106 protein-coding genes and 3 tRNA genes (1 of these 109 cut by a window edge) are annotated in these 112,496 nt (G+C 56.6%); 63 read left to right on the forward strand and 46 right to left on the reverse strand.

The genetic code is table 11. The annotated features are described in order from the left end of the window. Window positions 1-184: 184 nt before the first annotated feature. The 3 genes from MTP37_RS00815 to sstT all read left to right on the forward strand — a co-directional run bounded on the left by MTP37_RS00815 (window position 185) and on the right by sstT (window position 2,844). Window positions 185-574, forward strand: a complete 390-nt coding sequence (locus tag MTP37_RS00815; RefSeq protein ID WP_249237775.1) for a helix-turn-helix transcriptional regulator — start codon at window positions 185-187, stop codon at window positions 572-574. 171 nt (window positions 575-745) lie between these two features. Next, complete coding sequence (locus MTP37_RS00820) at window positions 746-1,249, forward strand: GNAT family N-acetyltransferase (RefSeq protein ID WP_249237776.1); 504 nt, start codon at window positions 746-748, stop codon at window positions 1,247-1,249. A 347-nt stretch (window positions 1,250-1,596) separates the two neighbouring features. Then, the gene (sstT, locus tag MTP37_RS00825; protein WP_371288856.1) at window positions 1,597-2,844 is read left to right on the forward strand and encodes a serine/threonine transporter SstT; all 1,248 of its coding nucleotides are present in this window, start codon (window positions 1,597-1,599) and stop codon (window positions 2,842-2,844) included. 307 nt (window positions 2,845-3,151) lie between these two features. Here the strand turns inward: sstT and MTP37_RS00830 are convergent, their stop codons facing one another. Continuing rightward, window positions 3,152-3,688 carry an ECF transporter S component gene (locus MTP37_RS00830; RefSeq protein ID WP_249237778.1) on the reverse strand — a complete coding sequence of 179 codons (537 nt, stop codon included), beginning with the start codon at window positions 3,686-3,688 and terminating at the stop codon, window positions 3,152-3,154. A gap of 468 nt (window positions 3,689-4,156) precedes the next feature. Here MTP37_RS00830 and MTP37_RS00835 point away from each other — a divergent pair, with 468 nt between their 5' ends. Next, the gene (locus MTP37_RS00835; protein ID WP_249237779.1) at window positions 4,157-5,008 is read left to right on the forward strand and encodes a transketolase; all 852 of its coding nucleotides are present in this window, start codon (window positions 4,157-4,159) and stop codon (window positions 5,006-5,008) included. Between the two features lies 1 nt (window position 5,009). Then, entirely contained in the window at window positions 5,010-5,957 is a 948-nt protein-coding gene (locus MTP37_RS00840; RefSeq protein ID WP_249237780.1) for a transketolase family protein, read from the forward strand. A 78-nt stretch (window positions 5,958-6,035) separates the two neighbouring features. On the opposite strand, the gene MTP37_RS00845 is transcribed toward MTP37_RS00840, so the two are convergent. Continuing rightward, window positions 6,036-6,926, reverse strand: a complete 891-nt coding sequence (locus MTP37_RS00845) for a LysR family transcriptional regulator (RefSeq protein WP_249237781.1) — start codon at window positions 6,924-6,926, stop codon at window positions 6,036-6,038. A 202-nt stretch (window positions 6,927-7,128) separates the two neighbouring features. Between MTP37_RS00845 and MTP37_RS00850 the strand changes: the two genes are divergently transcribed. The 12 genes from MTP37_RS00850 (at window position 7,129) to MTP37_RS00905 (ending at window position 20,207) form a co-directional block, all read left to right on the forward strand. After that, entirely contained in the window at window positions 7,129-9,192 is a 2,064-nt protein-coding gene (locus MTP37_RS00850; RefSeq protein ID WP_249237782.1) for an FAD-binding protein, read from the forward strand. 169 nt (window positions 9,193-9,361) lie between these two features. Further along, window positions 9,362-9,670, forward strand: coding sequence for a thioredoxin (gene trxA / locus MTP37_RS00855; RefSeq protein ID WP_249237783.1), 309 nt, complete (start codon window positions 9,362-9,364; stop codon window positions 9,668-9,670). 289 nt (window positions 9,671-9,959) lie between these two features. Continuing rightward, window positions 9,960-11,558 carry an ATP phosphoribosyltransferase gene (hisG, locus tag MTP37_RS00860; protein ID WP_249237784.1) on the forward strand — a complete coding sequence of 533 codons (1,599 nt, stop codon included), beginning with the start codon at window positions 9,960-9,962 and terminating at the stop codon, window positions 11,556-11,558. Beyond that, on the forward strand, window positions 11,555-12,832 hold the full coding sequence (gene hisD, locus MTP37_RS00865) for a histidinol dehydrogenase (protein WP_249237785.1): 1,278 nt from the start codon (window positions 11,555-11,557) through the stop codon (window positions 12,830-12,832). The genes hisG and hisD overlap by 4 nt, the downstream gene beginning before the upstream one ends. A gap of 181 nt (window positions 12,833-13,013) precedes the next feature. Beyond that, window positions 13,014-14,075 (forward strand): histidinol-phosphate transaminase, encoded by a 1,062-nt coding sequence (gene hisC, locus MTP37_RS00870; protein WP_249237786.1) that lies wholly within the window; start codon window positions 13,014-13,016, stop codon window positions 14,073-14,075. A 3-nt stretch (window positions 14,076-14,078) separates the two neighbouring features. After that, window positions 14,079-14,675 (forward strand): imidazoleglycerol-phosphate dehydratase HisB, encoded by a 597-nt coding sequence (gene hisB / locus MTP37_RS00875; RefSeq protein ID WP_249237787.1) that lies wholly within the window; start codon window positions 14,079-14,081, stop codon window positions 14,673-14,675. Then, window positions 14,672-15,280: an imidazole glycerol phosphate synthase subunit HisH gene (gene hisH / locus MTP37_RS00880; RefSeq protein WP_249237788.1), complete on the forward strand. Its 609-nt coding sequence runs from the start codon at window positions 14,672-14,674 to the stop codon at window positions 15,278-15,280. Before hisB ends, hisH begins: the two co-directional genes overlap by 4 nt. A gap of 194 nt (window positions 15,281-15,474) precedes the next feature. Continuing rightward, a complete protein-coding gene (hisA, locus tag MTP37_RS00885; protein WP_249237789.1) occupies window positions 15,475-16,194 on the forward strand; it encodes a 1-(5-phosphoribosyl)-5-[(5-phosphoribosylamino)methylideneamino]imidazole-4-carboxamide isomerase in 720 nt (239 codons plus the stop codon). Window positions 16,195-16,210: 16 nt separating this feature from the next. Next, the gene (hisF, locus tag MTP37_RS00890; RefSeq protein ID WP_154260055.1) at window positions 16,211-16,966 is read left to right on the forward strand and encodes an imidazole glycerol phosphate synthase subunit HisF; all 756 of its coding nucleotides are present in this window, start codon (window positions 16,211-16,213) and stop codon (window positions 16,964-16,966) included. Between the two features lie 139 nt (window positions 16,967-17,105). Then, window positions 17,106-17,741, forward strand: a complete 636-nt coding sequence (hisIE, locus tag MTP37_RS00895) for a bifunctional phosphoribosyl-AMP cyclohydrolase/phosphoribosyl-ATP diphosphatase HisIE (RefSeq protein ID WP_249237790.1) — start codon at window positions 17,106-17,108, stop codon at window positions 17,739-17,741. Between the two features lie 7 nt (window positions 17,742-17,748). Beyond that, complete coding sequence (locus MTP37_RS00900; protein ID WP_249237791.1) at window positions 17,749-18,573, forward strand: histidinol-phosphatase HisJ family protein; 825 nt, start codon at window positions 17,749-17,751, stop codon at window positions 18,571-18,573. 263 nt (window positions 18,574-18,836) lie between these two features. Further along, complete coding sequence (locus tag MTP37_RS00905) at window positions 18,837-20,207, forward strand: MATE family efflux transporter (RefSeq protein WP_249237792.1); 1,371 nt, start codon at window positions 18,837-18,839, stop codon at window positions 20,205-20,207. A 131-nt stretch (window positions 20,208-20,338) separates the two neighbouring features. Here the strand turns inward: MTP37_RS00905 and MTP37_RS00910 are convergent, their stop codons facing one another. From MTP37_RS00910 to MTP37_RS00925, 4 genes are all read right to left on the reverse strand, one after another. Then, a complete protein-coding gene (locus MTP37_RS00910; protein WP_249237793.1) occupies window positions 20,339-20,974 on the reverse strand; it encodes a phosphoribosyltransferase in 636 nt (211 codons plus the stop codon). Window positions 20,975-21,208: 234 nt separating this feature from the next. Next, complete coding sequence (locus MTP37_RS00915) at window positions 21,209-21,808, reverse strand: twin-arginine translocation signal domain-containing protein (protein ID WP_249237794.1); 600 nt, start codon at window positions 21,806-21,808, stop codon at window positions 21,209-21,211. 164 nt (window positions 21,809-21,972) lie between these two features. After that, the gene (locus MTP37_RS00920) at window positions 21,973-22,587 is read right to left on the reverse strand and encodes a twin-arginine translocation signal domain-containing protein (RefSeq protein WP_249237795.1); all 615 of its coding nucleotides are present in this window, start codon (window positions 22,585-22,587) and stop codon (window positions 21,973-21,975) included. Window positions 22,588-22,709: 122 nt separating this feature from the next. After that, window positions 22,710-23,405 carry a helix-turn-helix domain-containing protein gene (locus tag MTP37_RS00925; RefSeq protein ID WP_249237796.1) on the reverse strand — a complete coding sequence of 232 codons (696 nt, stop codon included), beginning with the start codon at window positions 23,403-23,405 and terminating at the stop codon, window positions 22,710-22,712. Between the two features lie 340 nt (window positions 23,406-23,745). Between MTP37_RS00925 and MTP37_RS00930 the strand changes: the two genes are divergently transcribed. Together MTP37_RS00930 and MTP37_RS00935 are read left to right on the forward strand one after the other, a co-directional pair. Further along, window positions 23,746-24,420, forward strand: a complete 675-nt coding sequence (locus MTP37_RS00930; RefSeq protein WP_249237797.1) for a histidine phosphatase family protein — start codon at window positions 23,746-23,748, stop codon at window positions 24,418-24,420. A 121-nt stretch (window positions 24,421-24,541) separates the two neighbouring features. After that, on the forward strand, window positions 24,542-25,147 hold the full coding sequence (locus MTP37_RS00935; protein WP_249237798.1) for a Tat pathway signal sequence: 606 nt from the start codon (window positions 24,542-24,544) through the stop codon (window positions 25,145-25,147). An 82-nt stretch (window positions 25,148-25,229) separates the two neighbouring features. Here MTP37_RS00935 and MTP37_RS00940 read toward each other — a convergent pair whose 3' ends face one another. Next, window positions 25,230-26,321 carry a DUF3048 domain-containing protein gene (locus tag MTP37_RS00940; protein WP_249237799.1) on the reverse strand — a complete coding sequence of 364 codons (1,092 nt, stop codon included), beginning with the start codon at window positions 26,319-26,321 and terminating at the stop codon, window positions 25,230-25,232. A 12-nt stretch (window positions 26,322-26,333) separates the two neighbouring features. Further along, on the reverse strand, window positions 26,334-27,557 hold the full coding sequence (locus MTP37_RS00945) for a DUF3048 domain-containing protein (RefSeq protein WP_249237800.1): 1,224 nt from the start codon (window positions 27,555-27,557) through the stop codon (window positions 26,334-26,336). Between the two features lie 338 nt (window positions 27,558-27,895). On the opposite strand from MTP37_RS00945, the gene MTP37_RS00950 reads away from it, so the two are divergent. The 3 genes from MTP37_RS00950 to MTP37_RS00960 all read left to right on the forward strand — a co-directional run bounded on the left by MTP37_RS00950 (window position 27,896) and on the right by MTP37_RS00960 (window position 29,535). Further along, window positions 27,896-27,971: transfer RNA gene (locus MTP37_RS00950), tRNA-Lys, on the forward strand. 113 nt (window positions 27,972-28,084) lie between these two features. Then, on the forward strand, window positions 28,085-29,023 hold the full coding sequence (locus MTP37_RS00955; protein ID WP_249237801.1) for a tyrosine-type recombinase/integrase: 939 nt from the start codon (window positions 28,085-28,087) through the stop codon (window positions 29,021-29,023). A 5-nt stretch (window positions 29,024-29,028) separates the two neighbouring features. Continuing rightward, window positions 29,029-29,535: a hypothetical protein gene (locus tag MTP37_RS00960; RefSeq protein ID WP_249237802.1), complete on the forward strand. Its 507-nt coding sequence runs from the start codon at window positions 29,029-29,031 to the stop codon at window positions 29,533-29,535. 100 nt (window positions 29,536-29,635) lie between these two features. Here the strand turns inward: MTP37_RS00960 and MTP37_RS00965 are convergent, their stop codons facing one another. Continuing rightward, complete coding sequence (locus MTP37_RS00965; protein ID WP_242960041.1) at window positions 29,636-30,004, reverse strand: helix-turn-helix transcriptional regulator; 369 nt, start codon at window positions 30,002-30,004, stop codon at window positions 29,636-29,638. Between the two features lie 175 nt (window positions 30,005-30,179). On the opposite strand from MTP37_RS00965, the gene MTP37_RS00970 reads away from it, so the two are divergent. From MTP37_RS00970 to MTP37_RS00985, 4 genes are all read left to right on the forward strand, one after another. Beyond that, on the forward strand, window positions 30,180-31,022 hold the full coding sequence (locus MTP37_RS00970; protein WP_249237803.1) for an Ig-like domain-containing protein: 843 nt from the start codon (window positions 30,180-30,182) through the stop codon (window positions 31,020-31,022). A 33-nt stretch (window positions 31,023-31,055) separates the two neighbouring features. After that, a complete protein-coding gene (locus MTP37_RS00975; RefSeq protein WP_249237804.1) occupies window positions 31,056-31,976 on the forward strand; it encodes an Ltp family lipoprotein in 921 nt (306 codons plus the stop codon). Window positions 31,977-32,220: 244 nt separating this feature from the next. After that, window positions 32,221-32,787, forward strand: coding sequence for a recombinase family protein (locus tag MTP37_RS00980; protein ID WP_249237805.1), 567 nt, complete (start codon window positions 32,221-32,223; stop codon window positions 32,785-32,787). 547 nt (window positions 32,788-33,334) lie between these two features. Next, entirely contained in the window at window positions 33,335-34,384 is a 1,050-nt protein-coding gene (locus tag MTP37_RS00985) for a DEAD/DEAH box helicase family protein (RefSeq protein ID WP_330221220.1), read from the forward strand. A 980-nt stretch (window positions 34,385-35,364) separates the two neighbouring features. Here the strand turns inward: MTP37_RS00985 and MTP37_RS13250 are convergent. From MTP37_RS13250 to MTP37_RS01015, 6 genes are all read right to left on the reverse strand, one after another. Next, complete coding sequence (locus MTP37_RS13250; protein WP_249237807.1) at window positions 35,365-35,823, reverse strand: hypothetical protein; 459 nt, start codon at window positions 35,821-35,823, stop codon at window positions 35,365-35,367. Window positions 35,824-36,241: 418 nt separating this feature from the next. After that, window positions 36,242-37,627 carry a site-specific integrase gene (locus MTP37_RS00995; protein WP_249237808.1) on the reverse strand — a complete coding sequence of 462 codons (1,386 nt, stop codon included), beginning with the start codon at window positions 37,625-37,627 and terminating at the stop codon, window positions 36,242-36,244. 15 nt (window positions 37,628-37,642) lie between these two features. Then, window positions 37,643-37,933 (reverse strand): helix-turn-helix domain-containing protein, encoded by a 291-nt coding sequence (locus MTP37_RS01000; protein WP_215673784.1) that lies wholly within the window; start codon window positions 37,931-37,933, stop codon window positions 37,643-37,645. 40 nt (window positions 37,934-37,973) lie between these two features. After that, window positions 37,974-38,810, reverse strand: a complete 837-nt coding sequence (locus tag MTP37_RS01005) for an ATP-binding protein (RefSeq protein WP_249237809.1) — start codon at window positions 38,808-38,810, stop codon at window positions 37,974-37,976. Further along, window positions 38,807-39,313 (reverse strand): replication initiator protein A, encoded by a 507-nt coding sequence (locus tag MTP37_RS01010; protein ID WP_249237810.1) that lies wholly within the window; start codon window positions 39,311-39,313, stop codon window positions 38,807-38,809. Before MTP37_RS01010 ends, MTP37_RS01005 begins: the two co-directional genes overlap by 4 nt. 5 nt (window positions 39,314-39,318) lie before the next feature. Next, the gene (locus tag MTP37_RS01015; protein WP_249237811.1) at window positions 39,319-40,341 is read right to left on the reverse strand and encodes a ParB N-terminal domain-containing protein; all 1,023 of its coding nucleotides are present in this window, start codon (window positions 40,339-40,341) and stop codon (window positions 39,319-39,321) included. A 352-nt stretch (window positions 40,342-40,693) separates the two neighbouring features. On the opposite strand from MTP37_RS01015, the gene MTP37_RS01020 reads away from it, so the two are divergent. The 7 genes from MTP37_RS01020 (at window position 40,694) to MTP37_RS01050 (ending at window position 50,028) form a co-directional block, all read left to right on the forward strand. Continuing rightward, window positions 40,694-41,281 carry a restriction endonuclease subunit S gene (locus MTP37_RS01020; RefSeq protein WP_249237812.1) on the forward strand — a complete coding sequence of 196 codons (588 nt, stop codon included), beginning with the start codon at window positions 40,694-40,696 and terminating at the stop codon, window positions 41,279-41,281. Between the two features lie 5 nt (window positions 41,282-41,286). Next, entirely contained in the window at window positions 41,287-42,834 is a 1,548-nt protein-coding gene (locus tag MTP37_RS01025; protein WP_249237813.1) for a type I restriction-modification system subunit M, read from the forward strand. A 109-nt stretch (window positions 42,835-42,943) separates the two neighbouring features. Beyond that, window positions 42,944-43,858 carry a DUF2806 domain-containing protein gene (locus tag MTP37_RS01030; RefSeq protein ID WP_249237814.1) on the forward strand — a complete coding sequence of 305 codons (915 nt, stop codon included), beginning with the start codon at window positions 42,944-42,946 and terminating at the stop codon, window positions 43,856-43,858. 19 nt (window positions 43,859-43,877) lie between these two features. Further along, window positions 43,878-45,032, forward strand: coding sequence for a restriction endonuclease subunit S (locus MTP37_RS01035; RefSeq protein ID WP_249238733.1), 1,155 nt, complete (start codon window positions 43,878-43,880; stop codon window positions 45,030-45,032). 1 nt (window position 45,033) lies between these two features. Beyond that, window positions 45,034-46,152, forward strand: a complete 1,119-nt coding sequence (locus MTP37_RS01040) for a hypothetical protein (RefSeq protein ID WP_249237815.1) — start codon at window positions 45,034-45,036, stop codon at window positions 46,150-46,152. A 10-nt stretch (window positions 46,153-46,162) separates the two neighbouring features. Beyond that, a complete protein-coding gene (locus MTP37_RS01045) occupies window positions 46,163-49,270 on the forward strand; it encodes a type I restriction endonuclease subunit R (protein WP_249237816.1) in 3,108 nt (1,035 codons plus the stop codon). Beyond that, window positions 49,267-50,028 (forward strand): M48 family metallopeptidase, encoded by a 762-nt coding sequence (locus MTP37_RS01050; protein ID WP_249237817.1) that lies wholly within the window; start codon window positions 49,267-49,269, stop codon window positions 50,026-50,028. The genes MTP37_RS01045 and MTP37_RS01050 overlap by 4 nt, the downstream gene beginning before the upstream one ends. A gap of 367 nt (window positions 50,029-50,395) precedes the next feature. On the opposite strand, the gene MTP37_RS01055 is transcribed toward MTP37_RS01050, so the two are convergent. After that, entirely contained in the window at window positions 50,396-51,202 is an 807-nt protein-coding gene (locus MTP37_RS01055; protein ID WP_249237818.1) for a hypothetical protein, read from the reverse strand. 156 nt (window positions 51,203-51,358) lie between these two features. Here MTP37_RS01055 and MTP37_RS01060 point away from each other — a divergent pair, with 156 nt between their 5' ends. Together MTP37_RS01060 and MTP37_RS01065 are read left to right on the forward strand one after the other, a co-directional pair. After that, a complete protein-coding gene (locus MTP37_RS01060) occupies window positions 51,359-51,694 on the forward strand; it encodes a hypothetical protein (protein ID WP_112091683.1) in 336 nt (111 codons plus the stop codon). 150 nt (window positions 51,695-51,844) lie between these two features. Next, on the forward strand, window positions 51,845-53,263 hold the full coding sequence (locus MTP37_RS01065) for an ATP-binding protein (protein WP_249237819.1): 1,419 nt from the start codon (window positions 51,845-51,847) through the stop codon (window positions 53,261-53,263). A 1,313-nt stretch (window positions 53,264-54,576) separates the two neighbouring features. Here the strand turns inward: MTP37_RS01065 and MTP37_RS01070 are convergent. Genes MTP37_RS01070 through MTP37_RS01080 form a run of 3 tightly spaced genes read right to left on the reverse strand, consistent with a single transcriptional unit; the run spans window position 54,577 to window position 56,550 of the window. Beyond that, the gene (locus tag MTP37_RS01070) at window positions 54,577-54,987 is read right to left on the reverse strand and encodes a NifB/NifX family molybdenum-iron cluster-binding protein (RefSeq protein WP_249237820.1); all 411 of its coding nucleotides are present in this window, start codon (window positions 54,985-54,987) and stop codon (window positions 54,577-54,579) included. 21 nt (window positions 54,988-55,008) lie between these two features. Then, window positions 55,009-55,254 (reverse strand): GNAT family N-acetyltransferase, encoded by a 246-nt coding sequence (locus MTP37_RS01075; RefSeq protein WP_249237821.1) that lies wholly within the window; start codon window positions 55,252-55,254, stop codon window positions 55,009-55,011. Between the two features lie 39 nt (window positions 55,255-55,293). Beyond that, a complete protein-coding gene (locus MTP37_RS01080; RefSeq protein WP_249237822.1) occupies window positions 55,294-56,550 on the reverse strand; it encodes a BaiN/RdsA family NAD(P)/FAD-dependent oxidoreductase in 1,257 nt (418 codons plus the stop codon). Window positions 56,551-56,775: 225 nt separating this feature from the next. On the opposite strand from MTP37_RS01080, the gene MTP37_RS01085 reads away from it, so the two are divergent. The 7 genes from MTP37_RS01085 (at window position 56,776) to MTP37_RS01115 (ending at window position 63,519) form a co-directional block, all read left to right on the forward strand. Continuing rightward, entirely contained in the window at window positions 56,776-57,318 is a 543-nt protein-coding gene (locus tag MTP37_RS01085; protein ID WP_249237823.1) for a stage V sporulation T C-terminal domain-containing protein, read from the forward strand. Between the two features lie 388 nt (window positions 57,319-57,706). After that, entirely contained in the window at window positions 57,707-58,780 is a 1,074-nt protein-coding gene (hrcA, locus tag MTP37_RS01090) for a heat-inducible transcriptional repressor HrcA (protein ID WP_249237824.1), read from the forward strand. Then, on the forward strand, window positions 58,777-59,406 hold the full coding sequence (locus MTP37_RS01095; RefSeq protein WP_249237825.1) for a nucleotide exchange factor GrpE: 630 nt from the start codon (window positions 58,777-58,779) through the stop codon (window positions 59,404-59,406). Before hrcA ends, MTP37_RS01095 begins: the two co-directional genes overlap by 4 nt. A 101-nt stretch (window positions 59,407-59,507) precedes the next feature. Next, window positions 59,508-61,337: a molecular chaperone DnaK gene (gene dnaK, locus MTP37_RS01100; RefSeq protein WP_249237826.1), complete on the forward strand. Its 1,830-nt coding sequence runs from the start codon at window positions 59,508-59,510 to the stop codon at window positions 61,335-61,337. 268 nt (window positions 61,338-61,605) lie between these two features. Continuing rightward, on the forward strand, window positions 61,606-62,784 hold the full coding sequence (gene dnaJ, locus MTP37_RS01105) for a molecular chaperone DnaJ (RefSeq protein ID WP_249237827.1): 1,179 nt from the start codon (window positions 61,606-61,608) through the stop codon (window positions 62,782-62,784). A 149-nt stretch (window positions 62,785-62,933) separates the two neighbouring features. Next, window positions 62,934-63,188, forward strand: coding sequence for a type II toxin-antitoxin system prevent-host-death family antitoxin (locus tag MTP37_RS01110; RefSeq protein WP_249237828.1), 255 nt, complete (start codon window positions 62,934-62,936; stop codon window positions 63,186-63,188). Then, on the forward strand, window positions 63,169-63,519 hold the full coding sequence (locus tag MTP37_RS01115; RefSeq protein WP_249237829.1) for a type II toxin-antitoxin system RelE/ParE family toxin: 351 nt from the start codon (window positions 63,169-63,171) through the stop codon (window positions 63,517-63,519). Before MTP37_RS01110 ends, MTP37_RS01115 begins: the two co-directional genes overlap by 20 nt. A gap of 73 nt (window positions 63,520-63,592) precedes the next feature. Here MTP37_RS01115 and MTP37_RS01120 read toward each other — a convergent pair whose 3' ends face one another. The 6 genes from MTP37_RS01120 to MTP37_RS01145 all read right to left on the reverse strand — a co-directional run bounded on the left by MTP37_RS01120 (window position 63,593) and on the right by MTP37_RS01145 (window position 68,937). Beyond that, window positions 63,593-63,919 carry a hypothetical protein gene (locus MTP37_RS01120; RefSeq protein WP_249237830.1) on the reverse strand — a complete coding sequence of 109 codons (327 nt, stop codon included), beginning with the start codon at window positions 63,917-63,919 and terminating at the stop codon, window positions 63,593-63,595. Window positions 63,920-64,030: 111 nt separating this feature from the next. Next, complete coding sequence (locus MTP37_RS01125; RefSeq protein ID WP_249237831.1) at window positions 64,031-64,348, reverse strand: hypothetical protein; 318 nt, start codon at window positions 64,346-64,348, stop codon at window positions 64,031-64,033. A 292-nt stretch (window positions 64,349-64,640) separates the two neighbouring features. Further along, window positions 64,641-65,813 carry a DHHW family protein gene (locus tag MTP37_RS01130; RefSeq protein WP_249237832.1) on the reverse strand — a complete coding sequence of 391 codons (1,173 nt, stop codon included), beginning with the start codon at window positions 65,811-65,813 and terminating at the stop codon, window positions 64,641-64,643. A 12-nt stretch (window positions 65,814-65,825) separates the two neighbouring features. Further along, a complete protein-coding gene (locus MTP37_RS01135; protein WP_249237833.1) occupies window positions 65,826-67,244 on the reverse strand; it encodes an MBOAT family O-acyltransferase in 1,419 nt (472 codons plus the stop codon). A gap of 132 nt (window positions 67,245-67,376) precedes the next feature. Next, a complete protein-coding gene (locus MTP37_RS01140; RefSeq protein WP_249237834.1) occupies window positions 67,377-67,952 on the reverse strand; it encodes a DUF4358 domain-containing protein in 576 nt (191 codons plus the stop codon). A 130-nt stretch (window positions 67,953-68,082) separates the two neighbouring features. Next, window positions 68,083-68,937: a M15 family metallopeptidase gene (locus MTP37_RS01145; RefSeq protein WP_249237835.1), complete on the reverse strand. Its 855-nt coding sequence runs from the start codon at window positions 68,935-68,937 to the stop codon at window positions 68,083-68,085. A gap of 84 nt (window positions 68,938-69,021) precedes the next feature. On the opposite strand from MTP37_RS01145, the gene MTP37_RS01150 reads away from it, so the two are divergent. From MTP37_RS01150 to MTP37_RS01165, 4 genes are all read left to right on the forward strand, one after another. Further along, window positions 69,022-69,483: a SpoVA/SpoVAEb family sporulation membrane protein gene (locus MTP37_RS01150; protein WP_249237836.1), complete on the forward strand. Its 462-nt coding sequence runs from the start codon at window positions 69,022-69,024 to the stop codon at window positions 69,481-69,483. A 191-nt stretch (window positions 69,484-69,674) separates the two neighbouring features. Further along, window positions 69,675-70,697: a stage V sporulation protein AD gene (locus tag MTP37_RS01155; RefSeq protein WP_249237837.1), complete on the forward strand. Its 1,023-nt coding sequence runs from the start codon at window positions 69,675-69,677 to the stop codon at window positions 70,695-70,697. Further along, the gene (locus MTP37_RS01160; protein WP_249237838.1) at window positions 70,694-71,050 is read left to right on the forward strand and encodes a SpoVA/SpoVAEb family sporulation membrane protein; all 357 of its coding nucleotides are present in this window, start codon (window positions 70,694-70,696) and stop codon (window positions 71,048-71,050) included. The genes MTP37_RS01155 and MTP37_RS01160 overlap by 4 nt, the downstream gene beginning before the upstream one ends. A 98-nt stretch (window positions 71,051-71,148) precedes the next feature. Continuing rightward, window positions 71,149-71,424 (forward strand): peptidoglycan synthetase, encoded by a 276-nt coding sequence (locus tag MTP37_RS01165; RefSeq protein ID WP_249237839.1) that lies wholly within the window; start codon window positions 71,149-71,151, stop codon window positions 71,422-71,424. 69 nt (window positions 71,425-71,493) lie between these two features. On the opposite strand, the gene rpsT is transcribed toward MTP37_RS01165, so the two are convergent. Continuing rightward, complete coding sequence (gene rpsT, locus MTP37_RS01170) at window positions 71,494-71,754, reverse strand: 30S ribosomal protein S20 (RefSeq protein ID WP_149793985.1); 261 nt, start codon at window positions 71,752-71,754, stop codon at window positions 71,494-71,496. 166 nt (window positions 71,755-71,920) lie between these two features. Here rpsT and gpr point away from each other — a divergent pair, with 166 nt between their 5' ends. From gpr to MTP37_RS01200, 6 genes are all read left to right on the forward strand, one after another. Further along, a complete protein-coding gene (gene gpr, locus MTP37_RS01175) occupies window positions 71,921-72,706 on the forward strand; it encodes a GPR endopeptidase (protein WP_249237840.1) in 786 nt (261 codons plus the stop codon). Window positions 72,707-72,827: 121 nt separating this feature from the next. Continuing rightward, window positions 72,828-73,964: a stage II sporulation protein P gene (gene spoIIP / locus MTP37_RS01180; protein WP_249237841.1), complete on the forward strand. Its 1,137-nt coding sequence runs from the start codon at window positions 72,828-72,830 to the stop codon at window positions 73,962-73,964. A gap of 340 nt (window positions 73,965-74,304) precedes the next feature. Then, window positions 74,305-75,693 (forward strand): asparagine--tRNA ligase, encoded by a 1,389-nt coding sequence (gene asnS / locus MTP37_RS01185; protein ID WP_249237842.1) that lies wholly within the window; start codon window positions 74,305-74,307, stop codon window positions 75,691-75,693. Between the two features lie 570 nt (window positions 75,694-76,263). Next, complete coding sequence (locus MTP37_RS01190; protein WP_249237843.1) at window positions 76,264-77,307, forward strand: A/G-specific adenine glycosylase; 1,044 nt, start codon at window positions 76,264-76,266, stop codon at window positions 77,305-77,307. A gap of 120 nt (window positions 77,308-77,427) precedes the next feature. Continuing rightward, window positions 77,428-77,631: a phosphatase gene (locus MTP37_RS01195; protein ID WP_249237844.1), complete on the forward strand. Its 204-nt coding sequence runs from the start codon at window positions 77,428-77,430 to the stop codon at window positions 77,629-77,631. Between the two features lie 133 nt (window positions 77,632-77,764). Continuing rightward, a complete protein-coding gene (locus tag MTP37_RS01200; protein WP_249237845.1) occupies window positions 77,765-79,069 on the forward strand; it encodes a murein hydrolase activator EnvC family protein in 1,305 nt (434 codons plus the stop codon). A gap of 268 nt (window positions 79,070-79,337) precedes the next feature. Here MTP37_RS01200 and MTP37_RS01205 read toward each other — a convergent pair whose 3' ends face one another. The 3 genes from MTP37_RS01205 to mnmM form a co-directional block, all read right to left on the reverse strand. Further along, the gene (locus MTP37_RS01205; RefSeq protein WP_249237846.1) at window positions 79,338-80,321 is read right to left on the reverse strand and encodes an aldo/keto reductase; all 984 of its coding nucleotides are present in this window, start codon (window positions 80,319-80,321) and stop codon (window positions 79,338-79,340) included. A gap of 141 nt (window positions 80,322-80,462) precedes the next feature. Beyond that, a complete protein-coding gene (locus MTP37_RS01210) occupies window positions 80,463-82,067 on the reverse strand; it encodes a peptide chain release factor 3 (protein WP_207698798.1) in 1,605 nt (534 codons plus the stop codon). Between the two features lie 226 nt (window positions 82,068-82,293). After that, window positions 82,294-83,160 (reverse strand): tRNA 5-(aminomethyl)-2-thiouridylate-methyltransferase MnmM, encoded by an 867-nt coding sequence (mnmM, locus tag MTP37_RS01215; RefSeq protein WP_249237847.1) that lies wholly within the window; start codon window positions 83,158-83,160, stop codon window positions 82,294-82,296. Between the two features lie 193 nt (window positions 83,161-83,353). On the opposite strand from mnmM, the gene MTP37_RS01220 reads away from it, so the two are divergent. Continuing rightward, window positions 83,354-84,739, forward strand: coding sequence for a S1C family serine protease (locus tag MTP37_RS01220; protein ID WP_249237848.1), 1,386 nt, complete (start codon window positions 83,354-83,356; stop codon window positions 84,737-84,739). Between the two features lie 51 nt (window positions 84,740-84,790). Here MTP37_RS01220 and pulA read toward each other — a convergent pair whose 3' ends face one another. Beyond that, the gene (gene pulA / locus MTP37_RS01225; protein WP_249237849.1) at window positions 84,791-86,746 is read right to left on the reverse strand and encodes a type I pullulanase; all 1,956 of its coding nucleotides are present in this window, start codon (window positions 86,744-86,746) and stop codon (window positions 84,791-84,793) included. Between the two features lie 136 nt (window positions 86,747-86,882). Between pulA and MTP37_RS01230 the strand changes: the two genes are divergently transcribed. Continuing rightward, window positions 86,883-88,928 (forward strand): AAA family ATPase, encoded by a 2,046-nt coding sequence (locus MTP37_RS01230; protein ID WP_249237850.1) that lies wholly within the window; start codon window positions 86,883-86,885, stop codon window positions 88,926-88,928. Between the two features lie 53 nt (window positions 88,929-88,981). Here MTP37_RS01230 and MTP37_RS01235 read toward each other — a convergent pair whose 3' ends face one another. From MTP37_RS01235 to MTP37_RS01290, 12 genes are all read right to left on the reverse strand, one after another. Continuing rightward, the gene (locus MTP37_RS01235) at window positions 88,982-89,941 is read right to left on the reverse strand and encodes a helix-turn-helix transcriptional regulator (protein WP_249237851.1); all 960 of its coding nucleotides are present in this window, start codon (window positions 89,939-89,941) and stop codon (window positions 88,982-88,984) included. A gap of 29 nt (window positions 89,942-89,970) precedes the next feature. Beyond that, window positions 89,971-90,834 carry a prephenate dehydrogenase gene (locus MTP37_RS01240; protein ID WP_249237852.1) on the reverse strand — a complete coding sequence of 288 codons (864 nt, stop codon included), beginning with the start codon at window positions 90,832-90,834 and terminating at the stop codon, window positions 89,971-89,973. After that, complete coding sequence (gene aroA / locus MTP37_RS01245) at window positions 90,824-92,101, reverse strand: 3-phosphoshikimate 1-carboxyvinyltransferase (protein ID WP_249237853.1); 1,278 nt, start codon at window positions 92,099-92,101, stop codon at window positions 90,824-90,826. The genes MTP37_RS01240 and aroA overlap by 11 nt, the downstream gene beginning before the upstream one ends. A 170-nt stretch (window positions 92,102-92,271) precedes the next feature. After that, window positions 92,272-93,288, reverse strand: a complete 1,017-nt coding sequence (gene aroF / locus MTP37_RS01250; RefSeq protein ID WP_097776943.1) for a 3-deoxy-7-phosphoheptulonate synthase — start codon at window positions 93,286-93,288, stop codon at window positions 92,272-92,274. 21 nt (window positions 93,289-93,309) lie between these two features. Next, window positions 93,310-93,774, reverse strand: coding sequence for a type II 3-dehydroquinate dehydratase (locus MTP37_RS01255; RefSeq protein WP_249237854.1), 465 nt, complete (start codon window positions 93,772-93,774; stop codon window positions 93,310-93,312). Beyond that, on the reverse strand, window positions 93,755-95,017 hold the full coding sequence (locus tag MTP37_RS01260) for a shikimate kinase (protein WP_249237855.1): 1,263 nt from the start codon (window positions 95,015-95,017) through the stop codon (window positions 93,755-93,757). Before MTP37_RS01260 ends, MTP37_RS01255 begins: the two co-directional genes overlap by 20 nt. Window position 95,018: 1 nt before the next feature. Then, the gene (aroC, locus tag MTP37_RS01265) at window positions 95,019-96,164 is read right to left on the reverse strand and encodes a chorismate synthase (RefSeq protein ID WP_249237856.1); all 1,146 of its coding nucleotides are present in this window, start codon (window positions 96,162-96,164) and stop codon (window positions 95,019-95,021) included. 3 nt (window positions 96,165-96,167) lie between these two features. After that, on the reverse strand, window positions 96,168-97,211 hold the full coding sequence (gene aroB, locus MTP37_RS01270) for a 3-dehydroquinate synthase (protein WP_249237857.1): 1,044 nt from the start codon (window positions 97,209-97,211) through the stop codon (window positions 96,168-96,170). After that, the gene (locus MTP37_RS01275; protein WP_249237858.1) at window positions 97,208-98,278 is read right to left on the reverse strand and encodes a bifunctional chorismate mutase/prephenate dehydratase; all 1,071 of its coding nucleotides are present in this window, start codon (window positions 98,276-98,278) and stop codon (window positions 97,208-97,210) included. The genes aroB and MTP37_RS01275 overlap by 4 nt, the downstream gene beginning before the upstream one ends. A 303-nt stretch (window positions 98,279-98,581) precedes the next feature. Then, the gene (locus MTP37_RS01280; protein ID WP_249237859.1) at window positions 98,582-98,761 is read right to left on the reverse strand and encodes a hypothetical protein; all 180 of its coding nucleotides are present in this window, start codon (window positions 98,759-98,761) and stop codon (window positions 98,582-98,584) included. Between the two features lie 3 nt (window positions 98,762-98,764). Then, entirely contained in the window at window positions 98,765-99,517 is a 753-nt protein-coding gene (locus tag MTP37_RS01285) for a hypothetical protein (protein ID WP_249237860.1), read from the reverse strand. A 40-nt stretch (window positions 99,518-99,557) separates the two neighbouring features. After that, a complete protein-coding gene (locus MTP37_RS01290) occupies window positions 99,558-100,283 on the reverse strand; it encodes a lysophospholipid acyltransferase family protein (RefSeq protein ID WP_249237861.1) in 726 nt (241 codons plus the stop codon). A gap of 219 nt (window positions 100,284-100,502) precedes the next feature. Here MTP37_RS01290 and MTP37_RS01295 point away from each other — a divergent pair, with 219 nt between their 5' ends. From MTP37_RS01295 to MTP37_RS01320, 6 genes are all read left to right on the forward strand, one after another. Then, window positions 100,503-101,345 carry a DUF624 domain-containing protein gene (locus MTP37_RS01295; RefSeq protein WP_249237862.1) on the forward strand — a complete coding sequence of 281 codons (843 nt, stop codon included), beginning with the start codon at window positions 100,503-100,505 and terminating at the stop codon, window positions 101,343-101,345. A gap of 78 nt (window positions 101,346-101,423) precedes the next feature. Continuing rightward, complete coding sequence (locus MTP37_RS01300) at window positions 101,424-102,794, forward strand: hypothetical protein (RefSeq protein WP_249237863.1); 1,371 nt, start codon at window positions 101,424-101,426, stop codon at window positions 102,792-102,794. Between the two features lie 44 nt (window positions 102,795-102,838). Further along, window positions 102,839-103,444 carry a cytidylate kinase-like family protein gene (locus MTP37_RS01305; RefSeq protein ID WP_249237864.1) on the forward strand — a complete coding sequence of 202 codons (606 nt, stop codon included), beginning with the start codon at window positions 102,839-102,841 and terminating at the stop codon, window positions 103,442-103,444. A 338-nt stretch (window positions 103,445-103,782) separates the two neighbouring features. Continuing rightward, a complete protein-coding gene (locus MTP37_RS01310; RefSeq protein ID WP_249237865.1) occupies window positions 103,783-105,165 on the forward strand; it encodes an MATE family efflux transporter in 1,383 nt (460 codons plus the stop codon). Window positions 105,166-105,212: 47 nt separating this feature from the next. Beyond that, on the forward strand, window positions 105,213-105,917 hold the full coding sequence (locus MTP37_RS01315; protein WP_249237866.1) for an HdeD family acid-resistance protein: 705 nt from the start codon (window positions 105,213-105,215) through the stop codon (window positions 105,915-105,917). Window positions 105,918-106,187: 270 nt separating this feature from the next. Further along, window positions 106,188-107,594: an NAD(P)/FAD-dependent oxidoreductase gene (locus MTP37_RS01320; protein WP_249237867.1), complete on the forward strand. Its 1,407-nt coding sequence runs from the start codon at window positions 106,188-106,190 to the stop codon at window positions 107,592-107,594. 67 nt (window positions 107,595-107,661) lie between these two features. Here the strand turns inward: MTP37_RS01320 and MTP37_RS01325 are convergent, their stop codons facing one another. The 4 genes from MTP37_RS01325 to MTP37_RS01340 form a co-directional block, all read right to left on the reverse strand. Further along, a complete protein-coding gene (locus MTP37_RS01325) occupies window positions 107,662-108,138 on the reverse strand; it encodes a peptidylprolyl isomerase (RefSeq protein ID WP_249237868.1) in 477 nt (158 codons plus the stop codon). 128 nt (window positions 108,139-108,266) lie between these two features. Next, window positions 108,267-109,064, reverse strand: a complete 798-nt coding sequence (locus MTP37_RS01330) for a TIGR03915 family putative DNA repair protein (protein WP_249237869.1) — start codon at window positions 109,062-109,064, stop codon at window positions 108,267-108,269. After that, the gene (locus MTP37_RS01335; protein ID WP_249237870.1) at window positions 109,043-110,401 is read right to left on the reverse strand and encodes a putative DNA modification/repair radical SAM protein; all 1,359 of its coding nucleotides are present in this window, start codon (window positions 110,399-110,401) and stop codon (window positions 109,043-109,045) included. Before MTP37_RS01335 ends, MTP37_RS01330 begins: the two co-directional genes overlap by 22 nt. A 209-nt stretch (window positions 110,402-110,610) precedes the next feature. Next, window positions 110,611-111,243 carry a LexA family protein gene (locus tag MTP37_RS01340; protein WP_249237871.1) on the reverse strand — a complete coding sequence of 211 codons (633 nt, stop codon included), beginning with the start codon at window positions 111,241-111,243 and terminating at the stop codon, window positions 110,611-110,613. Window positions 111,244-111,463: 220 nt separating this feature from the next. Between MTP37_RS01340 and MTP37_RS01345 the strand changes: the two genes are divergently transcribed. The 3 genes from MTP37_RS01345 to MTP37_RS01355 all read left to right on the forward strand — a co-directional run. Then, a tRNA-Ser gene (locus MTP37_RS01345) sits at window positions 111,464-111,551 on the forward strand. Window positions 111,552-111,585: 34 nt separating this feature from the next. Next, window positions 111,586-111,679, forward strand: a tRNA-Ser gene (locus tag MTP37_RS01350). 88 nt (window positions 111,680-111,767) lie between these two features. After that, a protein-coding gene (locus tag MTP37_RS01355) for an AEC family transporter (RefSeq protein ID WP_249237872.1) crosses the window boundary here: on the forward strand, window positions 111,768-112,496 show its 5' portion. Its footprint extends 201 nt past the window's final position; only the first 729 of its 930 coding nucleotides appear in the window; the start codon lies at window positions 111,768-111,770; its stop codon lies beyond the right edge, outside the window.

The following is a 112,496-nucleotide window of genomic DNA, read 5'->3' on the forward strand; positions in this document are numbered from 1 at the left end:
CTGTGCAGAGGCGGTCTTTTTCTGCAGGACGAAAATTGACTAAAAATTTTTTAGCTTTCTGCAATATTCCGGTGCGTCGGTTCGTATCTGAGGTGTAGGGCGGCAGGAGCCGCCATTCCCTGTGCGGCGGGCGTCCGACATCCCCCAATCCCCGCCCGCCGCACCCTTTACGGAGGAAACGCAGATGACACAGACGAATCCTATCCTGCCGGAAGTCAGGGCCGGAACGGTCAGCCGCGAAGCGCTGGTGCAGGCGGCACTGAAAGAGATCACCCAGAACTACCGGGAAGCCAGCCTTTCCAACGTGGCGCGGGAGTATGGCGTTTCGCTGGCATACGTCAGCGAGTGCGTGCGTGCCGAGACCGGCCGCACCTATAAGGAATTGCTGCAAAAGCACCGTATGGAGACCGCTGCCCGCCTGCTGCGCCGCAGCGACATGAACATCCAGCAGATCATTTCTCTGGTGGGCTACGAGAACACCAGCTATTTCTACCGCCTGTTCCACGAGCGCTACGGCCTCAGCCCCCGGGAATACCGGCTGGTGCGCACGGGCCATACCCGCACCAGTGCATGAACCACAGCCTGACCAGACAAAACAGGGCACAGCAGACGCCGTGCCCTGTTTTGTTGTTTCGGAACGTTTTATGGCAGATCGATGCAAAAAACTGGATTTTTATGGAAAAATGGAGTACAATAGAACCATTCTAGCCGCATCGGTGCGGCGCTGTCGAAAGAGGTGGAATGAATGTTTCGTGGAGCAGTGAGAGGGGATCTGCCCCAGATCCTGAAGATCTACGCCCATGCACGTGCAGTCATGAAGGCATCGGGCAACCCGACCCAGTGGGGGGATGATTTCCCGCCGCAGGAATTGCTGGAGGAGGATATCGACTCGAACCGGTTGTTCCTCTATGTGGTCAACGGCCAGATCGAGGCCGTGTTTGCCTTTATTCTGGGGGCGGATCCCACCTACGCCGTCATTGAGGACGGTCAGTGGCTGGACGATACCCTGCCCTATGGCACGGTGCATCGTTTGGCATCGGCCGGCAAACAGAAGGGCGTGGGCAAGGCCGTGCTGGACTGGAGTCTGGAGCACTGCCAGAGCCTGCGTGCGGACACCCATGCCGATAACAAGATCATGCAGCATTTGCTGGAAAAGAACGGCTTTACCCGCTGCGGCGTCATCCATGTGCGGGACGGCTCGCCCCGCTTTGCCTACCAGAAGCTTGCGCCCACCCAGCCGCTGCGCTGAAAACAGAATACACCCCCAAAGAGCCCCGGTCTGCGGATGCAGAGCCTGCCATGCAGGACTGCGCACGCAGGCTTTTTTGTTTGCCCCCGCTCGCTCCGCCCTGCGCTGCTCGACGGTGACGGAGAGAACGAAGCCGCGAACGGCCAAATCTGTCCTTGCTACAAATACAGATCAACAGAAAAACCCCCTGGGGACCGACCTGAACGCAAATTTGTGAACGAAAAATGTCTGAAAACGCTTTCATTTCTCTGCCGTGTGTGCTATAATAACACCCGTCCTCGTGTAAGAGACAGGAAACTGTGCGCTGCTGGCGCACAATAGGAAAGAGGAGTGTCTATATGAAAACGTTGAACAAGGCAGTTGCCCGCTACAACGGCATCAGCCTGATCGTTCGCATCCTGATCGGTCTGATCATTGGTGCGGTGCTGGCTCTGGTGGCCCCCGGTGCAGGCTGGGTGGGTGAACTGGGCAGCCTGTTCGTTGGCGCACTGAAGGGCATTGCCCCGGTGCTGGTGTTTGTGATCGTGGCAAGTGCTCTGGCACAGGGCTCTTCCAAGCTGGACCGCCGCTTCGGCACGGTCATCTGGCTGTACATGCTCACCACCTTTCTGGCTGCGGCCATCGCAGTGGCGACCAGCTTTATGTTCCCGGTCACGGTCGTGCTGGCAGACGCTGCCCAGTCGGACGTGGTGCCGCAGGGTCTGGGCGAAGTGATGGGCACTCTGCTCACCAACTTTGTGGCAAACCCCGTCAGCGCCATCATGAGCGGCAACTACATCGGCATCCTGTTCTGGGCCTGCATGTTCGGCGTGGCCATGAAGAAGATCGGCTCTGACACCACCAAGACCTTTATGGCAAACACCGCCGATGCGGTCTCCCAGATCGTGCGCTGGATCATCAATCTGGCTCCCTTCGGCATCATGGGTCTGGTCTACACCAACGTTTCCGGCAACGGCCTTGCCATCTTTACCCAGTACGGCAAGCTGCTGGCCCTGCTGGTGGGCACTATGCTGTTCATGGCCCTCATCGTCTCCCCCTTCATCATGTTTATCTATTTGGGCTGCAACCCCTATCCGCTGGTGTTCCGCTGCCTGCGTGAGTCCGGCCTGACCGCCTTCTTCACCCGCAGCTCCGCCGCCAACATCCCCGTGAACATGGCCCTGTGCGAAAAGCTGGGTCTGGACAAGGATATGTACTCCGTCTCCATCCCGCTGGGTGCTACCATCAACATGGACGGTGCCGCCATCACCATCACCATCATGACGCTGGCCGCTGCCAACACCTTGGGCATTCAGGTGTCTCTGCCTGCAGCCATCGTGCTGAGCGCCATGAGCGCTCTGGGTGCCTGCGGTGCTTCCGGCGTGGCCGGCGGTTCTCTGCTGCTGATCCCCATGGCCTGCTCCCTGTTCGGCATTTCCAACGATGTCGCCATGCAGATGGTAGGCGTCGGCTTCATCATCGGCGTGGTGCAGGACTCTGTGGAGACTGCCCTGAATTCTGCCGGTGACGTGGAGTTCGCTGCTACGGCAGAATACCATCAGTGGCGCAAGCAGGGCAAGCCCCTGCCGGAGTTCCTGACCGGTAAGAAGAACTGAAAAATTTAAAAATATAGAAAAGGGCTGTTGCCAAACTCCTTCCGACATCGCTTACGCGATGCCACCTCCCTCAATGAGGGAGGCTTCACAGCTTACCGTCATGTCAGGCTCCCTCCGTGAGGGAGCTGGCGCGGCGAAGCCGTGACTGAGGGAGTTCTTGGCAACAGCCCTTTTTGACCCTCTCAGTCAACGCCGTTGGCGTTGCCAGCTCCCCCGAAAGGGGGAGCTTTTTCGTGTTTTCCGTAAGAAGCAAAAAACCTCTCCCTTTCGGGAGAGGTGGCACAGCGTCAGCTGTGACGGAGAGGGTTCAGTCTATAAACTTTGCTTTTTGCAGTGCCACAAGGATCAGCGGGATGAGCACCAGCTGTGCCACAATGCCCGGCACGGCGGTGAGCAGCGCGCCGGACAAAAACGCGCTGAACAGGAAGGACGAGCCGGTCAGGCCCGCCAGCACAAAGCGGACGGCACCCCACACCAGACGTCCCGCCACCATGGCGGTGACGAGAGAAGCGTACATCATGGGAACGGTGTGCTTCACCTTGCGCCAGAGCACGCCGGACACAAGGCCGTAAGCGGCCAGCTCAAAGGCCATGGAGATGGCGATGGGGAACATGGGCGGCATGCCGAACAGCACCGACCGCACCAGCGGAGCAATAAAGCCCACGGCAAGGCCCCATGGACCGCCCAGCACAAAGCCGCACAGCAGAATGGGAAAGTGCATCGGGCACAGCATGTTGCCCACCTGCGGCACATGGCCGGTGATCATGGGCAGCACAAAGGCCAGTGCAAGGAACAGTGCAGCCAGCACAAGGCTGCGGGTGGTGGAACGGGGGTTGGTTTTCATAAAAAAGCTTCCTCCTTTTGCCAGATAAAAAAGGGGCCTGCCCGGCTTGCAAGCCAAAGGCAGACCCCTTCGTGGCGTCTGTAAAAAAATAAGATGGCAAGGCCTGGACCGGCCCGCCGCGCCGCGCACATGCACAACGCGCAGATGGAGCAGATGCTCCGCACAAATGGAAAAAACAGGCTTCTGCCTGCGCATCCGGCTTCCTGCCGGAATCTGTGAAAAATATAGCAGATGCCTCTGGCTTTGTCAAGATACGGCAAAAAGCCTGCAATTTAACCAAAAAGCGGCAAATTTCCATGAATATTTCCCCGCGTATGTACATTTTGCATGAAGAAGCTTGACCTTTTTGCATAGAATAGCTAATATAAAATTGAAAAAGAGCGCGCTGCGGGCAGCAGGACTGCACCGGCGCTGACGAAAGGCTTTTTTGAACATGTGCAAATCTGAGGTTCATACGGGAGGACCATCATGACAAATGCAGAAAAACTTACTCTGGCCAAGCACGCCTGCCACATCCGCATGGGCGTGATCGAGGGCACGCACAGCGCAAAGTGCGGCCATCCGGGCGGCAGTCTGGATATCGCCGAGCTGCTGAGCTACCTCTATTTCGTGGAAATGAACGTTGACCCGAAGGACCCCAAGATGGCCGACCGCGACCGTCTGGTGCTGTCCAAGGGCCATGCTGCACCGGCACTGTATGCAGCGCTGGCAGAGCGCGGCTATTTCCCGGTGGAAGACCTCAAGACCCTGCGTAAGATCGGCAGCTATCTGCAGGGCCACCCCAACATGAACGAGACCCCGGGCGTGGATATGTCCACCGGCAGTCTGGGTCAGGGCATCTCTGCCGCCTGCGGCATGGCACTGGGCGCCAAGCACGCCGGCAAGCCCATCAACGTCTACACCATCGTGGGCGACGGCGAGGTGGAAGAGGGCGAGTGCTGGGAAGCCTTTATGTTTGCCGCACACTACGGCCTTTCCAACCTGTGCGTTGTGCTGGACCGCAACCATCTGCAGATCGACGGCACCACCGAGACCGTGATGAACAGCGCCCCGCTGGAAGAGAAGCTGAAGGCCTTCAACTTCAATGTCGTCACTATCGACGGCCACGACTACGACCAGATCGAAGCCGCCATGCAGGCGTTCCATGCAGAGACTGCAAAGCCCACCTGCATCATCATGGACACCATAAAGGGCAAGGGCGTTTCCTATATGACCAACTCTGTGGACTGGCACGGCAAGGGCCCCAACGATGACGAGTACAAGATCGCAATTGAGGAACTGAACGCCGCATACGCCGCGCTGGAGCAGGAGGAAAACTAAGATGGCAGATGTGAAGAAGATCGCTACCCGTGAAAGCTACGGCAACACCCTGAAGGAGCTGGCCGCAGAGGGCCACGAGGATCTGGTGGTGCTGGACGCAGACCTTGCCGCTGCCACCAAGACCGGCATGTTCCGCAAGGCTTACCCGGACCGTCACTTTAACTGCGGCATTGCCGAGGGCAACATGATGGGCGTGGCTGCAGGCCTGTCCACCATGGGCTATGTGCCCTTTGTTTCCAGCTTTGCTATGTTCGCCGCCGGCCGCGCCTTCGAGCAGGTGCGCAACTCCATCGGCTACCCCCACCTGAACGTGAAGATCGGTGCCACCCACGGCGGTATCTCGGTGGGCGAGGACGGCGCTTCCCATCAGTGCTGCGAGGACTTTGCCCTCATGCGCAGCATCCCCGGCATGACCGTGATCTGCCCGGCGGATGATGTGGAGGCCCGCGCCGCTGTGCGTGCCGCCTACGAAATGGAAGGCCCCGTCTATCTGCGCTTTGGTCGTCTGGCCGTTCCGGTGTTCCACGACGCCGAAAACTATCACTTTGAGATCGGCAAGGGCGAGCAGATCACCGAGGGCAGCGACATTGCCATCATCGCCACCGGCCTGATGGTCAACGAAGCCCGCATGGCTGCGGAGCAGCTGGCTGCTGAGGGCATCCACGCCCGGGTCATCAACATCCACACCATCAAGCCTCTGGATGAGGAGATCGTCCTCAAGGCGGCAAAGGAGTGCGGCAAGATCATCACCGCCGAGGAGCACAACGTCATCGGCGGTCTGGGCGAGGCCGTCTGCGCCGTGCTGAGCGAAAAGCTGCCCACTCCGGTGCGCCGCGTGGGCGTGCAGGACGTGTTCGGCTGCTCCGGCCCGGCATGGGATCTGCTGAAGTTCTACGGTCTGGATGCTGCCACCATCTGCAAGACTGCCCACGAAATGCTGGGCAAATAAAACTGTCCGGAATATTATAAGAGCTGAAGGGCTGCTGCACGTTCGTTCAAAACGAGGTGCAGCAGCCCCTTTTTGCGTTCATTCTTCGCCCAGCAGCTTTGCACGGCTGGCGTATACAGCGGTAAATACCTCCCGCAGCCGTTGGATCTCGGGGCGCGGGTCGTCCCGCAGGGTCAGCAGACAGGTGTCCGGCAACGGCAGCTGCAGCGGCAGGTACCATGCCGCCGGAAAGGCTGGGTATTTCATCGGGCACAAAAACATGCCGCGCCCGGCAAGCAGATCGTTGTAAACACACTCGTAGTTTTCCACCATGTGCCAGCTTGGTGCGGAAAACGGCAGGCCGGGCTGAACAACGGCAAGATCCACCATTTCCTGATACAGCGGCTCATAAAACAGCTGCTGCCCGGCAAGATCGGCCAGCGTCAGAGCGCTGCGCCCTGTGAGCGGGTGCTCCGGCGATACGATCAGGTAAAAGGTGTTGTGCAGGATGGGGATGCGCTCGATCTCCGGCTGCAGCGGCCCAAAGGGCAGATAGAGGGCTGCGTCTGCCTCGCTGCAAAGCATTTCGTGGGGGTTGCGTGACACGGGCCGAGTGTCCACCGCAAACTCATACCCCGGCAGCGCGGCGTGCAGCCGTGCCATCAGGATGGGATAAATGGGGTCCCGCTGCAGCAGCACCGGCGGCAGGCGCAGGGTCAGCGTGCGCCGCCGGGCAAAGCCCTTCAGTGCGGTGCGGGCGTTCAGGATGCTGCGATAGATCCCCTCCGCCTGCGGCACAAAGGCCCGGCCTGCTTCGGTCAGCGCCACGCGGGTGGTGCTGCGCTCAAACAGGGCCAGATCAAGCTCCTTTTCCAGACTGCGGATCTGGTAGCTGAGAGCGGGCTGGGTGCAGTACAGCTCCCGGGCGGCTATGGTAAAATTCAGGGTCCGGCTCACGGTGAGAAAACACAGCAGCTGGTGGTCGTTCATCCGAAAAAAGCTCCTTTCTGTGCAGGGAAAGATCCGTCTGCTCTCAGTATAGCATGGAGGGAGCCAGTTATAAACACTTTTTATTGGCATGGCAAAATTTTTTTGTTTCCCTTTTACTTCGTTATATTTTATACTAAGTGCAGCGCGGGAAAAACTCCCGCAGAGACGAAGAGAAATTGATGAGAAGAAAGAGGAAATCCAGATGGAAAAGATCTCCCGCAAAGGCTTTTTGAAGGTCGCCGCCGCTGCCGCCATGAGCGGCGTCACCGCTGGTGCGCTGGCTGCCTGCAACTCCGCAGCTTCTTCCAGCACCGCCGCTTCCGGTGATGCCATCTACACAGCCGGTACCTACACCGGCACGGCCACCGGCATCGGTGAGGTGAAGGTGACCATGACCTTCAGCGAGACCGCCATCACCGAGGTGGTCATCGATGCTTCCAACGAGACCGAGAGCATCGGCGGCGTAGCTGCGCCCACCCTGCAGGAGGCCATCATGGCCGCACAGGGCACCGAGATCGACAACATCTCCGGTGCTACCGTCACCACCAATGCCGTCAAGAAGGCGGCTGCCAGCTGCATCGAGCAGGCCATGGGCGTCAAGGCAGACGGCGCAGACAGCTCCGCTGCCGCTTCGGAGAACGACTGGCTGGGCACCGAGCCGGAGATCGACGAGAGCAAGGTCACCAAGACGGTGGACGTGGATGTGGCCGTGGTGGGCTGCGGCGTTGCCGGTGTGGCAGCCGTGCGCAGCATCGCCGAGGACGGCGGCAAGGTGGCAGCCTTTGAAAAGGCTGACGGTCCCCAGTGCCGCAGCGGCGAGTATGCCGTCATCAACGGCAATGTGCAGGCCAAGTGGGGCCGCAACACCTGGACCCGTGAGCAGATCGACGAGATCGTGGACTCTCACATGGTGGAAAGCACCTACCGCTGCAAGCGCTCCATTATGAGCAAGTGGGCCCACAACATCGGTGATGCCTTTGACTGGTGGGTGGAAGCAAACCCGGATCTGTACTACGCCGAGACCACCCGCAGCGCCATCCCCGACGAGAACGCAAACAACTTCCTGATCCCCATTTTCTACCCGCTGCCCGAGAACTACGACTGGAAGCAGGAGCGCTTCCCCTGCTACCCCACCTCTGTGGAGTTCCTGCCCAACCAGTCCGTCACCGTCAATGCCAACATGCAGAAGGCCGTTGACACCGGCAACGTGGAAACCTTCTACGGCTGCTTTGTGGAAAAGCTCATTATGGAGGACGGCCGCTGCGTGGGCCTGTATGCCCGCGATGCTGCCACCGGCGAGTACATCAAGTGCAACGCCGCCAAGGGCGTCATCCTGTCCACCGGCGATTACTCCCAGAACACCAAGATGCTGCAGCATTTCTGCCCCGAGGTCATTGAGAACAACATCCAGTGCCTGTTCACCAATGTGGACGTGGAGGGCAGCTTCACCAATCAGGGTGACGGCATCCAGCTGGGCATGTGGGCAGGCGCTCAGGTGCAGCAGAGCCACGCACCCATGATCCACCATATGGGCGGCGGTGCCGACCTGTCCGGTGTGGGCGTCATGGGCAACGCAGGCTTTTTGAATCTGGATCTGAACGGCAAGCGCTTCATGAACGAGGACCTGCCCGGCCAGCAGCTGGAAAACCAGATCGAGCTGCAGAAGAACCGCGAGAGCTGGCAGATCTTCGACTCCAACTGGCCCCAGCAGCTGCCCTACATGCCCGCAGCCCACGGCGGTGCCTGCTACTACGAGGACTACGCCAGCGAGGCAGAGGGCCCCAAGAACAACACCACTTACCGCAACTACAAGAGCCCCTATCAGCTGGAGGCTGCCGTGGCCGATGGCCGCGCTGTCAAGGCCGACACGCTGGAAGAGCTGGTGGCAAAGATCTACCCGGATGACACCGCTGCCCAGCAGACCGCTCTGGAGTCCATCCAGCGCTACAACCAGCTGGCCAAGGACGGCTACGACGAGGACTTCCACAAGCCCGCATCCCGCATGTGGGCGCTGGAGAACGGCCCCTTCTACGCCGACAAGTTCACCACCGCCCTGCTGCTGGTCTGTATCGGCGGTCTGGAGAGCGACGAGAACTGCCACACCTTCGATGCCGACCGCAACGTGATCCCCGGCCTGTATGTGGCAGGCAACGTGCAGGGCAACCGCTTTGCCACCGAGTACCCCATCGGCCTGAAGGGCGTTAGCCACTCCATGGCCATGTACTACGGCTATGTTGCCGGCAAGAACGCCATGCAGGAAGTCTGAGCCTGACAGCACAATAACATAACCATTCCCCGCCCGGAGCAGTATTCTTTCTTCCTGCTCCGGGCTTTTTTGCGCCCCAATGTGACCCGGTTACGGAAAAGCCCCGGCATTTGGGGTATACTGATGCCATAAGAACAACCACGAACGAACCCTTTCAGGAGGTAGAAATATGGCAGTTGTTACGATCACGAAGGAAAATTTTGAGCAGGAGGTGCTGCAGAGCACAAAGCCCGTCCTGCTGGACTTCTGGGCCAGCTGGTGCGGCCCCTGCCGGATGCTCAGCCCCATCGTGGACGAGGTGGCCGAGGAGCGCACCGATGTGAAGGTGGGCAAGGTGAACGTGGACGAACAGCCGGAGCTGGCCGGGGAGTTCGGCGTCATGAGCATCCCCACCCTGCTGGTGTTTGAGCAGGGCAAGCTGGTGCGTCAGGCCGTGGGTGCCCGCCCGAAGGCCGGTGTGCTGGACCTGCTGGGATGAAATTTGCCTGAAAAGGAGCTGCTGCATTCGGTGCGGCGGCTCCTTTTTTCCTGCGCTCTGTACAAACGCACAGAAAAATCATGTCATAAAACAGAAAACACTGGCACTTTCCTACTTTACAACTTTATCTGGATAAAGTAAAATAACAATAGAACCAATTCCGTATGGAAAAGGCGCGGAGGTGCCGCGCAAAGGATCGCCGGGCAGTGGGGCCCGGCGGATGAGATAGAGGAGTCGAAAAGTGCCGGAGAACGCCGGCGATGGATGTAAGAAACAGGGGGAACCGACGATGGAATTCAGCCTTGCAAACCTGCAGCCCAAGGAGCGCGCCTCCTTTGCGCTGCGCGCCTTGTACGAAGCGGCGGGCTGCCGCAAGTACCACATGGGCCGCTTTGAGGAGTACGGCCTGTATCAGGAGAACCGCAGCTTCCTCTCGTCCGAGCAGGTCATCACCTTCACCGATCTGGATGGCCGTCTGCTGGCCCTCAAGCCGGACGTGACCCTCTCCATTGCCAAGACGGCGCAGCCCGCCCCCGGCGAGACCCTGCGCTACTACTACCACGAGAACGTCTACCGCCCTTCCGCCGAGAGCCACACCTTTAAAGAGATCAGCCAGATGGGCCTTGAGATGCTGGGCGCGGTGGGCGAAGCACAGGTGCAGCAGGCGGTGTGTCTGGCGGCGCGGTCGCTGGATGCGCTGGGGGCCGAGTGGGTGCTGGAAGTGAGCCACATGGGCTACCTGTTCGGCTTGTTCGAGGCGCTGGGCGTGCCGGATGCCGCCCGCGCAAAGCTGCTGGAAAAGCTGCGGGAGAAAAACGCCCATGAGCTGCGGGCCGCAGCCGGAGCAGCCGGTCTTGCCGATGCCGCCGCCGACATCCTGTGCAGTGTGCTGAGCCTCTGCGGCAGCTATGCCGATACCCTTGCAAAGGCCGCTGCCCTGTGCCGCAATGACGCCATGCGCGCGGCGGTGGCCGAGCTGGAAGCGCTGGCTGTGCCGCTGGAAAAGGCGGGCGGCGTCATCCGGCTGGACATGACGCTGGCCGGTGAGATGGAATACTACAACGGCCTTGTGTTTCAGGGCTATCTGAAAGCCCTGCCCCGCCCCCTGCTCAAGGGCGGCCGCTACGACCTGCTGATGCAGAAGTTCACCCCCGGGGCCGGGGCCATCGGCTTTGCGGTCTATCTGGACGAGCTGGACCGCCTGAGCGCCCCGCTGCCGCCGGTGCAGAAGAACAGCACCGACAGGGTGATGCTGAATGTGGCCCTGCCCAAGGGCCGCCTGGGCGATAAGGTGTATGATCTGCTGGCGGGCATCGGCTACGGCTGCCCGGAGGACTACAACGCCACCCGCAAGCTGGTGGTGGAAAACCCGGAGGCCGGCATCCGCTACTTCCTTGTTAAGCCCAGCGATGTTGCCATCTATGTGGAGCACGGCGCCGCCGATGTGGGCATCGTGGGCAAGGATATCCTCACAGAGGCTTCTGCCGATGTGTACGAGCTGCTGGACACCGGCCTTGGCAAATGCCGCATGTGCGTTGCCGCCCCGGCCGATTACCAAGACGACCCCAGCCGCCCGGTGCGGGTGGCCACCAAATTCGTCAGCATCGCAAAGAGCTATTACGCATCCATGGGGCGGGACATCGATATCATCAAGCTGAACGGCTCCATTGAGCTGGCCCCCATTCTGGGCCTTTCGGACGTCATCGTGGATATCGTGGAGACCGGCACCACCCTGCGGGAGAACGGCCTGAAGGTGGTCACCGAGTTCATGCCCATCTCGGCCCGGTTCATTGCCAACAAGGCCAGCTACCAGTTCAAGCACGCCGAAATGGACACCATGCTGGAAAAGCTGCGGGCGGAACTGCAGAACAAGGAGGAAGCAAAATGATCAAGCTGTATAACTTTGACGAGCTCAGGCCCGAAGAAATTTTGAACCGCGACATCCGCGCGGAAAAGAACGTGGAGGATGTGGTGGACGGCATCATTGCCGATGTGCGCGCCCGGGGCGATGAAGCCCTGAAGGATTATGCGCTGAAATTTGACGGCGCGAAGATCGATGCCCTGCAGGTGACGCAGGAGGAGATCGACGAGGCCTTTGCGGGCATGGATCCCTACTTCCTCGAGACCCTGCGCGAAGCCGCTGCCAACATCGAGAGCTTCCACCGCCAGCAGGTGCACAAGAATTTTGTGGTGAACGACAAGCCCGGCATCGTGCTGGGCCAGAAATATACCCCCATTGAGAAGGCCGGTGTCTATGTGCCCGGCGGCACGGCGGCCTATCCCTCCACCGTGCTCATGGACGTGATCCCGGCAAAGGTGGCGGGCGTGTCCGAGATCGTCATGACCACCCCCGCCGGCAAGGACGGCAGGGTGAACCCGGTCATCCTTGCCGCCGCTGCTACCGCAGGCGTGACCAGAATCTTCAAGACCGGCGGCGCACAGGCTGTGGCGGCTCTCGCCTACGGCACCCAGAGCATCCCCGCGGTGGATAAGATCGTTGGCCCCGGCAACATCTACGTTGCCACTGCCAAGCGCAAGGTGTTCGGCAAGGTGGGCATCGATATGATCGCCGGCCCCAGCGAAATTCTGGTGCTGGCCGACGGCGGCTGCAACCCCGCATGGGTGGCGGCAGACCTGCTGAGCCAGGCCGAGCACGACAAACTGGCAAGCCCGGTCCTCGTCACCGACAGCCCGGAGCTGGCCAAGGCCGTGCAGGCGGAGCTGGAGGTGCAGATCCCGCAGCTGCCCCGTGCCGCCATCGCCCGCGCCAGCGTGGACGACAACGGCAAGATCATCCTCTGCACCGACCTGCACAAGGCCATTGAGGCCTGCAACATCATTGCACCGGAACATCTGGAAGTGTGCGTGGAGGACCCCTTCGGCGTGCTGAACGAGATCAAAAACGCAGGCAGCATCTTCCTTGGCCGCAACGTGCCGGAAGCGCTGGGCGATTACTTTGCAGGCCCCAACCACACCCTGCCCACCAGCGGCACCGCCCGCTTCTCCAGCCCCTTGGGCGTAGACGACTTTGTAAAGAAGTCCAGCTTCCTCTACTACACCCGGGAAGCGCTGGGCGAAGTAGCCCCCCGCATCGCCGATTTTGCCGAGCGCGAGGGCCTGCACGCCCACGCCCGCAGCGTGACCATCCGATACGAGAAATAAAGGCGGCTCGCCCTCTCAGTCAAATCCTTTGGATTTGCCAGCTCTCCCAAAGGGAGAGCCCTTGGCAGTCCACACAAAGTTTTCGGTTTCGCCAGAGGCTCTCCCTTTGGGAGAGCTGGACGCGAAGCGGCCTGAGAGGGCAAGGCCGTTCACCATAACAGAATAAGCCGGAGGAACCATTATGAGTCGTTTTCTTTCTCCCACGCTGGCCGCTGTCACCCCCTACACCCCGGGTGAGCAGCCGCAGGATCAGCAGTACATCAAACTGAACACCAACGAAAGCCCCTATCTGCCCTCCCCGGCGGTGATCGCCGCCGTGAGCGAGCACGAGGTGGAAAAGCTGCGCCTTTACTCCGACCCCGCCTGTGCCGACCTGCTCAAGGCGGCCGCAGCCCATTTCGGTTTGCAGCCGGAGCAGATCATGCCCGGCAACGGCAGCGACGAGAACCTTTTCTTTGCGCTGCGTGCCTTCTGCGACGCAGACCACCCGCTGGCCTATGCCGACATTACCTACGGCTGCTACGGCGTGTGGTGCGGACTGATGCACATTCCCAGCCACATCATCCCGCTGAAAGAGGATTTCACCCTTGACCCGAAGGACTACTACGGCCTGAACCAGACCATCGTCCTTGCAAACCCCAACGCACCCACCGGCATTGCACTGCCCCGGGCGGAAATTGAGGGCATCCTGAAAGCGAACCCGAACAATGTGGTCATCGTGGACGAGGCCTATGTGGACTTTGGCGGCGAGAGCTGCGTGCCCCTCATCGACCAGTACGAGAACCTGCTGGTGGTGCAGACCTTTTCCAAGTCCCGGCAGCTGGCCGGTGCGCGGCTGGGGCTTGCCATGGGCAATGCAAAGCTCATTGCCGACCTGAACCGGGTCAAGTTCAGCCTGAACCCCTACAACATCAACCGCCTGACCCTGAAGGCCGGGCAGGCCGCGCTGGAAGACACCGCTTATTTTGACAGGACCCGCGCCGCCATCGTGGACACCCGCGCATGGACAAAACAGCAGCTGGAACAGCGCGGCTTTGCCGTGCTGGACAGCCGCTCCAACTTCCTGTTTGCGAGTACCGACCGGAAAGACGGCGGAACACTCTACAAAGAGTTGAAGAAAAACGGCATTCTGGTGCGCCACTTCGACGCGCCCCGCATCCAGAACTGGCTGCGCATCACCATTGGCACATCGGAACAGATGAAGATATTCGTGAACACACTGGATAAGATCATGGAGGAATGAACCATGCCGAACCGAATGATCTCGCTGGAACGCAACACCAATGAGACCCAGATCGACCTGACCCTTGATCTGGACGGCACCGGCCGCTACGAGGTGGACACCGGGTGCGGCTTTTTGAACCACATGCTGGAACTGTTCGCCCGCCATGGCCGTTTTGACTTAGTGCTCACCTGCCACGGCGATGTGCAGGTGGACTACCACCACACCACCGAGGATGTGGGCATTGCGCTGGGTCAGGCCTTTGCACGGGCACTGGGCGATATGCGCGGCATCCAGCGCTACGGCAGCTTCTACCTGCCCATGGACGAAGCGCTGATTTTGTGCGCCGTCGATCTTTCGGGCCGCTGCACCCTGAACTGGGACGTCCATTGCAGAACCGAAAAGGTGGGCGATTTTGACGTGGAGTGCGCGAAGGAATTCTGGCTGGGCTTTGCCCGCAGCGTGCCTGCCACTGTCCACTTTGTACAATTTGCGGGAGAAAATACCCACCACATCCTCGAGGCCTGCTTCAAGGGCGCAGGCCATGCACTGGGCGCGGCCGTGAAGATCGACGAAGCTCACAAGGACGAGATCCCTTCCACGAAAGGACTGCTGGTATGATCGCAATTATCGATTACGGCGTGGGCAACCTGTTCAGCCTGAAGTCCAGCCTGAAGCAGCTGGGGCTGGAAGCCGGTGTGACTGCGGACGCGGACACCATCCGCAAAGCCGACCGGCTCATCCTGCCGGGTGTGGGCGCTTTTGCCGACGCCATGGCAAAGCTGGAGGCAACAGGTCTTGTGCCGGTCATGAAAGAAGAAGCCGAAAAGAAGCCGCTGCTGGGCATCTGCCTCGGGATGCAGCTGCTGTTTGAAAAGAGCTACGAGTACGGTGAGCATGAAGGCCTTGGCTTTGTGAAGGGCGAGGTCTGCCCGCTGGAGCCCGACCTTGCGGACAAGAGCCTGAAGGTGCCGCAGATCGGCTGGAACGCCTTGCACATTGTAAAGGACGACCCTCTGTTCAAGTACATCCGTGAGGGCGAATACGTCTATTACGTCCACAGTTACTACGGCAAGAAATGTACGGAGAGTACACTGGCTGTGAGCGATTATTCCATTCCGGTCACCGGTGCGGTGCGGGCAGGCAGGGTGTACGGCACCCAGTTCCACCCGGAAAAGAGCGGCGACACCGGACTGCGGATCTTGAAGGCGTTTTCTGAATTGTGAGGCGGCTTGCCCTCTCAGTCAAAACCTGACGGTTTTGCCAGCTCCCAAAGTGGGAGTCTTTGGCAGAGCAAGATGATTTTAAATGCCCTCCGCTTGCGCTCTGGGCATATTCAGCGGAAAACTATTTTTAATTTCGCGTTTGTCGCGGCCTGCGGGCCGCTCCAAACGCATTTTCACGAGAGGGGTCATAATGTATGCAGCTATTTCCAGCCATTGACCTGCGGGGCGGCAAAGTGGTGCGTCTGACGCAGGGCGATTACGACCGCATGACCGTCTATGGTGAGGACCCCTGCGCACAGGCGCGGGAGTTCCTTGCAGCGGGGGCCAAAAATCTGCACGTCGTCGATCTGGACGGCGCAAAGGACGGCACCCTTTCCAACTACGATACCATTGCCGCGCTGGCAAAGCAGGGCGGTTTGTACATTGAGGTGGGCGGCGGCATCCGCACCGAGGAACGCATTGAAACATACCTCTCCCTCGGCGTGGGCCGCTGCATTCTGGGCAGCGTGGCGGTGACGGATTTTGACTTTACCGCTCGGATGCTGCAGAAATACGGCGATAAAATTGCCGTGGGTGTGGACGCCAAGGACGGCTATGTGGCCATCCATGGCTGGAAGGAGGTAAGCCGGGAGCCGGGCGTGGACTTCTGCAGGCGTCTGGCCGACGCCGGATGCACCGCCATCATCTACACGGACATTGCCTGCGACGGTGCCATGAAGGGCACCAATCTGGGCCTGTACCGCCAGCTGGCAGAGGAAGTGCCCGGCGTAGCCTTTACGGCCAGCGGCGGCATCTCGTCCGAAGCAGAGCTTCTGGAACTGAAAAAAATGGGCACTGCCGCTGCCATTTTGGGCAAGAGTCTGTACACCGGCGCACTGGACCTTGCGCGCTGCGTGCAGCTGGTGCAGGAGTGAACGGAGGGGGAACGACATGATCACCAAACGCATTATTCCCTGTCTTGATGTGCGCAATGGCCGCGTGGTCAAGGGCACGAACTTTGAAGGCATCCGGGATGTGGCCGACCCGGTGGAAATGGCCCGCATGTACAACGCTGCCGGTGCCGACGAGCTGGTGTTCTACGATATCACCGCCAGCTTTGAGGGCCGGGCACTGTTTACGGATATCCTGACCCGCGTCGCCAGCGAAATTTTTATCCCGCTCACGGTGGGCGGCGGCATCAATACGCTGGAAGACTTCGACCGGGTGCTCAAGTGCGGTGCGGACAAGGTCAGCGTCAACTCGGGCGCATTGAAGGATCCCGGCCTTATCCCGGCGGCGGCACAGCGCTACGGCAACCAGTGTGTGGTGCTTTCTGCCGATGTAAAGCGGGTGGACGGCCAGTTCCGGGTGTTCGCCAAGGGCGGGCGCGAGGATACCGGCCGGGATGCACTGGACTGGATCAGCTGGTGCGTGGACCACGGCGCGGGCGAGATCTGCCTGAACAGCATCGATACCGACGGCGTGCGCAGCGGCTTCGACCTTGAGATGCTGGATGCAGTTGCGGCGCGGGTGAACGTGCCCATCATTGCCAGCGGCGGCGCAGGCAAAAAGGAAGACTTTCTGGAGCTGTTCCACCACAAGGGCATCGATGCAGGTCTTGCCGCGGGCATCTTCCACCAGAAGCTGCTGACCATCCGGGATCTGAAGGAATACCTCAACGCAAACGGCGTGGAGATGCGGCTGTAACGCCGGGGTATTTCTCCCCGGCGCGGGGAAAAGCCGTAACGCGAAACTGGATTTCCGCAAAAACAACCCGCAAACTCTTGCGTTTGCGCACCGAATACGCTAAACTAGTAATATCCCCATCCGGGGAGGGAGAACCGTTATGAATCTGAAATTTGATGAAAAGGGCCTGATCCCTGCCATCGTGCAGGACCACTACACCAAAGAGGTGCTCACCCTCGCATACATGAACGCCGAGACGCTGGCACTCACCATCGCCGAGGGCCGCACTGTGTTCTGGAGCCGCAGCCGTCAGGAGATCTGGCGCAAGGGCGAGACCAGCGGCAATGTGCAGCGGGTGGTGTCCATCACCGCCGACTGCGACGCAGATGCTCTGGTGGTGGAAGTGGTCAAATCCGGCCCTGCCTGCCACACTGGCGCCGAGAGCTGCTTCTTCAACGAAGTATACGTCTCGCCGGAGCTGAAGCAGTTCAGCTGGCAGGGCCTGTACGAGCTCATCAAGGGCCGCAAGACCGATCCGCAGGAGGGCAGCTATACCACCTACCTGTTTGAGAAGGGCAAGGAGAAGATCCTGAAAAAGGTGGGCGAAGAGTGCACCGAGGTCATTATTGCGGGCGAAAAAGAGGATAAGGAAGAAACCGTTTACGAGATCAGCGATCTTGCCTACCATGTTCTGGTGCTGATGGTCAGCGCCGGCATCACGGTGGAGGATGTGACCCGTGAACTGGAAAAACGTCACGTCATTGACCACAAGGTCAAACAGGAAAGGATGCAGTGAATTATCTATGGCAGATTATAAGAAGTCCAGTGTCCATTGCCACTCCACCATGTGCGATGGCAAAAATACCTTACAGGATATGGCAAGTGCTGCATGTGCGCAGGGCTTGACCACGCTGGGCTTCACCGGCCATAGCTACACCCAGCGCGACCGCGAATACTGCATGAGCCCCAGCCGTACCGCCCAGTACAAGGCCACCATCGCAAAGCTCAAGGCCGAATACAGGGGCAAGGTGGATATCCTGTGCGGCATCGAGTGGGACATCCTGAGCGAGGACAAGCGCACCGGCTACGATTACTGGATCGGCAGCGCACACCACCTGTACGGCAAGAACACCGGCAAGTATTATGAGATCGACTTCCGTCCGCAGGACCTGTGGGACTGCATCAACGACGACTTTGACGCAGATCCGCTGGCCGCAGTGGAAGCCTACTTTGCCGAGGTGGAAAAGGTGGCTGCCCTCAAGCCGGATATTCTGGCCCACATCGACCTGATCAAGAAGCTGAATGCCAACGGCGAGTTCTTCGACGAAGAGTCGCCCCGCTACAAGGCCGCTGCCCTCAAGGCCCTGCAGGCCGCAAAGGCGAACGACTGCCTGCTGGAAGTGAACACCGGCAGTGTGTACCGCGGCTACCGCAAGGACTTCTACCCCGGCCCGTGGCTGCTGGGCGAGTGGCAGAAGATGGGCGGCAAGGTCATCATCACCTCGGACTCTCACGACATTAACAGCCTGACCTTCGGCTTTGACGAAGCTGCCGCCGCCATCAAGGCAGCAGGTTTTACCAGTGTGCAGGTGCTCACTGGTAACGGTTTTGAGACGCAGGAGCTGTAATTTTATGGCACGGACTCCTTCCGTCACCTTCGGTGACACCTCCCTCTGAGAGGGAGGCATTGGCAAAACCAGAAACTTTACCGTCATGCCAAAGGCTCTCCCTTTGGGAGAGCTGTCGAGCGAATGCGAGACTGAGAGGGCGAGCCCGCAAAAAGATCGATCATCTGCAATGCCTTTTCCTGTTTTTTATAAATCGGGAAGGGATTGCAGATGTTTTGTTTTGTGTACAGATATCTTAAAAGTTATAATTTTGGAGGAACCCTATGACCCACGCGCAGCCCCAAAAGAAAAGTTTATGGAACATGAATGTGGACCTGATGCACGGGCCTATTTTTAAAAGCCTGCTGCTCTTCATGCTGCCCATTCTGGTTTCCAATCTGTTCCAGCAGCTCTACAACACGGTGGATACCATGATCGTGGGCAATGTGCTGGGCGACACGGCCCTTGCCGCCATTGGCTCCTGCGGCTCCATCTACGAGCTTCTGGTGGGTTTTGGCATCGGCATCGGCAACGGCCTTGCCATCGTTGCGGCGCGCTCCTACGGCGCACAGGACGAAGACCTGCTCAAGCGCACCGTGACCGGCTCCATCGTCATTGGGCTGATCGCATCGCTGGTCATCACGGCGGCGGGCTTTTTCGGGCTGCGTCCCCTGCTGCAGCTGCTGGACACCCCGGCAGAGATCCTGGAAGAAGCCTACAGCTACATCATCGTCATTGATCTTGGCGTGATCGTCATGTTCCTGTACAACCTGTGCGCCGGTCTGCTGCGCGCCATCGGCAACAGCGTGATGCCGCTGGTGTTCCTGCTCATCAGCTCGGCGCTGAACGTGGGGCTGGATCTGTGGTTCATTGCGGGTGTTGGCATGGGCGTGCGGGGCGCAGCGGTAGCAACGGTCATTGCACAGGGCATTTCGGTGGTGCTGTGCATCCTATATGTGCTGGCAAAGGTGCGCATCCTCATCCCGGAGAAAAAGCACCTTGCCGTGGGCTCCCACCTCTATTGGGAGCTGTTCAGCCAGAGCATTTCCATGGGCCTGATGAGCAGCATCGTCTCGGCGGGCTCTGTGGTGCTGCAGTACGGCATCAACGGTCTGGGCACCCTGACCATCGCAGGCCACACCGCCGCCCGTAAGCTGTTCGCCTTTACGGATATGCCGCTGATCTCCATGGCGAATGCAGGCTCTACCTTCGTCTCCCAGAACCGCGGCGCAAACCAGCCCGACCGTGTGCGCAGGGGAATGCGGCAGATGTATCTGTATTCCGTGGTGGTGACGATCGCGGCGGTCTTCCTGATGAAGTTTGGCGCGGAATGGATGGTGCGGCTCATCTCCGGCTCCACGGAGCCCATCGTGCTGGAAAACGGTGCGCGGTACCTGCTGTGGAACGCACCGTTCTATGCGGTGCTGGGGGTGCTGCTGTGCACCCGCTACGCGCTGCAGAGCCTTGGCCAGAAGGTCCTGCCGCTGTTCTCCAGCGTGATCGAGCTGGTGGGCAAGGTGATCTTTGTGCTGGTGTTCATCCCGAAATTCCAGTACAATGCGGTCATTCTGTGCGAGCCCATCATCTGGTGCTTCATGGCGCTGTATCTGGTGCTGGTGTATCTGCACGAGCCCTTTGTGTTCCCGAAAAAATAACCCTCTCAGTCATCGCTGCGCGATGCCAGCTCTCCCGAAAGGGAGAGCTTTTTGCATTTTACGGGAAGCACAAAGAAAGCTCCCCCTTTCGGGGGAGCTGGATGCGAACAAAGTGAGCAGACTGAGAGGGGTTACAGCGCCGAATAGCCAAAGCTGTTCACCAGCGCATCGATGTGCTGGCCGGCCTTGCACATGGGGCAGTCGCGGCTGTCGAAGCTGGCGTAGTCCGGCAGGCTGGAGGGGTCGAAGATCGAGGTGACCTCATAGCCCATGCACTCGTGGGTGGTGGCGAAGATGGCAGAAAGGCCCGCCACCATGCCGCCGTAGTAGTTCACGGCTTCCACAGCGGCCTGCACGGTGTAGCCGGTGGTGAGGGAAGCGGCCAGAATGAGCACATGCTTGCCCTTGACCATGGGGGCCAGATTGTCGCGCAGAATGATCTGGCTGCCGGTGGTGTACTCCGGTGTGATGACATAGATGGTCTGGTGGGCGTTCATGTTGGCAAAGCCGTCCTTGGTCAGCTCGTTGGCAAGGCAGGTGCCGATGACCTGCGTGCCGTCCAGACAGAGCACGGTATCCACGATGGTACTGTGCTGGTAGGCGGAAACCAGCTCCTTTGCCACGGCTCTGGCCTCGGAAAGACGGGACTTCTGGGTAGTGACGTCGATGTAGTAGTTGATATGGCTGTGGCTGGTAGCAAAGTGGCCCTTTGCCACGCGCAGGAACAAGTCGCTTTTCTTGGTGGGAAGCTTTACCATGTTGATCATCGAAACAGCACTCCTTTTTTCAGGTTCTTCGGGTCGCCCCTCAAATGCAAAAAGCACCGCATCCCTGCGATGCTCTTTCACGTTTTTATATCCCTATTGTACCGAAAAAAGGCCCTGTGCACAAGGCACAAAACAACTAAAAAGCCTTGGCTGTTTTACAGCATAACTTCCAAAAACTGGGATACAAAAAGGCCCGCACCTTGCGGGTGCGGGCCATAACACTGCCGAGAAAAATTACAGGCCAAAGAGGCAGCTGATATCCCAGGTTGCGTAGACATCGCTGTAGGTATCGTTCTGCGCGCCCAGAGCGTTGTGGCGGGGGAAGTAACGGACTTCCACCTTCGTTGCACCGGTGAAATCAATACCCGTGACGGTGATAAAGGGATTGTACGGTGTTTCCACCTTCATGCCTGCTGCACCGCCATTATCGGTGATATGAACCTTGGCAGGGGTAGTAGTATCACCAAAGTCAGAGCCGTCCGTATAGCTCTTAATACCGTCAGTGGTGGTCACATCAATCTGATAAGAATAGTTCTTGCAGGAGCAACCCTGAGAAACAGCATAGTGTTCAAAAGGCAGAATCAGAGTTTGAGTGTTAGAGTCATACGTGGCACCAGTCTTCAGGATCTGGTGATCCTCTGTGCCGCCAAAGCCCAAAATGCCGCCGGACTTGCCGCCGAAGGTCAGCTTGCAGTCCTCACCTTTATAGGTGCCGTAGGGGCGGTTGGGGTTGGAGAAGCTGCCACATCCGGTGAACATGCTGGAGCCGGCAACGGCAACTGCTGCAACAGCAGAGTACTTCATAAAATCACGGCGGGAGAATGTATAAGACATAATAATTCCTCCTTTGAATAAAAGATCATAATAAAGCCTTGCGGCGTTACCTATAAAATAGGCGAAAACGGGGCAAAAGTCAATGCTTTTGGCAAAATAAAAGTATGAAAATTTGAGCAGCAACGTACATTCCGGACGAAATTTCGTCCCGGAAAACCGTTCTCTCAGGCGCGGGTCATGTCGGCGGCGGTCATGTTGAAGGTGATGGTCTTATCCGCCACAAAGGTGGGCATGTAGGTGATCTGCAGGTTCTGCCAGCCCTTGGGGACCATCAGCATCAGCTGCAGATAGCCGCTGCCCTGCGGGGGCAGGTTGGTGGACTCGGAGAAGGTCTGGGAGTTGGAGTTGTACAGCGAGATGTTGGCACCGCACTCCACACCCTGACCGTCGCAGGAAGCGGCAAAGTCGGTGGAAGCAGCAGCCAGTGCGTGGAAGTTGGCGTCCACGTTCTCCTGCGGGGGCACAGGGTAAGCGGCGTTGATCTCGGCCAGATTCTGTGCGCCGATGTTGAAGGTCTGGTTCTTGGTGCGGTTGACCACAGTGACCAGCACGGCGATATATTCATAACCCTCCTGTGCGGGAGCGGTATCGATGCGGAACAGGCTGGTCAGCATCACGCCAAGGCCATTCCAGTTGCTGACCTTATCGCCGACCTTGACATCCACGATGGTGTCACCGCCACTCTGCTGGCAGCCGCCCAGCAGGCCTGCTGCACCCAGAGCAACAGCGGATGCGCCGGTGCACTTGAGGAACGTACGGCGGGAAATGGGATTCGACATAAAGAGATCCTCCTTATCGATCGGAAAAAACGTATTCCAGAATATTCTAATTTGTTTATACCCTTTCTGCCCGCAAGATGCAAGGGTTTCGGGGCTGAATTTACAGCTTTTTCACAGGAATATCACCCTTCGTGAGAAAGGCCCTTCACATGCGTCTCGCTGGTTTTGACCAGATTTAACAGGCTGGGCGTATAAAGCGGGAACTCCCGGGTCAGGCTTTCGGTGGTCATGGAAAGGCAGGCCGGGTCCTTGACGCCCTCGCCGCCGTTCACATCCTGCCCGGTCAGCAGGGCTTCCACGTTGGCCTCGGACATGCGCATCACGGCGTCGGAGCAGCCGCGCCAGCGGATGGGCTCGATGCTGAACAGGCTGGCGGCGTTGTGGGGCTCTGCCGAGTACAGCAGGCGGAACATCTTTGCCACGGCCATCATCAGATAGGTGCTCACCTCGGTGGTCAGGGCCTTGCTGTGGCACTGGCCGATCTTGGCGTACAGCACATTCAGGCTGTTGGAGATCAGCTTTTTGTTCATGGTGGGCAGCACGCTGCCGTGGTAGATATTATCCTTCATCTTATCCGGGTTCGGGATGTCCTCTGCGGAGAGCATCATGCCGTTGCGCTCTGCACTGCGGCCCAGAAGATAATCGCAGGAGACATTATAATAATCAGCCACACGCACCACAAAATCCAGACCGCATTCGCGGATGCCTTTTTCGTAGTGGGAAAGCAAAGCCTGCGAAACGCCCAGATCCTCGGCGGCCTGCTTCTGGGTGATGCCGCGCTCCTTGCGCAGCAGCTTGATGATACGGTTGAATTCCATGATTTTTGGCTCCTCAAAGTTCGGTGGAATGGAACATCCTTGTTTTTTGTTTACAGCAGGTTGATTATACACAACGGAAAACCTTTTGTAAAGCAAGAAAAGTGACGATATTTTTCGTTGATTTTCGTCATTTTTGTCAAAAGGCTTGCTCTGGATACCATATCTATGTTAAACTAAAGGTATTAACGCATACATTTTGTGGCGTGCGCAAAGCGGCTGCCACCGCCAAAGGGTGAAAAATCTGGCAGACGGGATGATTTTCTGCCAGATTTTTTCTCCGCAGCGGCACCGGCAGCCTGTTTTCGCGCAGGCCGCACAGTGATAAAGAGAGGCACTACCCATGAAAACTTTCAAGCTTCACCTCATCCGCCACGGCATGACTGCCGGCAACCTGCAGGGCCTGTACATCGGCAGCGGCACGGACATCCCTCTGTGTGATGAGGGCCGCGCTCAGCTGGCGGAGCTGAAGGAGCGGTTCGAGTATCCGCAGGTGGATACCGTGTTCTCCTCTCCCCTGCTGCGTGCAGTGGAGACGGCAAACATCCTGTTCCCGGATGCAAAGCACACCTTTACGGTCCACGACCTGCGGGAGGCCGGTTTTGGCAAGTTTGAGAACAAGCCTGTCAAGGAGCTGGTGCACGACGAGGACTTTAAAAAGTGGATCACGCCGGGTTCCAACTATCTGCCGGAAGGGGCAGAGCCCACCGACCAGTTCCACGCCCGCTGCGCCGAGAGCCTGATGAAGCTGTTCGAGTATATGATCCGCATGGACGTGACCGAGGCCGCCTGCGTGACCCACGGCGGCGTCATTATGAGCATGCTCAGCCAGCGCGCCGTGCCCACCCGCCACCCGGAGCAGTGGATGGCAGACCCCGGCTGCGGCTACACCGTGCAGACCGATGTGCAGCTGTGGATGCGGGACCGTCTGGTGGAAGCCATCGACATCGTGCCCTTTGGCTATGCCGACACCCTGCGCGGTCAGGCCGAAGCCGAGGAAAACGAGGCCTTTGAATAACAAGCCGCTTTTACAGTTGAAAGTGCGGGTAAGGAAACAGTTACAGTTTTGGCCTATCCCTTGACAGAAACAGCACAATCCTTTATTGTATAAGGAAACGATTGCTTTAGGAGGAAGTTCCATGTCCCAGTCCATTTCCCGCCGGTCATTCCTGAAATGTGCCGGTTCCGGTGCAGTCAGCCTTGCGGCAGCGCTGCTCACCGGTGTATCTGCTGCGGCGCAGCAGCCGCATCTTGCGGGCGAGCCTGCCCTGCTGGACGGCAAGGCGGCCGTGGAGCTGCTGGGCTATGCCCCTGCGCAGGAAATGGGCAATGTGCTGGTGTATCTCTCGGTGGAAAACCTCTCTGCCGCTGCCCTGCCGGTGGGCGCAAGCTATCTGCAGAGCCGCGAGGTGCGCACCCTCAGCGACCTGTACAGCATGGGCACCGGCGTCACCGCCGTATGTGACGGCAAGCCGGTGCGCTGCGGCAGTTTTGCCGCGCCGCTCTATGGCGAGAACGCGGCGGACGCTTCGGTGTTCACCCTGAACCTGACGGCGGGCCGCGGCGCGCTGCTGCACTGCTTCTGCGCTGTGCCGGAGAGCTGGCAGACGCTGGAACTGACCTACCACCCGGACTTTGCGGCAGGCCGCAGTGTGGCCTTCACCGTCCACCGCAGCACCGACAAGGCCGTTCTGGGCATGGTGCCTGCTTCCCCTGCCGAGGTGGGCAGCGTGGTGGATCTGTAAAGGCTCCTCTCAGGCGTACTCAAAATACAAAAAGACCATCTGAGAAGCATTCAAAATGCCTCAGATGGTCTTTTTTGTTCTGTCAGTTCAGCGCATTCTGCCCGGCAGAGTCCAGCACGGTCAGCTCCTGCCCGGTCACGCTGGACACCATTGCGATGTAGCTGCGGCCGGCGCAGATGGACAGCGGCCTGCCGTCTGCATCGTAGAAGACAAAAGTGGAATCGGTCCCCTGCGTCCATGTGATGTGCCACAGCCGCCCGCCGTTCAGCCATACACCGCCGCCAAAGGAAAGGTCATAGTCCAGCGTAAGGCCGTCGTCCCGCAGGCTGGATGCGGAGTAGAGAACCAGAAGATTATCGAACCGGGCCTGCGTGCCGGTGTTGGTGTCCAGCTGGGCGCTGCCGTCGGCGCGGAGCATCCCATAGCTGCTGCTGGCAGCATCGTAGGCAAAGCCGGTGGTGCTCTGCGGGGCAAAGTTTATCAGCACCTGTTCGGCGTCCCGGGAACCGGGCTCCGGCAGGCGGGGCTCTTTGGCCTGCGGCAGCAGGGCGGGCAGAGCGGAAATGGCAGAGCTGTCCTCGGCGGTGCTGGCCGAGGAGGAAGCGCTGCTGCCGTGGTCGCCCAATGCGCCGGAAAGGTTCAGACGGCCCAGCACGGAAGTAATCTCCTCGCCGCTGGTGTGCCACAGCGGCGCGCCGCTCCAGACATCATCGCAGGAAAAGGCGTTGCGGCCCACTTCCAGCGCATCTACGGCCCGGAGGTTATAGTAGTCCAGATAGTTGCGGGTAAACTGGCCTGCGCCCCGCTGGATGGGCAGCACCTCCTGTCCGCTGAGCAGCCGCCAGTAAAGGTCCTGCCCCAGCGTGACCGGGCCGACGGTGGGCATGGCCGACACCGACGGATAGGCCAGACACAGGCTGGTGGGCCGGCCGTTTACGGTCAGGGCCTCCAGCACCACCGAAGCGCTGCCAATGCCCCACTGGGTGGTGCTGGCGGGCGCATTGTCGATGACGACGGCGGCGACCCGCTCGCCGGGATACTGCAGCTCCTGCCCGGTCAGAGGGTCAGCAGGCGCAGAGCCGGCCGGTGCGGTGCTGCCGTTAAAGGTGCACCCGCACAGCAGCGCAGCGCACAGCACCGCAGTGCCAAGGGCCAGATTCCAGATGCGTTTCATGCTGTTTCCTCGTTACTGATAGCTGAAATTGGACCACTCGTCATCGTCCACGATGGCAAGATAGGTCTTGCCGCGGTTGAAGAGCATCTCAGCGCCGGTCTTATCGTAGACCCGCAGCGGGTGCTCCGGCGAAGCCTTCTCCCAGCGGCCATGCTGCACGCCGCCGCGGCTGAAGCAGTAAGCGTCGCCGCCGGAGATGTAGCTCACCTGCTGCACATCGCCGGAGTCACCGGGATAGCGCTCGATGGGCGCAAAGCAGACCAGCAGATTGTCAAAGCTCAGCTGCTTTGCATTCAGCTCGTCCACGGTGTTTTCAAATTTGCCGGAGATGCGGCTGTACATCTGCATTTTATAGGTGCGGGACTGCGGATCATAGCGGAAGCTGGTCTTGTAGTGGTCCGAGTGGGTGATGCTGACCGCCTTGCCGGAGGAAGCACCCGCCATGGCATTCTCCTCGCCGGTGCGGTAGTCCGCAAAGCGGAAGAAGGTGGCGTCGTAATCGTACTTCAGCCCGATGCCGGCGTTGGAAGCGGCCTGCCGGATCTCCTTGCCGGAGGTGAACTCAGTGTGTTCATAGGCCACATCCCGGCCGCGGCTGTCGCGGTGAGCCACATGCGGATGGGTGGGAGTATTAAAGTAGCTCTTGCCGCCGATGTTCAGGCCGGAGTAGTTGTATACACTGATGAACTTGGTGCAGGCGGCACTTTCGCCATCGTGATAGTACAGGGCCTGATAGGGCATCAGCAACTGCAGAAACTGGTCGCGGCCAGAGCGCAGCGGGCCGATCTCCGGGATGGAATCGGCATCGTGGAACACCGCGCAGAAGCGGGTGATGCCGCCCTCCACCTTGCATTCAATGAGCAGGTCGGCAGAAGAAAGGCCGCGCTGCGGGCGGGCGTTCTGCCGGGTGGTGTTGGAAATGTTGTTGACCATCACGCCCACGATGCGCCCATTGCTGCGCTTGGCTTCGCCAGTCAGCGGGTCGGCATCGTACGCCGGCAGTGCGGCAAGGCTGGCAGCGGGCTGCTCGCCTGTCGGCAGCGGGGAAGCAGCTATAGCCTCCGAGGATGCAGCAGAAGAGGCGGCGCCGGAAGAGCTGACACCGAAAGTCTGCTGGAGCCAGGCAGAGAAATTACTGCCCAGAATGGCGCTGCCAGAAGCGCTGCAGCCGGAAAGCGCCAGCGCTGCAGCGGCAGTACCGGTAAGACGGAGAACGGCACGACGAGTGAGCTTCATACGAAAAACCTCCTGCTCAAAACAGTATCGGTGTGGCCCGGCAGGACGCCGGTGCCGGAAAAGGCGGACGGGTGCAGCACTGCCGGGCAGAAAACACGGCGTGCAGCAGACGGATTTGATTTGATTGTAACGGTTCTGCCTGCGTTTGTAAAGAGGAAGTTATCGGTATGAAGCCCCCGCCCTCTGCCGACACCGGAGCATCTTCGACCTGCTGTGCGGATGGAAAGCGGAAGCCCACACCGATGCAGGAGCTTTTTGCGCCTTTTTGTCCGGGAACCCTTGCATTTTTGCGCAAGTTGTGGTAATATTATTCGGCAGTATGTTCACTGCAGAAATATGCGCTCGTAGCTCAGCCGGTAGAGCATCTGACTTTTAATCAGAGGGCCAGGGATTCGAGTTCCCTCGAGCGCACCAAAAGGACGATAAATCGTTGAAAGAAACGGTTTGTCGTCTTTTTTGTTTTATATGGACATTTTGGACTTGTACCTGTGATTTTTTCAAAAAATGCAGAGGTCAGAGGTACAAAAATGAAGAAGATTCAGAAGAATGCAGTCCGGTTTGATAATCTAAAGCAAGATTTTTTGGACGATAAGAAGTATTCTGGCACAGCAGAAGCCACGTTGAACGGCTATCGGTATGATATTACACGGTTTTTGAAGTTCCTGTCAGATGAACAGTTAGCCGTGAATGAAGCAGGATTCAAACGGTATGTTATCCACTTGACGGATAGCGGAATGACCGCAAACAGCGTCAACCACTATATCCGTTCGGTGAAAGTGTTCCTTTACTGGTGCATGGAGCAGGACGAAATAGCACCGTTCAAAATCAAGATGGTAAAGGCACAAGAAACCATCAAGGACGTTTACACGCAGGGAGAACTTTGTGCGCTGATTCAGCCGCCGAAACGTGAGGACAGCTTTGTTATCTGGCGCAGTTGGGCTATCATCAACTTTATTTTGGGAACAGCAGCACGAGAAGCAACGGTCTGTGAAATGCAGATGCAGGATATATCTTTTGATGACCGAACGATTACATTTCGACATCTAAAGAATAAACACGTTCAACTGCTGCCCATGTCGGAAGCACTGGCAAGCTGTTTGAAGAAGTACATTTCCCTTTGGCGGCAGGATGCAGACGAAACAGCGTATCTGTTCCCTTCTTTTTATGATGAGCCATTATCCACAAATGCACTGAAACACAGTCAAGCCCGCTACAATCGCAGCCGTGGCGTTGAAAAGACCAGTGTTCACCTGTTGCGGCACTCCTTTGTAAAAAACTGGTGTATGTCTGGCGGTAATGTGTTCAAGCTGCAAAAGGTGTTAGGACACAGCACCTTGACCATGACGCAGCATTATGCTAACCTGTATTCAAACGACCTGCGAGAAGGATTTGATAGCCACGCTGCACTGGATGGATTGCAGAAAAAGCGGCGTACTGCTATTACAAAGACAGCAAAGCGGAGGTAAGCCAGATGCACAGCAGTTACTTTGTACTAAAGAACAAGGAAGGAAAACAGGCTGAACGGATTGTAAAGGACTATCTGACAGGCCGGGGCTATACTGTGCAGGATGTGAGCGAAGAACAGGATAATTACCAAAATGACGTTGATTTTATTGTGCAGAAAGACGGACGCACAAGCAAAATTGAAGTCAAGCTAGATACCCGGTTAGCCGAAACACAGAACATTGCCTTTGAAGATGTGTTCTATCTAAAAGATAAGGAAACAGGACAGACGGAAACACGAGAGGGCTACTATCATTATTCACAATGCGACTTCTTGATTTTTGTAAGTCCTGCTGATAAGAACTTGTACATGGTGCATTTTCGCAAGCTGAAAGAAAACAATGATTCGTTGGAAAACTGCTTTAAGTTTGTGAAGTTCTACTCTTATACTGACAGATGCCAAAAGGGAATGAGGGTTATTCCTATCAGCACACTAAAGGAAAAAGAGCTGTTGAGTGTCTTTTCTTACCAGTGAAACATAGCTGCCCGGCGGGGCAGCTACAATATAAAAATGAATAGAAGGCTGCTGCACACGGTTAAATGCCAGTGCAGCAGCCTTTTTTCATATCTTGATATCAAATTTTCTTGACAGCAGAGCCTTTTGTGCTGTGATTCTTTTCAGATGGACTATTTTTGCTAGATTTACCAGAAAAGTCCACCGTTTCTTTTCGGGCTGCAATGTAAGAAACCAAGTCGTAAACCAGCCGCTTCTCCTGCTCGTTCATGTCCCGGAGAACAATCTGTTCTTCTGATTCAAGGCCTAAAATATCATCGGTTGTCGTATGAAATAGCTGTGCAAGGGCTACAAGGTATTGTGCCGTTGGTGCAGAGAGTTCCATTTCCCAAGCGTTGACGCTGGCTCGTGTGACTCCTAGTTTTCGGGCAAGGGCGGACTGTGAAAGCCCAGCGTTCTCCCTTAGACGTTTGATGTTGTCCGAAATCATGTTCTCGCCTCCCTGCAATTACTTTACTATACACAAGATGATAATAAATTATCCAAAAGTGCATAGTTTTGTTGACAATCGGGAAGGCAAAGCGTACAATTGGAATACGGACGTTCTGCTATCACAGGAACCCGGTGTTGGCGAGAAATTCAAATGAGAAAGGAATCACAGGAAAATGAAACAGCGTGCTTTTTTAGCCATTGGAACAATCGTGCTTTGTGCCGGACTGCTTGCAGGGTGCGGAAAAATCACAAAAAGTGTGGAGATTAACTACGGCGAAACATACAAAATTGAAGATGAAAAATTAGAAGGCAAAGAAAATATGACGTGGGAAAGCGCAGACGCTGAAATTGTCGAGGTTGCGGATGATGGCACAGTGACTGCTAAAGCACCCGGCAAAGCTAAAGTTGCAATCAAAGAGAACGGAAAATCAGTTGGGGAATATACGTTTAATGTGTCGATTGTCCCGATTGAACAGATTATTTTCTCGTCGGATACTATCGAAGTGACAGATGGTGACACCGTTGCAGTGAAATATACCTTGCTCCCGCAGAATGCAAGCGACTACGGCATCACATGGACATCGGCAGATGAAACTATCGTAAAAGTGCGTAATGTAGATGAAGTAAAACTGATAGCTCAGTCTGAAGGAAAGACTACCATTATTGCAACCACAGATAACGGGGTGACAGCCCAGTGCGCGGTTGAGGTTGTCCCCAAAAGTGCTTATGAACAGTTGACAAAAGATGAAAAGGAATTTGTGAACGATATTCTGCCGATTATGAGTAATTTTAAGAATCCTGCTTCAGTTCGATTTAACGCTATTTATAAGCTGTTCGATGGAAATTACACTTTAGATGTAGCGGCTCAAAATGGCTTTGGTGGCAACACCGTAACTACTTATATGTTTGATGCAAATTTGAATTATTTCCTGGAGATGGATAACTACAAAGAAACAAAGGGTAATATGAATGCAGACCTTGTAACACAGGCGGTGCATGAAAAACTGGGCTACTGATAATCTGTCCCTATAATATAAGAGGAAATCATAATGGAGTACCACTTTACAGGAACGGGCGGTTCACCAGACTTTACCTTTATTGCAGACGGCATTATTGATGGGACTGGGAAGTTTATTTTTTACACAGCTATCAAGAATATAAAGGTGACACGAAAGGGCGGGAATGCGGCGTTAATAATCACCACAGCAGAAAGTGGTGTGAAAGAGCAGTGCGTTTATTTGGTAGACGGGAAAGATGAGACTGCATTAAAAGCAGCCCTTTCAGAAATGGGAGTTATTTCTAAAGTAGACATCAAAAGGAACGTCAACAAACAAGTAAGGCGTTTCAAGAACTCAATAACCAAGAAAACTATTTTTATGACGGCAGCGGTTGTAATTTTTCTAGGTAGCTGTCTGGGATGGTATATTAACAGGCAAATACAAGTTCGTAATGCTGCAAATTCGATTACCAGCATAGTAGAAGCTTGTGGGTTAAGTGACGTGACAGTTGATTTAAGAAGAATAAGTGATGACGGACGGACGCACTGGTATTATGCTGATGTGACTTGTTCAAACTGGGGAGAACTTAAACCAAGTAAAATGCTACAAACTTATCAAGAAATGGAAAATTCTGTTGGTTCCAAGATAAAAGTATGTAAGGAACGTGTATCGTTGGGAAATATCTACTCAGGAGATGATTGCTATAAGGTGTACACATCTTCAAAAAGTGTGTATAAGAATAAAGACGTAATTTATAAAGGGTATGTTCCTAGCACGAGTGCGTCTAAGCATGGTTCTAGTTCTGCATCGAGTAAAACGGATGAAATACCGCAAGAAAGTAAAAATGCACTTTCAAGGGCAGAACGTTATTATCACGACATGGATTTGTCCAAATCGCAGGTTCGCAAGCAGCTTGAATATGAAGGCTATGAAAAAGACGCGATAGACTACGCTATGAAGAATCTAACCTAAGAGCAATCTAAGCACAAGACCGCAGACGGAACAAAAGCCGTTTGCGGTCTTTTCTTATTTAGATGTGAATTTTGTCAAAACAGAGTATACTTGCCTATTACATCCCAAAAGCCGCTATTATTGTAAAAATAGACTTTATTTTAGATTTGTTTTGCGAAATGTAAATAAAGTTATTGACTTCGCTTTTACATTGAGATACAATAAGGGTGGAGATAATCACAGGATGAAAGGACAGGCTTGCAGTATGGCACACGTTGCTTATGTACGAGTTTCCACCGCTGAACAGAACGAGGCGCGGCAGATTGAAGCCCTCAAGAAGCACGGCATTGACAAGTGGTTCACGGAAAAGGTCAGTGGCAAGAACATGAACCGCCCGCAACTGGAAGCCATGCTTGACTATATTCGTGAAGGCGATACAGTCTATATCCACGACTTCAGCCGCCTTGCCCGCAGTACCAAAGACCTCCTTGCCATCGTGGAGCAGCTACAAGCCAAGAATGTGCATCTAGTATCTAATAAGGAGAATCTTGATACCAGTACCCCCACGGGAAAGCTAATGCTGACGATGATTGCAGCCATCAACGAGTTTGAACGTGAGAATCTGCTAGAACGTCAGCGGGAGGGAATTGCAATCGCCAAAGCAGCGGGCAAGTTCAAAGGCGGTCAGGTCAAGCGCATTGACGATAAGACCTTCTGTGCAGCGTATGACCGTTACCAGCATCGAGAACTGAACAAGACCCAGCTTGCAGCAGAATTGAGAATCAGCCGCCCGACACTGGATAAGATGCTGAAGGACAGAGGACTGGCATAATACCACGCACCCCGCAAGGGGTGCTTTTTTGTCGGAAACACACTCCCCCACCTAAAAACAAATCCGGAACGAATTTTTGTTAAAATAGCAGTGCAGCCGTTCAATCTGTATTCAGAGAAAAAATCGTGACCGATTTAATTTTTACCCGGTTTGTGTTCATAACACAGAAAAATCCAAACGATATGCGATATGGCACCGATGTGAATAAATATTCATAAATAAAGAAAAATGCAGGATATTCAAATATGAGCGATTCATATCAAGATATAGCTTAATCTCATATCTTGATATGAAATAGTGGCTTAATATCGTGATATAATGCCAATTCTGTTCATAAAAATTTCACAAATTTTCCCTTGACAAGCCCGGAGAAGTGGAGTATAATTATGCACGAAAGACTGAATATGCAGTCTGAGCGCCGTTGAGTTGCCTACGGCACAGTAAAGGCACACAATATCAGAACGAAAGGGGTCGTTATATGACTAATCGACAGTAGAGCTATCTTAGAATCTCGGATTACCAAAGCTGGACAGCGGGCATCTACCTTATAGATGCACCGTGCGGTAGCGGTAAGAGCAGCTTCGTCATGAATGTGCTTTATCCGTATGTCCATGCGGGTGGCAAGCGGATGATACTGTTCTCTAATCGAAGAGCATTGCTGGAACAACAAAGACGGCAAACACAGGGTACAGACGCAACGTGCATGATTTGCCAAAAATTGGAGTACGACTTCAATCATGGCAGGAAAGCAATAGAATGGGTCGAAAGAAATTTTGATTACATTATTATAGATGAAGCACACTACCTATTCCAAGATGCGCTGTTTAACCGCAACACAGAAATCATGCTGGATATGGTGGAACAGCTTCAGGAATCTAAAGTTATCGTCTTGATGTCTGCAACAGCGGGCTTACTGAAAAAGTATTTTGTCGGCAAGATAAAAAAGACCTACCATGTATCAGCAGATTACAGTTATATTAAGACGGTATATTGTTATACTACACCGGATTCTGTCAACAAAATTTTGAATGAAGTTCCTCTGGGTGAAAAGGTGGTCATGTTCGGGGATAATAAAAAGCGTCTACGAACATTGCATCGCGAGTACCCGGATAGTGAATATCTGAACAGCGGGAACAAAGACGAAAGTCTAGCATTTCGGCAGATAACGCAGAACGAGTGCTTCAGCTGTCAAATGCTATTTACCACTAAAGTTCTGGACAATGGTGTAAACCTGAAGGACAAAGCTATTAAACACATTATAATAGAACAAACCGATATGGTAGAGTTCATGCAATGTTTGGGGCGTAAGCGCGTTCAAAGTCCAGATGATACAATAACTTTGTATTTCCTTAATAGTGTTTTCAGTATTGCAGGGCGATACAAAGATTTGAAGAGAGACTTAGTGATTGTTCAACAATATCTGAATGCAAGAGCATCAGGTTATGAGCAAGGGTTCTGGAAAATCAACAGAACTGAATATATTCCTCTGATGTTCGACAATTCACACCATCTAGTAAAACCTGCATACTACAAAACATTAAGTGACTGTGCATTTTACAGAGATATTCTGAATAAGAAAACGTCACTTGTTCAGTAGGTCAGAGAATCTTTAAAATTACCCATTATTCCGTATGAACGAGTTTCAAAAGATTATAAGTTGAATTATTATCTTTCTCAAAATGTTGGAAGAAAGTATTTTAAGGATGATAGAAACGAATTGATTGAAAAAATTAATCTAAGACAAGACGGACATATAAAAAGTTCGTTTAAGCTGCTTTATCAATGTCTGATGGAAAGTAATGTCGATTTCACCTTGAAAAGCGGAATCGACAACAGAAAAGTCTATTGGACGATTGAGCCAAAATAAAGATGCAAAAAATCTACGTCACCCTTAATATTAAAGGTGACGTAGAAAAACTGCACAGGATTCACAGGTCTGCCCGTTTGCGTTCGCTTTACGGGCTACCTCTGCGGGCAGATAAAAAGAAGGTGATAAGGTTTTGAAGAAATGTTTTTTGTATTAGATTACAAGCAAGATGTAGCCAAATTGCAATGTGGCTATCAAAATAAATAGATTTTTATTAAGGAGGACATCTTATGTAGAATGTTTTCAACTGTCTTGATGAACTCAAGAGGTTTAAAGAAATTCCGCCTAATACTATTGTTATAGAAGAACGGAATGGAAAAACGGTTACATGGCAGTAGATACCCTCTGAACAAACAGATGGGTATGATACAGGTGCAAATTATCTTGTTAGTGATTAGGGCGATTCCTATTCGATTCATCGACACAGCTGTATGAAAAACCATGATAATGGTAATGGCTATTTCGGTATCAATTTAAGATACGGAGGTGAGATGCATCGAAAAAGCCTTAGTCACACAATCTGGAATACATTTGCACCGCAGGAAGAAAGAATATATAATTGGATAGAAGCCGGGATGCAGATAAATCATCTTGACGAAAACCCGGCGAATAATTCTTTTTCAAATCTGAAACCGTGTACCCCAAAAGAAAACTGTAACTACGGCCATCACAATGAGCGGATTTCAGCGGCGAACAGAGGCCGTCAAATGTCAGATGCACAGCGACAGCATATTAGTGAAGCGCTCAAAGGAATTGGCGCAAAGGCGGTTGTCTAGTTGGATGCGGCTGGAAATGTCGTTGACAGTTATCCAAGCATTACGGATGCAGCGCAAAAAACCGGGGCTGACTCTGGCAATATAAGTGCTGTCTGTAATGGGCGGCGACATACCGCTGGCGGTTATCACTGGCAGTTTATCTAAAAATTCAAGTCTATCGAAATAAAACCCGATAGGCTTTTCTTTTAGATTTACACACAGAACTCCTGCCCGGCGGGGCAGGGTTGCAGCATCTAACAGGATACATAAAGACCCCGCCGGGCAAGTAGAAAGAGTAGACAAACAAAAGATATATTTTAAGTTGGTATGACAGGAATAATAGAAAAGGCTGGGTGGCTGTTCTAATAGACGTTCTGACAGCTTTTCTCTTTTTAGATACAAAAGCGGACGCACAAACAGAAGAACGCTTATAGGGCTTGCTAGAACCTGTTTTCATAAACCGAAATCCAGCATAAAGACACGGCTTTGAATGTTGACTTTTTGACGATATGAAGTTATAATTTATATATCGAAATCACAGGTACAAGATACCGAAAAATCAGATGTCCTAAAAATTATAAAACGTATTATCGTTCTAAAACAAGAGAACTCGTAGCTCAGTCGGTATTTCGCGACTTTTAATCAGAGGGCCAGGGATTCGAGTTCCCTCGAGCGCACCAAAATCCCACGAAGAATCGCAAGATTCCTCGTGGGATTTTCTTTTTATACGCCATTTGCACGGTCTCTGCACGGTTTTTGCACGGTCCGCATTTTTCGTGTCAGATGGAGTAAGTCTGTGAATTACTCTGCAATTCGTGCTATTTTTTGCAATTCAGGTCAGCAGAGCCAGGCGAAGCTGCGCTTTTACGGCAGGGTCTGCGTCCTTCAGAAGCTCCAACAGTGCCGACACGGAGATAGTCGGTTCTGCTTCAACCGGGGCAGCCTGCACAAGTGTTGCTCCCGGCTTGTAGAAGCCTTCCTCGAACTTTTTGCCCAGCTTTTTGCGGGAATCCTGCTGGATGTGTGCATAGGTGTTGACCAGAAGATTAGCGCTGGCATGGCCCGTTGTGCCCTGTACCGCTTTCACATCGCCGCCGGAGATCATCAGTTGGTAGGTGGCACTGGAATGCCGCAGGCCGTGAAACACGATGCGAGTGAACTCCGGGTGCTCGTCCTGCCACTTGATGAACTTCTTGCGGATGAGGATCGGCTCTACCGCCAAACCGTTGGGCAGGCGCAGCAGCATCCCGCTGTTGCGATAGCGTTCCGGGTCAACAGCTTCGTCCATTTCCAGACGCTTTAGCCAGTGCTTCAATTCCTCTTTCAACACGGCTGTCATGAAAATGGTTCGGTTGGAAGATGCTGTTTTGGTCTTTTTGAGCACTAGCGTTGTGGTGCTGCCCTCACGCTTATCCTCAAATTCCTGCAGGATGCAGTCCTTGCCTGTTTTTGCCAGCGATGCCTTCTGGACACGCTGCATACACTTGTTGATGCGGAAAGTGCCTGTACCGTCTGCTCCATCAAAATCAAGATCTTCCGGAGTCAGGCCAGCGACTTCGCCCTCTCGCAGCGCGCCCACCAGCGTAAGATGGACAGCCAGATGCAGAATCGGATCCTCCATGCTGGCAAGTGCGGCCCACATCTCGTCCGCATCCCAGATGGCACGCTCCTGAATCGACTTTTTAGGGCTGTCCACCGGAACGGGGCTTTTGATGAGGATACCCCACTCCACCGCATATTGGAACGCTGTCCGCAGCAGGCGGTGTACCTCGTGGATGGTCGTGCCGGAGAGAAACCGCTGCTGCTGTTTTTCCGAAAGCACCTGCTTTTTGCCCTCATAATACTGGCCGCAGGGCGTTTTGCCAAGAGTAGCATACAGGTTCTCCAGATGGTAGGGCTTGAGCTTTTGCATCTGCATATCGCCGATGTACGGAATAATGAGGTTCTGGACCGTTCCCAGATTGGATTGATAGGTCTGCGGTGCCCACTTGTGCTTGTTACACTGTTTGGGAAGCCACTCCATCAAAAACTCTTTGACGGTGATGGTGGACGGAATCAGAAACGTTCCGTTTGCCAGTTCATGTTCGATTTGTTTTTTGCGGTTTATTGCCTCCTCTTTCGTGGAAAAACTTTCCCATTTGTTGCAGTTTTTACCCTGCTCGTCTTGGTAAGTATAGCGGACACCATAGGAGCTGCCACGTTTTGTGATATATGCCATACGTTATCTCCTTTTTCAAGCTGCCCGGAGCCACGCATCGAAACTGTCTTTCGGGATGCGGATGCTTCCGCCTACCCGCAGAACACGGAATTCGGTGGTGCTGTTGCACAGGTTGTAAGCAGAGCGCAGGCTGATGGACAGCATCTGTGCGATCTCCTCTACCGTGTACACCAGTGTTGTGGCTTTCAGGCTGTCAGTCGGAGACTTGACGGCATTGGTTTGAGTGACCACTTCCATTGTATCGTTATTCGGAATGGTCTGCAAGATATTTTTCGTATAATCCAAAGATTTCACAGTTTCGGTCATTGCTGTCCTCCTTTTGTCAGGTGCATATTCGTTTCGTGAATCAGCCGATCAACGATTTCATGGATTCCAACTTTTTCTGTGCGTTCTCTTTGCGAAGACTTGCCCCGATGCAGGAAATTGGAACGCACATTTCCAGAATGCGGTCATAAATGCGGGCGTGAGCAGTATCCTGTGGATGCCGTATCTCGTTCAGCGGCAGGTTGGTGGTGACGATCAGCGGTTTTTGGCTGCGGTATCTGCTGTCCACGATGTTGTAGACCTGTTCCAGCGCATACTCTGTACCACGTTCCATCCCGAAATCGTCAATGATGAGCAGTGGATAGCGGCAAAGCTTGTCTACAATTGCATTCCGCCCGGAAAAGCTGTTGTTCAGCTCATTCATGATGCAGGCAAAGTTCGTCATACGCACAGGCACTTCCTGTTCCATTAGAGCGTTTGCAATGCACCCGGCAAGGAAACTCTTGCCGGTGCCCACACCGCCCCAGAGGAGCAGGCCTAGGTTCTCTGCACGCATGATCTGCCATCGCTCCACATAGCGGTGTGCGTAATGCATTTGAGGGGCACGACCATCGTCGTTTTCAAAGTTCCAGTCGAGCATTGCCGTATCCGAGAAGCCTCCTGCTTTCAACCGTCGGACAAGTTCGCTGTGCGTTTGCTGACGAATAGCGACTTCCTGTTGCTCTCGCTCCATCTTACGACACCGGCAATCTACGGGATGCCTGTTCTTTCCCATCAGGACAAGGTTATTTGCAAAGAACGCTTCTTTTGGCGTATGACGCTTTCCACAATGAAGCAGGCCATCTTTGCCATAATAGTCCCCATTCGATTTGGAAACTGCGGGAATGACCGGTTCTAAAACGGTCTTTCCGGTTGTCATAAGCTTTCTCCTTCCCGAAATTCATACAGTGGAACATTTCTTTGTTTTGTATGGTGGTTAAAACTCAGTTTGTTCTTATTCAGGTAGTTAGGTGGGCATTTTTGCACAATCATATTGGTCATTTCTGCACAGTCTGATGAGCCAGAAATGCGCAGAGTGGCAGTGCATTTTTGCGCTGTATGCGGAGTTTTGAGAAAAATTCTGCTGGGCTTTGAAAAACCGCTGCGAGTCCGCTCAATAAGGCCGGCATTCGTTAGTTCTGTAAGAGAACGCGTTATACTGGAGAAGCTGCACCCAAGGGTTTGTGCCAGCTTTGGAATCGGATAGACCACATAAATCCGGCCCTGTTCATCGGTCCAGTTGTTTTTTCGGGAAAGTGTTGCCCGGTCGAGCAGAAGTGCGTACAGCAGCTTTGCTGTATGGTTTAATTGGGCGTCCAGCAAAAACTTTGGAAATGGCAGATACCGGGGTAGCGGAGTACAAACGGTCAAATCATCAAACAAGCCAATCACTCTCCCTGTCGCTGCGATTCCAGCATTTTCTGGCGCTTCGTGCGGATAAAGTCCAGATAGCGCTGCAGACTGTCGGCACATTTTTCAATTCGCTTCCAGTTTTCCGAGGTCGTCAGGAGATCCGGATACTCTCGAAACGTGAGCTCCCAATTCTCGATAAAGGCGTCATAAGCACCTTCAATCGCAGCAATGTGGATGGAATGATCCGCAGGTGCTTCAACAGATTTTTTCAGGGCTTTTTGATCACTTTCGGTCAGTGCCCTTTTGTGCCCTTGTACTTTTTTTGAAATGCCGATCAGAAATCGACTTCCGTCATCATCAAAAGATTCGACCTTCACGGAAGGGCTTTTTGTAGAGGAAGCAAGCTGCTTATCCCGTTTACTTTTCGGTTTGCGAAGTTCTGCAACGATTTTCGACCGCTGTTCCTTCGGAGCCTTAGCGATAGCGCAGATCTCACGGTCAGCAGCTTTGATTTTCCCGTTTAGAATTTCCTCCCGGGCAGCGGGTGCTGCTTCATCGGCAGCCTCCACGCCGTTCATGTACTTTTCGGCACGTCGTACCGTCGCAGACCCAACACCATGTTCTACGGCGATTCGTTCGCAAGTGCGTTTTTCTGAATCGATGTGATCATTTTGATCACATCGATTTACTTTATTGCAATTTCCGGGCTGCCCGCCCACTGCCAGCTTGGTTGATTCATACTCTTTGCCCAGAAGAAACTTCTTTCGTTCCGGGCTGAGATTTCTGCGGCCAAGCTGATTTTTGCAGATCCATGCAAGCGCTTCATACTTGTTCGCAAGCTGGATTTCTTCCACTTCAAACTTGATAAAGCCGTGCTTTTTCAGGATGCGGTAGCGGGTGTGCCCATCCAGAATGTAGCCATTCCATGTGATGATGGGATTCAGAAGACGACCCTCGGCAATGATGTTCTGCTCAAGCTGCTGGAGCTCCTCAAAACTCAGCGGCAAAATTTGAGCGGAAAACTCGGGGTCTATTTTGAGACTGCTTAGTTTCAGCATATTGTTCGCCTCCTTTGACAACAGTGTACCGGTTTCCGCAGCAAAAGTTTATGGACTCGTAGTCCAAGTTACCCACCCCCTTAGTCCATGTGTTGTATACAATGATGCAAAATAAAAAATCCGAGCCAATTCTACGATGCTATAGTGTCATGTGGGTCAGATCAGGGAAACGGTGAAATTTGATAAGTCCAAAATGATGTTATTTTAAATTATGACAAATGAATTTGTAAAAAGCGCTTGACATTGATAATCAAAGCAGAGTATACTTAGCCCAATGACAGAGTGAAATCCGCTCTGGCTTTCTTTTTCAAAAGCTTTTGTTCTTTATTGCACGTGACAACTGAGGTGTGAAATGAATCTTGGAGAAATTGCAGATATCCGTAGCGGACTTGTCCTTTCTCGAAAACAGGCAAGAGCTGACTCCCCGCAGGCGATACGATACCACCAACTTAGTCTACGGGCGGTAAAAGCGGAAGGTGAGATTGATCCTGCTGAATTGGAGCCGTATTTTGCGAAAGAACCATTGTCCATGGACTATCTGACGCAACCAAATGACATTGTAGTGCGCTTGACTGCCCCCTACACAGCAGTTTTGATTGACGACACCACACGCAACTTGGTGATCACGTCGAATTTTGTGGTAATTCGCATTCGGGGAACAGAGCTTATGCCGGGATATCTTTATTGGTATCTGAACACGCCGAAAGCAAAAAGGCAGATCTATCAAAATACCACCAAAAGTATGATCAGCTCCGTAAACGCAAGGTATTTTTGCCGCTTGGAGCTTCAGCTGCCATCGCCGGAAATACAACGCCAGATGGAAGCGCTTCGCTTGCTGGCACAGCAGGAACTACGCCTTCTGCGTAAGTTGGAAGTTGAAAAGCGAAGCTGCTATGAGGCGATGCTGGAACAAATGAATCACGCACAGAGGAAAGGATAACGACTATGACGACAAAATCGGAAATCGAACGCGTTCTTTGGAACGCCTGCGACAGCTTTCGCGGTAAAATTGACAGTTCCCGTTATAAGGACTACATTCTTTCCATGCTGTTCGTAAAATATCTGAGCGACGTTTCGGAGGAAAAGCGAGAGCAATACCGGGAGCAATACGACGGTGATGAACGCCGTGTCGAGCGTGCCATGAGCCGTGAGCGCTTTAAGCTGGATGATACATCTACGTTTGGGTACCTTTATAAAAATCGCCATGATTCCGAAATCGGGCTGAAGATCAACACGGCACTGGCTTCTATTGAAGATCATAACAGCAGCAAGCTTCGGAACGTGTTTCGCTCCATCGATTTCAACTCCAATGTGGACTTTGGTACAGACATCAAGGCAAAAAATGCGACCCTCTGCAACCTGCTGGAAGACTTCCACGGACTTGACCTGCGTTCTTCTGCGCTGGACGGTTCCGACATCATTGGTGACGCCTATGAATATATGATCGGCAACTTTGCTTCGGATGCCGGTAAGAAGGGTGGCGAGTTCTTTACGCCGAGCAAGGTCTCCGAACTGGCAGCGGCATTGGTAGATCCGCAGGAAAATGACCGTATCTATGACCCGACCTGCGGCAGCGGTGGTCTCCTGCTCAAGGCATGCAAGCGCGTGCCGGACGGAAAAGTGGCAGTTTACGGTCAGGAATTAAACGCACAGACATGGGCTCTGTGCAAGATGAATATGTTCCTGCACGAGGTAGACGATGCCCGCATCTGGCAGGGCGATACCCTGAGCAATCCGCAGAACATCGAAAACGATAATCTGATGTTGTTCCAGTGCATTGTAGCAAACCCGCCATTCAGTTTGGACAAATGGGACAGCGGCTTCCTTTCCAATGCGGTTCTGGATGCCAAGGGAAAAAAGCCGGAAAAAATGAACGCTTCTCTGGACCCATGGGGGCGCTTTGATTGGGGCGTTCCACCATCCTCCAAGGGTGATTATGCTTTTGTTCTGCATATGCTCAACAGCCTTGACCGCAGTCATGGCCGAATGGCTGTCGTGCTGCCCCACGGTGTACTGTTCCGTGGCGCAAGTGAGGGCAAAATTCGCCGCCAGATTGTTGAACACAACCTTCTGGATGCTGTGATCGGTCTGCCTGCCAACCTGTTTTACGGCACGGGTATTCCGGCCTGCATTCTGGTGTTCCGCAAGGATCGCATTAGCCGCGGTGTCGATAATGTTCTGTTCATCGACGCTTCCGCAGAGGGCAACTTCGAGAAAGGCAAGAACCAGAACCTTCTGCGAGACACGGACATCCAGAAAATTGTGGATGCCTATAAAAAGCGTGAAACCACGCCGAAGTACAGCTATCGTGCGACGCTGGATGAAATCCGGGAGAACGACTACAATCTGAACATTCCCCGCTATGTGGATACTTTTGAAGAGGAAGCTCCGGTGGATATTCAGGCGGTGAAGAAAAATATTGCGGATATCGAAGCTGAGCTGGCACAGGTACAGGAGCAGATGAAAAAGTATCTGGATGAGCTGGGGCTCTAAATGTTTAAATGAGGCTATGCACGATTTATGATGCAAAAATTCTGAAATATTGTTGTTTAAATTGTACATTGGCGTATGATATACTTTCTTATGGAAGGGAAGCAAGAATATGGCTGATGAAAGCTTATCGACTGCAGGAAGTAATTCACAGGAGGAAGGAAAAATGGGAGCATTGACGGATTTTTTAGGAGCCGGCGAAGTTGCTACTGCGCTAGGTGGGGTTGTCACTGCATTACTGGATAAACTGGAGCATGCAGTGGGGTGGTGTGCAAATCATGATACACCAAGTCGTATAGCAGTAGATACTTATATTGCAGAAATTCAAAATAGCGACAAGGATCCATTGGTTAAAGCTGCATTGATCAGTAACTCAAAAAAGATTATTAAGGAGTACTGCAACCAAGAAGATATTGTAGCCATTGCAATACAATCTGTGAAAAGTGATGCAAAACCAGAAAATATTGATGATGACTGGCTAGCACAGTTCATGGATAAAGCTCGTCTTGTATCGAAAAAAGAGTTTCAGTTGATATGGGGTAAAATTCTGGCGAATGAATGTAATCATCCGGGATGTATACCAAGAGTTTTGTTAGAAATTCTTTCACGGATGGATACACTTGATGCCGAAGTATTCTCTTTTTTGTGTTCAACAACAATTGCTTTGGAAGATGATTTCGCTCCCGTTATAATATACAACAAACTCGAAGATTATAATTTCCCGAAAATGACATTCGACCAATTGCTAGACCTCGAGGCATTGGGCCTGATCAGCACAGATTTTGATGGATTTCCTGGAGGATTTTATATGTCTACTTCAAAAGAAAATAGTAGAGTGTGCTATTTTGAAAAATTCAAGTCAGTTGAAAAAGATGAAAAAGTTCCAGTTGGAAATATTATCTATACAAAAGCAGGAAAGGCATTGTATAATTCCATACAACCCGAAAGAATTTCAAACTTTTGGGAGGGCCTTATTCTTCCATTTTGGAACAGCATGAAAAATATTATTGAATCCCAGACCGAATGAGGACGGCTGAAGTGTGAAAATGAAAGTAGTTGCAATAAAATCTATCGCGGATGTTTCTTCGGGAAATACACCAAGTCGGCGAAAGTCAGAATATTGGAATGGTAGTATTCCATGGATTACCACAGGTGAATTGGAATCTGGATGTGTAACGGCATCGAAAGAGTGCGTTACAGAAAAGGCCTTAAAGGAAACTGCACTAAAACTGTATCATAAAGGAACTGTCTTAATTGCAATGTATGGGCAGGGAAAAACGAGAGGTACAGCAGCAGTCCTTGGAATCGAAGCTACTGTAAATCAAGCATGTGCAGCCCTTACCGTACACAGTGGATGTTCAAAATTTCTTTTCTATCAGTTGCAAAATTCATATCATGCAATTCGAAGATTGAGTAATACCGGGAATCAAGAAAACTTGAATGCAGAGATTATCAAAAATTTCAAGATTCTATGGCCAGATGAACTTGAGCAGCAAAAGATTGTTGCCATCCTTTCCACACAGGACAAAGTGATTGAGCTGAAAGAAAAGCTCCTTGCTCAAAAACAGCAGCAGAAAAAATATCTGATGCAGCAGTTGTTGACCGGGAAAAAGCGGCTGCCGGGATTTTGTGAGAAATGGACGAGAAAACAGCTCGGTGAGTTATTTGAAAATCGAGTTGAGATCAATCGAAGTGATCTCGGTCTCCTTGCAATAACAAGCACAAGAGGAATTTTGCCTAGGGATTGTCTTGATTTAAAAGACAATTCGAGTGAAGACAAATCAAAATATCTAAGAATTTGCCCAGGCGATATTGGTTACAATACCATGCGGATGTGGCAAGGCGTTTCTGCCTATTCGGAGTATGAAGGTATTGTAAGCCCGGCATATACCATTCTCGCACCGATGGAGGGTGTATATTCACGCTATTTTGCATATCTTTTTAAGACACAGTCTGTGATTTTTTCTTTTTACCGTTTTTCCCAAGGACTTGTAGATGATACAAGAAATTTGAAATATGAGAATTTTAAAAAGATCAGCGTGTCCATCCCTTCAAAGGTGGCTGAACAAAGAGCAATTGTTCAAATCTTAAGCACCGCCGACCATGAAATTGGTCTGCTCCAAAAATCTATCGAGGCTGAAAAGCAGAAGAAAAAAGCGCTGATGCAGTTGTTGTTAACTGGAGCTGTGAGGGTGAAATAAAATGGAAGAGGTAAGCGAAAAAACTAGTCTTTCTGAAGAAAAAATAAAGGAATATCTAAAGAAAACGCCGGCGGTTTTAATCGCGGTAGTCTCAGCGATTGTAACTGTTATGTCGGCTATAATCGGGTATGCTGGGAGACTTTCCAACGTTGCATATTTGAAATACTGGAATGTTGATGAGTTATATGCTACATTGGAAACAAAAAATGTTGCTTATTTAGCCGTGAATTCGGTTATGTGGATGGTGGCAATTACTATTGCAAATGGTATTGCTGAAAGAGCGGTTGCAAACTATTATCACTATTCAGTAGTTGAACGGTATATTCAAAAGCAAATAGGTGTTTGCTTGAAAATATATAAAAGTTCAGAAAAACAAGTGATTTTGATTGAAAAGGATTTTTGGAGCAACAAACACGCAACTGAGAAGGATTTTTTCCTGTGGAAGAAAATTGCATCAATAAAAGAAGACTTAAAGCTGCAAAGACAGGCACTAAAAGAGTTGAAATATGAAAATCGACATAATATTTGGCGATGGAAAAAGGCTCTTATAATAGATTCTGTGGCAGCAGAGGCAATTCTTTTTTTTACGGCGTGGCTGTCTTTTACGGCGGTCAGCTTAACGGAACTAGCATCAATAACATTACTTAGTTTCCTGCAACTGGCTCTAGCTTTTTTTTATTCCTATGAGAACACGAAAAACCAAAGAGAGACACTGAGAAAGCATTCTCAGGAAAGTGTATTTAAGAAAGAAAATCTAAGATTGTCGGAACGCATAAAAAAATTAAAGAAAAGCGAATCAGAACAATATGAAAAAAATAGAGGGCATTTTAAAGTTGATTTTAAATCTGTGATTTTGCTCGCTCTGGCAACAATAGTCGCAGTGCTTTTTGTAATGCCATTAGCTGGATTTCTATCAGCAAAATCACAGAGGAGATTTAAGATTATCCTGCATGAAACTACAAATGAAATGGTGGTTTTCCACAATGAGGATACTTACATTTTGGAAGAAGCCGAAATAAATGAAAATACTATTACGATTAACACCGCCAAGCAACGTATTCTGAAAACAAATGATATTGCATTTGAAAAGATGACATTTGATACAGTTGTCAAAAAATAAGGAGGTCACCATGAACCTCGATAAATCCATTTACTCCGAAGCCAACATCAGCAAAAAGCCTGCGCTGGAACTGCTGCAGGCCATGGGGTATACATATCTCTCCCCGGAAGAATGCCGTCAGCAGCGCGGAAGTGGCTACCGGGTGCTGTTGCGGGATGTGCTGCGCGGTCAGCTGCGGAAGCTGAACCGCTATACCTACGGCGGTGTGGAAAATGAATTTTCTGCAGTCAACATTGAGCACGCCATGGATGATCTGGAAATACCGCTGACGGACGGTCTTGTGCGCACCAGCGAGAAAATCTATGATGCGCTTATGTTGGGCAAAAGTTATCCCGAAACTGTAGGCGAAGGAAGGCTGCTGAACTTCAACTTGAAGTACATTGACTGGGAGGACCCGACGCAGAACCTTTACCATGTCACGGAAGAATTTGCGGTGGAAAGCGCCGATGGACAGCATGATGCCCGCCCGGACATCGTGCTGTTTGTCAATGGAATTCCGTTTGCGGTGATTGAATGCAAGGCTCCGGATATCCCGGTGGAACAAGCTGTTGAGCAAACCTGCCGTAACCAGCAGCCTCACTATATCCCCCAGCTTTATGCGTTTGCGCAGATCGTAATGGCGACCAATAAAAACGAGGTGCGCTATGCGACAACGGGAACGCCGAAAAAATTCTGGAGCATCTGGAAAGAGCAAGATGCAGATTTCCTGGACCGGGAAATAGCTCAGCTGATCCCGGATCGGACACCGACGGTGCAGGATAAAGATATTGTTTCCCTGTTTACACCGGTCCGTTTGTTGGAACTGACAAAGTATTTCGTGCTGTTTGACTACAATGTGAAAAAGATCTGCCGATATCAGCAATATTTTGCGGTAAAGGAAATTCTGCACACAGTCAAACAGCGTGATGAAAAAGGAAATCGGCGCGGCGGTGTGATCTGGCATACACAGGGCAGCGGAAAAAGTCTGACCATGGTGATGGTGGCGAAATATTTGCTGCTGGAGCTGCAGGCAGACCATCCACGTGTAGTGATCGTCACCGACCGAAAAGAGCTGGATAAGCAAATCACGGCGACATTCGCGCACACGCGGCTTCGCCCTGCGCGTGCTACCAACGGGCGGCATCTGCTGGGATTGGTTACGGATGAGCGGGTGGACATCGTCACCAGCATCATCAACAAATTCAGCACGGCCGAGCGGCTGGACGGTTGCAACAAATCTCGGGACATCTTTGTTCTTGTGGACGAAAGCCACCGCTCCAATTACGGCAAAATGTCACATAAAATGCGGACGGTTTTCCCGAACGCCTGCTATATCGGCTTTACGGGAACGCCCTTGATGAAGAGCGAGAAGAACACCTTGAAAAAGTTTGGCGGACTGATTCACAAGTATACGATTCAGGACGGTGTAGCCGATGGTGCAATTGTTCCACTGATCTATGAAGGCCGCTTTGTGGAGCAGAAAGTTGACGAAAAGAACATCGACCTATGGTTTCAGCAAACAACAAAACGCCTGACGGAATCACAGCGGGATGATCTCGCCCGGAAATGGAGCAGCATCCGACGGCTGACCTCTACGGATGCACGCATCAAACGGATCGCTTTGGACATCAACGAGGACTTTTGCCGAACCTATAAAAATACAGGCTTCAAGGGAATGGTCGCCACCAATTACAAGCGGGATGCCGTTCGGTATCTGGAATGCTTTGAGCAATTTGGCGATCTGAACTGCGCTGTCGTGATCTCGGCCCCGGATCTGCGCGAGAGCGTGGATGATGCAGATGAAGGAGCAGACGACAAGGTAGTTGCCTACTGGAATCGGATGATGCAGCGCTATGGCAGTGCCGATGATTATGAAGAAGCAATCAAGGCACAGTATCATGCCGGAGAACTGGATCTTGTGATCGTGTGCAGCAAATGGCTTACCGGCTTTGATGAGCCGCTCTGCCAAGTGCTTTACTTGGACAAAGAACTTAAGGAGCACGGTTTGCTTCAGGCCATTGCCCGCACAAACCGCCTGTGCGAGGGAAAAAGCTATGGAATGATCGTGGATTACCGGGGCCTGATCAAAAAATTGGATGAGGCAATGGAGCTTTACAGTGGTGCCGGGCTGGAAAACTTTGATGGGCATGATCTGAAAGGCGTTGTGGTGGACGTGCTCTCTGCGATTGGAACGGTACGCAACGATTATTCTGCACTGATGGAGTTGCTTTCGGCTGTTCCCGGTCTGACACTTGCCGGAACCGATGCAGAGGCGGTAGAGGTTTTCTTAGCGGATAATTCGAAGCGGGAAGAGTTTTACAAACGGCTGTGTAACTTTGGCCGCTCCTTGAATCTTGTTCTGAATTCTGAAAAAACCTATGAGGCGCTGGCAGTGGAAGAGCGGGAAAAATATATCAAAGCATTTGGCTTTTTCTCTGCGGTACGGCGCAGTGTGAAACCTCGTTATGGGGATTCAATTGACAATCGGGAATACGAACCACTGATGCAAAACCTGCTGGACGTACACCTTTCAGTAGAGGGTCTGAAGCGAATCACCGAGCCGGTAGACATTCTGGACAGAGATGCGTTTGAAAAGGAATTAAACGAGTTAGGCTCACTGCGTGCCAAAGCTGATGCGATTCGCACACGGCTCGCCAAGAGTATCAATACGAAGTATCAGGAGAACCCAGCATACTATGAAAATTTTTCCAAGCGCATCAAGGAAGCGCTGGAGCTGTATAAAGCCCGGACGATAACGGAGGCAGAATATCTGGCCAAGATGCGGGATATTCTGGAGGATTACCGCACGGGAAAAAGCGCTATCGCATACCCGGATCGTATCCGAGCCAATGTCCATGCACAGGCGTTCTATGGTGTACTGACCGCGATTTTCTCCAATGAAAAATTGTCAGTGGAGCCTGATTTTGCCGCCGAGATGGCACTGGATATTACGACAATCATCGAAAAGCATAGCCAGGTGGACTGGACCCATAACCTGACGATTCATGATCGAATCTCACAGGATATTGATGATCTGTTTTACCGCTATCAAAAAGAAAAGGGCCTGGTACTTTCTTTTGATGTGATTGACATGATTATTGAAAATGTTAAAACAGTTGCGTTGCGGAGGTTTGCATGATACAGATTTGTGCGGTTGAGACGGAGCATGGTTATATCTGCTATCAGCTGGAACGAAAGAACGTACGCAATATCAATCTTCGGATTCGGACAGATTCCTCTGTTTATATTTCTGCTCCGAAAGATGTCTCGGAAAGTGTTGTTACACAATTTGTGAAACGACGCAGCCGTTACATTGCTGAGGCACAGCAGCAATTTCGAGAATTCCGACAGTACGCACCGCAGCCCCGGCATTATGTCAGTGGGGAAAGCTTTTCCGTGTTGGGGCGCAGTCTGCGTCTGCGGGTAGAGCAAGGAAAAAAAGACGATATACGTTCCGATGGCGTTTATCTCTATCTTACCGTAAAAGACACAGAAGATCAGGAACAAAAAAAGCGTCTTGTTGACCGTTATCTGAATAAGGTGTGCCGCGAAATATTTCAGCAGACAGTGGATCAGCTTTATCCGATATTTCGAAAATATGATGTGCCATTTCCACGAATCCATATTCGATCGATGGATACTCGCTGGGGATCTTGTCTTCCACAGAAAGCTATCATTACATTGAACCGGCACTTGCTCGAAATGCCCGTCAGTTGCATTGAATATGTAGTATTGCACGAGTTTTGTCATTTTCTGTACCCAAACCACTCGAAGGATTTTTATGCGATACTGTCGACACTTATGCCAGATTGGCAGCAACGCAAAAAACTGTTAGACAAAAATGCACAGTTTGAATGGAGTCAAAAATATGAAACGTTTTGTGGTGGTGAGAGCTGAAGGGTATATGACCAGCAGACCCGCAAGCAGTGTCTTCGTATATACAAAGACCATTTTGCGTTGCAAAATACTTGTTGGGAAATCCCAAACCCTTCAAATCTGCACCGTCCCGGCGCAGGCTGCGCGATGGAATCGCTGAATAGCACAAAGGCATGTTGGAGTCCAGATGTGAAAAAACGGCAAAGCAGATAAAATCCCCTTTACCGTCTCAAAAAATATTCTATTACGCTGTGATTGCGTTGGCGTTGACCTGCTTACAGCACTGACGATATCCGCTTCACCTTCAAGAACGGTCAAGAAATCAAGGTATAAAAGAACCGCCCCACCATCGGATTTACTCCGGTAGTGAGGCGGTTTTTCTGTGATATTATTCGAATTGCGTTGTTTTCAAAAATTCATCATAACTCTCCTGAAGTCTCTTATTTAAGTCACCATAGAAATATTGTTGAATCTCTTTTTTATGGGTAGGAACATATTCATCCACCCAATTTTCCAAACACGCTGTCACATTCACTAAAAGCTCATTCAGATGCATATGGTAGGACCCTTCATGCGGCTGAGCTTCCTTTAGATAATTACTCTCCATCATCGCTCTCCAAGTATCGACAAATGTATCCGAATTGTCCATTTTTTTAGCCGCCATATTGATTGCCTTTATTTGGTCCTGTGCAATTCTGTACTGTCCCAATTCATAGCACATTTGATGGAATTCTAAAGGTACTTCATAAAACAAATTGCTTTCTAAAACATTAGACCAAAACCCAACTAAATCTCTTTTTATATCTTCCGGTAAATCTTCTATTAGCCTTCTGACCGATTTTTCAGATAACCCTGTTGCTTCACAGAATCTAATAACATCTGGATTTTCACTTTTAATTGAAGATAAGCCAAACAGGTAATCTGCTGAACATCCAAAAAAATCACAATACGCTTTGACATATCTACCCTGCAATTTATCTGTACCTTCTAAATTTAAGTGTTCCTGTATTCTGCGCGTCATACTTCCTATTATAGATATCTCGTCTTCAGATGCACTGCCTACAGGGACTATCTCCTCGGCATATAAAGCCTGCGCTAATTCTCTTGCCGTTGAAAGGTTTCGCTCCTCCATCAATTTCCACAGTCTGTTATAGAAAATCTTTTCATCATCATGATTTATAGATTTGAATGCCATTATATCACCTCGTTAAAGACATATTTATCTTTTTTATGTTTACAAACGATTGAAACAGACGTTTTTAAAGATTGATTCATCCGTCATCTAGTAGTATGATATAGCTACACCAAGGAACTGTCAATCCCGGACAAACATATATTTAGGAGGTTATCTATGAACAAACAAAATACTATGCAGCCACTCGGCGAAACGAAATCTCTTCAGAACATAGTCATCGATGAAGTCTGTCAAAAAATTTCTGATGCAGTAATCGATGCCGAAGCCACATCAGAAGAGAAATATATAACAAAACAAAAATTAATTGTGTCGGCCGATGACATGAACACCCAAGAACAGCTGGATGCTATGGACAGAAATTACGACCGCAGAAATCAGGAGCGTTGGCAAAACGTACTCTATTTTGCCGTAGTATCTTTTAGTGTAGTTGGAATAGCAATTGGTAGCCCTATTGCAATCAAAAACGTCCACAGACTTCTCTCAGCCGCTTAAGTTGAACTGAAAAAGCCCGGAGTTTTCTACATTGTATGAATTTGATGTTGAAAATTCGATGTTTCGTCCTATTGACGGTTTTGTGCAGAACAACTATAATATAATCGATATTATCATAATTCAAATTATATTAAGCAAGAGGTGAATGGTATGGACTTCATTGGTAGAACATCCGAACTGGCAACGCTGAATGCGGAGCTAGAGCACGGCAGCGGCTTTGTGGTGATTTACGGCAGGCGGCGTGTTGGAAAAACGACGCTGATCAAAGAGTTTATCAAAGATAAACGCGCGTTCTACTTTTTGGCAACCACAGAAAGTGAAGCCCAGAGCATGAAGCGGTTTGCCGGAGTGCTTTCCCGCACTACTAAGAACCCCATGCTCAGCAAGGTCACATTCACCGACTGGCTGGATTTATTCCAAGTGGTAGCAGATGACCACCCGGACGAGAAAAAGGTGCTTGTCATTGATGAATTTCCGTATCTGGTCAAGACGAACCCGGATTTCCCGTCCATCTTGCAAAACGCATGGGATGAAGTGCTGAAAGACCATAACGTGATGCTGGTTCTCTGCGGTTCCCTCATCAGCATGATGAAAAAACACGCACTTGCCTACGACAGTCCGCTCTATGGCCGCAGAACGGCACAGATTCGGCTGATGCCGCTGCAATTTACGGATGTGTATGCGGCGCAGAACCTGTCGTTTGAGCAGGCTGTGGAGCAGTATGCCATCACGGGCGGCGTACCGAAATATATGGAGTTTTTCCAGACGGACGAGCCGCTGGTGGAGCAGATTCGGCGTGTGGTACTGTCGAAAAATGGCTTTTTGTATGAAGAACCGGATTTCTTGCTCAACGAGGAAGTGCAGACGCCTATCAACTATTTCTCCGTGCTAAAAGCGATTTCGGACGGCAACCACAAGCTGAGCAAGATCGGTATGACGATGGAGCAGGACACGTCAGCTATTACGCCGTACCTGAAAACACTGATCGACCTTGGTTTTGTTATCAAGAACGTTCCCATCACCGAAAAGAATCCAGAGCGTTCCCGGAAAAGCCTGTACTATGTTTCGGACAACTTCATTCGCTTTTGGTTCCGCTATGTGTACCCGTTCAAGGGAGAGTTGGAACTGGACAACCAACAGATCGTGCTGGACGAGATGGGCAAAGACTTTAAGCAAAAATTTGTGGCTTTCGCTTATGAGAGCATCTGCCGGAATATCTTTGCGGAACTGTGCCGAAAGGGGCAGATCGAATTTGCGCCCTCACGCATTGGCTCTTACTGGCGCAACGACAACGAGGGAGACACAGAGATCGATGTTGCAGCGGTGGACCATCAGCATAAGCGGCTGTTCCTCGGTGAGTGCAAGTACCATGCGAAACCTGTGGATGTGGCGGTCTACGCTGCCTTGCAGGAAAAGGGGCAGTCCAAAGAACTTACAGCGGCGTTTAGTGGCTACAAAATTGTGTATGGGCTGTTCTCCAAGAGCGGTTTTACAGATCGACTGGTGGAGATGGCAGCGGAGAATTCCAACCTGATTCTGATTCAGGAAGATGCAGTTTACAAGAAATAATATAATCCGAATTATCATAAGTTTAATTATATTATTGCGGGATTTTCTGTGCGCTATGTTTAGCGACCTTGAGCCAAAATGTAGCATCCTTTGGGCAAGATTTAGCAACTATGTCTTAAAAATAGCAATCTCTGAAAAAGTTTAGCAGGTGTTCATATCTCATGGGGTACGGAAAGTGTGGAAAGTAACGCGGAAAGTGCGGAAACTTGCCATATAAAAAAGCAGAAACTTCTTTCCCCAAATGGCAACTTCTACGCTAAATGTGGCAACTTTATCTCAAAAAATGGCAACCTCCATGCTAAAAGTGGCAAGTGACATATACAAAATGCCATTATACAGAATGCCCACTCCCCTGAGAACTTCTCAGACGAGTGGGCATTCTTCTTTCCATGTATCAAATTTACCTTTGTGGTCACTCAAATCGCCATCAAGTCAGTGGTTAAAACTATCATTTTTCATTTGTCCCAGAGTAAGTGCACGGTTTCTGCACTGTTTTTGCACGGTTTCAAGGGATGCAATGGGTACTCTGATTTGCAAAATATGACAAAGGGTGCAGAAATTACACAGTGAAAAATCACGATGCTTTGCACAAAAATGACGTAAACTCGAAACTTCTAAAATCAGAGTGTTCTGCCCGGTGGGCTCTTTTAATCAGAGGGCCAGGGATTCGAGTTCCCTCGAACACACAAAAATCACACGAAGAATCGTAAGATTCATCGTGGAATTTTCCGCTTTTCGGGGTTCTGCACACTTTTGCACACCGGCGGGAAAGCCGTGTTTTTCCTTGCATTGTCTGCATTCTGTGCATCGTGGCGGAACTTGTCGGGGCGAGGCCCCTCCATCTTGCTGGCGCAAGACCGTTCTGTTACTTAAAAGCCCCACTGGGGCTTTCATTGCTGCGCTCGCAAACGCGAATCTTTCCATACTTTTTTCAGGCGAACAGCAGGCGGGTGAACTCACGCCGCTGGTCGGGGTTCATCTGCCGGACAACCTTCAGCATCCCTTCCGGGGTGATCTGGATGCCGTCCGGCAGATTTTCTTTTACCGGCACAGGAAAAAGCTGTCTTGAGCATATGTGGGTCGCTGATATGGAGTTTGCCGTTGCTCCTGAGATCGTGGATAGCAGCCCTCCGAAATCACCGTTTTCTCTGCACAGAAAACAGGATCACGCTTCTGATTGAAATATTACTTGATTTGAAACCGAATGTTAATTTCTGCGAGAAAATGAGCCGTGTATTTCAAACAAAAAACCGCCTACATCACAAACGATGCAGGCGGTTTTCTCGGGGGAGTAAAACGGAAATCAAAAAGTGTTAGTGACAATTTCCGGTACAACCACCCTTGTCCTCATGGCAGGAATGAGAGCCGCAGGTGTGCCCCTCCTCATGGCTGTGATGGTCGCAGTGGGCATTTGGATCAAAAACAAGATTTCCTGCAAGGTAATCCGCAACAACGCTGTCAGCTGCGCCAGAAATGCCGCCAAACAGCTGAATCCCGGCCTGTGCAAGAGCGTTCTGCGCACCGGCACCAATACCGCCGCAGAGAACGACATTTACACCGTTCTGAACAAGGAAGCCCACCAATGCACCATGGCCTTGACCATTGGAAGAAACGATCTCACTGCTCAGAATTTTGCCGTTTTCTGTATCGTAGATTTTGAACAGTGCGGAGTGGCCAAAGTGCTGGAACACCTGACCGTTTTCGTAAGGAACTGCGATTTTCATAGCTGAATCTCCTTTTGCTTTTTAGCGTTTATCAGAATAATTGCAAATTTGGATGGCCGCACCATGCTCCATCCGCTGAAAGCCGTGCTTTTCATAGATCGGGACATTCTTTTCGTCCTCTGGCGTCCCCTCGATATATAGGTAGTTCTTATATTTTTCTTTGATACGTTCCAGCATCTCTCCGGCAATGCCTTTCCCCTGATAATCAGGATGTACCAGCACATAGTGAATTGTTTTGTTACTTGGTGGTGAACGGAACGGCAGCAATATGCGGCGGTGCTGCTCATCATTTCTGCTCCCGGACGGCTATTTTTTCCGCTGCCGCTGAACACGGCGGGCGGCGTCCCGCCCGGCTGCGATCCCGCTGCCGAAGGCCCAGTGCAGATTGAAGCCGCCACAGCTGCCGGCGCAGTCCAGCGTTTCGCCCACAAAATACAGGCCCGGACAGCCCTGAAACTGAAAATGCGCATCCACTTCCCGCAGCGAGAGCCCGCCGCCAGTCACCTGCGCCTGCTTCCAGCCGCAGGGGGTCAGGCCCTCAAAGCGCCAGTGTTTGGCGGTGTGGGCCAGTTTTTGCCACTGCCCGGCGGTGAGAACGGCGGGAGCGTTGCCGTCCCTCAGCCCGGCGGCAGACCACACAGCGCAGCCCAGCTTCCGGTTCAGCAGACCCAGCCAGAACCCGGCAGGGCTGTCCCCTGCCGTCTGGGCGGCATGAGAACGGAACAGGGCGGTCAGCGCTGCTTCGTCCAGCGCCGGAAAAAGATCCAGCTCCACCGCAGGAGCCTTTGGACTGCGGCCCGGTGCCAGCAGGCCGGACAGCTGCATGATGCAGATGCCGGAAAGGCCATAGTCGGTGAACTGCACCTCGCCGGTCTCTGCGGCCAGCACACGGCTTCCGTCCAACAGGGAGGCCGCGGCCTTGGCGCGGATGCCGGCCAGAGTCTTGTTGGGCTTTGCGCACTGCAGAGCGGTCAGGCAGGGGTACAGCGGCTCCGTTCTGCCGCCGCACTGGGCGGCGAACCGGGTGCCGAAGCCGTCGGTGCCGAACTGCGGCCCGGCGGCACCGCCCATGGCGCAGATGACGGCATCCGCACGCAGGATCTCGGTGCTGCCCTCTGCCGTCTCGAACTGCACAGCGTAGCCGCTGCGGCTCTGGCTCAGGGTGCGCACGGTGCAGCCGGTGCGCAGCTGCACATGGTGCTGCGCAAGGTGGTGCTCCAGCAGGGCCAGCACGTCCGCTGCCTGATTGGAATAGGGATAGATGCGCCCCGCTTCGTCGGTGCGGGTATAGAGCCCCAGAGCGCGGAACCAGCCCAGCGGGTCGGCTGCGTTCACAGCGTCCAGCAGCGGGAGCAGCGCCGCCGGGTCGGCTGTGAAATACCGCTCCGGCGCGATGCCGGTGTTGTCCAGATTGCAGCGGCCGTTGCCGGTGGCCAGCAGCTTTTTGCCCGGCCTTGGGCTGCGTTCCAGCACGACCACCTGCGCGCGGGGTGCACTTTGTGCGGCGGCCAGCCCGGCGGCCAGCCCGGCGGCACCGCCGCCAAGAATGAGGATGTTCGGCATCCTGACACCTGCCTTTCTCAGCAGAATTTCAGAAGCTGTCCTCATAAGCAGGGTGCTGTGCTTATGAAAACGGCTTTTTGTATCATTGTAGCAGAACCCTGCCGGAAACGCAACGAAGGGGCAGCATTCGGCGCAGGTCTTTTTGCGCGGGGCAGCAGGTATAAATTGCCCGGGCTGACAGATACTAGAGGTGCAGGCATTTTCAAGGAAACGGAGGAGCCAACAATGAAAGCAACAGGTATCGTGCGCCGCATCGACGAGCTGGGACGGGTGGTGATCCCTAAAGAGATCCGACGCACCCAGCGCATCCGCCGCGGCGACCCGCTGGAGATCTTCACGACAGGCGACGGCGAGGTGATCTTTAAAAAGTATTCCCCCATTGGCGAAATGAACGCAGTGGCGGCCCAGTACACCGAGGTGCTGAGCAAAAGCTTTGCGCTTACCACCTTTGTAGCAGACCGGGACCGCATCCTCACGGTGAGCGGGAGCGGCCGGCGGGAGCTGGCCGACCGCAGCATCAGCCAGCCGCTGGAAAAGCTGATGGATGGCCGCAGGCTGTACCAGTGCGAGGGCGTTGCGGAAAAATGCATCCTGCCCTGCGAGGGCTCGCCCCGGGTGGTGCTGTGCGCCGCACCCATCATTGCGTCGGGCGATGTGATCGGCGTGGTGGGGCTGCTGACCGAAGACCGCACCGCTGTGCCGGATGCCGCCCAGCTCAAGGCGGTGAATGTGGCGGCAGCGTTTCTGGCCAGACAGATGGAAGAGTAAGGCGGGACGATTTTGAATGCGCGCCGCGCTGCTTTGCGCATATTCAGCGGAAAAATTATTTATAATAGAGCAATGCCGGGCGGTCTGCAGACCGCCCGGCATTGCGTTTTCACGGGTGGGGTCGTGGCGGCAAACGGCATTTGCAGTGCTGCTTTCTGCAAAAGCGCGGCGCAGCGGGAAGCGGGCTTGCCCCCTCAGACGCTTTGGCAAAACCGGAAAGCCTGACGTACTGCCAAGGTCACATCCCTTTTTATGACAGAATTATGAATCTTTGATAACATTTTTCCAAGGGGCTTGACAGCACCGGAAAATTGGCTATAATGGTCTTAGCACTCAGGAACAAGGAGTGCTAAACAAACAAAGCGAACGCAAAAAGGAGGCAGGCGCTATGACGATGGATGCACGCAAGCAGCGAGTCTTGCAGGCGATCGTGGCGCTGTATGGTCTCGAAGGCGAGCCCGTTGGCAGCAGCGTGCTGGCAAACTACTTTGACATGGCAGTTTCCAGCGCAACGCTCCGCAATGAAATGGCGGCGCTGACAAAGCTGGGCCTGCTGGAGCAGCCCCACACCAGCGCGGGCCGTGTGCCCAGTGCCAAGGGCTACCGCTACTACCTTGATAATCTGCTGACCGACGATCAGCCGCTGGACCGCGTGAGTCGCGCCCGTGTGGATGCGGTGTTCGCAAGCCTCGACCACGAGCCGGAAAAGCTGGCGCAGGGCGCAGCCCGGGCGCTGGCCGCCATCAGCGGCTGCACCGCCGCCATCAGCACCCCGTGTGCAGAGGATCTGTGCATTGCCCACTATGAAGTCGTTCAGGTGGGCCGCAGCGCAGCCGCTGTGCTGGCCGTGACAACTGCCGGTTACGTCCGCACCCGTGTGGCGCGGGTACGCACCGGCCTCTCCCGCGAGAATGCGGCGGCTCTTGCCGCATTGCTGAACCGAAACCTCACCTTTGTGGCGCCGGTGGATCTTTCGCCCCGGCTGCTGGCAGAGCTGTGCAGCCAGATCGACCCGGAGCTGGTGCCTGTCATCAGCGCGGCGGCGGCTATCCTGCAGGATTCCGTCAAGCCTCACGTATTTCTGGGCGGTGAGCAGTATCTGCTGGACTGGCCTCAGCTGGACGGCAAGGTGGGCGACATCCTTACCCTGCTGAACGACGAAGAGCAGGCCGCTGCCCTGATCGCTCCCCCGACAGACCGCAGCGAGAGCGTGCTGCTGGGCGAGGATCTGGAACCGCAGATCCCGGGCCTGTGCATCGTGAGTGACCGGTATCTGGTGGGCGGAGGCCTGTGGGGCTCCATCGCACTGATCGGCCCCACCCGGATGCCCTTCCAGAAACTGATGCCGCTGCTGCATTACTTTGCAGACCAGCTGGGCGAGGGCATGAGCGGCAAACGAAAAGACACCCCACAGGCTGCCGTACCCCGGCGGACTGTGATCTATAAGGAGGATCTGGAATGAGCGAAGAAGCAAAAAAGACGGCTCCGGCTCAGGAAGCGGAGCAGCCCGAAACGGCTCCCGAGGAGAAGGCCCAGCAGGCAGCACCCGAACAGGAGCCTGCTGCTGAAGCTGCCGACCCGAAGGATGACAAGAAGAAGGATGGCGGCTGGTTCAACAAGAAGGCCCGCGAGCTGGAAGCCGTAAAGGCAAAGCTGGACGCGGCCGAAGCCAACGCTGCACAGGCCAAAGACCAGCTGCTGCGCATGGCTGCCGAGTACGAGAACTACCGCAAGCGCTCCACCCGCGAAGCCGACCAGAAGTTCAACGATGGCATTTCCTTTGCGGTGAACCAGATCATTCCCATTCTGGATACGCTGGAGATGGCGGCCAACGCCCCCACCACCGACGAGAACTACAAAAAGGGCGTGACTATGACGCTGGACAAAGCTGCCAAGGCGCTGGACGTCCTCCATGTGGAGGAGATCGAAGCGCTGGGCAAGCCCTTTGACCCCAACTTCATGAACGCGGTGCAGCAGATCCCCGCCCCGGACGGACAGGAGAGCGGCACCGTCATCACGGTCTACCAGAAGGGCTACAGGCTGGGCGATAAGATCGTCCGCCATGCGACCGTTGTGGTGGCCGAGTAACAATGCAGAAACCCGCAAGGGTTTTGAATATAACATCCGCTTAGCAACATTTGAGCATCACATAAACAATACGATTTGTTCTTTCGAGAGGAGTTTTCATTATGAGTAAGATCATTGGTATCGACCTTGGTACTACCAACAGCTGCGTGGCTGTCATGGAGGGCGGCGAGCCCGTTGTTATCGCAAACTCTGAGGGTGCACGCACCACCCCGTCTGTGGTCGGCTTTACCAAGACCGGCGATCGTCTGGTGGGTCAGGTCGCAAAGCGTCAGGCCATCACCAACCCCGAGAACACCGTCGCTTCCATCAAGCGTTTCATGGGCACCGATCACAAGGTGACCCTGAACGGCAAGGAGTACACTCCCCAGCAGGTCAGCGCTATGATCCTGCAGAAGCTGAAGGCTGACGCCGAGGCTTATCTGGGCGAGTCCGTCACCGAGGCCGTCATTACCGTTCCTGCCTACTTCAACGACAGCCAGCGTCAGGCCACCAAGGACGCAGGCACCATTGCGGGCCTGAACGTCAAGCGTATCATCAACGAGCCCACTGCCGCTTCTCTGGCATACGGCATCGATAAGGAAGAGGACCAGAAGATCATGGTCTACGACCTGGGCGGCGGCACCTTCGATGTGTCCATCATCGAGATGGGCGACGGCGTTACCGAGGTTCTGGCCACCAACGGTGATACCCATCTGGGCGGCGATGACTTCGATGAGCGCGTCATCAACTGGATGGCAGACGCATTCCAGACCGAGAACGGTATCGACCTGCGCAAGGACAAGATGGCCGCTCAGCGCCTGAAGGAAGCTGCCGAGAAGGCAAAGATCGAGCTGTCCAGCGCAATGAGCAGCCAGATCAACCTGCCCTTCATCACTGCCGACGCTACCGGCCCGAAGCACTTGGATATGACCCTGACCCGCGCAAAGTTCAATGAGCTGACCGCTGATCTGGTGGATCGCACCATGGGCCCCGTCCGCAAGGCTCTGCAGGATGCAGGCCTGCGTCCCTCTGACCTGAAGAAGGTCCTGATGGTCGGTGGTTCCACCCGTATCCCCGCTGTCTACGATGCAGTCAAGAAGGAACTGAACTGCGAGCCCTTCAAGGGCATCAACCCCGATGAGTGCGTGGCTGTGGGTGCTGCCATTCAGGGCGGCGTGCTGCAGGGCGACGTCAAGGGCCTGCTGCTGCTGGATGTCACCCCGCTGAGCCTGGGCATTGAGACTCTGGGCGGCGTGTGCACCAAGATCATCGACCGCAACACCACCATCCCCACCCACAAGAGTCAGGTGTTCTCCACCGCTGCCGACAACCAGCCCTCTGTTGAGGTCAACGTGCTGCAGGGCGAGCGTGAGTTCGCACGCGACAACAAGAGCTTGGGTGTCTTCCATCTGGACGGCATTGCTCCGGCTCCCCGTGGTGTGCCTCAGATCGAAGTTACCTTCGATATCGATGCAAACGGCATCGTGAAGGTCAGCGCAAAGGATCTGGGTACCGGCAAGGAGCAGAACATCACCATCACCGCTTCCACCAACATGTCCAAGGAGGACATCGACAAGGCTGTGAAGGAAGCTGAGCAGTTTGCTGCCGACGATAAGAAGAAGCGTGAAGAGGTCGATATCCGCAACGGTGCCGACCAGATGGTGTTCCAGACCGAGAAGATGCTGAAGGAGAACGGCGACAAGCTGCCCGCCGACGTCAAGACCGAGGCCGAGAGCAAGCTGGCCGACCTGAAGACCGCTGTTCAGTCCGGCAACGTGGACGACATCAAGGCAAAGCAGGAAGCCCTGAGCCAGGTGTTCGAGAAGATGTATCAGGCAGCCGCTGCCGCACAGCAGGCCGCCGGTGCACAGCCCGGCCCCGATGCAGGTGCAAACAACCAGCAGAAGCCCAATGATGACGGCGTTGTGGATGCCGACTTCAAGGAAGTCTGATAAAAAACACAGCAGTGTGTGCCCGGCCAAACCGGCGGACGCACGCGTAGAATAGCAAAAGCCGCTCCGGTTTTGCCGGAGCGGCTCTTGCTGGTTTATAAGTAAAAGAGTTCTCGCTGCCGTAAAAGCCTTCCCCCGGACGGGGGAAGGTGGCATGACGGATGAGGGCGCAGACAACAGCTGCGAAAAACCAAAGCGGGAACTTTTGAACAGGAGGAACCGACCGGGGCGTTTCCCGGGGAGGGCGTTCCCGGAGAGGTGAGTGGATATGGCACAGGAAAAGCGTGATTACTACGAAGTGCTGGGGGTATCCAAGACTGCGACCGATGCCGAGATCAAAAAGGCATACCGCAAGCTTGCAATGAAGTACCACCCGGACTATAACCCCGGCGATAAGGATGCCGAGGAAAAGTTCAAGGAAGTCAACGAAGCAAACGAGGTGCTTTCGGACCCGAAAAAGCGCCAGCTGTACGACCAGTACGGCTTTGCGGGCGTTGATCCTACCTATGCGGCGCAGAACGGCGGCGGCCCCGGTGCGGGCGGTTTCGGCGGCTTTGGCGGCGACGGTGTGGATCTGGGCGACATCTTTGGCGATATCTTTGGCGGCGGTTTCGGCGGCTTTGGCGGCTCGTCCCGTCAGGCGAACCCCAATGCCCCCCGCAAGGGTCAGGACATCCGGGTACGCATCACCCTGAGCTTTGACGAGGCGGTGCATGGCTGCAAGAAGAACATCACCTTCACCCGCCAGCAGGAGTGCACCGAGTGCCACGGCAGCGGCTGTGCTGCCGGTTCCAGCCCCGAGACCTGCCCGGACTGCGGCGGCCGCGGCTTCGTCATCCGCCAGCAGCGCACCCCCTTTGGTGTGATGCAGACCCAGCAGCCCTGCTCCCGCTGCGGCGGCAAGGGCAAGCTGGTCAAGAACCCCTGCAAGGTCTGCCACGGCGCGGGCAAGGTCGCTGCCAAAAAGACGCTGGAGGTGTCCATCCCCATGGGCATCGACGACGATCAGAGCTTTGCACTGCGCGGCATGGGCGATGCTGGTGCCAACGGCGGCCCTGCCGGTGATGTGATCGTCATGGTCACGGTGCGCCCCAGCGAGGTGTTCCAGCGCGACGGCTATGATGTGTGGGTCACCGTGCCCATCACCTTCAGTCAGGCCGTGCTGGGCGACACCGTGCAGGTGCCTTCTATTGACGGCAAGGTGGAGTACACCGTGCCCGAGGGCACCCAGAGCGGCACCACCTTCCGCCTGCGCGGCAAGGGCATCCAGTATCTGAACGGCCGCGGCCGGGGTGATATGTACGTCAAATGCGAGGTGGAGATCCCCAAGAAGCTGAACAAGACCCAGCGGGAGGCCCTGAAGAAATTTGAGGGCACCCTGAAAGAGGAAAACTACGAAAAGCGCAAGGGCTTCTTCAAAAAGCTGAAGGACATGTTCAACAGCTGAACATAAAAAGCATGGCATAACGCAAAAGCGGCGGCACTTCCCGGTTGGGAGGTGCCGCCGCTTTTTTGTTGCAGCCACGATTCGCTGCAAATTTTACGTTGAATTTTACAGCATACTGCGGTATACTAAGGCTGAAAGGAGTGGATACTATGCCCAATATCAAACCGATCTCTGACCTGAGAAACTACAATGAGGTGCTGCGCGATGTAGAAGAAGGCTCGCCGGTGTTCCTCACCAAAAATGGCCGCGGAAAATACGCCATTGTGGAGCTGCGTGATTACGAAAAGGCGCAGGCGACCATCCGCCTGATGAGCGAGATCGCCAAGGGCCGCCGCTCCGGCGAAGAGGAGGGCTGGCTGAGCGTGGAGGAAGTGGAGAAATCACTTGGAATCACAAATGAATAAGCTACAATTATCAAGAGCGGCCCAAAAAGATCTTTTGGAAATAAAATCGTATATTGCTGTTGATTTGGAGAATCCCAAGGCAGCAATGGAGGTGATAAAACGCATCACAAAAAAGATCCGGCTTCTAAACGATAATCCGTTGATGGGAGCAGCTTTAGCATCGATCTCTGGAGCCAATAGTGATGAGAGATTTCTTGTTTGCGGAAGCTATATGGTGTTTTACCGTATTACGCGTGAGAATATTTTTATCGACCGTGTTCTCTATGGCCGCAGGGATTACCTGCGGGTACTGTTTGACAAAACAGAACTGCCGGAGCAGGAAGGATCATAAACAACAGGCGGCGGCACTTCCCAACCGGGAGGTGCCGCCGCTTTTTGCTTGTTCAGGGAGATACAGGGGACGCTTAGGAGCCAAAGATGATCAGTGCATTGGGAACCAGACCGATGATGCTCGCACAGGATGCAGCAAACCAGAAGCTGCATCCTGCATCGTGGATGGTGTTCAGAGAGCTCTTTTCAGCGTGGACGACCAGAGCGTTCATGCCGTTCTCCACCCAGTTGGAGTTGATGTTTGCCTTGCGGTAATCGTGGATGGTGGAAACGGCCTTATACCAGCCGTACAGCGGGAACCAGGCCATGACGGCCTGCACAACGCCTACGCCGCCCTCGGTGTAGGTCATCTCATCGCAGGAAAGAATATTGTAATTTGCGGGGAGAGTGATGCTGTTCATAAAAACAACCTCCTTGGAGGAATATCAATAATAAAAGCGGCGGCTCTTCTGTTTGAAGAGCCGCCGCAAAAAAGCCCTTTGGTTTACTCGTGCGCTATGCGGTAAGGTGGGTCAAAGCAGGACGACCGCTGCGTTGATAATCAGGCCGACACCGGTCATACTGGTGCTGATGAACCAAGCAGTGCACGCGATGTCGCGGATTGCATTGGGCACGCTCTTCTCCATATCCTTGCCCAGATCATCGAGACCGGTATCCAACCAGGTATTCGGATTAGCCTTGCGGTAGTTACGAGCTGCAGACAGACCCTTGATCCAGCCGTAGGGTCCGATGAACCAGCACAGCAGTGCTTCGGTCATAGTAGCATCAGCGCCACCCTCGGTATAGGTCATCTCGTCATAAGACAGAACGTTGTAGGAAGCAGGCATCATGATCTTGTTTTCCATAATAACACTCCTTTGAATCAAAGCTACCAAAACGACACATGTCTGAGCCGTTCACACCAAAGTAACCCGCATTGCAGAGACTTCTCTCTACACCGCGATTATACAACAGCCGTCACCTTTTTTCAAGAGGAAAATAAGCAGTCTGCGCAAAAACTGGAGAGACTTCCGAAAAGAACTGGAAAAATTTGTGGAAAAGCACTGCAATAAAATACACCCCTCTGCAAACCGCGCTGGGCGGTCGGCAGAGGGGTGTGTTCCTGTGCGGGAGAAGGCGGGTTTACCCCGCTACTCCGGCACGGTAGAGGTACGGGTCGCTCTTGAAGCTGTCAAAGCTGTACAGCACCAAAATCTGGTCGTAGCCGTTGTCGGCGATCAGCTGATCCAGCCCGTAGTTGTAGTTGCGGAAGTCCACCACGTCGATCTCGGCATAGTTTGCGGTCAGGTAGGGCGCAAAGCAGTTGGCGTAGCTGTCCTTGATGACCAGAATGCGTCCGGTGCCGCTGCCCTCGATGCGGCTCAGGCCGTTGTTGCCGTGCAGGAACATGGCGTATTTGTCGTACACATTCAGCTTGTCGGTGTCGTACAGACCGGTGGTCTGGCCGTCCGTCGGCTGGCCTGCCGCCGTCACATTCCAGATGGTCAGGGTGTTCGGCAGGTCGTAGTAGGTGATGGTATCCGGCACTGCATTCCATGTGCGGGCCTTGGAGTAGTGGGTGCCGTAGAAGTTTTCGGCCGTCAGAGCGGTGTGCGCGGCGGGGTCGAAGGGGGTCAGGCCCAGCGCACCGCAGAGCTGCTGGTAGGCGTAGTATGCGCCAAGGCTCGTCCAATGGTGGTCGGTGCGGTAGTAGATATATTCGTCCTTGTGCTCGGCAAGGGTCTGCCGCACGTCCACAAAGCGGCCGCCTGCCGCCTGCACGGCGGCAGAGAGCTGGTCAAGGTAGGCATCCTCGTCCAGAAGCGGCGCATTTGCTGGCACTTTCTCCGGATAGATCACCGATGCCGCCGGTGCCAGCAGAACATTCACCTTACCCGGGTACCGCTGACACAGCGCTTCCACGGCGGCGGTGTTTTTGGGCAGGGTGCGGTTCTCGCTGTCCAGCAGGCCGAAGGTGCGGGGGAACATCATGTGCTCTTTGCCCAGCAGGATGCCGCCGCTCTGCTCCTTTTGCAGCAGGGTGGTCTCCACCACGCTCTGCAAGCTGATCCAGTTATCGCGGCCGAACACCTGATCCTTCACGTATTTGGTGTAGGCGGTAAAATAGCTGTTCAGCCCCTTGGCAGAAAGCTGGGTCAGCGCCGGGCGCTGGCTGAGGGTGGTGTTCTCCATTTCGCTGTAGGCACGGTCCGGTGTAATAAGGTCCAGTGCGAACAGACCAATAAAGAACAGGCTGAACACCACCAGCACCGGGTAGTGCAGGAGCGAAGAAGATCGTTTGGAATGCTTGTCCATCTTCACGCCTCCTTAAAAGTTAAAGTAGAGGAACGGGCTGTTGGTGCTGCCCACCACGTAGGCGGTGGAGATCACCAGCAAGGTTAGGATGGCGGCACAGCGGGTGACCACGTTCCTGCGCAGCACATCCCAGAGCTTTTCAATGAGCGGGGTGCAGCACACCACGCTCACCGCCAGCAGCACACCGTAGTTGCGCAGGAAATACAGCGGAGATACGCCGCCGGAGGGGATGAACAGCTTCTGGAACAGCAGGCCGAAGCTTACGCCCGTGTCGTTGCCCACGAACATGGCCCAGCCCACCACCACGAGGAACAGGGTGTAGATGTGGGGCCAGACTTTACCCTTTTGCAGGTGGGGCAGCAAAAACAGCTTTTCTGCCGCCAGCAGTACAAAGTAGTACAGGCCCCAGCAGATGAAGTTCCAGTTCGCGCCGTGCCAGATGCCGGTGAGCAGCTCCACCACGAACAGGTTGAAGATCTGGCGCTTCAGGCCCTTGCGGTTGCCGCCCAGCGGGATATATACATACTCCCGGAACCAGCCGGACAGGGTCATGTGCCAGCGCCGCCAGAACTCGGTGATGGATGCGGAGATATACGGGTAATTGAAGTTCGCGGGGAAATCGAAGCCCAGCATCTTGCCCATGCCGATGCCCATCATGGAGTAGCCGGAAAAGTCAAAATAGAGCTGCAGGCTGTAGGCGATGATGCCCAGCCACACCAGCGGGGTGGAGGCGTTGGCAAGGCCCACAAAGGTGGTGGAGGGGCTGTCTGCCACCCCGATGATGTCGGTCCACAAAGCACCGATGGCGTCCGCCAGCAGCACCTTTTTGGCAAGGCCGAAGGTGAACAGGGTCATGCCCTCTTCGATCTGCTGCAGGCTGTAGCGGTGCCGGTATACGTGCAGCTGGCTGGAAACATCGCGGTACTTGACGATGGGGCCCGCGATGAGCTGCGGAAACATGACCACATAGGCACCGAAGTCGATGATATTGCGCTCCGCCTTCACATCCCGGCGGTAGACGTCGATGGAGTAGGACAGAGTCTGGAAGGTGTAGAAGCTGATGCCCAGCGGCAGGGTGCCGATGCCCTGGATCTCGGCAAAGCCGGTGCCCAGCAGGGCATTGACGCTGCGCAGAACGAAGTTTGCGTATTTGAAATAGAACAGCATCCCAAGGCTGCCGATCAGGGCGGCAAGCAGGAACGCTCTGCGAAGGGCCGGGCGCTGGTCAAAATGCTCGATGGCAAGGCCGCTGATATAGTTGATCAGGATCAGGGCCACCATCACCGGGAAGAAGCGTACCTCGCCCCAGCAGTAGAACACCAGACTGCACAAAAACAGCACGGTATTCTTGAGCTTCGGGGGTGCAAGGTAGTACAGCGCCAGCGTGATGGGCAGAAAGCGGAACAGGAAGATTATGGTGCTGAAAACCAAGGCGTCAGCCTCCTTTTTACACGGAATTACAGATTCAGTATTCCCCCAAGGGGGAGCCATCCCGGGTAAGGGAGGGCTTTCTACCGAAAAAAGCCGATGCCGCAAATGGCACCGGCTTCGGGTGGTTCGGGTTTATGCCAGAGCGCTGTCCACGGCGCTGTCCAGATCAGCGGTGCACTCGTTGGATGCGATCACCATGACCACGGTGTTGTCCTTGAAGGCGATGACGGCGTTCTCCACGTTGTCCTGTGCCTGCGCGAACTCGGCATAGTTGCCGTAGAAGGCCACCTGATCCTGCTGGTAGGCAGCCAGCTGGTTTGCCACATCCTCGGCCTTGCCGTCGGCGGCTTCCACCACCAACACCAGACCGGCGTCGCCGTTGTCGTTGCTCTTGACGCCCTTGTAGCTTACCACGTCCTCAGCCTTCAGGCCGAAGTCGTACTCAATGTTCATGGCTGCGATCTCGAACTGGTTGGAAATGGGGTCCTGCTCCAGCAGGGTACTGTAGATGCCGTCCAGTGTATCGGTGCCGTTTTCCGCATTGTCCACCACAGAGGACACAGCGGCGCTGGAAGCGGGAGATTCCGCCGCAGCGGTGGAAACGGAGGACGGCGCAGCGGAAGAGCTGCTGCCGCCGCAGCCGGTCAGTGCAGCTGCAGCCAGCGCACCGGTGAGGGTGATTGCAATGATTTTTGTGCGATTTATCATAAAATATTCCTTCTTTTGTTCAAAACATTCTCGCAGCTGCCCAAAGCGGTCCTGCATCAGGGCAGACTATTGTTATCTTACCATAACCGCGTGCAAAATGCAACGCGCAGACCACCAGTTTTACGGATTTTTAACCGGCCGTGTTTTTCCCTGCGGCCAGCTTCTGCAGCAGGGCAACGGCGTCCTCAAGGCACAGGCCGCTCTGCTGGATGAGAGCCGCATTCTCCGGCCCTACATAGCGCCAGTGCCACGGCTCATAGGTGATCTCGGTGACGGCTTCGGCGTCCTTGGGATACCGCAGGATGAAGCCGTACTCCACGGCGTGGGCCTTCAGCCATCGGAAGGCCGCCGTCTTTTCAAAGCCCGTGTCAAGGCCGGTGTACTCCGGGCTGTTCAGGTCGGCGGCAAGGCCGCAGTTGTGCTCGGAGTAGCCCGGAGGGTTCACGATGGAAGCGGCCTTCTGCAGGGCCTCGGCCCGGCTCAGCCCCTTGTCCAGATAATACTGGGTCTTTTTGTTGTAGAGCCCTTCCTGATACTTCACGCTGCGGTAGCCGCTCTGCATCCAGATGGTCACGCCCTCTTTGGCGGCAGCGGCCTGCATGGCAAGAAAGGCGTCGGCGGCTTCGGTCTGCAGGGTCTTATTGACGGCGGTGGCCGAACCGCATTCTCTGGTGGTAAAGGTGTAGTCCTCCGGCATCTTGTTGGTATGGTTCACCAGCACCATGCGGGGGTCGTCCAGCATGGCCTGCGCCTGCTGAGCGGAGAGCAGGCCGGGCTCTTCCTCCGCAGCCGAAGCCGCACTGGAAGCAGGAGCAGCTTCGGCTGCGGTACTGCTGACGGAAGCCGCCGATGCACTGGGAACGGCGGCATGACGGCTGAGAAGAAAAGAGACTCCGCCCGCAGCCGCGCAGGCCGCAAGGGTGAAAGCAAACAAACGGCGCGCAGCCGGGCGCAGAGGATGGCGGTGATGGGGAGTCGGATGCATGGAAAGCCTCCTTTCCGGCGGGATTGTACCATTGTGTATAGAATGGGCATCTCATGGGCAGACTATGCCCGGAGGGAGCAGGATATGAAGATGACAGCACAGGAATATGCGCGCCGGGTGCGGCGTGTGGGGCCGCACTCACCTCTGGGAACAGACTGTCTGTGGGCCTTTTGCGTGGGCGGCGGCATCTGCCTGCTGGGCGAGATACTGCGCCAGCGGTATCTTGCCATGGGGATGGAAGCCGACCTTGCCGGTACCCTGACCAGCTGCACGCTCATTGCCCTTTCGGCGGTGCTTACCACGCTGGGGTGGTATCAGAAGCTGGCGGCAAAGGCGGGGGCCGGGTCGCTGGTGCCCATCACAGGCTTTGCCAACGCAGTGGTCAGCGCAGCCATCGAGTTCAAGGCCGAGGGCCGGGTGCTGGGCACCGGGGCCAAGATGTTCACCATCGCCGGGCCGGTCATCGTATATGGTACGCTGGCGGCGGTGGTGTACGGCGCGGTGCTGTGGGTGCTGGACACGCTGGGGATGCCCGTCCTTTTATAAAAACGAGTCAGCATGCCGACAAATTGCGGCGCACTGCTATTGTACCATAAAATTCGCGTTTGTGAAGCGAAGCGGAACAATGAAAGCCCCAGTGGGGCTTTTAAGCGACCGAACGGTCTTGCGTCAGCAAGATGGAGGGGCCTTGCCCCGACAAGTTCCGCGTTTGTTGCCGGAAAGGAGAAATTTTGCCTATGTCGATCCGGTGCGGGGACACCCTGCTGTTCCAGACGCCGCCGGTCATTGCTGCAGGGGCGGCAGTGGGCGGCAAAAAAGAGGGCGAAGGCCCGCTGGCTGCAGAGTTCGATGAACTGAGCGCAGACAACCGCTTTGGCCAGTCCAGCTGGGAAGCTGCGGAAACATACCTGCAGCTGCGTGCCGCGCGGCTCTGCCTGCAAAAGGCGGCGCTCCCGCAGGAAAAGGTGCAGCTTGCCCTTGCAGGGGACCTGCAGGCCCAGTGCACGGCGTCCAGCTACGCCATGCGGGAGCTGGGCGTGCCCTTTGCCGGGCTGTTCGGGGCCTGCAGCACCATGGCCGAGGGGCTGGCGCTGGGGGCTGCCTTGTGCGAGAGCGGTGCGGCCCGGGCGCTGCTGGCTATGGCGTCCAGCCACTTCTGCGCGGCAGAACGGCAGTTCCGCACGCCCCTGAGCTATGGGGCTGTGCGCACGCCTACGGCCCAGTGGACGGCCACCGCTGCCGGGTGCTGTCTTCTGCAGCCGCAGGGTGCGGGCGTGGGCATTGCAGCCGCCGCCTTTGGCCGGGTGCAGGATTATCAGGTAAAGGACATCAACAACATGGGCGCCGCCATGGCTCCCGCAGCGGCTTCGACCCTGCTGCACTATTTCAAGGATACCAACACCGAGCCGCAGGAGTTCGACTGCATCTATACCGGCGACCTTGGACAGACCGGCAGTCAGCTGCTGCGGGAGCTGCTGGCCGCCGAGGGCCTGCTCGTCCGGAACCATGTGGACTGCGGATGCATCCTGTTTGACCCGAACGAGCAGAGGGTGAAGAGCGGCGGCTCCGGCCCGGGCTGCTGCGCAGCGGTGCTGTGCGGGCATATCCTGCCGCGCCTGCGCCGGGGCAGCCAGAAACGAGTGCTGTTCGTAGCCACCGGAGCCCTGATGAGCCAGACGACCTTTTTGCAGAAGGAGAGCATCCCTGCAGTGGCTCATCTGGTGGAGCTGCGCGCCCCGCAGAAAGGAGACAGGACATGAATTATTTCTGGGCGTTCTGCGTGGGCGGGGCCATCTGCGCGGCGGGGCAGCTGCTCATCGACCTGACCGGCCTGACCCCGGCCCGCATCCTGACCGGATACGTGGCGGCGGGCGTTGTCCTTTCCGCTATCGGGTGGTATGCCCCGCTGGCCGAGTTCGCAGGCTGCGGTGCCACCGTGCCCCTGCTGGGCTTTGGGCATCTGCTGGCAAAGGGAGTCCGCACCGCTCTTGCCGAGGAGGGGGCCATGGGCATCCTCACCGGCGGGCTGACCGCTGCTGCGGCCGGCATCACCACCAGCCTTGTGTGCGGCGTGGTGTGCAGCTGGGCAGGGAAAAGCCATGACCAGAACTGAAGAAGAAATACACCAGAACATCGTCACTTTGTCCGCCGCTCTTCGCCCTGTTTTTCCACCGCACTGCGGTAAACTGTGGAAAACAGGAGGTGATGTGCATGAAGCACCGCTGGACCACCCTTTTGTGGGAGCTGTGGGCCGCGCAGGCTGTCTGTGCGGCGGCAGCACTGCCGCCGGGCAGCGGGTTCCATACATGCCCGGCTCTGGTGCTGCCGGGGCTTGCCCTTGCGGCGGCGGTGCCCACGGCATGGGCTGCGTGGGCGCTGTTTGCCGAGCCGCCCGATCCCCTGCCGCCGGAGCGGCTTCTGGGGCCGGTGTCGGAGTTCGATCTTGCCGCCCTGTGCGATCTGGAACAGCCTGCCGCCGTGCCGTAAAGCGGGCAAAACAAAAACCCCTGTGCCGGAGATCCGGTACAGGGGTTTTGTTCGTCAATCAGAAAGCAATCAAGCGTTCTTGTTAGCACGCTTTGCCATACGGCTGATCTTGCGGCTGGCGGTGTTCTTCTTGATGACACCCTTAGCGCGAGCCTTGTCGATCGCGGAAACAGCAGCCAGGACGGTTGCGTCCTTGTCAGCGGCATTCGCATCGATGGCAGCGTCTGCCTTCTTGACGACTGTTTTCAGGTTGGTCTTAATGGCCTTGTTGTGAGCCTGCTCTGCAACAGCCTGCACGACACGGTCCTTCTGAGATTTGATGTTAGGCATTCGTTCCACCTCCTTGGCTACCTATAACAGCGCACCTTATGATACCATATTTGTCGTATTAACGCAAGCGTTTTTTTGATTTTTGTTTAGAAAAGTTTGATTTTTGCCATACTTTCTGCGTACAGAGGGGGCATTTGGCCCCAAAACAGGCAGGAGGGGCGAGAAAATGCGCTTTACGGATATGGCCGATGAGCTGTTTGGCACGGCAGAGGGAGCCCTGCCCGCGGGGGTGCGGCTGGCAACGGCAAAACGCGGCGGCGTCACCGTTACACGGGTAGAGATCGCGCGGGAGGGGCTCAGCCGGCCCCGGGGACGGTATGTGACGCTGGAGATGCCCAGCGTCAGCGTGCTGGACGAGCGGGACGCCGACGTCATCGAGACCTGCGCGGCGGAGCTGCGGGCCCTGCTGCCGCCGGAGGGGCCGGTGCTGGTGCTGGGGGTGGGCAGCCGCCGCATCACGGCAGATGCGCTGGGCCCCCGCACGGTGCAGAAGGTGCTGGTCACGATGGGGCCGCAGCATGCGCTGCCGGTGCGCGGCATCCGGCCCGTGGCCGCCATTGCGCCGGGGGTGTCGGGCAGCACCGGGCTCACCCTGTGCCAGCTGGCCGGGGCAATGGTGGAAGCGGTGCGGCCTGCAGCCCTCATCTGTGTGGACAGCCTATGCAGCACCGAGGGTGCGCGTCTGGGCCGCAGCATCCAGTTTTCGGACACCGGGCTGCACCCGGCGCAGGCAGACCACGCAAGGCATCTGGACGCCGGGATGCTGGGCGTGCCGGTGGTCGCAGCGGGCATCCCCACCCTGATGGAAGCGGAGGAGGGGGCGGATCTTGTGGTGACGCCCCGGGCGCTGGACAGCGTCATTGCCCACGGCTCAGCTCTGCTGGCAGCAGCCATCAACCGGGCTCTGCAGCCCCGGCTGAGCGTGGCGCAGCTGTGCTGGCTGACCGGCTGAAAACGTTTTTTGCAGAGCGTGGCGGCTGCAGCCTGAAAGTGCACAGCCCCTTTGGGATTCTGCGCTATTTTGCACCCGGCCCGGCATACAATGATAAAAACAGCCGGAAGGAGGTGCCGCCATGCGCAGCAGGACCCCGCTGCCCGCCCGGGGACAGGGGCAGGTCAGGCCATTTCTGGAAGCGGCAGTGCTGTTTGCCGCACTATGCATCTTTGCCCGCAGCGCGGCGCTGGGGCTGGCAGCGGCCATCGCGGCACCGCTGCCCATGGCCGAGACCCTTCTCTGGCTGGGTCGGCAGACCGCAGGAGAAACGGCATCCTCGGTGCAGGAGCAGGCAGAGTCGGAGTCCGTACCGCAAGGGCCCGCTTCTTCCCTGCCGCAGGCCGTGCAGGCACTGCCGGGCAGCATCGAGGACTATCTTGTGCCCCTGCTGGGGGAGGATGCCCGCCCGGCAGACGCGGGAAAGATCATTGAAAAGCAATATCCGCAGGGCAGCGGCGAAAAATACATCCCCTGCGGGGCGGGCAGCATAAAAAACAACACCCGGCAGAGCGCAGCGGACATTGCGGCAGAGATCCAGAATCCGCTGCCCTTTGCCATCGAGCCGGACAGTCCCGACCCGCAGGTGCTGGTGATGCACACCCACGCGACCGAGGACTACCGTCTTTCGGCAGGGCTGTGGTTCGCCCCGGGCGACGGTGCCCGCAGCACCGACTGCAGCGTGAACATGTGTGCGGTGGGACGCGTGGTGGCCGACACCCTCAATGCGGCGGGCATCAACACCCTGCACGACGAGACCCTGAACGACTACCCCAGCTACACCGGCAGCTATGCCAACAGCCGGGCTGTAGTGCAGCAGTATCTGGCCCGGTACCCCAGCATCAAGGTGGTGCTGGACGTCCACCGGGACGCCATCGAGACCGAAAGCGGCTCCCGCTATGCCCCGGTGTGCACGGTGGACGGGCGGCAGGCCGCGCAGGTCATGATCATCTGCGGGTGCGACAACGGCACCACCGTCCGGCTGCCCGGCTGGCGGCAGAACCTGCGCTTTGCTGCCGCGTGGGAGCGCAGCATGGAGGAGATGTACCCCGGGTTCACCCGGCCGGTGCTGTTCAGCTACCGGTTCTATAATCAGGACCTGACCACCGGCAGCCTGCTCATTGAGATCGGCGGGCACGGCAACAACCTGAACGAGGCCCTCTACGCCGGGCAGCTGGCGGCAAAGGGCCTTGCCGCCGCACTGCTGGGTGGTGCTTGACAAAACGCCGCCAAAGTGCTATTTTTTAAAGGTCAAATGCCTTGATCGGGAAAAGTAACGCGGGCCGTCCGGCCCAGAGAGTGCGGCACAGCTGAGAGCCGCGCCCGTGCGCCGCGCGAACGAACACCCGGGAGCAGCAAGCTGAACACGGCCTTTTGGAATGGGCCGCCAGTAGGTGCGCCGCAGGTCCTGCGTTAGGGGGACAGCGCTTTTTTGAGCGCGTGAGCGACCGGACACTTCCGGTAATTCAGGTGGCACCGCGGACATTACAAGACAGCTTGTTCGCCCTGAACTTTCAGGGAGAAAAAGCTGTCTTTTTGTGTTATAAAGGAGAACTATCATGGAACGTACCGAGATCGTTTCGCTGTTCAAAAACACCCCCGCCGACGGCACCGAGATCACCGTCTGCGGCTGGGCAAAGAACATCCGAGACTCCAAGAACATCGGCTTCATCGCCCTGTCGGACGGCGGCTGCTTCAAGACCCTGCAGGTGGTGCTGGAAGCCGGCAAGCTGGCCAACTACGATGAGGTCATCCACACCGGTCTGTACAGCAGCCTGCGCATCAAGGGCAGGCTGGTGCTCACCCCGCAGGCAAAGCAGCCCTTTGAGCTGAACGCCGACAGCGTGGAGATCCTGGGCGACTGCCCCGCAGAGGAATATCCTCTGCAGAAAAAGAAGATGAGCATGGAGTATCTGCGCACCATGCCCACCCTGCGCCCCCGCACCAACACCTTCAACGCTGCATTCCGGGTGCGCAGCGTCGCCGCTTATGCGATCCACAAGTTCTTCCAGGAGAACGGCTTCGTCTACGCACACTCTCCGCTGCTGACCGCCTCCGACTGTGAGGGCGCCGGTGAAATGTTCCGCGTCACCACGCTGGATCTGGAGAATGTGCCCAAGAACGAGGATGGCACTGTGGATTACACCCAGGACTTCTTCGAGAAGCCGGTCAATCTGACCGTTTCCGGCCAGCTGGAAGCCGAGGCCATGGCCATGGCATTCGGCAAGGTGTACACCTTCGGCCCCACCTTCCGCGCCGAGAAGAGCTTCACCACCCGCCACGCCGCCGAGTTCTGGATGATCGAGCCGGAGATGGCATTCTGCGACCTGTCCGGCTACATGGACACTGCCGAGGCTATGACCAAGTACGTCATCCGCTACGTGCTGGACAACTGCCCGGATGAAATGGCCTTCTTCAATCAGTTCATCGACAAGGGCCTCATCGAGCGTCTGGAGCTGGTGGCAAACAGCGAGTTTGGCCGCATCAGCTACACCGAGGCCATCGAGATCCTGAAGAAGAACAACAAGAAGTTCCAGTTCCCTGTGGAGTGGGGCGTGGACATCCAGACCGAGCACGAGCGCTACCTGACCGAGGTGGTGTTCAAGAAGCCTGTGTTCGTCACCGACTACCCGAAGGAGATCAAGAGCTTCTACATGAAGCAGAACCCGGACGGCAAGACCGTGGCAGCCGCAGATATGCTGGTGCCCGGCATCGGCGAGCTGATCGGCGGCAGCCAGCGTGAAGAGGACTACGACAAGCTGGTAGCACGCATGGACGAGCTGGGTCTGGACAAGTCCAGCTACGACTGGTATCTGAACCTGCGCAAGTTCGGCGGCGTGGAGCACTCCGGCTACGGCTTGGGCTTCGAGCGCATGATCATGTACCTCACGGGCATCCAGAACATCCGTGATGTGCTGCCCTTCCCCCGCACCGCATACGGCTTCTGATAAGCGCGCATACTTTTACCGGGCTGCTGCATTCCGCAGCGGCCCGTTTTTTGGTTGAACGGAAAGTTTCTGCCTGCCGAGGAATGTTCTCTTTTGACACCAAAAGAGAACCAGAAAAGTGTGCGCTCTGCGGGGGAAGCTTCTGCTTGCGGTCAGTGTGCAGGGACGCTCCGCTGGGCCAGAGGCAGGGAGGGGTGTTCCGACTCCCCCCTCCCTACCTCTGGACTCCACCCACCCCGCAACGGGTCAAGGGCTACACGCCCTTGACAATCCTAAAGAAGTGGGCTACACCGGAAAAAACTGAAGATTCACGCCTGTTCGGCGTGAAGATCTTTTAACCGTTTTTTCCGGCTCCGCCGATTCAAAGCCCCTCAGTCGCTGCGCGACAGCTCCCCTCGGGGGGAGCAAGCGCGTCTGCCGCTACGACCCCTCCTGTGAAAATGGAGCAATGGAACGCCCGCAGGCGTTCCATTGCTCCGAAATAAAAATAATTCTTCCGCTGAAGATGCGCAAAGCGAACGCGGCGCGCATTAAAAAGATTCTGACTTTTCAACAAGGAGCACAAAAGAAGTGGAAAATATCTCTCCTGCCCTGCTGGACTGGTTCTACAAAAACCAGCGCAGCCTGCCCTTCCGCACCGACCCCAGCCCCTACCATGTATGGCTCAGCGAGATCATGCTGCAGCAGACCCGGGTCTCGGCGGCGCTGCCCTACTACCAACGCTTTCTCGCCGCCCTGCCGGACATCCCGGCCCTTGCCGCCTGCGGGGAGGAAAAGCTGCACAAGCTGTGGGAGGGCCTTGGCTACTACAGCCGGGTGCGCAACCTGCAAAAGGCTGCACGCATCGTCTGCGAGCAGTACGGCGGACAGCTGCCCGCCGACTACGATGCCCTGCGGGCCCTGCCCGGCATCGGGGACTACACGGCGGGGGCCATTGCCTCCATCAGCTTCGGCATCCCGGTGCCGGCGGTGGACGGAAATGTGCTGCGGGTGTTTTCCCGCCTGTACAACGACCCTGCCGTTGTCACCGAACCGGCGGTGAAAAAGGCCTTTACGGCCCGGGTCATGGAGCATCAGCCGCCAGACGCTGCGGGCGACTACAATCAGGCCCTCATGGAGCTGGGGGCGCTGGTCTGTGTGCCGAACGGTGCGCCTTTGTGCGAAAAATGCCCGCTGGCGGCAGTCTGCCGCGCCCGGGCGGCGGGCACCGCGCCGGAGCTGCCCCATAAGACTGCGCCAAAGCCCCGGCGCATGGAGCCGGTGACGCTGGCCCTGCTGGAAAGCCCGGCGGGCTTCCTTTTGCAGCAGCGACCCGCAAAAGGCCTGCTGGCCGGGCTGTGGCAGCCGGTGCTGTGGGAGGGCGAAGCCCTTGCTGCCGGAGAGGTCCTTGCCCGTCTGCGGGCCATGGGGCTGGACACGGGCTGCGCTGCGCCGGACGTCCTGCCCGCCGCAAAGCATATCTTCAGCCATATCGAGTGGCACATGAGCGGCATCCTGCTGCATCTGCCTGCCCAGAGCGCCCCGGCGGGCTGCGTCTGGGCCAGCCGGGAAGCTTTGCAGGCGGAGTATACCCTGCCCGGTGCATTTAAGTCATATAAGAAGCTTATGGTATGAAATTTTGGCCTTTTTGACCTGAATGGTTGTAATTTTTGACAGGAACGGGTATAATAAAAGCCAACAAGCACTGGATAAAAGCTGAAACACCGTTTCAATCAAAAAGGAGTGTACGAACCTATGAAGAAATCTTGCCTGGTCGCTGTGATCACTGTTCTGGCTGCTGTTGCCGGTGCCCTTGCCGCTGTTGCTGTTTATCTGCACCGCCGTGAGAAGGAACTGGACGAGTACGAGCGTCTGCTGTTCGGCGAGGACGATGCTGAGACCGTTGAGCCCGCTGCTCCCGCTGAGGATTCTGCCCCTGCCGAGGACGCCGCAGAATAATCCCTGAACTGCAAAAGACCTTTCGGGCGCACCGGCAGTCTGCACAAGACTGTTTCGGTGCGCCCTTTTTGTTACATAGAAGCTGTTTTTATCGGCGGGATGCAGAAAAACAGCGTTGCGGAAGGAGTACATCATGAAGCGTTTTCTGCTCTGGCTCGTGGGTGTGGTGCTGGGCGTCGGGGTGTTTCTGGGCGCGGTGATGGGGGTGAGCTACGCCTTTACCACCGAGGGCAGCTGCCCGGACAGTGCGGCGCAGTTCGGCGGTGAAGCGCTGGAGAGCAACGGAGCCTGCTGGCAGGTGCCGCTAATCGGCGGACAGCTGGATAAGGTGTTCGCCAGCCCGGCGACCCTCACGGTGCAGAAGCTGGGCATCCTGTACACGGCCCACCCGGCCCTCACCCTGCCGGACTGGTCCGTCTATACCACCCTGACCATCCGGACAGCTTCCGGCGAGACGGTGTTCACGGGCACCGCCAGTGAATACGAGAGCTTTCTGTTCCCGGCCAATGGCGAATACAAGGCTGAATTGACCGTCTGGCGGGTGCCGGAGGGCGGCACCGTGATGCAGTTCGAGGGCGGCAGCACCGGAGCTGTGCGCAGGAATCTGAGGCTGGAAAAGCCCGCAAAGCCCACCGGCTGGTATCGTTATGCCTTCCGGTTCACCCTGCAGGCCAGCGCAGAGGCAGAGCTTTCGGCCGAGCGGGTAGAGCAGGGCGGCGTGGTGGGCCTGCGCATTTCCGGCATGACCGGCGATGCGGCCCCCACGGTGGAAACAGACCTCGGCAATGTGCAGTGCGTGCGTGCACCGGATGGCTGGCGGGCCTATATCCCGGCGGCTTACAACGCTTCCTCCGGCGGGCATGAGGTGAACATCACGGTGAACGGCGAGACGGTCAGCCGCAGCATCGTCGTGCTGCCCAGAGATTTCGGCACGGTGGATGCGGAGCCGGAGCCGGATGCATCGGAAGCGGCGAACACCCAGTTCCGCAATGCGGTCTGGGGCCTGTACGAAGCACCTGCCCGGGAAAAGCTCTGGCAGGGCGGCTTTGTGAACCCTGTGGAAAGCTACACCACGCTGGTGGATTACGGTCAGGTCAGGGTGGCCAACGGCCGGCAGGGCAGCCGCTCCAACTCCACAAAGCTCTACACCATTCCCGGCGAGCCCTGCCGCGCCCCGGCAAACGGCGTGGTGGTGCTGGCCGCAGAGCTGGCCCTCACCGGAAACACGGTGGTCATTGACCACGGCTGCGGGATGCGCAGCTACCTGTATGGGCTGCAGGCACTTTCTGTCTCTGCCGGGCAGACGGTGGAAAAGGGGCAGGCCGTGGGCGTGCTGGGCGAGGAGCTGACCATGGACTTCAAGCTTGGCAGCAAGAGCGTGAACCCATGGCCGCTGTTCCAGACCTCCGGCGGTTTGTTCTGGAAGGAGAACGGCTGACGATCTTAAATGGCCTCCGCTTTGCTCTGGCCATAAACAGCGGAATTTTTATTTTTATAAGAGCAATGCCGGACGGCCTGCGGGCTGTCCGGCATTGCATTTTCACAGAAAGAATCATAAAGAAAAACGGCATCATCTGCCGGTTTCGATCTTTTGCGTGAAAAAAGGGTCCTGAAAAGCCCGCAGGCTTTTCAGAACCCAAACATAAAAGAATAATTCCTCTAAATATGGCCAGAGCGAAGCGGAGGCCATTCAAATGGTCAACCCATCAGGAAATAGCATCCACGTCCCACTTCATGCGGACGGCATCGGCACCGTCCAGCTTGATGTTCAGCGCACCGGCGTTGTCCATCACCTGCTGCGGGGTGCGGGCACCGCACAGCACATGCAGGCCCGGGATCATGCGGGCGGTCAGGGCAATGACCAGCTGTGCCAGAGAGCAGTCGTATTTTTCGGTCAGGTCGCCCCACTTTGCCAGCATGTCCAGCGCCTGTGCCCGGCGAGCGGGCTGGAAGCTGGGGTTGGAGTTGCGGGTGCTGCCCTCGGGATAGGTGGTGTCCATGGTCACCTTGCCGGTCAGCAGGCCCTGCTCCAGCGGAGAGTATGCCTGCACCGAAACGCCCAGCTCCCTGCAGGTGGGCAGCAGCTGCTTTTCCACGCGGCGGGTCAGCAGGCTGTACTTTTCCTGAATGACGTCCAGCTGACCATACTTGCAGTAGCCGCGGATGATGTCCGCAGTGACATTGGAAGCACCGATGGCCCGGATCTTGCCCTGCTCCTTCAGCTTCATCATGGCCTCCACCGTCTCTTCCAGCGGGTAGATGCCGAAATCGGGGCTCTGCCAGTGGGTGTACAGCACATCCAGATGATCGGTGTGCAGGCGGCGCAGGCTGTCCTCCACATCCTCGATGATGCTCTGGGCAGACAGGTCACGGTAGACGGCAGTGCCGTCCACGACCTTGTGCAGCACCGGCGTCTCGTGCCGCCACTCCAGACCGCACTTGGTGGAAAGCACCACCTTGTCGCGGTCGATGTGCTTCATGGCCTCGCCCACCACGGTCTCGCTGTGGTACAGGCCGTAGATGGGAGCGGTGTCGATCCACTGGATGCCCTGCTCCACAGCAGTCTGGATGGCCTTTACCGACAGGGCGTCGTCGTTGTCGCCCCACCAGGAGCCGCCGCCGATGGCCCAGGTGCCCATGCCCAGAAACGGCACCTGAATGCCGCTTTTGCCAATGTTGATGTTTTGCATATACTTTCCCTCCATGCCAGCAGTGTTCCCCGCAATGGGAGCATCTCATTCCGTAACTGGCATTCTTTGTTGTATTTTTTGTGCTTTATGAAAAAAGAGCCGCAGCTGCAGGATATTCCCGCACCGCAGCTCTCTTTCAACTCAGATATTGCCGAACTCGCTCAGTTTCAGCGTTTCGTTGTGGGTCTCGGCCCAGCGCACGGCCCAGTCAGAGGTGAACAGCAGCAGGCGGTTGCCCTTCATATCCTCCACAGCCTTGGTGTCGCTGGTCAGGTCCAGATCCCGCAGGTTGTAGGTGTCGGGGTCGTTCTGCACCCAGCGCAGCTGCTCAAAGGGCAGCTGCTGCATCCGGATCTCCACGTTGTACTCGGTGTTCAGGCGGTACTCCAGCACTTCCAGCTGCAGCACGCCGACCACACCGACCACCACTTCTTCCATGCCGCCGCCCACTTCGCGGAAGATCTGGATGGCGCCCTCCTGCGCGATCTGCTCCATGCCCTTCACGAACTGCTTGCGCTTCATGGTGTCCTTCTGTTCAATGCGGGCAAAGTGCTCCGGGGAGAAGGTGGGGATGCCCGCAAACTGGACCTTCTTTTTGCCGGTGCACAGGGTGTCGCCGATGGAGAAGATGCCCGGGTCGAACAGGCCGATGATATCACCGGCGTATGCCTCGTCCACGATGGCGCGATCCTGCGCCATCAGCTGGGTGCCGGTGGCCAGCTTGATGTTCTTGCCCTCCTGCACATGGAAGGCCTCCATGCCGCGCTCGAACTTGCCGGAGCAGATGCGCATAAAGGCGATGCGGTCGCGGTGGGCCTTGTTCATGTTGGCCTGGATCTTAAAGATGAATGCCGAGAACTCGTCGCGGCAGGGGTCCACGGTCTCGCCGGTCAGGCTGTCCACGCGGGCCAGCGGGGTGGGGGTGAGCCGCAGGAAGTTCTCCAGAAAAGGCTCCACGCCAAAGTTGGTCAGGGCAGAACCAAAGAACACGGGGCTCAGCTCGCCGCGCAGCACCTTGTCGAGGTCAAATTCCTCGGCAGCGCCGTCCAACAGCTCGATCTCATCCACCAGCTGCTGGTGCAGGTAGGGGGTGAGCAGCTCGTCCAGTGCGGGATCGCCCAGCTCGGCCTCGGTCTCATCCACCTTCTTCACGCCGTTGGCGCGGCCGTCGCTGGAAAATGCCAGCACCTTGCGGGTGTTGCGGTCGAACACACCCTTGAACTCCTTGCCGCAGCCGATGGGCCAGTTCATGGGGTAGGTCTTGATGCCCAAAATCTCCTCAATGTTCTCCATCAGCTCAAAGGGGTCGCGGGCTTCGCGGTCCATCTTGTTGACGAAGGTGAAGATGGGGATGTGGCGCAGGGTGCACACCTTGAACAGCTTGATGGTCTGTGCCTCAACGCCCTTTGCGGCGTCGATGACCATGACGGCAGAGTCTGCCGCCATCAGGGTGCGGTAGGTATCCTCCGAGAAGTCCTGATGGCCCGGGGTGTCCAGAATGTTCACGCACTTGCCCGCGTAGTTGAACTGCAGGACAGAGGAGGTGACGGAAATACCGCGCTGCTTCTCAATGTCCATCCAGTCGGACACGGCATGCTTTGCGCTCTGCTTGCCCTTGACGGAGCCTGCCTGATTGATGGCTCCGCCGTACAGCAGCAGCTTTTCGGTCAGAGTGGTCTTACCGGCGTCGGGATGGCTGATGATCGCAAACGTCCGGCGGCGCTCGATTTCTTCACGATTTGTCATAAACTATTATTTCTCCTGAAAACGGCCTCGCCCTCTCCGTCATTGCTCACGCAATGCCACCTCCCCCAAAGTGGGAGGCTTTGGCAGTCCCCGCAGACTTTTCGGTTTTGCCAAGGGCTCTCCCTTTGGGAGAGCTGGCGCGTCAGCGCCTGAGAGGGCGAGCTATCTTTTTTACACATACGCACCCTATTTTATCCGAAAACGCTCCATAATGCAAGTGTTTTCGTTATTTTTTCAGGATGATGCAGGGCAGAGGTGCGGTTTCGGCCCAGTTGGCAAAATCACACACCAGAACGGTAAAACTTTTGAGCGGAAGTGCCCGGAGATATTCCAGCACCGTCTGCTTTTCGTCTGTGCCGATGACCTGCCCGCTGTAGAGGATGGCGCTCACCACGCCGCCGGGCCGCACGGCTTCCAAAGCCGCCTGCAGGGCGGGGATGCTGCTGCTTGCCGTGGAGAACACTGCGTGGTCGGCCCCGGGTAGCCAGCCAAAGTTGAACATCACCGCATCTGCCGTGCCGGGCTGCACAAACTGTAAAAGGTCTGTGTGGCTTTGGCAGTGCAGCTCATACCGGGCGGCAGGCACGCCCAGCTGCTCCAGATGCTTCCGGGTGGATGCAATGGCCTCGGGCTGGATGTCGAAGCCCAGCACCCTGCCCTCCGGGGCGGTGAGTCCGCACAGGAAGGCTGTGTCGCCGCCGTTGCCGCAGGTGGCATCGATGCAAAGGCGCGGGCGGCCCAGCCGTGCGGCTAAAAAGTCCTGCACGAACCGGACTGCTGTCAGGTCCGGGGTGCGGCGGCGCACCAGCTGCGGCCCCTCTGCCGCAAAGCCGAACCTTGCCCAGAACGCAAGCTCTGCGGCATCGGCGGGCAGCGGGGCGGTGAACACCGTGGCCTGCTCGCGGTCATATCCGGCAAAGCTGCGCAAGATTTCTTTTAGAAAATAGGAACCGTACCCTTTGCGCCGCCACTGGGGCTGGATGCAAAGGGCGGCGATGGCGGCCCCCTTCGGGGCCGGGGTCAGGGTGCAAAAGCCGATCTGTGTTTTCTCTTTGTAAAGGGCAAAGCCCTCCTTCGTGCGGTGCAGCTCCATGGTGTGTTCCCTCCTGAATCTGCTTCTAAAATAGCAAGTGCGGGGGCTGCTGTCAAGGGCAGAAAGTGTGTCTTTATTTCACAGTTTCTTCACTGCGCAAGCGATTGATTTTCACAATTGTCCGCTACAATGAGAACAGTTCAAAGGAGCATGGCTCCTGTGGGCAGATCCTCTACGGAAAGGAAGTATCAACATGGGCAACGAGAACAAGTGGGAATATGATTATTCCTCTCAGAATAGACCCGAAGGCGGCACCGGCTATCCCAATGTGGGCAGCAGCGGCATGAATACCGCCAACCAGTACAATGACCCGCAGCCGGAGGCGCGCGCAGCAGAGCCTGAGACGGCCGGCGGAGCAGACGGCACCACGCCGCCGGTACAGCCGGTGCAGCCGCAGACCGGCGCAAAGCCGCCCCGCAAAAAGAAGAAGGGCACCGGCAGGCGCATCGCACGCAGTGCGGTGGCGCTGGTGCTGGCCGCAGCCATGGGCTTTGCCGGCGGCTTTGTGGGCGCAAAGTTCGGCGGCAGTGGTAAGGTGGTCATCCAGCAGGTGGCACCTTCCTCCACGGCAAGCAGCTCCGACAGCGCGGACAGCAGCATCGCCGCAGCGTCCAGCACCGGCACCGGCCTGACCACCGAGCAGGTGGCCGATATGGTCAGCCCCAGCGTGGTGGTCATTACCACCGAGCAGGTGGTCTATTCCCAGTGGTCCTGGTACGGCCAGAATCAGGTGGAGAGCGGCGCCGGCAGCGGCGTCATCATCAGCTCGGACGGCTACATCCTCACCTGCGCACACGTGGTGGACGGCGCTTCTACCATCACCGTTACCATTGGTGACAAGGACTATACCGCCACCCTCGTGGGCGAGGATACCACCAGCGATATCGCGGTCATCAAGATCGACGCCGACGGTCTGACCCCCGCCACCGTGGGCAACAGCGACGGCCTGAAGGTGGGCCAGAGCGTGATGGCTGTGGGTAACCCGCTGGGTGAGCTGGGCGGCACCGTCACCGGCGGCATGATCAGCGCTTTGAACCGCAGCGTCACCATTCAGGGCAGCAGTTCTGTGAACACCATGTCCCTGATCCAGATGGATGCTTCGGTCAGCCCCGGCAACTCCGGCGGCGGCCTGTTCAACATGAACGGTGAGCTGATCGGCATTGTGAACGCAAAATCCTCTTCCAGCGACGCCGAGGGTCTGGGCTTTGCTATCCCCATCAACGACGCCATCAAGGTGGCGCAGGAGCTGCTGGAAAACGGCTATGTGACCGGACGGCCTTATCTGGGCATCACCTATCTGGCCGTTGAGGATGCACAGACTGCAGCTCAGCTGGGCGTGAACGCCTACGGTGTCTACGTTATGGAGGTGGTCAAGGGCGGCCCTGCCGAGAAGGCGGGTCTTCAGGCCGGAGACCGCATCGTGAGCGTGGACGGCACCGAGATCGCCTCTAAAGACGACCTTGGCACCCTGATGCAGAAGCATGCCGCAGGCGACACCCTCTCCATCACCATTGCGCGTGAAGGCCAGATGCAGACGGTCAATGTGACGCTGGGCGAAAAGACGGCTTCCAACAGCTGAACAAAATAGAAAACAGGAGCGGATGAGAGTTTTCCATCCGCTCCTGTTTTTTTATATCTGTCCGAAGATAGTAGCGCTGTAAGGCATCAGCACGGCCTCGTGCTCGCACACCCTTGCCGGGCCGCGCCACAGGCTGGAGGAAATGCCGTCACTCAGCATCTGCCAGCGCCCAACCGGCAGCGGCACGGTCCTGCCGGCATCGGTGGGGTTGTAGAACACACACAGCGCCTGCCATGCCGCACCATCGCCCCACTGTGCCGGCAGGAGCCAGCCCACCAGCGGCTGCTCCAGCGAGAAAAAGTGCAGGGCATCCGGCGCGTGGGGGTCGGTGCTGGAAAGCTGCGGGAACCTTGCCCGCAGCGCCAGCAGGCCGCGGTAGTAGTCCACCAGTGCATGATATTTTTCGGCCCGCTCCCAGTCCAGCCGGTTCAGCGCAGGCGAGGAGCGGTAGCTGTTGCCCTTCCCTTTTTTGGTGCGGGCAAACTCCTCGCCCGCCTGCAGGAAAGGCAGACCGAAGCTGGTCAGGTAAATGCCTGCCGCCAGCCGGTTCTGGGCAAGGGCTGTGCCGTCTGCCGCCGTGAACTCCGGCTTTTCGTACCGGACCAAAAGCAGCTTGTCCCACAGGGTGAAGTTGTCGTGGGCGGAAACATAGCTCACGATCTGGCTGGGCGCGTGGGGCGGCAGACGGTCGCTGCGGCACCATGCCGCTACCGCACCGCCGATGTCCCAGAAGCTGCCGGGCCTGCCCTCCACATAGCCCGGCTCCCGGGCGTTGAAGCAGCCGCCCTTGATGGTGTCGCGGGTGTCGTCGCAGAAGATGCCGATGCGATCGTTCAGCATGGACAGATTGGCCTTGTTGGCCTCGTACCGGTGCAGCTGGCTGCCGCCGCCCTGCCACGGCTCGCCGTACATCAGGATATCCCGCCCGCCGGGCAGCGCATCCAGCGCGGCGCGCACGGCGTTGATGGTCTCCACATCGTACAGGCCCATCAGGTCGAACCGGAAGCCGTCGATGTGGTATTCCTGCGCCCAGTAGAGGATGGAATCGATCATATACCGCCGGGCCATGGGCCGCTCGCTGGCAAATTCGTTGCCGCAGCCGCTGCCGTTGGAAAAGCTGCCGTCCTCGTTCTGGCGGAAAAAGTAGCAGGGCACGGTATCGTTCAGCGGGTTCTCATTGCGATACATGTGGTTGTATACCACATCCATCACCACGCCGATGCCTGCCGCGTGCAGGGCTGCGATCATTTCCCGGCACTCCCGGATGCGCACCTCGCCGCGGGTGGGGTCGGTGGAATAGCTGCCCTCGGGCACATTGTAGTTGGTGGGGTCATAGCCCCAGTTGTACTGCCGCAGCAGCGGCTTTGCCTCGTCTACGCTGCCAAAGTCGAAAATGGGCATCAGCTGCACATACTTCACGCCCAGACGCCGGAGGTAGTTCAGGCAGGTGGGGTGGATGCCGTCCCCGTGCAGGGTGGTGCCTTGCTGGGTAAAGGCCATGAACTTGCCCCGCCATGCCGGGCGCACGCCGCTGGCAGCATCCTGCGAGAAGTCGCGCACGTTCACCTCCCACACTGCGCGCTGCTCCGGTGGGATGACCGGACGCACATCCCGCTCCCACCCGGAGGGGGCGGTGCGGGCAAGGTCCACGATCATGCTGCGGGTGCCGTTCACACCGGCAGCGCGGGCGTAGGGGTCGCCGGTCTGGCGCGAAATGCCATCCACTGTGACCGTATAGGTATAGTATCGTCCGTGCTGGTCGCCGGGCAGATAGATGCTCCACACCCCCTGCTGCCCCCGCTCCAGCGGCAGGGTGCCTATGGGCTCACCGCCGCTGCCTTTGCGGTAAAGGCTGACCTCCACCCTCTGCGCCGTGGGTGCCCACAGGCGCAGATGGGTGCCGGAAACAGCATATTCCTGCCCCAGCGGGCCGGTGTAGGTGGTTTGAAGGTCAAAGGAGATGCTCTCGTATAGCGTTTTCAGTTCGGCTGGCGTTTTGACGGTCATAGTTTCTTCATTCCTTCTTGCAGATTTCCTATCAGATATAAGTGTAAACACCGGCGGTCTTTTTTGCAAGAGGGAATTGCAAAACCTGTCCGGGTACACTATACTGGAAGAAAACGACAAAAACGGAGGGCAAACCATGGCATATACCGACGATTGGGAAAACCTTATGAACGGTGTGTTCGGTGCAGGGGGCAGGCCGCGCTTTGGCGGCACCGCCCAGCCGGAGGCGAAGCCGCAGAAATCCGGGACCTCAGCCGTGCCGGACCTGAACGCTGCCCTGCTGGAAAACCAGAAGCAGCTGGATGCCCTGCTCAAAAAGCAGAATGCTCAGCTCAGAACCAAGGATGACGCGGTGCAGTCTGCACTGAAGGACAGCCGCCAGATGCTGCGGGATATGGAAGCCGACGGTCTGCTTGCCAAAGGTACGGCAGACCTGCCCGCCGAGCAGCTGGGCAGCTTTGAGGGCCTTGCCGCCGAGGTGAAAAAGACCGTGCTCGGGCAGGACGCCTTTGTGGACAGTGTGGTGCGCGCCATGCGCCGGCCCTTTGTGCTGGGCACCGAGCGCCCTGCGGCACGCAACGTGATCCTGATCTGCGGAGGTGCAGGCACCGGACGGCACTTTGCGCTGGCAGAGACCGCCCGCATCATGGCGGCGCGGGGCCTGTTGCAGAGCGACAAAACCGCAGTGGTGGACCTTGCCCTCTACCCCAATTCCGGTGCGGAAAAGCTGTTTTTGCAGGATCTGTACGCGGCCCTGCACGCACCCGGGGAGATCGTGATCTTTGAGCACTACGAAAGCTGCCACCCCGGCTTCCTGAAAATGCTGTCCGATCTGGCCGTCAAGGGCAGTGCGCCGCTTTCCAGCCGGTATCTGGTGAACAAGGAGGGCATCCTTGTGGATGCGGGCACGGCGCTGGCCCCGGGCGCAGTGAGCAGCATCACCCCCTGCGGCAAGTACCTCATCTTCTTTTCCCGCAAGGGCCGGGACGCGCTGGCCGATAAGTTCGGTGCGCCCTTTGTGGCGGCGGTGGGCGATGTGTGCGCCACCAGCGCCTTTGCCCGCGAGGACCTTGCAGCGCTGGCGGCGCAGCAGCTGAATGCGCTGGCCCAGAAGGTGAGCGCCCGCCTTGGTCTGACCCTCTGTGCAGGGGCCGATGTGCGGGACTATGTTGCAGCCCGGTGCACCAAAGAAAAGGGCGCAGCGGGCCTTGGGGAAGCCTGTGATGAGATCTTCCGTGCCCTGAGTGAATACTGCCTGCAGACCGATGCAAAGCTTACCGGCACTGTCACCCTGACCGCAAAGCCGGAGGGCGTGCAGTTTGCACTGAACAATGCCGCCCCCGCCGACCTGTCTGCCCTGCTGCCCGCCGAGTACACGGGGGCCGCAGAAGCGGTCCGCGCAGAGCTTGACGGCCTTGTGGGCCTTGGGGCGGTCAAGGAGTATGTGTTCGGTCTGGCGGATAACCTGCAGGTGCAGCAGCGCCGCGCGGCGGCAGGCTTCAAGACTGCCAGCCTTTCCATGCACATGATCTTCACCGGCAACCCGGGCACCGGCAAGACCACCATTGCCCGGCTGGTGGCAAAGTACCTCAAGGCCATCGGCGCGCTGAAGGGCGGCCAGCTGGTGGAAGTGACCCGCGCCGACCTTGTGGGCCGCTACACCGGCCACACCGCCCCGCTGACCAATAGCGTCATCGAGAGCGCGCTGGGCGGTGTGCTGTTCATCGACGAAGCCTACAGCCTCTACCGCGGCGAGCAGGACAGCTTTGGCCTCGAAGCCATCGACACCCTTGTGAAGGGCATGGAGGACCACCGGGACGAGCTGGTGGTCGTTCTGGCGGGCTACACCCGGGAGATGGAAGTGTTCCTTACCGCCAACAGCGGTCTTGCCAGCCGCTTCCCCAACAAGATCGAGTTCCCGGACTACACGGCAGACGAGCTGCTGGACATCACCAACGTGCTGGCAAAAGGCAAGGGCTACCGCCTTGCCGAGGGCTGCACCTTCCCGCTTTTGGGCTACTACAAGCGCCGTCAGGCGCTGGACAGCCGCACCGCCGGCAACGGCCGTCTTGCCCGCAACACGTTGGAAAAGGCCATCTTCCACCAGAGCCGCCGCCTTGTGGCAGAGCCGGACGCGGAGCTGGATCTGATCCTGCCCGGCGATCTGGAATTTGAGGAATAACTTCCATATATGAGAACGGCTCCTACCCAATGGGCAGGAGCCGTTCTTTTCGGTTATTGATGCATCTCCGCTAATTTTTGGGCCATTTCCCGCATCCCCTGCCGCACCTCGGCGGGGGCAGTCACTTCCACCTTGCCGTCAAAGCCGCACACCCAGCCGTAGAACTGGGGGCTGACGCACACCGGCACATCAAAGTGGAAGTGGGTGCCGTCTTCTTCCGGAACAAAGACCGGTGCTTTGCCAAAACGGTCGCGCATGGCGCTTTCAAGGTCGGCGGTGCAGCGCAGGGTGACCAGATGCTCCGGCCCGCCGAACATGCTGAAGTGCTTGCGCAGGTAGGCGGGCAGGTCGAACTGGCGGAACTCGGCTTTGCCCCGGCGCGCTTCGTCCAGCACTGTCACGGCAGACATGCGGTCCACACGGTAGTTGCGGATGCCCGCAGGTTCTTTCTCGTCCTGATAGGCAATGAGGTAGTAGCACCCGCCGTCCCACGCCAGCCGCCATGGGCTCACGGTGCGGGTGCCGTCTTTTTTGTACCGGAAGCTCACCATCCGGCCTGCGTTGATGGCGCTGTGCAGGGCGTCGATGCTGTACAGCAGGGTGTGGCTGTCGCTTTTGGGGCGGCCGTCCACATACACCTGACGCTGCAGCTGGGAACCCTCGTAGTCGGAGCAGAGGGCTTCCAGCTTGTGGATGAGCTTTCGGCTGGTGCGGGCAGAGATGACCTTGCTGGCCTGCACGGCATCCACCAGCAGCTTGAGCTCCGAGAGCTCAAAGGTGCGGCTGGCCAGCCAGTAGCCGCCGCCGCGCCCCCGCTGCAGCTGGACGTCAAAGCCCAGAGAGCGCAGGGTGTCGATATCGCTGTAAATGCTCTTGCGCTCGGCAAGGATGCCCTGCTGCTCCAACAGCTGCACCAGCTGGGGAACATTGAGCAGGTGTTCTTCATCGGTCTTTTGCTCAAGGATGCGCAAAAGGGTCAAAAGCTTGGATTTCTGGCCTTCCTGCTTGGGCATGGCAATACCTCCGGCTTTCCAAATTCAGGTTATTCGGGCAGTTTTTTGTCAAAGGCCGCACGGCGCTGGGTGGAAAGACGGAACATCTGTTCCAGCTTATCCCGGTCGTCGGCCACGAGAGCAGAGCGCATTTCCTGCAGAGCGGCATCGAACTGGTCGATCTCGCTGATCAGGTTCTGCTTGTTCCACAAAAACAGTTCTGCCCACATTTTATCGTTGATGCGTGCAATGCGGGTCAGATCCCGGAAGGAGTCTCCGGTGTATTCGCACAGCGAAGAGTTGTCGTTGGCGCACATCAGGCTCACGGCGATGGCGTGGCACAGCTGGCTCACGTAGCCGACCATCCGGTCGTGCTCCTGCACCGTCAGGGTGCAGATGTGGTGGAAGCCCAGCACTTCGGCCAGCTCCTGCAGCCACTGGATGGCCTCCGGGGTGTTCTTTTCGGTGGGAGTGATGATGAAGTTGGCGGGGGCAAAATTCACCTCGGCGGCGTGCTCCACGCTGGAAGTCTCGCGGCCCGCCATGGGGTGGCTGGCAATGAACTCCACGCCTGCCGGGCACATGGCCTGCACCGGCTCCACAAGGCCGGTCTTTACGCCGGACACATCCGTAAAAATGCAGCCGGGCTTGAGCAGATGCCCGTAGGTTTTGAACCACTCCAGCAGGGCTGTGGGATACAGACCGAAGATGATGTGGTCGGCCTGCTGTACCAGATCCTCAAAATCGTGGGTCTTGCCGCTGGCGATATAGCCGTGGCTGAGGGCGTACTGCAAATGCCCCTCGCTGCGGTTGATGCCGTCCACATGGAAGCCGGCTTTCGTCAGCTCCAGTGCGTACTTGCCGCCCAGCAGGCCAAGGCCCACCACGAGATAACGCTTTGTTTTATCTAACATGTTCCACCTCCGCGCCCAAGGGCTTGATGGCCTCAAAGAAATTCGGCCAGCTTTTTGTGATGGCTTCGGCATCGTCCACCGTCAGGGGGATGCCTGTGGCAAGGCTCAGCACCGCAAGGCTCATGACCACACGGTGGTCGTTGTGGCCGTGCAAAACGCCCGCCGGGGCGTGCAGCCTGTCTGCGCAGCCCTGCACCGTGATGGTGCCGCCCTCGCTTTCCACTAGGCCGCCCACTGCGCGCAGCTCGGCCTCCATGGCCGCGATGCGGTCGCTCTCCTTCAGGCGCAGCCGCTCTGCGTTGCGGATGACCGTGGTGCCCTCGCACAGCAGCCCCAGCACCATGAGCACAGGGCCAAGGTCGGGGCAGTCCGCAAGGTCGATGTCCACTCCGTGCAGGGGGGCCTTTTCAAAAGAGATGCCCTCTGCCGTGCGGGTAAACACCGCGCCGCACCGGCGCAGGATGTCCAGAATGGCGGCGTCTCCCTGCAGGGTGTCCGGAGCAAGGCCGGTGATGGTCACGCTGCCGCACGCAGCCCCCAGCACCGCCGGGAACGCGGCCTGACTGTAATCGCCCTCTACGGTATAATCGCAGGGGTGATAGGTCTGCCCGCCCGGGAGAACAAGGGTGTTTTCGTCCTGCCAGCGGCTCTCGACGCCAAAGGCTGCCTGCACCGCACGGGTCATGTCGATGTAGCTGCGGCTCTCCACCGGCGGGATAAGGTGCAGCGTGCTGTCTCCGGCCAGCAGCGGCAGGGCAAACAGCAGCCCGCTGATGAACTGGCTGGACACGTTGCCTGCCAGCCGGTAGCTGCCGGGGGTCAGTGCGCCCTCTACGGTCAGCCCGGCAGCGCTCTGCTCAAACCGCAGGCCCTGCTCCCGGTACAGAGCTTCATACACCGACTGGGGACGCTCCATCAGCCGCCCGCGGCCGGTGAAGGTCACAGCCTGTCCGGTCAGGCTGGCGATGGGGATGAGAAAGCGCAGGGTGCTGCCGCTCTCGCAGCAGTCCACCGGCGCGGCGAGGGGCACAAAATGTCCCAGTCCTTCCACCACGGCATCGTCTGCGCCGGTGCGCACACGGGCGCACAGCTGTGCCGCTGCGCCCAGCGTGGCGGAGATGTCCTTGCTGAATTCCAGATTGGTGATATGGCTGCGTCCTTCGGCCAGCGCGGCGCAGAGCACTGCACGGTGGGCCATGCTCTTGCTGGGCGGGGCGATGATGGTGCCGGAAATTTTACGGGGGGATCGTATTATTGTTACAAGCATAGATAAACCCTTTAGGCGGCTTGCCCTCTCCGTCATCGCTTACGCGATGCCACCTCTCCCAAAGTGAGAGGCTTTGGCAGTACGGCAAAGTTTCCGGTTTTGCCAAGGGCTCCCCCTTTGGGGGAGCTGTCGAACGAATGTGAGACTGAGAGGGCGAGGACGCTTGCCTTTTACATATCGCGGCCAATGGCCCATGCCACCTGACGGCACTTTGCCATGGCCTGTGCGAAGCTGTCCGGGGTCAGGCACTGGGCACCGTCGCTCCATGCGTGCTGGGGGTCGTAGTGGACCTCCACTTCCAGACCGTCGGCACCGGCGGCCACGGCGGCGATCATCATGGGCTCCACCAGATTGGCCTTGCCGGTGGCGTGGCTGGGGTCCACGATGATGGGCAGGTGGGTCTTTTCGTGGATGATGGGCACAGCGGACAGGTCGAGAGTGTTGCGGGTATACTTTTCAAATGTGCGGATGCCGCGCTCGCACAGGATGACCTGCTCGTTGCCGCCGGCCATGATATACTCAGCGCTCATGATCCACTCCTCGATGGTGTTGCACAGGCCGCGCTTGAGCAGAACAGGCTTGTGCATTTTGCCCACGGCCTTGAGCAGCTGGAAGTTCTGCATGTTGCGGGCACCGATCTGCACCACGTCCACGTACTCCTCAAATTCGGGGATGCGGTCCTCGCTCATCAGCTCGGAGACGATGGGCATGCCGGTAGCCTCGCGGGCTTTTACCATGTCCAGGATACCCTCGGTCTCAAGGCCCTGGAAGGAGTAGGGAGAGGTGCGGGGCTTGTAAGCGCCGCCGCGGAACAGGGTGGCACCGCCGGCCTTGACGCCCTGTGCAATGCGCAGAGCCTGCTCTGCGCCCTCGATGCTGCAGGGGCCTGCCATGACGGCGATCTTTTCCTTGCCGCCGATCTTCACGCCGCCGCAGTCGATGACTGAATCTGCCGGGTGGAACAGGCGGTTTGCGCGCTTATAGGGCGCAGACACGCGGGTAACATTATCGATCCACGGGTTTGCCAGCACGTCCCGCTCGTCGATCTTGGTGGTGTCGCCCACCAGACCGAACACATTGTAGTTCTTGCCGGTGATGAGGGTCACGTCCAGACCCTGCTTCTCGAATTTGTCAACGATCTTTTCCAGTTCGTCCTTCGGAGTCCCTTTTTTGGTGGAGATGATCATAGTGATAATTTCCTTTCGTTTTTACATCACGATATGCGCCTTGCTGGAGCCGTCGGTGCGCAGCAGCTGGGCCAGATAGATGCAGGCGTGCAGGTAGCCCTGCGGGCCTTCCCCGATGAAGTGGCCCTGACAGCCAAAGGACACCACGTCCGTCTTGCGGAAGGGCTCCCGCTCGTCCGGGGCGTGCAGCATCACTTCCACGGCGGGCACGCCGCACAGGCGCAGGGCGTCCAGAATGGCCACGCTGTAGTGGGCGTAGGCCCCGGGGTTGAGCACGATGCCGTCCACCCGGCCCGCTGCGGCCTGAATTTCGTCCACAAGGTCGCCCTCGTGGTTCGTTTGGCAGCAGTCAGTCTCAATGCCCAGCTGTTCGCAGCCTGCCTGCACATAGTCCATGATGGCGTTGTAGTCCAACTCCCCGGGCACGCCCGGCTCTGACCAGCGCATAAGATTGAGGTTCGGGCCGTTAAGAATCAAAAATTTCATCCAATGCCTCCATGGCGGCACGCAGGGCTTCGTCCAATGTGCCGTTGTTGGGGATCACGGCGTCTGCTGCGGCCAGATACAGCGGGCGGCGCTGGGCTTCCATCTGGCGCAGAGCATCCATGCTGGAAGAAAGCGGTCTGCCGCCGCCCACGGTCAGTGCATCCAATGGCCGGTCGATGAACAGAATGACACCGTTCTGGTGCAGCGCCCGCAGGTTTTCGGGCCGTTTCACGATACCGCCGCCGCAGGAGATGAGCTGCCGCCCCTCCCTGCCGAAACGGCGGGCCTCGGCGGTCTCCCGGGCGCGGAAGCCGTCCTCGCCCTCGGCAGAGAAAATATCCGGGATGCTGCGGCCGTCGGTCTTTACGATCTCCTCGTCGAGGTCCACAAAGGTGCGGCCAAGGCTCTTTGCCAGCAACCTGCCGAGGGTGGTCTTGCCGCAGGAGGGCATCCCGATGAGAGCAATGTTCAGCATGTCGCGGCGCAGTGCGGCGGTGATGCGGCGGATCTCAACCGGCGCATCCTCAAACTTGCGGTCCAGAAAATATTCTGCGGCATACACTGCCTGCGCCACCAGCATTTCAAGGCCGCCCACAGCCACCGGCACGCCCGCTTCCTCGGCGCGGAGGATGAGCTCGGTCTTGTCGGGGTTGTACACCACATCCACTACAGCCTCGAGGCCCGGCATGGCGGCAACGTCCAGATTGCACACCCCCACATTCGGGTACATGCCCGCCGGGGTGGTGTTTACCACGATCTGCGCCCCGCTGGAAACGGCCTCGGCATAGCTCAGTTCGCCCTTTTCCGGGTCCGGATGGCGGCTGACGGTCAGCACCTTTGCCGCGCCCTTGTCCCGGGCCACAGCGCTGGTGGTGTTGTGGGTACCGCCGGTGCCCAGAATGAGCACGGTCCTGCCTGCAAAATTCACGCCGTGGGCGTCGCACAGGTGGGCAAAGCCCATGTAATCAGTATTGTATCCATAGAGCAGGCCGTTTTTGTTCACCACCGTGTTCACCGCTCCAATGGCCTTGGCCCGCGGGTCGATGTAGGAACAGTATTCCATCACCAGCTTCTTATAGGGAATGGTGACATTGATGGCCTTGAACTGCCGTCTGGTCAGAAAGGCCCGGGCCTCTTCCTCCGTGGGCAGAGGGCACAGGTCGTAGTGGTAGCCGCAGAGCATCTCGTGGATGATCTTGGAGTAGGAGTGGCCGAGTTTTGCGCCGATGAGTCCGTATTCCATTTTACTCGTCCTCCTTCCGGAAGCTGGTGGGGTGGGTCATCCAGGCCTCGCCGTAGCGTGCCGTGAGCAGATCGCCCACAGCCAGTGCGGCGGCGCAGCTCTGCACGATGGCGGCTCTGGGCACGATGCAGGGATCGTGCCGGCCCTGAATGGACAGCTGTGCGTCCTTTTTGGCAAGATAGTCCACCGTGTCCTGCTGCTTGTAGATGCTGGGTGTGGGCTTGACCACGGTGCGGAACACCACCGGCATCCCGTTGGCGATGCCGCCGTTGACGCCCGCATTGTGGTTGGTGGCAGTGACGACTGCTCCCTCCGGCGTCATGCGGAAGGCGTCGTTTGCTTCAGAGCCGCGCATTCCGGCAAAGCCGAAGCCGGTGCCGAACTCGATGCCCTTGACGGCGGGCACCGAGAACGCCAGATGTGCGATCTCGCTCTCCACACTGTCGAAATAGGGCTCGCCGATGCCGGCCGGCAGGCCGAGAATGGCAGTTTCCAGCATCCCGCCCACGCTGTCGCCCTCGGCTCCGGCGGCACGGATGGCGGCTTTCATGGGTTCTTCTACGCTCTCGTCCAGCACCGCAAAGCCCTCGGGCTTGCTGGCAAGGGCTTCCACCTGTGCAGCCAGCTGCGCGGCATCGTCCAGCGCAAAGCGGGTGTCCGCAATGCCGGCACACTCCGCGATATGGGTGGTGATGTCGATGCCCGCACGGTGCAGTGCGCTCAGCACGATGGCACCGCCCGCCACAAGGGCGGCCGTCACCCGGCCGGAGAAGTGCCCGCCGCCCCGGGCATCCTGAAAGCCGTGGTACTTGGCGTAGGCGGTATAGTCTGCGTGGCCGGGGCGCAGAAGGTCTGCGGTCTTGGCGTAATCGCCGCTGCGGGTGTTGGTATTTTCGATCATCAGGGCAATGGCGGTGCCGGTGGTGCGGCTGTTCACCACGCCGGACAGCAGCTGCACGGCATCCGCTTCCACCCGGGGGGTGGACAGGCCGTCGCCCCGGGCACGGCGCTTGTCCATGCAGGCGGCGAGAAAGGCCTCGTCCACCGGCAGGCCTGCGGCCATGCCGTCCAGCACCGCGCCGATGGCGCGGCCGTGGCTCTCGCCGAAAATGGTCAGCGAAAGGTCGCTGCCGAATGTATTTTTCATGGCTTACTCCTCAATGCCCAGCAGGGGACGCAGGCCCTCCACCGGGATGGTCTCGGCGCGCCAGCAGCCCAGACCCGGCACCTTGATAATGGTGATCTGGCCGCTCTGTGCCTTTTTGTCGTGCAGCATTTCAGCCAGCACCTTTTCCTTATCGTAGGTGGTGCGGGTGGGCAGGCCGAGGCGGCGGTATACCGCGCGCACCCGTTTCTGCAGTGCCTTGGATTCGATCATGGGCAGCATGCCCAGCGCCACGCACTCGCCGTGGTAAAGGCCCACGGTGCGGCGGCCCTTGATGCCCTTGACGGCCTCGATGCCGTGGCCGATGGTGTGGCCGAAGTTCAGGGCCTTGCGCATCCCCTGCTCGGTTTCGTCCTGCTCCACGATATTCTTCTTGAACCGCAGGCTGCGGCAGATGATCTCGCCGATCTGGGCATCCACATCGCCATTTTCAAAGATCGCGAACAGCTCCGGGTCTGCCAGCAGGCTGGCCTTGACGGCTTCTGCCAGACCGTTGATGAAGTGGCGGCGGGGCAGGGTGGCAAGGGTGTCCGGGTCCACGATGACCAGCTTGGGCTGCCAGAAGGCACCTACGATGTTTTTGGTATCGCCCAGATCCACGGCGGTCTTGCCGCCGATGGAGGAATCGATCATGGAGAGGGTGGTGGTGGGGCAGTTGATGAAGTCGATGCCCCGCATGTAGATGGAAGCGGCAAAACCGGCCAGATCGCCCACCACGCCGCCGCCTACGGCGATCACCAGATCGCCGCGGCCCATGCCGAATTCCAGCATCTGGCGCAGCACGGATTCCAGAATTTTAAAGCTCTTGCTGGCTTCGCCCTGGGGCACCGTGATGATGCGGGCATCCTTGCACTGGTCGGCCACCATCTGGGCGTACTGTGCAGGCACACCGCTGTCGGTGACAACCGCCACCCGGCGGTCCAGCCGGGCGAACTGGTACAGGTTTTCCAGCGAGCCGCTCTTCACGATGATGTCGTAGCTGCGCTCGCCCAGATTCATAGTCAGCTTGGTTCCGATAAATTCACTCATTTGGTATACACTCCTAACAGCCGCACGGTACGGCAGGTGCGGTCAAGCTCGCGCAGCAGCGCGGCGGTCTCATCGGCGGTGGGGTCGCCCACCAGCTCGACGTAAAAGTAATATTCAAAGGGTACATGGGGCATGGGCCGGCTCTTGATGGATTCCATATTGAAGCCGCTGGCACCGATGATCTGGATCACCTCGCCCAGCTTGCCGGGCTTGTTGTCCACCGTGAACAGCAGCGAGAAGCGGTTGCCGCCGGTGGGCTTTTCGCGGCTGAGCACGATAAAGCGGGTGGTGTTGTCGCCGTCGGTGTTGATGCTGGGCACCAGCACTTCCAGCCCGTACAGCGCCGCCGTCTCCACGCTTGCAATGGCCGCTTTGGAGGCGTCGCCGCTTTCGGCCACGAACTTTGCGGCCATGGCGGTGTTGGCCATGGCGGTGGCGGGCAGGCCGAACTGCCTTAAAAAGGTCTCGCTCTGGGCGATGGCCTGCTGATGGCTGTAGACGCTTTTGATCTGGTCGAGCTTTGTGCCCGGCAGCACCAGCAGGTTCTGGGAGATGGGCAGATCGTACACATCCACCACCCACAGCGCCGGGTGATTGTAGCACAGATCCAGCACGGCAGAAACATCGCCTGCATGGCTGTTCTCAAAGGGAACGACGCCCCGGGCGGCATCGCCGCGTTCCACCGCGTCAAACACCTCGTCCCAGGTAGGGTAGCTCACGGCCTCGGCGTGGGGAAACAGCGCCCGGAGGGCGATGTGGGCAAAGGCACCCTCCACGCCCTGATAGGCGGCGCGGTTCTGGCCCAGCACCACGGCTTCGTACTGCTTTGCCACATCCATCAGGTTCTGCACGTGATCCTTATAATAGGGCCGCAGGGCGGGAGACTGAATGCGGGCCGCAGCCTTTTCCAGCACTGCCGTCTCGCGGGCAGCGTCGTAAATGGGCAGGCCGTGAGCTCTTTTGTATTCTGCCACCTGCAGCACGGCGGCCATCCGCCGCTCAAACAGTGCGGCAAGCTGGGTATCCACTGCGTCGATCTCGGCGCGTGCCTGTTCCAGTGCGTCCATGGGTTCACATCCTTTTATATGGCTCAGATCGGCCATTTGATTCTCAGATACCCAGTAAGTATACCATAACTGGGACGGAGAAACAACAAGGCCTCCGGCGTTTCAAAGGGGAGAATATTTCAAATGAGATATGTGTAAAAGGAACAAAATAGAAAACGAACTCCCTCAGTCAAACCCTTGCGGGTTTGCCAGCTCCCTCAAAGAGGGAGCCTTTGACAAAGCGGAAAAGTTTCCGGCTCTGCCAAGGGCCCCATCCCCGAGGGGGCTGTCGCCGAAGGCGACTGGGGGAGTTTTATTTGCACATTATCTGTTTTTCAGCAGCTCTTCCCTGCTTCTTGCCTTGCCGTAATATCTCCCGTAGGGATTGTCCAGCGCCGCCGCAAGGGAGACCGGCTTTTCCGGCTCCGGCTTTACCACCGGTTTTGCCGTCCGGTCAAAGCGGAGCTGTGCGGCGGGCCCGCCGCGCGTTATCCGGAATCGCATGGCTCACCCCTTGGCCCCGGCGGTGGAAACAGCCCCGGCGGTCAGGGCACTCCAGAGCGCCTCGCCGCCAGCCAGCAGGTCGGCGGTGTCCTTGTTCCATGCACCGCGGATGCCGATGTAGTACCGGCTAAGCAGCTCCTGACTGGAGCCGCTTTCGCTCTGCACGGCATCGGAGGCATAATCGCCCAGATCAAGGCTGGTCAGCACCGGGCAGTCGGTCCAGCGGTAGACCATGTTCCACCAGTCGCTGTCTGCATCGGACTGGGGCAGGCTGCCGTCAAGGTAGCGCAGGGTCCCGGTGGTCTTCTGGAAGCCTGCGGGGTCGTACAGGATGAAGATGGAGCTCAGCGCGCCCTGAATGTCGGTGGAAAGCTTGGTGGTGCCGGCCATGTCAAGGTAGGCGTCCGACTCCTCGTTGCCAAAGTCCATGGTGTAGAGATTCAGCTTTACCACCACCTTGCCATCGCCGTTCCGGTCCTCACCGTAGGCGGCAAGGGCGTCCTGCAGGGCGGTCTGGGTGGCTTCCGGCAGGTAGTGGGGGGCCACCACCGCCACATTGTAATCTGCATGGACGGTAAAAAAGTACTGCCCGATGAAGTTGTAGCCGAAGAACACCACGATGATGCCGATGATGATGACCCACTTGAGATTGTAGTCCCACCAGTTGGCCCAGCGTTCCTTGCGGGTGTACTGGCGCTGTTTGCGGGGCTGGAGGTCTTTGGGGTCGATATCACGTTCATAACGGTAGCTTGCCATAGAAAAACTCCTGATTTTGATGATTCGGCTGCGCGGGCCCTTACAGCTGTGCCAGAATGGCCTGACGCACTGCATCGGGCAGCTGCTTCTGCTCGGCCTTGCTCATGCCTTCGGTCCGGATGGGCGGCAGCACCTTAATATGCACGCTGCCCGGATGGCACAGGTTGCCGTTGCCCTCAAACAGGGCACGGGCACCGGTCAGGGCTACCGGCACCACCGGCACGCCGGTCTTGACGGCAATGCGGAACGCACCGGCCTTAAACTCGCCGGCGCCGCCTTCTTCCCCTTTGTAGCGGGTGCCCTCCGGGAAGATGACAAAGCTTTTGCCGCTTTCCACAATGGCGGTGGCATCGTTCAGGGCGCGGACGGAAGCCCGCAGGTCATCGCGCTGGACGAATACGCAGCCCAGCAGCTTCATCCAGCGGTTCAGAAGCGGGATCTTTTCCAGCTCTTCCTTGGCAAGGATGCCGTGGGGCTTATCCAGACTGGCCAGCAAAAGCGGGATGTCGTAGTAGCTGCGGTGGTTGCCCACAAACACGCAGGGGGTGTCCTTGGGGATATTCTCAAGGCCCTCCACGCTCAGGGAAACGCCGGTCACCTTTAAAATGCCCCGGCTCCAGTGCGGGATATGCTTGTTGACAAGCTCTTCCACCAGCTGCGTGTCGCCTGCAGCCAGGGCGCGTTCCGCCCGGCGCAGCACGCCATAATGGACGATCATATAACCAAATAAGTAGATAAACATCGCAATCGTGCGAAAAATACTCATTGTGTTTTCCTCCCTTCGGCAAAATATGCCATTGTCATTGTATCACACTTTTTGTAAAAAGGGGAGAAATAACACTTTTTTTACAAATCGGAGGATCTGCGGTCTTGCAAAATTGACAAAATGCGGGTATATTTATAGTTGTAAAGCCAGCACAATGGCACTTTCTGTGTGAAACACCTTTGCTGGACCAATGGGAGAAAGAGAAAGGTACCATAGAATATGGGTTTATTTCCTTCTGCAAACGACTTCAAAGCTGGCAAGGGCGTGGAAAAAGACGCCCCCCGCAAGACTGGCATAGGCCGCTTTTTTGAGCTTGTGGGCCGTGATATGAACGGCATGTTCCTTGCAAACCTGCTGGCCTGCATCGGCTTTCTGCCGGTGATCTGTCTGGTGTACATCGGCTTTCTGGCAAACAGCCTGCCTGTCATGCTGGCAAGCGCGGTGGTAGGCGGCATTCTGGCAGGGCCTGCGCTGGCCGGCATGTACGATACCGTGCTGCGCGCCCTGCGCGATGAGGCCGGTTACTGGTGGGTGACCTACCGCCGCGCCTTCAAGCGCAACTTCAAGGCCAGCATTGCGCCGGGCATCTTCTACTGCGTCGTGGTCACGATGCAGATCTTCCTTGTGTATTTCTGCTTCAGCATGCTGGCGCAGGGCACCAATGTGGGCGTGCCGCTGTGGGTGGCCACGGTGCTGAACCTGCTCATCTTCCAGATGCTGTTCGCCTACATGTGGCCGCAGGTGGTGCTGCTGGATCAGCCCTTCAGCCTGACGATGAAAAACAGCCTCAACTGCATGATCGCCTTCCTGCCCCACGCACTGGCGGCTGCCATCGTGCAGATCCTGTTCTGGGGCGTGGTGATCCTGTGCATGCCGCTGGGCCTGCTGCTGATGCTCATTTTCGGCTTCTGGTTCGTCACCGAGGTGTCCTGCCAGATCATCTACGGCGACATTGAAAAGGTATTCCACATCGAGGAGAGCATCCGCAAAATGAAGGATGCCGAGCTGGAAGCGGCCCTGAAAGAGGACTATGATTCCGGCGAGGACGACACCGAAAAATGATCTTCTGCCGGGAAGCTTCTCAAAGAGCTTTCCGGGACCGACCGAACAGCGTGAATTTCAAGAAGGGAGATGTGTCCCATGGAACAACGGAATAATCTGGTCCTGCAGGGCACCGAGACCTTCTCCCGCGGGCAGCTGGACAATGTGGCGCTGGACGGCGGTGCGCTGGTGCTGGACAGTGTGGCGGGCCGCTGCCTGCAGTACGGCAGCTACACCACGCCGGAGTTTGCCATGCCGCCGTTCTGCAACCTGAATGTCAGCTGGAACGCCTTTGCGCCCCACAACACCATGGTGGAGGTGCGCTGCCGGGTCTATGCCGGCAGCCGATGGACCGGCTGGATGAGCTTTGGCAAGTGGGCACCGGGTTATCCCCGCTGCAGCTGCACCTCCCAGAGCGACGACGGCATGATCTTCCTCATGGGCGATACCGTGACCGTGGCAACGCCCGGCGGCGGCACCGGCGTGCAGCTGCAGGTGAATCTTTCCACCAACGACGACAAGGTTTCGCCGCAGGTGCGGCTGCTGGCCGCTGCGGTGCGGCCGCTGGCGTGGGAAAAGCACAGCGGCCACCCGCTGAACCGGCAGCTCTATCTGCCGGAATACTGCCTTTCTGCCCACGACCCCAGCTTTGGCCGCACCATGGATCTGCCGCTGGTCATGGCGGCCCTGATGAACTGCTGGGGCGAGGATATCCTGCCCGAGGAAGTGGCCTACGTGATGGAGGACATGGCTGACAGGACCACCGGCAATGCCGCATTTGCAGCGGCTGCGGCGGGTTGCTGCGGCTACCCCTGCTGGCAGGCATGGATGGACCTTGCCGACCTGCGCGCCCAGATCCACGACGGCTGCTGTGTGGCGGTGCAGGTGGAACGGCGCGTGCGGGGCCAGCGGGACCCGGTGCGGGTCTGGATGGGCCTGCGGGGCTTCGATCATGACGAGGCCCGGATGGTGGATCTGGTGCAGCTCAACGACCCTGCGGCAGATTCCGATGGCTCGGTGGGCACCACCATGGCGCTGGTGGATTTTATGCGCTACTTTACCGGGCGGGCCATTGCCCTGCGCGCAAAGCCCCGCGACATTGCATCCAACCGCCCCCGGCGGCTGCGCTGTGAGCTTGTCCCCGGCAAGGAAGAGGGCGTTTATTTCTTTGAACAGCACGGTGAGACCGACCCGCTGCCGGAGGATTTTTCCGGCTGGACGGCCTACGCTCTGCACGACGGTGTGGCCCACGCCACCACCGCCCACCGTAATTTCCACTGCATGGAGCGCACCCGGGACGGCGGCATCCGCTTCCCGGCAGCGCAGATGGCCGAGGGCGGACGCTGCAGCGTGTACGCCGTGGACCAGACCGGCACCATGCGGGTGGCGGAGGTGCGGCTGCCCAAGCCGAAGCCTGCACCGGATACAGCACGACCGGCTTCCAAAGCACAGGCAAAGCCGGAGAGATGACCGGCAGCACCTGAGCGAAATCATACACACAGGAGGAACACATTATGGCAAAGACGATCATCACTTTGGGACGTGAATACTGCACGGGCGGCCGCTACATCGCAGAAGATGTGGCAAATGCACTGGGCATCAAGCTTTACGACAAAGAGCTGATCACCATGGCTGCAAAGCATTCCGGCCTTTCGGAAGAAGCTGTTGCCGCCAGTGAAAAGCGGCATACCCACAGCCTGCTGTACAGCCTGTACACCATGGGCAATGAGCTGCCGCTGGGCGATCAGGTGTTCATTCTTCAGAGCCGCATCATCAAGCAGCTGGCCGAGGAAGGCCCCTGCGTGATCCTGGGCCGCTGCGGCGACTACGTGCTGCGCGAGCGCAAGGATGTGCTGCGCGTGTTCGTGTATGCACCCAAGGAGTGGCGGCTGGAATACGCAAAGACCAACCCGCTGGTCAAGGCCAAGGACGAAAAGGGCATCAAGGAAGAGGTGGAAAAGACCGACCGCAACCGCTCTGCCTACTACAACTACTACACCCAGAACCGCTGGGGCGATGCCCACAACTATGATCTGGCCATCAACGCAGCTCTCGGCCGCGAAACCTGCGTGAAGATGATCCTGGACGCAGCTGCCGCCAAGGAGAAGAACCTCGGCTGACCGCCGGAGCGCTTCAAAAATAAAACAACGATGATTCGTGGGTAGGGTGTGCAAGCGCCCTGCCCACGTTTCGGGCAACGGCGACGACCGCGGCCTGCGGCCAAAGACTTCCCCCGGCCGGGGGAAGATGTCGCATAGCGACAAAAGAGGGAATGCAGGGAGGAGCCGTTGGGGCAGCGGCCAGCAGGACACGAGTGCCGCATGGGCGGTCACGAAGTGGACGCTGGGAGCCGCAACCCGGGCGCTGATGCCGTTTCCGGTTTTCAGAAGCCCTGCCAGCTGCACAAGTGCGGCAATATGTCTCTTGCAAAAACCATCTCAAGTCAAAAGGAGCAAACGTGGAAACAAAGCAATCCCAAACCTCTCCCGCCGCGCGGGAAAATATCATGGGCACCATGGAGATCAACCCTCTGCTGGTCAAGCTGAGCGTACCCATGATGATCTCCATGCTGGTGCAGGCACTTTACAACGTGGTGGACTCGGTGTTCGTGTCCCATGTGAGCGAAAGCGCCCTCACCGCCGTCTCGCTGGCGTTCTCGCTGCAGAACGTGATGATCGCCGTGGGCGTGGGCACCGGCGTGGGCGTCAACGCCCTGCTGTCCAAGAGTCTGGGCGAAAAGAACCAGCACCGTGCCAACGTTACGGCAGAGAACGGCATCTTTCTTTCACTGTGCAGCTTTGTGGTGTTTCTGGTCATCGGCCTTACCTGCATGAAGCCCTATTTCTATGCGCAGACCAGTGATGCAGCCATTGCCCAGCAGGGCATCCAGTATCTTTCGGTGTGCTGCATCTTCAGTCTGGGCCTTTTCACCCAGACCATGGGCGAAAAGCTGCTGGCCGCGACCGGCCGCACCCAGCTGAGCATGATCAGCCAGCTGGTGGGTGCAGTGGTGAACATCATTCTGGACCCCATCTTCATCTTTGGCTACTGCGGGCAGGCGCTGTCCGGCACCACCGGTGCAGCTGTGGCAACGGTCATCGGCCAGTTCTGCGGCGCAGGCATGACCCTGTTCTTCAACCTGAACAAAAACCCGGATATCCAGATCAGCTTCAAGGGCTTCCGGCCCAGTGCCAAGGCCATTGGCCGCATCTACACGGTGGGTCTGCCCAGCATCGCCATGCAGTGCGTGGGCAGCCTGATGACCTTTGGCATGAACCTGATCCTCATGGCCTTCTCGGCTACGGCGGTGGCGGTGTTTGGCGTCTACTTCAAGCTGCAGAGCTTCGTGTTCATGCCCATTTTCGGCCTGAACAACGGCATGGTGCCCATCATCAGCTACAACTATGGTGCCCGCAGGCCGGACCGCGTGAAAAAGACCATCAAGCTGGCGGTGTGCTATGCCGAAGGCATCATGCTGGTGGGCTTCTGCATCTTCCAGTTCGCGCCCCGGCAGGTGCTGGGCATCTTTGCGGCCAGCGATGCCATGCTGGCCATCGGCGTCCCGGCCATGCGCATCATCTGCCTGCATTTCCTGCTGGCGGGTGCCAGCATCGTGCTCAGCTCGGTGTTTCAGGCACTGGGCAACGGCATCTTCAGCCTCATCGTTTCGGTCTGCCGTCAGCTGTTCGTGCTGCTGCCGGCCGCATGGCTGCTGGCACAGACCGGCAATGTCAACAATGTCTGGTGGGCCTTCTTCATCGCTGAGATCGTCAGTGTCCTGATGAGTCTGGCCTTCTATGCGCGTATCAACAAAACGACCATCGCACCCCTGTACCACTGACCCGGGTGCGGGCAGACGGCCCTGCAAACGAAAGGAACGTGAACTCTATGGTAAAAAAGCTGAAGTGGAATCTGGTCCTCATGAGTCTGCTGTATCTGGGTCTGGGCGTTTTTCTGGTTATGAAGCCCGGTACGGCCCTCAACATCGTGTGCTATGCGCTGGGCGGCGTGGTGCTGGCCTGCGCAGCGGTGCAGCTGGTTCGCTACTTTGCGGTGGAGCGCGGGGTGTTCCAGAGCCAGCTTACCCTGGTCTCCGGCATCGTGTGTCTGGCGCTGGGGGCTTTCCTCATCATCCGCAGCGACATCGTGGTGAGCATCCTGCCCATCGTGTTCGGCCTGTTCGTCATTTTTGATGCCATTGGCCGGGTGCAGAATGCGCTGGACCTGCGCCGCTGCGGCTACGACAGCTGGAAAGGGTTCCTGTTCCTGCCGGTGCTCAGCGTGGTGCTGGGCGTGGTGCTGGTCATCAACCCCTTCGGTGCCATGGAAACGCTGGTGATGGCCATTGGCATCATCCTCATCGTGGAGGGTGCCATCAACCTGCTCAGCGCCCTGTACACGGTGCTGGCCGTGCGCCGCTTTACCAAGCTGCACCCGGAGACCCAGTCCATGCTGGAGTCCTTGACCGGCGAAGACCTGAACGGTGACGGTGTGGTTGCCCCGGATGTGACCCGCACCGATGCCGAGGCCAGTGCTGTGGAGCTGGATGAGGTGGACGAGAGTGCCACTGTGGAGCAGGAAAACGAGAAATAAACCCTCTCAGGCGCTCCGCGCCAGCTCTCCCGAAGGGCGAGCTTAATGCGCTGTTTTGATGACGTTTTCCTCATACTGTGAAGAAGGTGTACCCTTTCTTCCGCAGGAAAAAGCTCCCCCTGAGAAGACAGATTTCCCCCGGCCGGGACAGATTCTCCCCGCGCCGGGGAGAAATGTCACCGCAGGTGACAAAAAGGGGAATCTGGCAACGCCGTCAGGCGTTGACTGAGAGGGTTTTATACTAACGACTAAGCAAAGGAAAAAGAGAAAATGGAAAAGTACGATCTGATCATCGTGGGCGCCGGTCCGGCCGGCATCTTTACCGCTGTGGAGCTGCTGCGCCACGGCAGCAAAAAGAAGATCCTTCTGGTGGAAAAGGGCAAGCCGGTGGAAAAGCGGCACTGCCCCAAGGCCGAAGTGGGCCACTGCGTCAACTGCCGCCCCACCTGCGCCATCACCACCGGCTTTTCCGGTGCAGGTGCCTTCTCGGACGGCAAGCTGAGCCTCTCCTATGAGGTGGGCGGCGACCTGCCCACCCTGATCGGAGAGGAGTTTGCACAGGAGCTCATCGACTACACTGACAAGATCTATCTTGAGTTCGGCGCAGACCCCCATGTGGAGGGTATCTACACCGGCGAGGAGATCAAGGAGATCCGCAAGAACGCCATCCATGCCGGCCTGAAGCTGGTGGACTGCCCGATCCGCCATCTGGGCACCGAGAAGGCACAGCAGCTGTATCTGGCCATTCAGAACCATCTGGCCGACAGCGGCGTGGAGATGCTGTTCAATACCGAGTGCGAGAACATCATCCTTGAGAACGAGGAGTGCAAGGGCGTGCTGCTGAAGGACGGCGATCAGGTCCGGCCTGTGTATGCAGATACCGTGGTCATCGGCACCGGCCGCCGCGGCGCAGACTGGCTGGAAAAGATCTGCACGGAGCACCACATCGCCCATAAGCCCGGCACCGTGGACATCGGCGTGCGCGTGGAGTGCCGCAACGAGGTCATGGAAAAGGTGAACAAGGTGCTGTATGAGTCCAAGCTCATCGGCTACCCTAAGCCCTGGAAGAACAAGGTGCGCACCTTCTGCCAGAACCCCGGCGGCTTTGTGGCGCAGGAGAACTACGACAACGACCTTGCCGTGGTCAACGGCCACAGCTTCAAGGAGAAAAAGAGCGAGAACACCAACCTTGCCATTCTGGTCTCCCACAACTTTACCGAGCCCTTCAACCAGCCTATCGCCTACGCCCAGAAGGTGGGCGAGCTGACCAACATGCTGGGCGCAGGCCACATCATGGTGCAGCGCTACGGCGACATTCTGGACGGCAAGCGCACGTGGCAGAAGGAGCTGGCACAGTCCAACGTGAAGCCCACCCTGAAGGACGCCGTGGCAGGCGACATCACCGCCGCCATGCCCTACCGCGCCATGACCAACATCATCGAGTTCATCAAGATGCTGGATATGGTGGTGCCCGGCTTTGCCGCCAACGAGACCCTGCTGTACAGCCCGGAGCTGAAGTTCTACTCCAACAAGGTGAAGATGGACGAGAACTTGGACACCAACATCAAGGGCCTGCACTGTCTGGGCGACTCCTCCGGCTGGACCCGCGGCCTGATGATGGCTTCGGTCATGGGCGTGCTCATGGGCCGGAAGCTGGCCGAGAAGGAAGGCTGCTGAAAACAAGCATCAACGAAAACAAAAAATCCCGGCACCGCAAGGTGTCGGGATTTTTTAGGTTTAAAAATCAGCCCTCGATGAGCTCCACGGTCTTCATCTTGACCGGGGTGGTGGGCTTGTCGTTCCAGTCGGTGCGGACCGCTGCGATCTTATCCACAACATCCATGCCTGCAACCACCTTGCCGAAGGCGGCGTACTGGCCGTCCAGATGGGGTGCATCCTGATGCATGATGAAGAACTGGCTGCCGGCGCTATTGGGGTTCATGGCGCGTGCCATGCTGATGACGCCGCGGGTGTGCTTGATAGGGTTGTTCACGCCGTTGGCGGCAAACTCGCCCTTGATGTTCCAGCCGGGGCCGCCGGTGCCGTTGCCCAGCGGGCAGCCGCCCTGGATCATGAAGCCGGGGATCACGCGGTGGAAGGTCAGGCCGTTGTAAAAGCCCTCGCTGACCAGCTTCTTGAAATTCTCACAGGTGATAGGAGCGGCTTCTTCGTTCAGCTCGATATCGATGATGCCGCCGTCTTCCATAGTAATGCGAACCATAACGCTACAATACTCCTTTTGTGTTGCCCCGCAGCAGTGCGGGAGTGTTCGGCAGAAGGCCTGCCGGATATCTCTTATAGTATACCATAGGTTTTGGGGGTTGCAACGGCGCAGATGCAACGTTTTTGTTAAAATTCATCTTTCATCTCCACCATATCGGCCCAGAAGCGCTTGGGGCAATGGCTCATGCGGCCTTTTTCGTTGTGACGCGCCTGAATTTCCAGCGTTTTGTAGAACTGGGTCCACAGGGCCTGAAACTGCTGCTCCCGCTCGCTGGGCGGCGGCAGCTCCAGCGGTGCAGCCAGCTCCAGCAGCCGGGTCTTGTGCGCCTGCTGCAGCAGCACGGCCTGATGCACGGCATCGTAGATCAGAAAGTCCTCTTCCGGGAACCGTCCGCAGAAATGGGGCCGCAGCAGCGGCAGGATGTAGTTTTTGGGGTGGATGACGGCCCCCAGCATCCCGTCATGCTCCTCGAAGCGGACGAAGCCCTGAAACTTGTCCACCTCCCAGTCCAGACTCTTTTTCATTTCGTACAGCGGGGCCACGTCCGGGTGGCCGGTGCGCTTTACGGTGCCGGGGCCTAGGGCAAAGGCCAGATGCAGAAAGCGGATGAGCAGCAGCTCCTTGTCCTCCCGCCCGGAGAGGAAATCCCGGCTGACAAGATACTCGGTCTCAGCCCCCAGCTTTCTGCCAAAGCTGGCGAACACCCGCTGCGCCCGGACGTGGTCGGTGGGGATGTCCTTCACCGGATAAAGCGTGGAGGTCTCCCGCTGGGGCGTCCACACTGCAAAGGGAATCTCGTGCTGGGCAAAGCTCTCGAATACACAGCACAAAAAGCCCTCAAAGCTGCCATCGTAGAGATAGACCACATCCGCATCGTGGAGCCTGCGGGCTCTCTGCGGGTTCACAGTGCCTTCGCCAGACATTGCACTGCCTCCTCTCGCACCATGCGCAGGGCGGCGCGCGGCGCCACGCCCTGCGTGATGAGCTCGTCCACCGCAGGCGGCGTGAACAGGCTCAGCTGCTCACAATTGCTGCCGAACACGTTGGGGTCGATGAGCGCCTGCGTGATGCGCTCCCGCCCGGCGGTGCCGCGGCCCGGGTGCGCGCCGGAAAAACCATTGCAGGTGATAAAATACTGCGCCCGCTTGAGCACCACGCCCATCCGCTTGAGCTCGTCCAGCCCGAGGCTGGACAGCTTGCGGGCGTGCCAGATGCGCCGGGCGCTCTTGGGGCCGATGCCCGGCACACGCAGCAGCATTTCAAAGGGGGCGCGGTTCACATCTACCGGGAACAGCCCGTAGTGCTGCACGGCCCAGTTGCATTTGGGGTCCAGATAAGGGTTGAAGTTGGGGCTGTCCCGATCTAAGATCTCGTCCGCCTCGAACTGATAGAACCGCAGCAGCCAGTCGGCCTGATACAGCCGGTGCTCCCGCAGCAGCGGCGGCTTTGTGTCCAGCGCAGGCAGGCGGCTGTCCTCGGCTACCGGGATATAGGCGGAGTAGAACACCCGCTTCAGGTTGTACTTCCGGTACATGCCCTCGGTGAGCTTCAGGATGTGGTAGTCCGTCTCCGGCGAAGCGCCCACGATCATCTGGGTGCTCTGCCCGGCAGGGGCGAACTTGGGGGCATGGCGGTAGACCGTCAGCTCCTGCTTGCTCTGGGCACCGGAGACTGCGATCTGCTTCATGGGGCGGAAGATGGAGTGCCGGCCCTTGTCCGGTGCCAGAAGATTCAGGCTCTGCTCGCTGGGCAGCTCCACGTTCACGCTCAGACGGTCGGCCAGATATCCCAGCTGCTGCAAAAGCTCCGGGCTTGTGCCGGGGATGGCCTTGGCGTGGATGTAGCCGCAAAAGCGGTATTCGCCCCGCAGCAGCCGCAGGGCGGCCAGCATCCGCTCGGTGGTGTAGTCCGGCGTGCCCAGCACCGCGCTGGAAAGGAACAGCCCCTCGATGTAGTTGCGGCGGTAAAACTCCACGGTCAGCTCGGCCAGCTCCCGGGGCGTAAAGGTGGCCCGGGGGATATCGTTGGAGCGGCGGTTGACACAGTAGCTGCAGTCAAAGGCGCAGCAGTTGGTCATGAGCACCTTTAAAAGGCTTACGCAGCGGCCGTCGGCGGTAAAGGCGTGGCAGCAGCCCGGCGCATAGCAGCTGCCCAGCGTTCCGGCCCGGGCAGTGCGTGAAGCGCCGCTGGAGGTGCAGGCCACATCGTATTTGGCGCTGTCGGCCAGAATGGTAAGCTTGTCCATCAGGGTCTGTTCCATGCAGAATACACCTCCAAAGTGGGAAAAACCGGAAAAAGGGTCAAAAAATAAAGCCATGCGCAAAATTGCAGATGGCTTTTATGGTTTCGGCCTTTTTCGTGAAAATGCGTTTGGAGCGCCCCGCAGGGCGCGACAAACGCGAAAATAAAAATAATTTTCCGCTGATCATGGCCAGAGTGAAACGGAGGCCATTCAAATGGTTGAATGGCTCACCACTTCGCTTTTGTCTCCACCACACGCCCGGCGATGTGCAGATGGTTCAGGTCTTCGCCCTTGATGACCATTTCGCTGTAGGCCGGGTTGAAGGGCTGCAGCACCACACAGTTGCCGCGCTGGATGTAGCGCTTCAGGGTGCCCTCGCCCTCGTCGCCGTAGATCAGCACGCCAAGATCGCCGTTTTCCAGCGTGTCCTGTCGGTGCACCAGCGCAAGGTCGCCGTCCTGAATACGGGGCTCCATGCTGTCACCGCGCACCACCAGATAGAAGTAGTTGGAGGGGTCCTTCACGCGGGCGTATTCCTGACCGTAGTCCTCCTCAAAGGCAAGGGCACCGTAGCCGGCCTTCACCGTACCGATGACCGGGATCAGGCTCTCGGAATAGCTGCCGAAGAACCGCTCCTCCGGCGCAGATACATTGCTCACCGGACGGTACAGGCCCAGCAGATAGTCTGCGGTGGTGTTCAGCAGCTCTGCAATGCGGGCCACCGTGGTGGGGTCGGGAGAGGATTTGCCGCTTTCCCATTTGCCGACGGCCTGCTGGGTCACGCCCAGTTTGGAAGCCAGCTCAGCCTGACTGACGCCCTGCTTTTTGCGGCACTGCTTCAAAAGTTCTGAAAACGACATGGTATATTCTCCTTTACACCGCGAGGAAATTTTCTTGTGATTATTATACAACAAAAAGGTGTGCTTGTAAAGAGGCTGAATGGGCCGAGACCAAAAAAGGTTGTGATAATTTTCTCTTTTTTGCGTCTGGTGAAAAAATTTGCATGAAAGGCTTGACAGCGGGGCACAAATCTGGTAAATTAAATAGGCATTCGACACGGCGTAAAGCGGATGTCCACAAGGAGAGATGTCCGAGTGGTTTAAGGAAGCAGTCTTGAAAACTGCCGTACGGCAACGTACCGTGGGTTCGAATCCCACTCTCTCCGCCATTTTTTATTGAATAAGTGTAATGCACTTTGCTCTGGAGTAGTACTCAAGAGGTCGAAGAGGCGCCCCTGCTAAGGGCGTAGGTCGTCTAAACAACGGCGCGAGGGTTCAAATCCCTCCTACTCCGCCAAGAAAAAGCTCGTTGATTCGTTGAAATCAATGGGCTTTTTCCTTTGTAAAGGAAAAATGCGGCTTGCGGAACAAAAAAGGAGGAACCAATGGCGTTTGGTGTTTTGGCGGGTCAGATCACTGTGATCTTTCTGGAGGTGCTGTTGGGGTATGTGGGGGCCCGCAGCGGCATCATCAAGGACCGGGACAGCAAGTTTTTGTCCGACTTCATCATGAAGCTCCTGCTGCCCTGCACCATGCTGGCAGGCGCTGCGGTGGAGGGTGAGCCGGAACTGCTCACGCAGGCCGGCATCCTGTTCGTTTTGCTGCTGCTGTTGTTTGTGGCAACCACGGCACTGTGCCGTGTGAGCAGCTGGCTGCACCACGACACGCCGGGAAAGTATGCGGTGCTGGTGGGCACGGCGGCCATGCCAAACTGCGGCTTTATCGGCCTGCCGCTGTGCAGTGCTCTGCTGGGCGCAGCACGGGGCACCGTGTTTGCGGGCATGGCAATGGCCTCTTATAATGTATGGTTCTTTACCTATGTGGTGTGCCTGTTCCGCCCCGGCGAGAAGATCCGGCTCAAGAGCTTCATCACCCCCACCAACATTGCCACCGTGGCCATGCTGGTGCTGCTGGCCACCGGCTGGCGTCTGCCCGCACCGGTGCAGCAGTTCTGCAGTGCGGTGGGCGGCTGCACCACCCCGCTGGCCCTTATGATCGTGGGTGTGCTGCTGGCAGACAGCGACATCCGCGCGCTGCTGCACACCGGCTTTCTGTACCGGGTCACCCTGCTGCGCGGCATCCTGTTCCCGCTGCTGTTTATGCTGCTGCTGTGG

It is taken from the genome of Faecalibacterium sp. HTF-F, from assembly GCF_023347535.1.
GTDB lineage: Bacteria > Bacillota > Clostridia > Oscillospirales > Ruminococcaceae > Faecalibacterium > Faecalibacterium wellingii.

Excerpts from the sequence above, each read along its gene's own strand:
- MTP37_RS00815 (WP_249237775.1), top strand. The coding sequence starts at position 185 with ATGACACAGACGAATCCTATCCTGCCGGAAGTCAGGGCCGGAACGGTC.
- MTP37_RS00820 (WP_249237776.1), top strand. The coding sequence starts at position 746 with ATGTTTCGTGGAGCAGTGAGAGGGGATCTGCCCCAGATCCTGAAGATC.
- MTP37_RS00830 (WP_249237778.1), bottom strand. The coding sequence starts at position 3,688 with ATGAAAACCAACCCCCGTTCCACCACCCGCAGCCTTGTGCTGGCTGCA.
- MTP37_RS00835 (WP_249237779.1), top strand. The coding sequence starts at position 4,157 with ATGACAAATGCAGAAAAACTTACTCTGGCCAAGCACGCCTGCCACATC.
- MTP37_RS00840 (WP_249237780.1), top strand. The coding sequence starts at position 5,010 with ATGGCAGATGTGAAGAAGATCGCTACCCGTGAAAGCTACGGCAACACC.
- MTP37_RS00845 (WP_249237781.1), bottom strand. The coding sequence starts at position 6,926 with ATGAACGACCACCAGCTGCTGTGTTTTCTCACCGTGAGCCGGACCCTG.
- MTP37_RS00850 (WP_249237782.1), top strand. The coding sequence starts at position 7,129 with ATGGAAAAGATCTCCCGCAAAGGCTTTTTGAAGGTCGCCGCCGCTGCC.
- trxA (WP_249237783.1), top strand. The coding sequence starts at position 9,362 with ATGGCAGTTGTTACGATCACGAAGGAAAATTTTGAGCAGGAGGTGCTG.
- hisG (WP_249237784.1), top strand. The coding sequence starts at position 9,960 with ATGGAATTCAGCCTTGCAAACCTGCAGCCCAAGGAGCGCGCCTCCTTT.
- hisD (WP_249237785.1), top strand. The coding sequence starts at position 11,555 with ATGATCAAGCTGTATAACTTTGACGAGCTCAGGCCCGAAGAAATTTTG.
- hisC (WP_249237786.1), top strand. The coding sequence starts at position 13,014 with ATGAGTCGTTTTCTTTCTCCCACGCTGGCCGCTGTCACCCCCTACACC.
- hisB (WP_249237787.1), top strand. The coding sequence starts at position 14,079 with ATGCCGAACCGAATGATCTCGCTGGAACGCAACACCAATGAGACCCAG.
- hisH (WP_249237788.1), top strand. The coding sequence starts at position 14,672 with ATGATCGCAATTATCGATTACGGCGTGGGCAACCTGTTCAGCCTGAAG.
- hisA (WP_249237789.1), top strand. The coding sequence starts at position 15,475 with ATGCAGCTATTTCCAGCCATTGACCTGCGGGGCGGCAAAGTGGTGCGT.
- hisF (WP_154260055.1), top strand. The coding sequence starts at position 16,211 with ATGATCACCAAACGCATTATTCCCTGTCTTGATGTGCGCAATGGCCGC.
- hisIE (WP_249237790.1), top strand. The coding sequence starts at position 17,106 with ATGAATCTGAAATTTGATGAAAAGGGCCTGATCCCTGCCATCGTGCAG.
- MTP37_RS00900 (WP_249237791.1), top strand. The coding sequence starts at position 17,749 with ATGGCAGATTATAAGAAGTCCAGTGTCCATTGCCACTCCACCATGTGC.
- MTP37_RS00905 (WP_249237792.1), top strand. The coding sequence starts at position 18,837 with ATGACCCACGCGCAGCCCCAAAAGAAAAGTTTATGGAACATGAATGTG.
- MTP37_RS00910 (WP_249237793.1), bottom strand. The coding sequence starts at position 20,974 with ATGATCAACATGGTAAAGCTTCCCACCAAGAAAAGCGACTTGTTCCTG.
- MTP37_RS00915 (WP_249237794.1), bottom strand. The coding sequence starts at position 21,808 with ATGTCTTATACATTCTCCCGCCGTGATTTTATGAAGTACTCTGCTGTT.
- MTP37_RS00920 (WP_249237795.1), bottom strand. The coding sequence starts at position 22,587 with ATGTCGAATCCCATTTCCCGCCGTACGTTCCTCAAGTGCACCGGCGCA.
- MTP37_RS00925 (WP_249237796.1), bottom strand. The coding sequence starts at position 23,405 with ATGGAATTCAACCGTATCATCAAGCTGCTGCGCAAGGAGCGCGGCATC.
- MTP37_RS00930 (WP_249237797.1), top strand. The coding sequence starts at position 23,746 with ATGAAAACTTTCAAGCTTCACCTCATCCGCCACGGCATGACTGCCGGC.
- MTP37_RS00935 (WP_249237798.1), top strand. The coding sequence starts at position 24,542 with ATGTCCCAGTCCATTTCCCGCCGGTCATTCCTGAAATGTGCCGGTTCC.
- MTP37_RS00940 (WP_249237799.1), bottom strand. The coding sequence starts at position 26,321 with ATGAAACGCATCTGGAATCTGGCCCTTGGCACTGCGGTGCTGTGCGCT.
- MTP37_RS00945 (WP_249237800.1), bottom strand. The coding sequence starts at position 27,557 with ATGAAGCTCACTCGTCGTGCCGTTCTCCGTCTTACCGGTACTGCCGCT.
- MTP37_RS00955 (WP_249237801.1), top strand. The coding sequence starts at position 28,085 with ATGAAGAAGATTCAGAAGAATGCAGTCCGGTTTGATAATCTAAAGCAA.
- MTP37_RS00960 (WP_249237802.1), top strand. The coding sequence starts at position 29,029 with ATGCACAGCAGTTACTTTGTACTAAAGAACAAGGAAGGAAAACAGGCT.
- MTP37_RS00965 (WP_242960041.1), bottom strand. The coding sequence starts at position 30,004 with ATGATTTCGGACAACATCAAACGTCTAAGGGAGAACGCTGGGCTTTCA.
- MTP37_RS00970 (WP_249237803.1), top strand. The coding sequence starts at position 30,180 with ATGAAACAGCGTGCTTTTTTAGCCATTGGAACAATCGTGCTTTGTGCC.
- MTP37_RS00975 (WP_249237804.1), top strand. The coding sequence starts at position 31,056 with ATGGAGTACCACTTTACAGGAACGGGCGGTTCACCAGACTTTACCTTT.
- MTP37_RS00980 (WP_249237805.1), top strand. The coding sequence starts at position 32,221 with ATGGCACACGTTGCTTATGTACGAGTTTCCACCGCTGAACAGAACGAG.
- MTP37_RS00995 (WP_249237808.1), bottom strand. The coding sequence starts at position 37,627 with ATGGCATATATCACAAAACGTGGCAGCTCCTATGGTGTCCGCTATACT.
- MTP37_RS01000 (WP_215673784.1), bottom strand. The coding sequence starts at position 37,933 with ATGACCGAAACTGTGAAATCTTTGGATTATACGAAAAATATCTTGCAG.
- MTP37_RS01005 (WP_249237809.1), bottom strand. The coding sequence starts at position 38,810 with ATGACAACCGGAAAGACCGTTTTAGAACCGGTCATTCCCGCAGTTTCC.
- MTP37_RS01015 (WP_249237811.1), bottom strand. The coding sequence starts at position 40,341 with ATGCTGAAACTAAGCAGTCTCAAAATAGACCCCGAGTTTTCCGCTCAA.
- MTP37_RS01020 (WP_249237812.1), top strand. The coding sequence starts at position 40,694 with ATGAATCTTGGAGAAATTGCAGATATCCGTAGCGGACTTGTCCTTTCT.
- MTP37_RS01025 (WP_249237813.1), top strand. The coding sequence starts at position 41,287 with ATGACGACAAAATCGGAAATCGAACGCGTTCTTTGGAACGCCTGCGAC.
- MTP37_RS01030 (WP_249237814.1), top strand. The coding sequence starts at position 42,944 with ATGGCTGATGAAAGCTTATCGACTGCAGGAAGTAATTCACAGGAGGAA.
- MTP37_RS01035 (WP_249238733.1), top strand. The coding sequence starts at position 43,878 with ATGAAAGTAGTTGCAATAAAATCTATCGCGGATGTTTCTTCGGGAAAT.
- MTP37_RS01040 (WP_249237815.1), top strand. The coding sequence starts at position 45,034 with ATGGAAGAGGTAAGCGAAAAAACTAGTCTTTCTGAAGAAAAAATAAAG.
- MTP37_RS01045 (WP_249237816.1), top strand. The coding sequence starts at position 46,163 with ATGAACCTCGATAAATCCATTTACTCCGAAGCCAACATCAGCAAAAAG.
- MTP37_RS01050 (WP_249237817.1), top strand. The coding sequence starts at position 49,267 with ATGATACAGATTTGTGCGGTTGAGACGGAGCATGGTTATATCTGCTAT.
- MTP37_RS01055 (WP_249237818.1), bottom strand. The coding sequence starts at position 51,202 with ATGGCATTCAAATCTATAAATCATGATGATGAAAAGATTTTCTATAAC.
- MTP37_RS01060 (WP_112091683.1), top strand. The coding sequence starts at position 51,359 with ATGAACAAACAAAATACTATGCAGCCACTCGGCGAAACGAAATCTCTT.
- MTP37_RS01065 (WP_249237819.1), top strand. The coding sequence starts at position 51,845 with ATGGACTTCATTGGTAGAACATCCGAACTGGCAACGCTGAATGCGGAG.
- MTP37_RS01070 (WP_249237820.1), bottom strand. The coding sequence starts at position 54,987 with ATGAAAATCGCAGTTCCTTACGAAAACGGTCAGGTGTTCCAGCACTTT.
- MTP37_RS01080 (WP_249237822.1), bottom strand. The coding sequence starts at position 56,550 with ATGCCGAACATCCTCATTCTTGGCGGCGGTGCCGCCGGGCTGGCCGCC.
- MTP37_RS01085 (WP_249237823.1), top strand. The coding sequence starts at position 56,776 with ATGAAAGCAACAGGTATCGTGCGCCGCATCGACGAGCTGGGACGGGTG.
- hrcA (WP_249237824.1), top strand. The coding sequence starts at position 57,707 with ATGACGATGGATGCACGCAAGCAGCGAGTCTTGCAGGCGATCGTGGCG.
- MTP37_RS01095 (WP_249237825.1), top strand. The coding sequence starts at position 58,777 with ATGAGCGAAGAAGCAAAAAAGACGGCTCCGGCTCAGGAAGCGGAGCAG.
- dnaK (WP_249237826.1), top strand. The coding sequence starts at position 59,508 with ATGAGTAAGATCATTGGTATCGACCTTGGTACTACCAACAGCTGCGTG.
- dnaJ (WP_249237827.1), top strand. The coding sequence starts at position 61,606 with ATGGCACAGGAAAAGCGTGATTACTACGAAGTGCTGGGGGTATCCAAG.
- MTP37_RS01110 (WP_249237828.1), top strand. The coding sequence starts at position 62,934 with ATGCCCAATATCAAACCGATCTCTGACCTGAGAAACTACAATGAGGTG.
- MTP37_RS01120 (WP_249237830.1), bottom strand. The coding sequence starts at position 63,919 with ATGAACAGCATCACTCTCCCCGCAAATTACAATATTCTTTCCTGCGAT.
- MTP37_RS01125 (WP_249237831.1), bottom strand. The coding sequence starts at position 64,348 with ATGATGCCTGCTTCCTACAACGTTCTGTCTTATGACGAGATGACCTAT.
- MTP37_RS01130 (WP_249237832.1), bottom strand. The coding sequence starts at position 65,813 with ATGGACAAGCATTCCAAACGATCTTCTTCGCTCCTGCACTACCCGGTG.
- MTP37_RS01140 (WP_249237834.1), bottom strand. The coding sequence starts at position 67,952 with ATGATAAATCGCACAAAAATCATTGCAATCACCCTCACCGGTGCGCTG.
- MTP37_RS01145 (WP_249237835.1), bottom strand. The coding sequence starts at position 68,937 with ATGCATCCGACTCCCCATCACCGCCATCCTCTGCGCCCGGCTGCGCGC.
- MTP37_RS01150 (WP_249237836.1), top strand. The coding sequence starts at position 69,022 with ATGAAGATGACAGCACAGGAATATGCGCGCCGGGTGCGGCGTGTGGGG.
- MTP37_RS01155 (WP_249237837.1), top strand. The coding sequence starts at position 69,675 with ATGTCGATCCGGTGCGGGGACACCCTGCTGTTCCAGACGCCGCCGGTC.
- MTP37_RS01160 (WP_249237838.1), top strand. The coding sequence starts at position 70,694 with ATGAATTATTTCTGGGCGTTCTGCGTGGGCGGGGCCATCTGCGCGGCG.
- MTP37_RS01165 (WP_249237839.1), top strand. The coding sequence starts at position 71,149 with ATGAAGCACCGCTGGACCACCCTTTTGTGGGAGCTGTGGGCCGCGCAG.
- rpsT (WP_149793985.1), bottom strand. The coding sequence starts at position 71,754 with ATGCCTAACATCAAATCTCAGAAGGACCGTGTCGTGCAGGCTGTTGCA.
- gpr (WP_249237840.1), top strand. The coding sequence starts at position 71,921 with ATGCGCTTTACGGATATGGCCGATGAGCTGTTTGGCACGGCAGAGGGA.
- spoIIP (WP_249237841.1), top strand. The coding sequence starts at position 72,828 with ATGCGCAGCAGGACCCCGCTGCCCGCCCGGGGACAGGGGCAGGTCAGG.
- asnS (WP_249237842.1), top strand. The coding sequence starts at position 74,305 with ATGGAACGTACCGAGATCGTTTCGCTGTTCAAAAACACCCCCGCCGAC.
- MTP37_RS01195 (WP_249237844.1), top strand. The coding sequence starts at position 77,428 with ATGAAGAAATCTTGCCTGGTCGCTGTGATCACTGTTCTGGCTGCTGTT.
- MTP37_RS01200 (WP_249237845.1), top strand. The coding sequence starts at position 77,765 with ATGAAGCGTTTTCTGCTCTGGCTCGTGGGTGTGGTGCTGGGCGTCGGG.
- MTP37_RS01205 (WP_249237846.1), bottom strand. The coding sequence starts at position 80,321 with ATGCAAAACATCAACATTGGCAAAAGCGGCATTCAGGTGCCGTTTCTG.
- MTP37_RS01210 (WP_207698798.1), bottom strand. The coding sequence starts at position 82,067 with ATGACAAATCGTGAAGAAATCGAGCGCCGCCGGACGTTTGCGATCATC.
- mnmM (WP_249237847.1), bottom strand. The coding sequence starts at position 83,160 with ATGGAGCTGCACCGCACGAAGGAGGGCTTTGCCCTTTACAAAGAGAAA.
- MTP37_RS01220 (WP_249237848.1), top strand. The coding sequence starts at position 83,354 with ATGGGCAACGAGAACAAGTGGGAATATGATTATTCCTCTCAGAATAGA.
- pulA (WP_249237849.1), bottom strand. The coding sequence starts at position 86,746 with ATGACCGTCAAAACGCCAGCCGAACTGAAAACGCTATACGAGAGCATC.
- MTP37_RS01230 (WP_249237850.1), top strand. The coding sequence starts at position 86,883 with ATGGCATATACCGACGATTGGGAAAACCTTATGAACGGTGTGTTCGGT.
- MTP37_RS01235 (WP_249237851.1), bottom strand. The coding sequence starts at position 89,941 with ATGCCCAAGCAGGAAGGCCAGAAATCCAAGCTTTTGACCCTTTTGCGC.
- MTP37_RS01240 (WP_249237852.1), bottom strand. The coding sequence starts at position 90,834 with ATGTTAGATAAAACAAAGCGTTATCTCGTGGTGGGCCTTGGCCTGCTG.
- aroA (WP_249237853.1), bottom strand. The coding sequence starts at position 92,101 with ATGCTTGTAACAATAATACGATCCCCCCGTAAAATTTCCGGCACCATC.
- aroF (WP_097776943.1), bottom strand. The coding sequence starts at position 93,288 with ATGATCATCTCCACCAAAAAAGGGACTCCGAAGGACGAACTGGAAAAG.
- MTP37_RS01255 (WP_249237854.1), bottom strand. The coding sequence starts at position 93,774 with ATGAAATTTTTGATTCTTAACGGCCCGAACCTCAATCTTATGCGCTGG.
- MTP37_RS01260 (WP_249237855.1), bottom strand. The coding sequence starts at position 95,017 with ATGGAATACGGACTCATCGGCGCAAAACTCGGCCACTCCTACTCCAAG.
- aroC (WP_249237856.1), bottom strand. The coding sequence starts at position 96,164 with ATGAAAAATACATTCGGCAGCGACCTTTCGCTGACCATTTTCGGCGAG.
- aroB (WP_249237857.1), bottom strand. The coding sequence starts at position 97,211 with ATGAGTGAATTTATCGGAACCAAGCTGACTATGAATCTGGGCGAGCGC.
- MTP37_RS01275 (WP_249237858.1), bottom strand. The coding sequence starts at position 98,278 with ATGGACGCACTGGAACAGGCACGCGCCGAGATCGACGCAGTGGATACC.
- MTP37_RS01280 (WP_249237859.1), bottom strand. The coding sequence starts at position 98,761 with ATGCGATTCCGGATAACGCGCGGCGGGCCCGCCGCACAGCTCCGCTTT.
- MTP37_RS01285 (WP_249237860.1), bottom strand. The coding sequence starts at position 99,517 with ATGGCAAGCTACCGTTATGAACGTGATATCGACCCCAAAGACCTCCAG.
- MTP37_RS01290 (WP_249237861.1), bottom strand. The coding sequence starts at position 100,283 with ATGAGTATTTTTCGCACGATTGCGATGTTTATCTACTTATTTGGTTAT.
- MTP37_RS01295 (WP_249237862.1), top strand. The coding sequence starts at position 100,503 with ATGGGTTTATTTCCTTCTGCAAACGACTTCAAAGCTGGCAAGGGCGTG.
- MTP37_RS01300 (WP_249237863.1), top strand. The coding sequence starts at position 101,424 with ATGGAACAACGGAATAATCTGGTCCTGCAGGGCACCGAGACCTTCTCC.
- MTP37_RS01305 (WP_249237864.1), top strand. The coding sequence starts at position 102,839 with ATGGCAAAGACGATCATCACTTTGGGACGTGAATACTGCACGGGCGGC.
- MTP37_RS01315 (WP_249237866.1), top strand. The coding sequence starts at position 105,213 with ATGGTAAAAAAGCTGAAGTGGAATCTGGTCCTCATGAGTCTGCTGTAT.
- MTP37_RS01320 (WP_249237867.1), top strand. The coding sequence starts at position 106,188 with ATGGAAAAGTACGATCTGATCATCGTGGGCGCCGGTCCGGCCGGCATC.
- MTP37_RS01325 (WP_249237868.1), bottom strand. The coding sequence starts at position 108,138 with ATGGTTCGCATTACTATGGAAGACGGCGGCATCATCGATATCGAGCTG.
- MTP37_RS01330 (WP_249237869.1), bottom strand. The coding sequence starts at position 109,064 with ATGTCTGGCGAAGGCACTGTGAACCCGCAGAGAGCCCGCAGGCTCCAC.
- MTP37_RS01335 (WP_249237870.1), bottom strand. The coding sequence starts at position 110,401 with ATGGAACAGACCCTGATGGACAAGCTTACCATTCTGGCCGACAGCGCC.
- MTP37_RS01340 (WP_249237871.1), bottom strand. The coding sequence starts at position 111,243 with ATGTCGTTTTCAGAACTTTTGAAGCAGTGCCGCAAAAAGCAGGGCGTC.